Annotated in this window: 70 protein-coding genes and 4 tRNA genes (2 of these 74 running past the window's edge); 55 read left to right on the forward strand and 19 right to left on the reverse strand. The window is 61.7% G+C overall.

Annotation, left to right across the window (positions count from 1 at the left end; genetic code table 11):
• From der to HWY05_RS23575, 10 genes are all read left to right on the forward strand, one after another.
• A protein-coding gene (gene der / locus HWY05_RS23530) for a ribosome biogenesis GTPase Der (RefSeq protein WP_035546423.1) crosses the window boundary here: on the forward strand, positions 1 to 34 show its end. It extends 1,304 nt beyond the left edge of the window; the window shows 34 of its 1,338 coding nt (coding positions 1,305-1,338); its start codon lies beyond the left edge, outside the window; it ends in the stop codon at positions 32 to 34.
• Positions 35 to 187: 153 nt separating this feature from the next.
• Positions 188 to 424, forward strand: coding sequence for an RNA chaperone Hfq (hfq, locus tag HWY05_RS23535; RefSeq protein ID WP_006051315.1), 237 nt, complete (start codon positions 188 to 190; stop codon positions 422 to 424).
• Positions 425 to 498: 74 nt separating this feature from the next.
• Entirely contained in the window at positions 499 to 1,671 is a 1,173-nt protein-coding gene (hflX, locus tag HWY05_RS23540) for a GTPase HflX (protein ID WP_035546422.1), read from the forward strand.
• A gap of 49 nt (positions 1,672 to 1,720) precedes the next feature.
• On the forward strand, positions 1,721 to 3,124 hold the full coding sequence (hflK, locus tag HWY05_RS23545) for an FtsH protease activity modulator HflK (RefSeq protein WP_176059806.1): 1,404 nt from the start codon (positions 1,721 to 1,723) through the stop codon (positions 3,122 to 3,124).
• 12 nt (positions 3,125 to 3,136) lie between these two features.
• Complete coding sequence (gene hflC / locus HWY05_RS23550) at positions 3,137 to 4,039, forward strand: protease modulator HflC (protein WP_176059807.1); 903 nt, start codon at positions 3,137 to 3,139, stop codon at positions 4,037 to 4,039.
• A 44-nt stretch (positions 4,040 to 4,083) separates the two neighbouring features.
• Entirely contained in the window at positions 4,084 to 4,275 is a 192-nt protein-coding gene (locus tag HWY05_RS23555) for a DUF2065 domain-containing protein (RefSeq protein WP_035546416.1), read from the forward strand.
• A 245-nt stretch (positions 4,276 to 4,520) separates the two neighbouring features.
• On the forward strand, positions 4,521 to 5,672 hold the full coding sequence (locus HWY05_RS23560) for an ATP phosphoribosyltransferase regulatory subunit (protein ID WP_035546414.1): 1,152 nt from the start codon (positions 4,521 to 4,523) through the stop codon (positions 5,670 to 5,672).
• A gap of 225 nt (positions 5,673 to 5,897) precedes the next feature.
• Positions 5,898 to 7,244, forward strand: coding sequence for an adenylosuccinate synthase (locus HWY05_RS23565; RefSeq protein WP_176059808.1), 1,347 nt, complete (start codon positions 5,898 to 5,900; stop codon positions 7,242 to 7,244).
• Positions 7,245 to 7,247: 3 nt separating this feature from the next.
• The gene (locus HWY05_RS23570; protein ID WP_035546411.1) at positions 7,248 to 7,838 is read left to right on the forward strand and encodes a phosphoribosyltransferase; all 591 of its coding nucleotides are present in this window, start codon (positions 7,248 to 7,250) and stop codon (positions 7,836 to 7,838) included.
• Positions 7,839 to 8,168: 330 nt separating this feature from the next.
• Positions 8,169 to 10,055: a potassium transporter Kup gene (locus HWY05_RS23575; protein WP_035549123.1), complete on the forward strand. Its 1,887-nt coding sequence runs from the start codon at positions 8,169 to 8,171 to the stop codon at positions 10,053 to 10,055.
• 92 nt (positions 10,056 to 10,147) lie between these two features.
• Here the strand turns inward: HWY05_RS23575 and HWY05_RS23580 are convergent, their stop codons facing one another.
• Entirely contained in the window at positions 10,148 to 12,496 is a 2,349-nt protein-coding gene (locus HWY05_RS23580; RefSeq protein WP_176059809.1) for a Tex family protein, read from the reverse strand.
• A gap of 387 nt (positions 12,497 to 12,883) precedes the next feature.
• On the opposite strand from HWY05_RS23580, the gene HWY05_RS23585 reads away from it, so the two are divergent.
• From HWY05_RS23585 to HWY05_RS23595, 3 genes are all read left to right on the forward strand, one after another.
• Positions 12,884 to 13,816: a hypothetical protein gene (locus HWY05_RS23585; RefSeq protein WP_035549122.1), complete on the forward strand. Its 933-nt coding sequence runs from the start codon at positions 12,884 to 12,886 to the stop codon at positions 13,814 to 13,816.
• Between the two features lie 173 nt (positions 13,817 to 13,989).
• Positions 13,990 to 14,208, forward strand: a complete 219-nt coding sequence (locus tag HWY05_RS23590) for a DUF465 domain-containing protein (protein ID WP_035546409.1) — start codon at positions 13,990 to 13,992, stop codon at positions 14,206 to 14,208.
• Between the two features lie 66 nt (positions 14,209 to 14,274).
• Positions 14,275 to 16,539, forward strand: coding sequence for an ATP-dependent DNA helicase (locus HWY05_RS23595; protein ID WP_176059810.1), 2,265 nt, complete (start codon positions 14,275 to 14,277; stop codon positions 16,537 to 16,539).
• 159 nt (positions 16,540 to 16,698) lie between these two features.
• Here the strand turns inward: HWY05_RS23595 and HWY05_RS38390 are convergent, their stop codons facing one another.
• Entirely contained in the window at positions 16,699 to 16,974 is a 276-nt protein-coding gene (locus tag HWY05_RS38390) for a hypothetical protein (protein ID WP_081935648.1), read from the reverse strand.
• Positions 16,975 to 17,219: 245 nt separating this feature from the next.
• Positions 17,220 to 18,461 (reverse strand): cupin domain-containing protein, encoded by a 1,242-nt coding sequence (locus HWY05_RS23600; protein WP_176059811.1) that lies wholly within the window; start codon positions 18,459 to 18,461, stop codon positions 17,220 to 17,222.
• Between the two features lie 32 nt (positions 18,462 to 18,493).
• Here HWY05_RS23600 and HWY05_RS23605 point away from each other — a divergent pair, with 32 nt between their 5' ends.
• Complete coding sequence (locus tag HWY05_RS23605) at positions 18,494 to 19,033, forward strand: peptidylprolyl isomerase (protein ID WP_035546403.1); 540 nt, start codon at positions 18,494 to 18,496, stop codon at positions 19,031 to 19,033.
• Here the strand turns inward: HWY05_RS23605 and HWY05_RS23610 are convergent.
• On the reverse strand, positions 19,013 to 20,383 hold the full coding sequence (locus tag HWY05_RS23610) for a hypothetical protein (protein ID WP_176059812.1): 1,371 nt from the start codon (positions 20,381 to 20,383) through the stop codon (positions 19,013 to 19,015). The genes HWY05_RS23605 and HWY05_RS23610 overlap by 21 nt on opposite strands.
• Positions 20,370 to 23,057, reverse strand: a complete 2,688-nt coding sequence (gene mutS / locus HWY05_RS23615; RefSeq protein ID WP_176059813.1) for a DNA mismatch repair protein MutS — start codon at positions 23,055 to 23,057, stop codon at positions 20,370 to 20,372. Before mutS ends, HWY05_RS23610 begins: the two co-directional genes overlap by 14 nt.
• A gap of 341 nt (positions 23,058 to 23,398) precedes the next feature.
• On the opposite strand from mutS, the gene HWY05_RS23620 reads away from it, so the two are divergent.
• The gene (locus HWY05_RS23620) at positions 23,399 to 24,223 is read left to right on the forward strand and encodes a Sir2 family NAD-dependent protein deacetylase (protein WP_176059814.1); all 825 of its coding nucleotides are present in this window, start codon (positions 23,399 to 23,401) and stop codon (positions 24,221 to 24,223) included.
• 20 nt (positions 24,224 to 24,243) lie between these two features.
• Here HWY05_RS23620 and lplT read toward each other — a convergent pair whose 3' ends face one another.
• Both lplT and HWY05_RS23630 read right to left on the reverse strand, forming a co-directional pair.
• Positions 24,244 to 25,542 (reverse strand): lysophospholipid transporter LplT, encoded by a 1,299-nt coding sequence (gene lplT / locus HWY05_RS23625; protein WP_176059815.1) that lies wholly within the window; start codon positions 25,540 to 25,542, stop codon positions 24,244 to 24,246.
• 307 nt (positions 25,543 to 25,849) lie between these two features.
• Positions 25,850 to 26,653 (reverse strand): inositol monophosphatase family protein, encoded by an 804-nt coding sequence (locus tag HWY05_RS23630; RefSeq protein ID WP_035546319.1) that lies wholly within the window; start codon positions 26,651 to 26,653, stop codon positions 25,850 to 25,852.
• Positions 26,654 to 26,996: 343 nt separating this feature from the next.
• Here HWY05_RS23630 and HWY05_RS23635 point away from each other — a divergent pair, with 343 nt between their 5' ends.
• Together HWY05_RS23635 and cysE are read left to right on the forward strand one after the other, a co-directional pair.
• The gene (locus HWY05_RS23635; protein ID WP_176059816.1) at positions 26,997 to 27,836 is read left to right on the forward strand and encodes an RNA methyltransferase; all 840 of its coding nucleotides are present in this window, start codon (positions 26,997 to 26,999) and stop codon (positions 27,834 to 27,836) included.
• A 201-nt stretch (positions 27,837 to 28,037) separates the two neighbouring features.
• On the forward strand, positions 28,038 to 28,865 hold the full coding sequence (gene cysE / locus HWY05_RS23640) for a serine O-acetyltransferase (RefSeq protein ID WP_176059817.1): 828 nt from the start codon (positions 28,038 to 28,040) through the stop codon (positions 28,863 to 28,865).
• A gap of 115 nt (positions 28,866 to 28,980) precedes the next feature.
• On the opposite strand, the gene HWY05_RS23645 is transcribed toward cysE, so the two are convergent.
• The 4 genes from HWY05_RS23645 to HWY05_RS23660 all read right to left on the reverse strand — a co-directional run bounded on the left by HWY05_RS23645 (position 28,981) and on the right by HWY05_RS23660 (position 31,922).
• On the reverse strand, positions 28,981 to 29,778 hold the full coding sequence (locus HWY05_RS23645; protein ID WP_035546316.1) for a UDP-2,3-diacylglucosamine diphosphatase: 798 nt from the start codon (positions 29,776 to 29,778) through the stop codon (positions 28,981 to 28,983).
• Between the two features lie 69 nt (positions 29,779 to 29,847).
• Positions 29,848 to 30,342, reverse strand: coding sequence for a peptidylprolyl isomerase (locus HWY05_RS23650; RefSeq protein ID WP_035546314.1), 495 nt, complete (start codon positions 30,340 to 30,342; stop codon positions 29,848 to 29,850).
• A gap of 146 nt (positions 30,343 to 30,488) precedes the next feature.
• Positions 30,489 to 31,070: a peptidylprolyl isomerase gene (locus HWY05_RS23655; RefSeq protein WP_035546312.1), complete on the reverse strand. Its 582-nt coding sequence runs from the start codon at positions 31,068 to 31,070 to the stop codon at positions 30,489 to 30,491.
• 48 nt (positions 31,071 to 31,118) lie between these two features.
• Complete coding sequence (locus tag HWY05_RS23660) at positions 31,119 to 31,922, reverse strand: tetratricopeptide repeat protein (protein ID WP_176059818.1); 804 nt, start codon at positions 31,920 to 31,922, stop codon at positions 31,119 to 31,121.
• 231 nt (positions 31,923 to 32,153) lie between these two features.
• Between HWY05_RS23660 and cysS the strand changes: the two genes are divergently transcribed.
• The 16 genes from cysS to HWY05_RS23740 all read left to right on the forward strand — a co-directional run bounded on the left by cysS (position 32,154) and on the right by HWY05_RS23740 (position 53,781).
• Positions 32,154 to 33,551, forward strand: coding sequence for a cysteine--tRNA ligase (cysS, locus tag HWY05_RS23665; protein ID WP_176059819.1), 1,398 nt, complete (start codon positions 32,154 to 32,156; stop codon positions 33,549 to 33,551).
• A gap of 47 nt (positions 33,552 to 33,598) precedes the next feature.
• Positions 33,599 to 34,687 (forward strand): DNA-3-methyladenine glycosylase, encoded by a 1,089-nt coding sequence (locus HWY05_RS23670; protein WP_176059820.1) that lies wholly within the window; start codon positions 33,599 to 33,601, stop codon positions 34,685 to 34,687.
• Positions 34,688 to 34,808: 121 nt separating this feature from the next.
• Positions 34,809 to 35,780 (forward strand): acetyl-CoA carboxylase carboxyltransferase subunit alpha, encoded by a 972-nt coding sequence (locus HWY05_RS23675; RefSeq protein ID WP_176059821.1) that lies wholly within the window; start codon positions 34,809 to 34,811, stop codon positions 35,778 to 35,780.
• A 48-nt stretch (positions 35,781 to 35,828) separates the two neighbouring features.
• The gene (gene tilS / locus HWY05_RS23680) at positions 35,829 to 37,403 is read left to right on the forward strand and encodes a tRNA lysidine(34) synthetase TilS (RefSeq protein ID WP_176059822.1); all 1,575 of its coding nucleotides are present in this window, start codon (positions 35,829 to 35,831) and stop codon (positions 37,401 to 37,403) included.
• 376 nt (positions 37,404 to 37,779) lie between these two features.
• Positions 37,780 to 39,030 carry an aspartate kinase gene (locus tag HWY05_RS23685; protein WP_176059823.1) on the forward strand — a complete coding sequence of 417 codons (1,251 nt, stop codon included), beginning with the start codon at positions 37,780 to 37,782 and terminating at the stop codon, positions 39,028 to 39,030.
• Positions 39,031 to 39,209: 179 nt separating this feature from the next.
• Positions 39,210 to 39,303 (forward strand) — tRNA-Ser (locus HWY05_RS23690).
• A gap of 713 nt (positions 39,304 to 40,016) precedes the next feature.
• A complete protein-coding gene (locus tag HWY05_RS23695; RefSeq protein WP_081935642.1) occupies positions 40,017 to 40,601 on the forward strand; it encodes a glycosyltransferase in 585 nt (194 codons plus the stop codon).
• A 401-nt stretch (positions 40,602 to 41,002) separates the two neighbouring features.
• Positions 41,003 to 42,172: a glycosyl hydrolase gene (locus tag HWY05_RS23700; RefSeq protein ID WP_176059824.1), complete on the forward strand. Its 1,170-nt coding sequence runs from the start codon at positions 41,003 to 41,005 to the stop codon at positions 42,170 to 42,172.
• Between the two features lie 261 nt (positions 42,173 to 42,433).
• On the forward strand, positions 42,434 to 43,429 hold the full coding sequence (locus HWY05_RS23705; RefSeq protein WP_176059825.1) for a helix-turn-helix domain-containing protein: 996 nt from the start codon (positions 42,434 to 42,436) through the stop codon (positions 43,427 to 43,429).
• Between the two features lie 673 nt (positions 43,430 to 44,102).
• Complete coding sequence (locus tag HWY05_RS23710; RefSeq protein WP_176059826.1) at positions 44,103 to 46,310, forward strand: polysaccharide biosynthesis tyrosine autokinase; 2,208 nt, start codon at positions 44,103 to 44,105, stop codon at positions 46,308 to 46,310.
• 67 nt (positions 46,311 to 46,377) lie between these two features.
• Positions 46,378 to 47,499, forward strand: coding sequence for a GDP-mannose 4,6-dehydratase (gmd, locus tag HWY05_RS23715; protein WP_035546294.1), 1,122 nt, complete (start codon positions 46,378 to 46,380; stop codon positions 47,497 to 47,499).
• A 29-nt stretch (positions 47,500 to 47,528) separates the two neighbouring features.
• Entirely contained in the window at positions 47,529 to 48,956 is a 1,428-nt protein-coding gene (locus tag HWY05_RS23720) for a hypothetical protein (RefSeq protein WP_176059827.1), read from the forward strand.
• A complete protein-coding gene (locus HWY05_RS23725; RefSeq protein ID WP_176059828.1) occupies positions 48,956 to 49,720 on the forward strand; it encodes a glycosyltransferase family 2 protein in 765 nt (254 codons plus the stop codon). Before HWY05_RS23720 ends, HWY05_RS23725 begins: the two co-directional genes overlap by 1 nt.
• Before the next feature lie 155 nt (positions 49,721 to 49,875).
• A complete protein-coding gene (locus HWY05_RS23730) occupies positions 49,876 to 51,072 on the forward strand; it encodes a glycosyltransferase (RefSeq protein WP_035546287.1) in 1,197 nt (398 codons plus the stop codon).
• Positions 51,035 to 52,186: a glycosyltransferase gene (locus HWY05_RS23735; protein WP_176059829.1), complete on the forward strand. Its 1,152-nt coding sequence runs from the start codon at positions 51,035 to 51,037 to the stop codon at positions 52,184 to 52,186. The genes HWY05_RS23730 and HWY05_RS23735 overlap by 38 nt, the downstream gene beginning before the upstream one ends.
• Positions 52,187 to 52,236: 50 nt before the next feature.
• Positions 52,237 to 53,781: a hypothetical protein gene (locus HWY05_RS23740; RefSeq protein ID WP_176059830.1), complete on the forward strand. Its 1,545-nt coding sequence runs from the start codon at positions 52,237 to 52,239 to the stop codon at positions 53,779 to 53,781.
• A gap of 35 nt (positions 53,782 to 53,816) precedes the next feature.
• Here HWY05_RS23740 and HWY05_RS23745 read toward each other — a convergent pair whose 3' ends face one another.
• Positions 53,817 to 54,767, reverse strand: coding sequence for a GDP-L-fucose synthase (locus tag HWY05_RS23745; RefSeq protein ID WP_035546284.1), 951 nt, complete (start codon positions 54,765 to 54,767; stop codon positions 53,817 to 53,819).
• Positions 54,768 to 55,172: 405 nt separating this feature from the next.
• On the opposite strand from HWY05_RS23745, the gene HWY05_RS23750 reads away from it, so the two are divergent.
• The 4 genes from HWY05_RS23750 to HWY05_RS23765 all read left to right on the forward strand — a co-directional run bounded on the left by HWY05_RS23750 (position 55,173) and on the right by HWY05_RS23765 (position 59,966).
• Positions 55,173 to 55,694 (forward strand): hypothetical protein, encoded by a 522-nt coding sequence (locus tag HWY05_RS23750; RefSeq protein WP_035546282.1) that lies wholly within the window; start codon positions 55,173 to 55,175, stop codon positions 55,692 to 55,694.
• Positions 55,691 to 56,809, forward strand: a complete 1,119-nt coding sequence (locus tag HWY05_RS23755; protein WP_176059831.1) for a DegT/DnrJ/EryC1/StrS family aminotransferase — start codon at positions 55,691 to 55,693, stop codon at positions 56,807 to 56,809. Before HWY05_RS23750 ends, HWY05_RS23755 begins: the two co-directional genes overlap by 4 nt.
• Positions 56,810 to 56,812: 3 nt before the next feature.
• The gene (locus HWY05_RS23760) at positions 56,813 to 58,252 is read left to right on the forward strand and encodes an MATE family efflux transporter (RefSeq protein WP_231584832.1); all 1,440 of its coding nucleotides are present in this window, start codon (positions 56,813 to 56,815) and stop codon (positions 58,250 to 58,252) included.
• Positions 58,253 to 58,475: 223 nt separating this feature from the next.
• A complete protein-coding gene (locus HWY05_RS23765; RefSeq protein ID WP_051980452.1) occupies positions 58,476 to 59,966 on the forward strand; it encodes a mannose-1-phosphate guanylyltransferase/mannose-6-phosphate isomerase in 1,491 nt (496 codons plus the stop codon).
• A 136-nt stretch (positions 59,967 to 60,102) separates the two neighbouring features.
• Here HWY05_RS23765 and HWY05_RS23770 read toward each other — a convergent pair whose 3' ends face one another.
• The gene (locus HWY05_RS23770; RefSeq protein WP_035546275.1) at positions 60,103 to 60,870 is read right to left on the reverse strand and encodes a class I SAM-dependent methyltransferase; all 768 of its coding nucleotides are present in this window, start codon (positions 60,868 to 60,870) and stop codon (positions 60,103 to 60,105) included.
• A gap of 542 nt (positions 60,871 to 61,412) precedes the next feature.
• Between HWY05_RS23770 and HWY05_RS23775 the strand changes: the two genes are divergently transcribed.
• The 3 genes from HWY05_RS23775 to HWY05_RS23785 all read left to right on the forward strand — a co-directional run bounded on the left by HWY05_RS23775 (position 61,413) and on the right by HWY05_RS23785 (position 64,985).
• Positions 61,413 to 62,390 carry a helix-turn-helix domain-containing protein gene (locus HWY05_RS23775; protein ID WP_231584831.1) on the forward strand — a complete coding sequence of 326 codons (978 nt, stop codon included), beginning with the start codon at positions 61,413 to 61,415 and terminating at the stop codon, positions 62,388 to 62,390.
• Between the two features lie 34 nt (positions 62,391 to 62,424).
• Positions 62,425 to 63,693 (forward strand): glycosyltransferase family 1 protein, encoded by a 1,269-nt coding sequence (locus tag HWY05_RS23780; RefSeq protein ID WP_231584830.1) that lies wholly within the window; start codon positions 62,425 to 62,427, stop codon positions 63,691 to 63,693.
• A 161-nt stretch (positions 63,694 to 63,854) separates the two neighbouring features.
• Entirely contained in the window at positions 63,855 to 64,985 is a 1,131-nt protein-coding gene (locus HWY05_RS23785) for a GNAT family N-acetyltransferase (RefSeq protein ID WP_035549079.1), read from the forward strand.
• Between the two features lie 13 nt (positions 64,986 to 64,998).
• On the opposite strand, the gene HWY05_RS23790 is transcribed toward HWY05_RS23785, so the two are convergent.
• A complete protein-coding gene (locus HWY05_RS23790) occupies positions 64,999 to 66,012 on the reverse strand; it encodes a helix-turn-helix domain-containing protein (protein WP_176059832.1) in 1,014 nt (337 codons plus the stop codon).
• A 490-nt stretch (positions 66,013 to 66,502) separates the two neighbouring features.
• Here HWY05_RS23790 and HWY05_RS23795 point away from each other — a divergent pair, with 490 nt between their 5' ends.
• From HWY05_RS23795 to HWY05_RS23810, 4 genes are all read left to right on the forward strand, one after another.
• Positions 66,503 to 68,002, forward strand: coding sequence for a hypothetical protein (locus HWY05_RS23795; RefSeq protein ID WP_176059833.1), 1,500 nt, complete (start codon positions 66,503 to 66,505; stop codon positions 68,000 to 68,002).
• A gap of 67 nt (positions 68,003 to 68,069) precedes the next feature.
• Positions 68,070 to 68,387: a hypothetical protein gene (locus HWY05_RS23800; protein ID WP_176059834.1), complete on the forward strand. Its 318-nt coding sequence runs from the start codon at positions 68,070 to 68,072 to the stop codon at positions 68,385 to 68,387.
• Between the two features lie 79 nt (positions 68,388 to 68,466).
• The gene (locus tag HWY05_RS23805) at positions 68,467 to 68,952 is read left to right on the forward strand and encodes a hypothetical protein (RefSeq protein ID WP_176059835.1); all 486 of its coding nucleotides are present in this window, start codon (positions 68,467 to 68,469) and stop codon (positions 68,950 to 68,952) included.
• 102 nt (positions 68,953 to 69,054) lie between these two features.
• The gene (locus tag HWY05_RS23810) at positions 69,055 to 70,260 is read left to right on the forward strand and encodes a PDZ domain-containing protein (protein ID WP_176059836.1); all 1,206 of its coding nucleotides are present in this window, start codon (positions 69,055 to 69,057) and stop codon (positions 70,258 to 70,260) included.
• Positions 70,261 to 70,359: 99 nt separating this feature from the next.
• Here the strand turns inward: HWY05_RS23810 and HWY05_RS23815 are convergent, their stop codons facing one another.
• The 3 genes from HWY05_RS23815 to HWY05_RS23825 form a co-directional block, all read right to left on the reverse strand.
• Positions 70,360 to 71,547: a porin gene (locus HWY05_RS23815; RefSeq protein ID WP_176059837.1), complete on the reverse strand. Its 1,188-nt coding sequence runs from the start codon at positions 71,545 to 71,547 to the stop codon at positions 70,360 to 70,362.
• A gap of 94 nt (positions 71,548 to 71,641) precedes the next feature.
• Positions 71,642 to 74,074, reverse strand: coding sequence for a glycoside hydrolase family 31 protein (locus HWY05_RS23820; RefSeq protein ID WP_176059838.1), 2,433 nt, complete (start codon positions 74,072 to 74,074; stop codon positions 71,642 to 71,644).
• 19 nt (positions 74,075 to 74,093) lie between these two features.
• Positions 74,094 to 75,380: an MFS transporter gene (locus tag HWY05_RS23825; protein ID WP_176059839.1), complete on the reverse strand. Its 1,287-nt coding sequence runs from the start codon at positions 75,378 to 75,380 to the stop codon at positions 74,094 to 74,096.
• 685 nt (positions 75,381 to 76,065) lie between these two features.
• Here HWY05_RS23825 and HWY05_RS23830 point away from each other — a divergent pair.
• From HWY05_RS23830 to HWY05_RS23855, 6 genes are all read left to right on the forward strand, one after another.
• Positions 76,066 to 76,413 carry a hypothetical protein gene (locus HWY05_RS23830; protein ID WP_035546261.1) on the forward strand — a complete coding sequence of 116 codons (348 nt, stop codon included), beginning with the start codon at positions 76,066 to 76,068 and terminating at the stop codon, positions 76,411 to 76,413.
• A gap of 359 nt (positions 76,414 to 76,772) precedes the next feature.
• Positions 76,773 to 78,641, forward strand: a complete 1,869-nt coding sequence (locus tag HWY05_RS23835; protein ID WP_176059840.1) for an extracellular solute-binding protein — start codon at positions 76,773 to 76,775, stop codon at positions 78,639 to 78,641.
• A 61-nt stretch (positions 78,642 to 78,702) separates the two neighbouring features.
• Positions 78,703 to 79,740: an ABC transporter permease subunit gene (locus HWY05_RS23840; protein WP_035546260.1), complete on the forward strand. Its 1,038-nt coding sequence runs from the start codon at positions 78,703 to 78,705 to the stop codon at positions 79,738 to 79,740.
• Entirely contained in the window at positions 79,740 to 80,846 is a 1,107-nt protein-coding gene (locus HWY05_RS23845) for an ABC transporter permease (RefSeq protein ID WP_176059841.1), read from the forward strand. The genes HWY05_RS23840 and HWY05_RS23845 overlap by 1 nt, the downstream gene beginning before the upstream one ends.
• Complete coding sequence (locus HWY05_RS23850; RefSeq protein WP_176059842.1) at positions 80,843 to 82,480, forward strand: dipeptide ABC transporter ATP-binding protein; 1,638 nt, start codon at positions 80,843 to 80,845, stop codon at positions 82,478 to 82,480. Before HWY05_RS23845 ends, HWY05_RS23850 begins: the two co-directional genes overlap by 4 nt.
• A 137-nt stretch (positions 82,481 to 82,617) precedes the next feature.
• On the forward strand, positions 82,618 to 83,283 hold the full coding sequence (locus tag HWY05_RS23855) for a C40 family peptidase (RefSeq protein WP_035546255.1): 666 nt from the start codon (positions 82,618 to 82,620) through the stop codon (positions 83,281 to 83,283).
• A 144-nt stretch (positions 83,284 to 83,427) separates the two neighbouring features.
• Here the strand turns inward: HWY05_RS23855 and HWY05_RS23860 are convergent, their stop codons facing one another.
• Positions 83,428 to 84,387 carry a patatin-like phospholipase family protein gene (locus HWY05_RS23860; protein ID WP_176059843.1) on the reverse strand — a complete coding sequence of 320 codons (960 nt, stop codon included), beginning with the start codon at positions 84,385 to 84,387 and terminating at the stop codon, positions 83,428 to 83,430.
• Between the two features lie 398 nt (positions 84,388 to 84,785).
• Between HWY05_RS23860 and gltX the strand changes: the two genes are divergently transcribed.
• From gltX to HWY05_RS23885, 5 genes are all read left to right on the forward strand, one after another.
• On the forward strand, positions 84,786 to 86,195 hold the full coding sequence (gene gltX, locus HWY05_RS23865; protein ID WP_035546254.1) for a glutamate--tRNA ligase: 1,410 nt from the start codon (positions 84,786 to 84,788) through the stop codon (positions 86,193 to 86,195).
• Between the two features lie 122 nt (positions 86,196 to 86,317).
• Positions 86,318 to 86,393 (forward strand) — tRNA-Ala (locus tag HWY05_RS23870).
• 165 nt (positions 86,394 to 86,558) lie between these two features.
• Positions 86,559 to 86,634: transfer RNA gene (locus tag HWY05_RS23875), tRNA-Glu, on the forward strand.
• A gap of 100 nt (positions 86,635 to 86,734) precedes the next feature.
• Positions 86,735 to 86,811 (forward strand) — tRNA-Asp (locus HWY05_RS23880).
• 181 nt (positions 86,812 to 86,992) lie between these two features.
• Positions 86,993 to 87,457, forward strand: coding sequence for a GNAT family N-acetyltransferase (locus HWY05_RS23885; RefSeq protein WP_176059844.1), 465 nt, complete (start codon positions 86,993 to 86,995; stop codon positions 87,455 to 87,457).
• Between the two features lie 115 nt (positions 87,458 to 87,572).
• On the opposite strand, the gene HWY05_RS23890 is transcribed toward HWY05_RS23885, so the two are convergent.
• Positions 87,573 to 87,812: the final stretch of a helix-turn-helix transcriptional regulator gene (locus HWY05_RS23890; protein WP_176059845.1), read on the reverse strand. Its footprint extends 612 nt past the window's final position; 240 of the gene's 852 nt are visible here — the last part of the coding sequence; its start codon lies off the right edge, out of view — the gene reads right to left on this strand; it ends in the stop codon at positions 87,573 to 87,575.

An 87,812-nucleotide genomic window follows, 5' to 3' on the forward strand; every position in this document is an offset into this window, starting at 1 on the left:
ATCGTCGACGAACCCTTACGCGGACAAAGGCTGAACTCAGGCTGAAAGCCGCGTGTGTACTGGGTTTGGCCGCCTGGCCAGGCCCGTCGCGCAAAAATGAAAATCGGCTATAGTGTAGCGGTTGACGGCGGATCTCTTTTTCTTCGTCGTCAATTCAGTCAACCTGCAAAAAAATACGGAGTTTGCTATGAGCAACAAAGGGCAATTGTTACAAGACCCGTTTTTGAACGCACTGCGTAAAGAGCATGTGCCGGTGTCGATCTACCTGGTCAACGGCATCAAGCTTCAAGGGAACATCGAATCGTTCGACCAGTACGTCGTGTTGCTCCGGAATACGGTCACCCAGATGGTCTACAAGCACGCAATCTCCACGGTCGTGCCTGCCCGTCCGGTGAATTTCCACCCGGATTCCGAACAGTCCTAACCCCTCGTCGCGGCCGGCGTAGCGTCGCCCGTTGGCGATCACTCCCGGCCGCCTCAATTTTGATACCCTCCAATTTGATCAATGCAGCGCTTGTCGGCATCGACTTCGGTAAGATCGATTTCGAAGCCAGCCTGGAAGAACTCAGCCTGCTCGCGCAAAGCGCGGGCGCGAATCCCTTAGTCACCCTCACCGGGCGCCGTTCCAGTCCGGACGCGAAGATGTTCGTCGGTAGCGGTAAAGCCGAAGAACTGCGTCTCGCGTGTGAGGCGAACGACATCGAACTCGTCATTTTCAATCATGCTCTGGCGCCTGCGCAGCAGCGCAATCTGGAGCAAGCGCTTAATCGGCGCGTGATCGATCGCACCAGCCTGATCCTCGACATTTTTGCGCAACGCGCCCGCAGCCACGAAGGCAAGCTGCAGGTGGAGCTCGCGCAGTTGCAGTATCTGTCGACGCGGCTAATCCGCGCATGGACCCACCTCGAGCGGCAAAAAGGCGGTATCGGTTTGCGCGGTCCTGGTGAAACGCAGCTCGAAACCGACCGCCGTTTGATCGGCGAGCGCATCAAGGCGCTCAAGACGCGGCTCGAAAAATTGCGTCGTCAGCATGGCACGCAGCGCCGCGCGCGCAGCCGTAATCAGACCATGTCGGTATCGCTGGTCGGCTATACGAACGCTGGTAAATCCACGCTGTTCAACGCGCTCACGAAGGCCCAGGCCTACGCCGCCGACCAGTTGTTCGCAACGCTGGATACCACCTCGCGGCGCGTCTATCTGGGCGATGAAGCGGGGCAGGTGGTGGTGTCCGATACGGTCGGCTTCATCCGTGAATTGCCTCACCAACTGGTGGCGGCATTCCGCGCCACGCTCGAGGAAACCATTCACGCCGACCTGCTGTTGCATGTGGTCGACGCGTCGAGCGCGGTGCGCCTCGATCAGATCGATCAGGTGAACGAGGTGTTGCACGCCATCGGCGCGGACAACGTCCGTCAGGTGCTGGTGTTCAACAAGATCGATGCGGTGCCGGAGTTGGCGGCCCGTGGCGACGCGGTTGAGCGGGATGAGTATGGTAATATTTCGCGCGTCTTTTTGAGCGCGCGCACGGGGCAAGGTCTGGATACATTGCGCGCTGCTATCGCTGAGATCGCTACTGCCGAACCTCTTCCCGACACGCATCTCGATCTGTCGGAAGAAGACCGGTCGGCAGCCCCACGCGACGACCGCAAGGTCCCAGAACTCGGGCACTGACCCGTTCCAATTGCACTGACCCGCTGTCTACTCTGGTGAACGAACACAGGTGAACGATTACAACGAGCGGAGTATCTGGCTGCGCATGCGCGCCATGCTTTCACTGAACGATCCGCGCTGGGGCCGGGGCGACGGCAATGGCGACCGGCAACGGCCGAATGAACCCAAGCGTCCTCCGAGCAAAGACGGCGAAGGTCCGCCCGATCTCGACGAAATGTGGCGTGATTTCAACCGTCGTCTGAGCCGCGTGTTCGGCCGCAAGGGCGGCGGTACGGGCGGTGGCCGGCCGGATAATGGCCGCGGCGCACGGATCGGCGTGGGCATCGTGATCGGCGTGCTGGTGGCTGTTTATCTCGGCAGCGGTGTGTTCGTCGTGCAGGACGGACAAGCCGGCGTCGTGATGCAATTCGGCAAGTATCGCTACACCGCGGGGCAGGGTGTGCATTGGCGTCTGCCGTATCCGTTCGAAGCGCATGAGCTCGTCAATATCGGCCAGATCCGTCAGGTCGAGATCGGCCGCAACAACGTGGTGCGTCTCGCCAATGTGAAAGACGCGTCGATGCTCACGCACGACGCGGATATCGTCGACGTGCGCTTCGCGGTCCAGTACCAGGTGCGCAAGCCGACGGACTATCTGTTCCGCAGCACCGATCCCGATCAGAGCGTGATGCAGGCCGCCCAGGCGGCGGTGCGCAGTATCGTCGGTGCGCGCAGCACCAGCGAGGTTCTCGATCAGGATCGCGAAACGATTCGCCAGCAACTGATGGCGTCGATCCAGCAATCCCTGGATGAATATCAGTCGGGCCTCGCGGTGACCGGCGTGACGATTCAGGGTGTGCAGGTGCCCGACCAGGTGCAGGCCGCGTTCGACGACGCCGCCAAGGTGCGTCAGGAAAACGATCGCGCCAAACGTGAAGCGCAGGCCTATGCGGCGGATCTGCTGCCGCGCGCGCAAGCCGACGTGGCGCGTCAGATCGACGAGGCGAAAACCTACAGCGACAAAACCGTCGCTCAGGCGCAAGGCGATGCCGAGCGCTTCAAGCAGGTCTACGCGCAGTACTCGAAAGCGCCCGCTGTGATTCGCGAGCGCATGTACCTGGAAACCATGCAGCAGATCTATTCGAATACGACCAAGGTGTTTGTGGACAGCAAGAGCGGCAATAACGTGCTGTATCTGCCGCTCGACAAGCTAGTCGAGCAGACCCGCCAGCGGGTGGCCGACGCCGCGGCCGCTGCGTCGGGCGCTTCGCCGGCTGCCGCATCGCAAGGGGCGGGTAGTGCCACTTCGCCTTCTGCCGCGCCGTCGGTTGCTCCGTCGGCCGCCGCGCCGGGCAGCGTGGCCTCCGCGCCCGCCGTCGCCGCGACGCCCGCCAGCCAGGCCGCAGCCAGCAGCGATGCGCTGCGTTCACGCGACTCCTTCCGCAGCCGTATGCGCGAAGACGACGTTCAATAAGGAGCGCACAACATGAACAAGATCATTGCGCTCGTCGTGGCTGTCGTCATCGTGCTGTTCGCGGCGTCGTCAACGGTATTCGTTGTCGATCAGCGGCATATGGCGGTGTTGTCGTCGCATGGCGACTCGGCACCGACGCTGCTCGGCCCGGGCCTGCACGTCAAACTGCCGCCGCCACTGCAAACCGTCACGCTGGTGGATAACCGCATCCAGTCGCTCGACGCGCCGGACGAAGACCGTTACGTCACGTCCGACAAAACCGATCTGCTGGCCAATCCGGTCGTCAAATATCGTGTCACCGATCCGCTGAAGCTGATCGCCGAAACCAGGGGCGACGTGCAAAGCCTGCCGGACCGTCTGGCGCTGCTGTCGCGCAGCGCGCTCGGCGACGCGTTCGGCAAGGTCACGCTGTCCGACGCGCTGGCCAAACAGCAAGCCGTCGCCGACGAAGCACGTGGCGCGATGGACAAGGCCGCGGCTTCGCTGGGTGTGTCGGTCGTCGACGTGCAACTGACGCGCGTCGATTTTCCGGCAACCATGGCCGACTCGGTCTACAAGCGGATGATCGCCGCCCGCGAGCAGATCGCGGCCGACGAGCGCGCCAAGGGCGCTGCCGAAGCCGACCAGATCAAGGCGGAAGCGGTGGGCCAGCAGCAGGCGATTCTCGCGGACGGTTACCGTCAGGCGCAGACCATCAAGGGCGAGGGCGATGCGAAGGCCGCGGAGATCGCTGCCGAAGCGTATGGCGCCGACCCGCAGTTCTACCAGTTCTATCAAAGCATGCAGGCGTACAAGAACACCTTCAAACCGGGCGATGTGATCGTGGTCGACCCGAGCAGCGAGTTCTTCCGCTTCATGCGTAGCCCGACCGGCGGCACTGCCCCGGACGCTCCCGCGGTCCCGCGCAAACACTGATAACCGGAAGGCCGCGGCATCCGCATCGCGGCCTCTTGATTCGCATGGATATAGCCGGCTCGTTACTGCTCGCGATTGCGTTGATGCTGATTATCGAGGGGATGTTTCCCTTCGTTTTTCCGAGCGCCTGGCGCGACACGTTCCGTAAAATAGCGGAACGCCCGCCGCATCAGATTCGCGTCGGCGGGCTGATCGTGATGGCGCTTGGGCTGATCCTGCTGTTTATCGTGACCTGAAGCGGTCCGTCCGGCGAAGCAGGCGCAGAAGGTTTAGGCGCGCTGTGCGCTCGCCGTGTCGTGACCGCGTCCTTGCTTCGCGGACACCGGCCTGCCGACTCGATCAGTCGGTACGCTGGCCGAAAATGCCTGTCGCGGGCTGCACCCACGCCTGCGATAGCCGCCAGAATCGAGCCGCCGCCCGCCATTCACATTCACTTACCGGCGCACCCAGTCGCCGTGTTCAACGTCGTAGGACTGTATCGATGTCGACCTGGTTACTTCCCGAGAATATTGCCGACGTCCTGCCGTCGGAAGCCCGCAAGATCGAAGAACTGCGGCGCCATCTGCTGGACCGTTTCCGCTCGTACGGCTACGAGATGGTCATGCCGCCGCTGCTCGAATACATCGAGTCGCTGCTGACCGGCGGTGGGCACGATCTGAATCTGCGCACCTTCAAGCTGGTCGATCAGTTGTCCGGGCGCACGCTCGGTCTGCGCGCCGACATCACGCCGCAGGTTGCGCGTATCGACGCGCACTTGCTGAACCGTCAGGGCGTGACGCGTCTTTGCTATGCGGGCAACGTCGCGCATACGCGGCCGCGCGGCCTGCATGCCACGCGTGAGCAGATCCAGATCGGCGCGGAAATCTACGGTCACGCCGGCCTCGAAGCCGACCTCGAAATCCAGCAACTGATGCTCGACGCGCTGCGTCTGGCCGGCCTCGCGAAAGTGCGGCTCGACCTGTGCCACGCCGGCGTGCTGGCCGCGCTGATCGAAGCGGAACCGGCCGCCGCGGAGTTGGGCCAGTCGCTCTACGACGCGCTGGCCGGCAAGGACGTGCCGCGGCTCGTCGAACTGACCGCGAATCTCACGCCGGTCACGCGCGACGCGTTGCGCGCGCTGCCCGCGCTGTACGGCGACGCGTCGGTACTCGCGGAAGCGCGTGCCCGTTTGCCGAACGCGCCGGCCATTTCGCGCGCGCTCGACGACCTCGCGTTCCTCGCGAGCCAGGTGGATGGCGCCGAAGTGATGATCGATCTGGCGGATCTGCGCGGCTATGCGTATCACAGCGGCGTGATGTTCTCCGCGTACGTGGACGGTGTGCCGAACGCGGTGGCGCGCGGCGGCCGTTATGACCACGTCGGGCAGGCCTATGGTCGTGCGCGCGCGGCAACCGGTTTTTCGCTCGATCTGCGCGAAGTGGCGCGGATCTCGCCGGTCGAAGCACGCAGCAGCGCGATCCTCGCGCCGTGGCAGCACGACGACGCGCTGCGCGTCAGCGTCGCCGCATTGCGCGATGCCGGCGAAGTCGTGATCCAGGCGCTGCCGGGTCATGAACACGATCTCGATGAATTCGCTTTCGATCGCGTGTTGGTCGAGCACAACGGCGCATGGGTCGTCGAACCGCGCGCGTGAGCGCGTTGCGGCGCGCTCACGCGCGCTTCGTCGGACCCGCCTGAGGTCTCACCTCAGCGCAACTCAGAAGGCGTCCAAAGTGTCGCCGGACTCCCGGCGCGGTCATCCGCCGCGCTGTTTTTGATATACCCACCATAACGTGCATACCGTTGAGCGGAAACGGAAAAATTCGGAAGGTTCCGCGAACATAGGTAGAATACGTTTTTAACCAGCTTACGAAACAACATGTCTGCCAGCGCAGTGAATGTGAACCCCGGGCGTAACGTCGTCGTCGTGGGGACCCAATGGGGTGATGAAGGCAAGGGCAAGATCGTCGACTGGTTGACGGACCACGCTCAAGGCGTCGTTCGCTTCCAGGGCGGTCACAATGCCGGTCACACGCTTATCATCGGCGGCAAGAAAACGATCTTGCGTCTGATTCCGTCGGGCATCATGCATCCCGGTGTCGCGTGCTACATCGGCAATGGCGTCGTGTTGTCGCCGGAAGCTCTGTTCAAGGAAATCGGCGAGCTCGAAGCCGCCGGGGTCGATGTTCAGAATCGCCTCTTCATTTCCGAAGCCACCACCCTGATCCTGCCGTATCACATTGCCATCGACCAGGGCCGCGAAGCGCGCCGTGGCGCGAGCAAGATCGGCACCACCGGCCGCGGCATCGGCCCGGCTTACGAAGACAAGGTGGCGCGTCGCGGCTTGCGCGTGCAGGACCTGTTCGAGCCGGAAATCTTCGCCGAACGTCTGCGTGAAAACCTCGACTATCACAACTTCGTGTTGACGCAATACCTGGGCGTCGCGGCTGTCGACTTCCAGCAAACGCTCGACACGATGCTGAGCTATGCCGACCGTCTGAAGCCGATGGTCACCGACGTGTCGCGCCGTCTGTACGACGCGAACGCCGCCGGCAGCAATCTGCTGTTTGAAGGCGCGCAAGGCACGCTGCTCGACATCGACCACGGCACGTATCCGTACGTCACGTCGAGCAACTGCGTGGCGGGCGCCGCCACCGCGGGCGCCGGCGTCGGTCCGCAAAAGCTGAACTACATTCTCGGCATCACCAAGGCGTATTGCACGCGCGTCGGTTCGGGCCCGTTCCCGAGCGAACTGTACGACGCCGACAACGCCGCCCGTCAGGAAGCGATCGGCCTCGAACTGGCCACGGTCGGCAAGGAATTCGGCTCGGTCACCGGCCGTCCGCGCCGCACCGGCTGGCTCGACGCCGCCGCGCTGCGCCGCTCGATCCAGATCAACGGTGTGTCGGGTCTGTGCATGACCAAGCTCGACGTGCTCGACGGTCTCGCCGAAGTGAAGCTGTGCGTCGGCTACACGGTCGACGGTCAGTCGGTCGACCTGCTGCCGCGCGGTGCGTCGGAAGTCGCGCGTTGCGAGCCGGTGTACGAAACCTTCGCGGGCTGGAAGGAAAGCACGGTTGGCATCAAGGAATGGGACAAGCTGCCGGCGAAGGCGCGCGCATATCTGTCGCGTGTGCAGGAAGTCGCGGGTATTCCGATCGACATGGTGTCGACCGGTCCGGATCGCGACGAGACCATTCTGTTGCGTCATCCGTTCAAGGTTTAAGCGATGGTTCAAGGTGTACCCATGATTGCGATGAAAGACCCGCGCAACGACGACAAGAACCTGTGGGTCGGCTGGGACGAATATCACCGGCTGATCGAACTGCTGGCGCTGCAGGTGCATGAGTCGGGCTGGAAGTTCGACAAGATCCTGTGCCTCGCGCGCGGCGGTTTGCGCGTGGGCGACCAACTCTCGCGCATCTACGATCTGCCGCTGGCAATTCTCGCCACGAGTTCGTATCGAGAAGCGGCCGGCACGGAGCAGGGCGATCTCGACATCGCGCAATACATCACCATGACGCGCGGCGAGTTGCACGGCAACGTGCTGCTGGTTGACGACCTGGTCGATTCGGGCGTGACGCTGGCGCGGGTTCAGCAGCATCTGAAGGAACGCTATCCGGCGATCACCGCGGTGCGTTCGGCGGTGCTCTGGTACAAAGGCTGCTCGAAAGTGAAGCCCGACTACAGCGTGCAGTATCTGCCTACCAATCCGTGGATTCATCAGCCGTTCGAGGAATGGGACACGGTGCGTCCGCATAACCTCGGCGCGTGGATCAAGCGCGGTATGGCGCAAGCGCAGGAGTCGTCGGGGCAGTGATGCCCGCTTCGGCGCCCGAACTGTCGCTTCGGAGCCAGCGCGTTGTGCTGGCTTTGGCCCGGTTTTATCCCGTGTAGTAACGCAAAACGGAGTCCCAACGGACTCCGTTTTTTTATTTGCGCGTCCCGAACGCACCGTCGACACCACGTCCGGCAAAGCGCGAACTCGCGCTTCAAACGAAACACCTTGCACGGCAGACGCGCCCATACCGCAGTGCTACACTGCGCGGACCAGCCACGTGGTGTATCCACAACAAGCCGGGCGGCGCCATGCCGGCAGTTTAGAATGGCGGTCGTTTTTTCCGCTCAGGGAACGGATTTCCTCGCGTTTATGACAGATAACAATCACGTGCACAAACAGCCTCTGCCGTCCCTCGCCATTGCCGCGATCGGGGTGGTGTTCGGTGATATCGGCACGAGCCCGTTGTACTCGCTGAAAGAGGCTTTCAGCCCCTCGCATGGCATTCCGCTAACCGACCAATCCATCCTCGGTGTGATCTCGCTGCTGTTCTGGGCGATCGTGATCGTGGTCGGCATCAAGTACGTGTTGTTCGTGATGCGCGCGGACAATAACGGCGAAGGCGGCGTGCTCGCGCTGATGGCGCTGGCGCTACGCTCCATCGACCAGAAGTCGAAAATGGCCGGCGTGCTGATGATGCTCGGCATCTTCGGCGCCTGCATGTTTTATGGCGATGCGGTGATCACACCGGCCATCTCGGTGATCTCGGCCGTCGAAGGTCTGGAGATCGCCGCGCCCAATCTGTCGCATCTGGTGCTGCCGCTCACCATGGTGATTCTCGTGCTGCTGTTCTGGATTCAGCGGCACGGCACGGCCACCGTCGGTCGCCTGTTCGGGCCGATCATGGTGCTGTGGTTCGTGGTGATCGCCGCACTCGGCCTGTGGCACATCGTTCAGGCGCCGAACGTGATTCGCGCGCTCAACCCGTACTACGCGTACACCTTCATGGCCGCGCACGTGCTGCAGGCCTATGTGGTGCTCGGCTCGGTCGTACTGGTGCTGACCGGTGCCGAGGCGCTGTACGCCGACATGGGCCACTTCGGTGCGAAGCCGATCCGGATGGCGTGGTACGTGCTGGTGATGCCGTCGCTGGTGCTGAACTACTTCGGCCAGGGCGCGCTGCTGATGCACGACCCGAAAGCGATCGAAAATCCCTTCTTCCTGCTCGCGCCGGACTGGGCGCTGTTGCCGCTCGTCGTGCTGTCGACGGTGGCGACCGTGATCGCTTCGCAGGCCGTGATTTCGGGCGCGTATTCGCTGACGAGCCAGGCGATCCAGCTCGGCTATGTACCGCGCATGAAGATCCTGCACACGTCAGACCTGGCGATCGGCCAGATCTATGTGCCGGTGGTGAACTGGATGCTGCTGTTCATCATTCTGTGCATCGTGATCGCCTTCAAGAGTTCGGACAATCTCGCCGCCGCGTACGGTATTGCGGTGACGGCCACGATGGTGATCACCACGATCCTCGCCTGCGTCGTGATGGTGAAGGTGTGGAACTGGAACAAGCTGCTGGTGGCGCTGATCATCGGCGTGTTCATGGCGGTCGATCTGGGCTTTTTCGGCGCCAATCTGCTGAAGGTCGCGGAGGGCGGCTGGTTGCCGCTCGGCATCGGCGCGCTGCTGTTCTTCCTGCTGATGACCTGGTTCAAGGGCAGGATGATCGTCAAGGAGCGCACGGCCGCCGACGGTATTCCGCTGATGCCGTTCCTGCAGGGGCTGCTCGCGCATCCGCCGCATCGCGTGTCGGGTACGGCGATCTATCTGACCGGCAGCGATTCGCTGGTGCCGGTGAGCTTGCTGCACAATCTGAAGCACAACAAGGTGCTGCATGAACGCACCATCTTCCTGACCTTCGTGACGCGCGACATTCCGTACGTGAATGAATCGGAACGTGTGACGGTGAAGGATATCGACGGTGGTCTGTATCTCGTCAAGGCGGTCTACGGGTTCAATGAAACGCCGGACGTGAAGGCGGTGCTGCAAGAGGTCGGCCGCACGAATGACATGACGTTCGAGTTGATGGACACGTCGTTTTTCCTCGCGCGCGAGACGGTGGTGCCGACGCAATTGCCGGGCATGTCGGTGTGGCGCGAACGGGTCTTCGCGTGGATGCATCAGAACGCCGCGAAGCCGACGGACTTCTTCAGCATTCCGGCCAACCGGGTGGTGGAGTTGGGGACGAAGATCGAGATTTGACAACGCCGTGTGCGTTGTCGGGCGCTTCGCTTGAGCGGAGCCGGAGCGCCTCGAAAAACAAAAAGCCCACGCATTGCGTGGGCTTTTTGCATTTACTTCTGTTTCAGCTTCGCGAACGCCGCCGCCATTGCGCCGCCGGCTTCCGGTTCACGCGAGCGCTGTTGCTGCGCGCCGCGTCCACCGCCGCCCGAGCGCGGCGCGCCGCCACGATCCTGCTGCGCGCCGCCACCGCTGCGGACCGCGGCCGCACCGAACTCATCGTCCAGTCGCATGGTCAGCGCGATACGCTGACGCTTCACGTCGACTTCCAGCACCTTCACCTTGACGATCTGGCCGGCCTTGACGACTTCATGCGGGTCCTTGATGAACTTCGTCGACAGCGCCGACACGTGCACCAGACCGTCCTGATGCACGCCGATGTCGATGAACGCACCGAATGCCGCCACGTTCGTCACGACGCCTTCGAGCACCATGCCCGGCGTCAGATCGCTGACCTTCTCGACGCCTTCGCGGAAGGTCGCGGTCTTGAACTCCGGACGCGGATCGCGGCCCGGCTTTTCAAGCTCAAGCAGAATGTCGCGCACGGTCGGCAAGCCGAAACGTTCGTCGACGAATTCCGCCGGCGACAGGCCGCGCAACGCGTCGCGATTGCCCAGCACTTCACCGACATGCTTGCTGATCTTCGCCAGCATCCGTTCGACGACCGGATACGCTTCCGGGTGAACCGACGAGCGGTCGAGCGGATTGTCGCCGTTGTTGATACGCAGGAAGCCGGCGGCCTGCTCGAACGTCTTGTCGCCCAGACGCGGCACCTTGCGCAGATGTTCGCGCGACGGGAACGGACCGTTTGCATCGCGATAGTCGACGATATTGCGCGCCAGCGTCGCGTTCAATCCCGACACGCGCGCGAGCAGCGCGACCGACGCGGTATTCGCGTCGACGCCGACCGCGTTCACACAGTCTTCGACGACCGCGTCCAGCGAGCGCGCCAGCTCGCGCTGATTCACGTCGTGCTGATACTGGCCGACGCCGATCGCCTTCGGCTCGATCTTCACGAGTTCCGCGAGCGGGTCCTGCAGACGGCGCGCGATCGACACCGCGCCGCGCAGCGTCACGTCCATGTCCGGGAATTCCTTTGCCGCGATCTCGGACGCCGAGTACACCGATGCACCGGCTTCCGACACGACGATTTTCTGCAGCTTGAATTCCGGATGCCGCGCGATCAGTTCGCTCGCGAGCTTGTCCGTTTCACGCGACGCCGTGCCGTTGCCGATACTGATCAGCTCGGCCTGCGTCTGCGCGCAGAGGCGCGCGAGTTTGGCGATCGAGCCGTCCCAGTCGCGGCGCGGCTCGTGCGGATAGATCACGTCGGTCGCGAGCACCTTGCCGGTCCGATCGACCACGGCCACCTTCACGCCGGTGCGCATGCCCGGATCGAGACCGATCACGGCCTTCGGGCCCGCGGGCGCGGCCAGCAGCAGATCCTTCAGATTGCGCGCGAACACGCGGATTGCTTCGTGCTCGGCTTCGTCGCGCAGGTTGGTGAGCAGTTCGTTTTCGATGTGCGGCTGCACCTTCACGCGCCAGCACCAGCGGCACACGTCGGAGAGCCATTTGTCGGCCGGCCGGTTCTGGTTGGCTATGCCGAAGTGACGCGCGATCAGCGCTTCGCCCGGATGCGGCACCAGCGCGTCGAGTTCTTCGCCGAGACCGAGCTTGACCATCAGCACGCCCGCATTGCGGCCGCGGAACAGCGCCAGCGCGCGATGCGACGGCACGGTCCGGATGGTTTCCGCGTAGTCGTAGTAATCGCGGAATTTTTCTTCTTCCGCGTTTTCTTTACCCTCGACCACTTTCGACGACAGCACGCCCTGGTTGAACAGGTAATCGCGCAGCTTGCCGAGCAGATCGGCGGTTTCGCCGAACTGTTCCGACAGAATGTCGCGCGCGCCGTCGAGCGCGCCCTTCACGTCGGCGACGCCTTTCTCGGCGTCCACGTAGGCGGCGGCTTCGGTTTGCGGGTCGAGCAGGGGATTGGCCAGCAGCGCGTCCGCGAGCGGCTGCAAGCCGGCTTCGCGGGCGATCTGCGCGCGCGTGCGGCGCTTCGGCTTGTACGGGAGATACAGGTCTTCCAGCACCTGCTTGCTGTCCGCGCCTTCGATCGCGCCGCGCAGCTCGTCGGTGAGCTTGCCCTGTTCGTCGATGCTGGCGATGATCGCCGCGCGCCGGTCTTCCAGCTCGCGCAGATACAGCAGGCGTTCCTCGAGATTACGCAGTTGCGTGTCGTCGAGATTGTCGGTCACTTCCTTACGGTAGCGGGCGATGAACGGAACAGTCGCTCCTTCGTCGAGAAGTTGCACCGCGGCCGCGACCTGGCGCGGCTGGACGGACAGTTCGGCGGCGATGCGCTGTACGATCTTGAGTGCTACGTTTTCCGTCATAAGGTCTTGGTGTTCCTGCGGACTCAGTCTAAGGCCGCGCGCTGATGACCCGTTGGGGCACGGAGTGAGCCTCCTCGGGCACATGCTGCACGGTGTGGGTCACGCCGTGCAGCATGCCGTGAAGCACGCCGGGCGTGCGCGCTGCGACCAGGTTGCTAGAGCGGGGCATTTTGCCATAAATGCCAAAGGGCTCAACCGCAGGGTGATAGAATTTCGGGCATGTTCCGTTGACCTCCTACGACGTTGCCGATCTCCTTGTCCCTCAACTGCCTGGGCTCCCGCTTGGTCTCTCGCTTGCCACAATCGCCGCTGTTTTCGCGTTCGCCGCTCGTGTCGCTCACGCGGGTAACGCGCTCCGTGTTCAAGTCCGTGCCCGTTCCCAACGGAGTGTTCGCCGCGTCGTGCGCAGCGGGCGTGCTGGCCGTTGCGCTGGGGCTGTCCGCGCCGGCCATGGCGCAGACCGCTGGGCAGGCTTCGGCGCCCATGATGGGCAGCAGCGCCACGGCGGCTGGGTCGGCCGCGTCGGATGCTCGGGCGGTGGATGCAAGCGGCGGCATGAACACCGGCAACTCAGACAGCACCGCCAGCATCGCGGCGCAAGACAATGCGTTCGACGCGCGCCAGAAGGTGCTGGATCAGCGCAGCGACGAAAACAACTACCGCTACGGAGTCGCCGAACACGACTGCTATAGCAAGTTCTTCGTCAACTATTGCCTGAACAAGGCGCGCGACAGCATGCGCGTCGTGCAGGCCGACATCCGCAAGGAACAGTTGGCGCTCGACGGCGAGCAGCGCGCACAGCGCGCCCGCGAGCGTGACGAGCAGGCCGCGATCAAACGCGCGCAAGACGAAGCGAGCGCCCCGCAGCGCGCCGCCGACGACGCCCGCAACACCCAGGCCTACCAGGACAAGCAGCGTCAGCATCAACTCGATCAGGCGCAGCGCACCGCCGAGGCGCCGCAGCGCAGCGCCAATGCGCAGGCGTATCAGGACAAGCAGCGCCAGCACGCGCTGGATCAGGCGCAGCGCGGGGTGAGTCCGTCGCAGGCAGCCGCCAATCAGCAGGCGTACGATCAGAAGCAGGGCGACTTCCAGCGCAAGCTCGACGAAGCCCATCAGCAGGGCGCGCAAAAGGCGCAGGAGCGCGTCGAGAAACAGCAGAGCTTCGAGAAGAAACAGACTGACGCGGCGCAGCACAAAGCCGACGTCGAGTCGCGTCAGAAGCAGGCGGCCGAGAAAGCCGAGCAGAAACGTCAGGATCAGTTGAAACAGCAGCAGGAACTCGAACAACAGCAGAAACTGCAACAGGAGCAACAGTAAGTGTGCTGTCGTTGAGCACCGTGTTTGCTTGCTGTAATGCCTCGGGCCGGTTCGCAGTCGCAATAGCTGACCGGAGCCGGCGTCGCAGTCGCCGTAACGCGTTTTAAGCCGGACAGCAACCTCAGGCATCGAGCCGCACACGCGGTTCGTGCCGTCGACGAGAGGAGGCGAGCATGCGCGATCAACATCACGTCATCGACGCGAACACACTTCGCGACCGTATTCTGCAACTGGAATCGGAGCACAGTGGGCTCGATCGTTTGATCGACCGAATGTCGGATGAGCCCGGCATCGACGACTTCGAGTTGCAGCGCCTGAAAAAGCGCAAACTCAAAGTCAAGGACACCATCATCTTGCTGCAATTGCAGCTCGAACCCGACACACGCGCCTGAGTTCGCGGCCTGGCAAGAAGCGCCGGGCGCGCGCCGCGCGAGCCGGACTTTGCAGGAACGCTTGCCTTGAATTCATCGCTTGAACCTTCACCCCGCGCCGCCTCGGGCGACGCCGCATCGGCAACCGGTACGCCGGCGCCGCGCGCGGCCGCGTCCGCACTGAGCGCGTCATTGAATCCGCGCCGGGCCGCCGAGCTGGACGAGATCTTCGCCGAAAACGGTTTACTGGCGAGGCAGATCGACGGCTATCGGTCGCGCGCGTCGCAGATCGAGATGTCGCGCGCGGTTGCCGCGGCGATGGAAGCCTCAGGCCGAGCCATGCCCGAACCCGCGATGTTCGAGGCGCAGAAGCGTCCGGCGCGGCGGCTCGGTGCGCCGTCAGGCACCGAGGCGGCAGCTGTCGAAAGCGACGAAGCGAGCAGCCTCGACGGCAGCGAAAACACGCTGATCGTCGAAGCGGGCACCGGCACCGGCAAGACCTACGCGTACCTCGTGCCGGCCATGTTGTGGGGCGGCAAGGTGATCGTCTCCACCGGTACCAAGCACTTGCAGGACCAGCTCTTTCAGCGCGACATTCCGACCGTGCGCGACGCGCTCGCGGTGCCGGTGTCGGTCGCCATGCTCAAGGGGCGCGCGAACTACCTGTGCCACTACTATCTGCAGCGTACGGCGGACAACGGCCGTCTGCCGTCGCGTCAGGAAACCTCATATCTGCAGGACATCGTGCGCTTCGCGAAGATCACGCGCACCGGCGACAAGGCCGAACTCGCGAGCGTGCCGGAAACGGCGGCGGTGTGGTCGATGGTGACGTCGACGCGCGAAAACTGTCTCGGCCAGGAGTGCCCGCACTACAAGGATTGCTTCGTCATGCAGGCGCGCCGTGAGGCGCAGCAGGCGGATATCGTGGTGGTGAATCACCATCTGTTTTTCGCCGACATCATGTTGCGCGATACCGGCATGGCCGAGTTGCTGCCCACTGCCAATACGGTCATTTTCGACGAAGCGCATCAGTTGCCGGAAACCGCCACGCTGTTTTTCGGCGAAACGCTGTCCACCACGCAGTTTCTCGAACTGGCCCGCGATTCTGTCGCGGAAGGCCTGGGTCATGCGCGCGAAACCATCGACTGGGTGAAGCTCGGCTCGACGCTCGAACGCGCGGCGCGCGACGTGCGGCTCGCGTTCAAGGAAGACTCGGTGCGTTTGTCGATCGGGCAGTTGCCCGACGACCATCCGCTGTTTGCCGCGCTCGAAACGCTCGAAACCGAACTCGATGCATTGACCTCGGCGCTCGCGAGCCAGGCCGAGCGCGCCGAATCGATCGGCGCGTGTCTGCGCCGCGCACGCGAGCTGCAAGGCGTGCTCGCCGGCTGGACCACGCCGCCCACCGAAACCGAACGCGCAGCGGCTGACAACGCGGCTCAAGGCGCTTCGGCCGACGGCAAAAGCGAACGCGCCGATCCGAATGAAAAGGTGCGCTGGATCGAAGTCTTCTCGCATACCGTGCAGTTGCACGAAACGCCGCTGTCGGTCGCGCCGATCTTCGCAAAGCAGCGCGCCGGCGTGCCGCGTGCATGGATCTTCACGTCGGCCACGTTGTCGGTGCGCGGCGACTTCACGCACTATGCCGCGCAGATGGGGCTGAACGCCAGGCGCTCGATGACGCTGCCCAGTCCCTTCGACTATCCGACGCAAGGGCTGCTGTACGTGCCGCGCAATCTGCCGCAGCCGTCCTCGCCGATGTTCACCGACGCCGTGTTCGACGCCGCGTTGCCCGCGATCGAAGCGTCGGGCGGCGGCGTCTTCATGTTGTGCACGACGCTGCGCGCGGTGGACCGCATCTCGACCAGATTGCGCGACACGATCGAATCGCGCGGCTGGGACTATCCGCTGCTCGTGCAGGGCGATGCGAGCCGCACCGAATTGCTCGACCGTTTCCGCTCGTACGGCAATGCGATTCTGGTGGGCAGTCAGAGTTTCTGGGAAGGTGTCGACGTGCGCGGCGACGCGCTGTCGCTGGTGGTGATCGACAAGCTGCCGTTCGCGCCGCCCGACGACCCGGTGTTGTCCGCGCGTCTCGACGCGTTGACGAAGAAAGGCTTGAGCCCGTTCGCCGTGCATCAATTGCCGCAAGCCGTGATCACGCTGAAGCAGGGCGCAGGCCGTCTGATTCGCGCTGAGACCGATCGCGGCGTGCTGATGATCTGCGACACGCGTCTCGTCGACAAACCGTATGGGCGCCGTATATGGCAGAGCCTGCCGCCATTCAAGCGCACCCGTGAGATCGAGGTCGTACGGGAGTTTTTCGAAGAGAGCGCGACACCGGCTGAATAGTTGATGCCGGTCGGTATTAAGTCGGCGCTGTTGTAAAAAACGGCGCCCAAATGACAAAACGCCACGGATGTGAATCCGTGGCGTTTTGCTTTACTGCCCGGGAAATCGAGGGGATTTCCCGATGCAGTATTCGCCCAGAGGCGAACCCTATGCGACAGCTTACTGGCTTGCGCCCGAAGCCGGAGCAGCAGCCGAAGCAGCAGCGTCCGAAGCAGCAGCGGTTGCGTCCGAAGCAGCCGTCGTAGCCGAAGCAGCAGCGTCGCTCGCAGCAGCAGCAGCACCCGAAGCAGCCATCGCCGAATCCGAAGCTGCAGCAGCCGGTGCCGAAGCAGCAGCTGCGTCGCTAGCCGGGGCAGCGGCTTGATCGTTGCTCTTGTTGCATGCAGCCAGTGCCACAGCTGCCAACAGGGATGCTACGAGGAGGGATTTCTTCATGATCACGTCCTTTTATGGATTAAAGGTAAGCAACAGCGCAAAATAAAACCGGTAATGTGCTCCAACACCGACCTGGGCCGTTGGTGGAGAAGCTCTTTGAACGAGCTGGAATCTTCCCTACGGCTTGGGCGGAAATTATATGCACTTTCGTACTGACAATCCATAAATCCGGGGTCAATACGTTGTCTTTCTCATACAAAATTTGAAAGTACGGTATAGCAGGTGAGCAAGAGTTGCGCAAACAGTTACGCGAGCTCGCCCACTTCTATCCAGCCCGCACAATACCACTCGTGTAGCAATGCTGTCACCGACGAATCGTGTGAGAGTGTTACAAAGCGTTTCGCACTCATACACCGGTGGTCAGCGAGGTCAATCAACCACTTTTTTGCGCCATCAAATAACGTTTCTTCTCCATTTACGAAGAAAAAACGGCGGTTGTACAACAAATTAGTCTTGCGGTTCAGCCGAATGCCTGACTTTGATGCGCGACTGATAAAACGGTCTTCATTAAGCGGCCTTTGCGGCGGATCAAACACGACACTCGGCTTCGGTTCGCTGAGGTATGTGCCAAGGAACGACGCAATATCCTGCTCTTTCCATTTGATACCCGCAAGGATCGATCCAACCCTTTCGACCAGCGCCGCGGGCAATTCGGCCGGACGCTCGACAGCGGGTTGCTGCGGATCGCGGTACAACGCGACCGGGCTGCCTGCGGACTCGCCGCGCTCGGCCAGATGATAGAGGAACTGCGCGGTCAACTCGCTCGCCGAGGGCGCGCGGAAACCGATCGAGCAGGTCATGCATTCGCCTTCGGCAATGCCGTCATGGGCGATGTGCGGCGGCAGGTAAAGCATGTCGCCTGGCTCGAGCACCCATTCCTCTTCGGCCTGGAAATTCTGTAAAACTTTCAAAGGCAGACCGTCTCGCAGTGTCAGATCTTTCTGCGCACTGATACGCCAGCGGCGCTTACCTTTTACTTGCAAAAGAAACACATCGTAGGAATCGAAGTGCGGGCCGACACCGCCGCCGTCACTTGCGTACGAGATCATCAGGTCGTCGAGCCGCGCGTCCGGCACGAAGCGGAAGCGGTCGAGCAACGCGCGGGCACGGTCGTCGTAAAGATCGACGCCTTGCACGAGTAACGTCCATGCGCGCTGCTTCACCGACGGCAGTTCGTCCGGCGCAAACGGGCCGTGCTCGAGTTGCCACTTGTTGCGAAAATGGGTGATCAGACGGGCTTCGACTTCGTCCTGATCGGCCAGCTCGAAAAATTCGTCGCGCGAGAGCGGCGCCTCGACGTTCGGGATCGCCTGACGGATCAGCAGCGGCTTTTTTTGCCAGTAGCGGCGCATGAATTGCGACGGCGTCAGATTGCCGAGCAACGGTGTCGGCGTATCGGACGAAGGCGGCAGAACCGGCTTCGCCGCCGATGAAGAATTTCGTGCCGAAGCTATGTCGGCCGGGTGGTCAGTGGGCCGCTTGGGCATCGTATAATGTGAGTTGTATTCTGGAGAATCGAATGAAAATCGCAAAGAACACCGTCGTGTCGGTCGCTTACAAGCTGTCGGATGCGCAGGGCAATCTGATTGAAGAAAGCGACGAGCCGATGGTCTATCTGCACGGCGGCTATGATGGCACGTTCCCCAAGATCGAGGAAGAGCTCGACGGCCACGAGGCCGGCTTCGAGGCCCAGATCCAGCTTGAGCCGGCCGACGCGTTCGGTGAGTACGACCCCGACCTCGTGAAGATCGAGCCGCGCGATCGTTTTCCTGAACCGCTCGAAGTCGGCATGCAATTCGAAGGCACGCCGGAAGAGGGCGACGAAGATCTCGATTCGCTCGTCTACGTCGTGACGGACGTCGCGGAAGACAAAGTCGTGCTCGACGGCAACCATCCGCTCGCCGGCATGGCGCTGCGTTTCGCGCTGACGGTCAAAGACGTGCGTCCCGCGACTGAAGACGAAATCCAGCACGAACACGCGCATGGCGCCGACGGCCTCGAAGTCCTCGACGAAGACGACGAAGCCGACGACGACAAGTCAGGGCCCACGCTGCACTGAGCTGGCGGGCACGCCGCCGTTCGAGTTCGAACCTGACGCGGCGCCCGGCATGTGCGGCAAGGTAGCGGAGGCGGGCGGGACCGAAGTCGCAGGCCCGTAACCGCCGCCGCCCTGATCGGCCGGAATTTGCGGCTGCTGATCCAGTTGCGACTCTCCGGGCGTCGGCAACAGCGGTGGCAATTCCGAAGCCGGACCGAGCGCCGGCACAGCCGGCATCGACGCGGCCGGTTCTTCATGCGGCAGCAACGGCGGTGGCACGGGCAAGGGTATTTGCTTCGGCACGTCGCGCACACTCACGCGGAACGGCGGTTTCCTGCCGAGATCTGCTTCAATCCGAATCCATTGGTTAAGACGATCATGCGGCGCCAGCGCGATCCGCGTGAGATTCGTCACCAGTGCGCCCTTGTCATTGCGTAACGGCTGATCGATCAGGAAGCCGCCGCTCGCGCGTTCGTCGTCGCAATGAATCACCAGCACGGGTCCGCGGAAAGTCTGCGCGAGTTTGACCAGGCTGCGCTTGAACTCCAGAAACCCATCGCGGCGCGTGCTGCGTGCAAAACGCAGCCAGGCGAAGCGGTCCGGCCGTTCATAACGCTCCGGGTCGGGGTCGCCTTGAATGAACACGACGATTGCGCGCGCGTCGCGGCGTTTCGCATATTCGCCTGCGTGCTCGAGCCAGAATGCATTGGCAATCGCCCGGTCTTCAAATTCACCGTTGCGGCCGCCCGCGGTCAGGTAGTGATTGTTCGGACTCGGCGCGTTCAGACCGATAAACACCGCATCGCCCACTTGCCAGCGCACGTTTTCGCGAAACGGACGAAAGCGCGAGACTTCGCTTTCGCGCGTCAGCGTGATGGGGTTCTGGCCCATCGACGTCGAATCGGCGAACAGGGTCTGGCGCAACTGGTCGAGGCGTTCGGTCGGATCGAAGCCGCCGGCCTCGGCCGTGCCGCAATCGGCCCAGTCATGCTGGCCAGGAATAAAGAACAGAGCGGGCCGCGACGTTTCGAGCAACGTGTGACGGCGCTCGTAAAGCGCGTCGCGGCAAGCTTCTTTCGCACCCTTCAGATTGCCGTCGTACACGATGAACGCGATGTCGCGTTCCCGGCCGATGGCGTCGATCAGGCGCTGCGTGGCGGCTTCGTCGGCGGTGTTTTGCAACGTGTTGGCGATGACCGCGAACGCGTAGCGCTGCGCTTCGGCGTGCGCCGGCTGGGCAAACAGGAGCAGACCACCCGTGAGCAGACCCACGAGCGGCACGAAGCCGCCCGCGAGCAGAAGGGCGACGGTCAGCGCCGCGCGAAACGTGCGCGGACGCTGCCGGGGTCTGGGAGCGTCAATGATCCGCATCTGGCGCGGTAGCCAGCTCGTGCAGTTCGTACAGCAGGTCGAGCGCTTCACGCGGGCGCAAGTCGTTCGGGTCGATTGCGCGCAGGCGTTCGGCGAGCGCCTGCATGGCCGGCGGCAGCGTGGCGGGTCGCGGCTCGTCGTAGCGTTCGTCGTCCGTGTCTTCGACCAGCATTGGCAGCGGGGCGGCGAACAGATCGAGTTGCGGTGCGGGCTGCGCCGCCGATTGCTGTTCGAGATGCGCGAGATGCTTGCGAGCCGCGCGAATCACCGCGTTGGGTACACCCGCCAGTTGCGCGACCTGCAGGCCGTAGCTCTGATTCGCCGGACCTTCGCTGACCGCGTGCAGGAACACAATGCCGTGCCCATGCTCGACCGCCGACAGATGCACATTGGCCGCTTGCGGAAACTCGGCCGGCAACTGCGTGAGTTCGAAATAGTGCGTGGCGAACAGCGTATGGCAACCGTTATGCGACAGCAGATGGCGCGCGATCGCCCAGGCCAGCGCGAGCCCGTCGAAGGTCGAGGTGCCGCGGCCGATTTCATCCATCAGCACGAGACTTTGCGGCGTCGCGTCGTTCAGGATCGCGGCGGCTTCGGTCATTTCCACCATGAAGGTCGAGCGGCCGCCGGCCAGGTCGTCCGCCGCGCCGATCCGCGTGAAGATGCGGTCGATCGGTCCGAACACCGCGCGCCTCGCCGGCACGTAGCTGCCCACATACGCCAGCAGCGCGATCAGCGCGGTCTGCCGCATGAAGGTCGATTTACCGCCCATGTTCGGGCCGGTGATCAGCAGCAGTTTGCGCTCGGGTGTCAGCGTGCAGTCGTTGGCGATGAACTGTTCGACCTGAGCCTCGACCACCGGGTGACGCCCCTGTTCGATTTCGATGCCCGTATCAGGCGAGAACGTGGGCGCGACCCAGTCGAGCGCGCGGGCGCGTTCGGCGAACGCCGCCAGCAGATCGAGTTCGGCGAGCGCCGAAGCGACCCGCTGGCAATCGGGGATGAAGGGTAGCAGCGCCTGCAGCAACGCGTCGTACAGCGAGCGTTCGCGCGCCAGCGCGCGTTCCTGCGCCGACAGCGCTTTGTCCTCGAAAGTCTTCAGCTCCGGCGTGATGTAGCGCTCGGCATTCTTCAGCGTCTGACGGCGGCGATAGTCGTCGGGCACTTTGTCGGTCTGGCCGCGCGTGACTTCGATATAGAAGCCGTGCACCTTGTTGTATTCGACGCGCAGATTGCCGATCCCCGTGCGTGCGCGTTCGCGTGTTTCGAGGTCGATCAGGAACTGCCCGCAGTTCTCCGAAATATCGCGCAATTCGTCGAGGTCCGCGTCGTAACCGCGTGCGATCACGCCGCCGTCGCGCACCATTGCCGACGGCTCCTGCGCGACCGCGCGCTTGAGCAGTTCGACGCAGTCTTGCGGCGGCACGAGCGATGCGTCGATACGCGCGAGCGAATCCGCGTTTGACGACACCGCCGCGAGTTGCGTGCGCAGTTCGGGCAACGCGATGAACGTATCGCGCAAGCTCGACAGATCGCGAGGCCGCGCGGACAGCAGCGCGAGACGCCCGGTGATCCGTTCGATATCCGAGATTTGCCGGAGCGCGCCGCGCAGCGTTTCGACGCTTGAGCCGGGTGGCGCATCGAGCAGTGCGCCGATGGCTTGCTGCCGTGCCTGAGCCACCGTGGCTTCGCGCGGCGGGTGATGCAGCCAGTGACGCAGTAGCCGGCTGCCCATGGTCGTGCAGCAGGTGTCGAGCAGCGAGCACAGCGTGGGCGACTCGGTGCCGCGCAGCGTTTCGGTGAGTTCGAGGTTGCGGCGCGTGGCCGGGTCGAGGCCGATATATTCGGACTCGTATTCCACCTTCAGGCTGCGCACGTGGCGCAATTGCTGGCCTTGCGTGGCCGCCGCGTACAGCAGCAATGCGCCGGCCGCGCCACAGGCGGCCGTCAGCGAATGGGCGCCGAAGCCGTCGAGGCCCGCCACTTCCAGTTGATCGCAAAGACGCTGCGTGCCCGACGCGATATCGAAGTGCCACACCGGCACGCGGGTGAGGGCGCCGGCATTGACGGGCGGGGTCCAGCTCGCGGCGTCCGCGGTGGAATCGGCCACCAGAATTTCCGCGGGACGAATGCGTTCGAGCGCGGCCGCCACCTGGTCGGGTGCGACTTCCGCGAGGCGCAACGCGCCGCTCGCCAGATTCAGCCAGGCCAGACCCACGCTGGTCGCGACGCCGCGGCGGTTGTGCGCGACGCACAGTGCCATCAGGTAGACGTCGCTCTTGTCGGACAGCAGCGCGGCGTCCGTGAGGGTGCCCGGCGTGACCACGCGCACCACTTTACGTTCGACGGGGCCTTTCGACGTTGCCGGGTCGCCGATCTGTTCGCAGATCGCGACGGATTCGCCGAGCTTCACCAGCTTGGCCAGATACTGTTCGACCGCGTGATACGGCACGCCGGCCATCTTGATCGGATTGCCGCCCGACGCGCCGCGCTGCGTGAGCGTCAGATCGAGCAGACGGGCGGCCTTGATGGCGTCGTCGAAAAAGAGTTCGTAGAAGTCGCCCATCCGGTAGAACACCAGCGTGCCCGGATGATCCGCTTTGATGCGCAGGTATTGCTGCATCATCGGCGTATGTTGTGCGACCTCGCCGGCCGCTGCGCTTTGAATACCCATCCGTGGTGTCTTTTTGCGTTAGCTGTTCAGGGCGTGAGTTTAACCCGCCGATGGGGCGAATGGACCCTGGCCGGATGGCCAATCCGCGCGGTCGATCGCGCGCGGCAGCCTGGCACGACGTATGGGTGACTCGCGCCGGCTCAACGAGTCCCGCTTCACCCGCGCGTCGCGTCAGCATAAGACTGCATACGACCGCATTCAAGCCATTCCCGGGCACGATGAATTTGACGCCCTTGCTCAATAAATCGCTGCATCGGATCATGCTCACTGTCGGAGCGCACCGCTCAGGTTAAGCTCCGCTCATCGCTAGAACGTGCTCCGATTCCAGAAAAAACCGATCCATGACCGAAGTCGAGAAATTAAAGCGAGCAGTTTCGTGGCTCCGTGACGCAGATGGTTTGCTCATCACCGCAGGGGCGGGCATGGGCATCGACTCGGGTCTGCCGGATTTTCGCGGCGCGGAAGGGTTCTGGCGGTCTTATCCTGCGTTGCGCAAGCATCAACTGACGTTCCAGGACATGGCGAATCCACGCACGCTCGTCAAGGCACCGAATTTATCCTGGGGCTTTTATGGCCACCGGCTCCACCTCTACCGGCGAACCGTGCCTCACCACGGTTTTCAGATACTTCGCCGTTGGGCCGACAATATGCCGGAACACGCCACTGTTTTCACCAGTAATGTCGACGGTCAGTTTCAGAAAGCCGGATTCTCCGCCGATGTCATAGCGGAATGCCACGGCTCCATCCACATGATGCAATGCTCGGAAGTCTGCACCGACGCCATCTGGTCAGCGGCGGCGTTCGAGCCGGTTGTGGACGAAGCCGAGTGCCGCTTACTCAACGAACTTCCAGCCTGTCCGCATTGCGGCGCCGTTGCGCGACCGAACATCCTGATGTTCGGCGACTTCGACTGGATTGCGCTGCGTACCGAGGCGCAAGAGGCGCGACTGAACGGCTGGCTTGCGTCCGTCGAACGGCCTGTCGTTGTGGAGATCGGCGCGGGCAAGACCATCCCGACTGTTCGGAATTTCAGTGAGCGGGTTGGCGGCCGCGTCATCCGCATCAATCCCAAAGATCCGGGCATCGCGCCGCATCGCGGAATCGGTTTTGCGAGCGGGGCGCTTCACACGCTCTCGCTGCTGGACGAGGCCTTAAACGGCGTTTAACCCGCGCCCATGCGCCGCCCTCACTCCTCCACCATCGCCCGCATATCCACCTTGCGCTCGTTCACCGCGCTACGCCGTTTCGCGAGCCACATCATGAACGTGATGAAGCTGCCGAACACGACGATGATCCACTGCGCCGGCAGCTTCGCGGTCAGCAGCAACGCGTAGACCCCAAGCATCAGCAGCACGGCCAGATTCTGATTGAAGTTCTGCACCGCGATCGAATGCCCCGCGGACAGCAACGTCGCGCCGCGATGCTGCAGAATCGCGTTCATCGGCACGATGAAAAAGCCCGACAACGCGCCGAGCAGGATCATCAGCGGATAGGCGAACAGAATGTAAAACGGCAGCACGTACGTGCCGATCCGAATGCCCGAGCCCGCCGGGAACAGATCCTTGTTGTAGAACGCCACCGCGATCGCCACCGCGCCGGTGAGAATCCCCACCGGCAGCACCCGCAGCGATTTGCGCAATGGAATCAGCGCCGCCGCGGCCGCCGCGCCGACCGCGATGCCGAGTCCCGTGACGCCTTGCATCACCGCCGCTTTCGACAGCGTCAGCCCAAGATTCACGTTGGCCCATTTGAGCACCAGCAATTGCAGCGTCACCGCGCCGCCCCACATCAAGGTGGTGACCCACAGCGCGATCTGCGCGAGCTTGTCGGCCCACAGCACGTTGAAGCAGTGATAGAAATCGCCGACCAGCTTCTTCGGCTCGGTGAGGCGGTTCGGATAACGCGCGCCGGTGTCGGGAATGAAAATGTTGATCGCGGCGGCGATCGCGTAGGTGACCATGGTCGCGAACATCGCCAGATCGGCGGACGAGCGGATCAGCGGCCAATGCGCATGCGCGACGAATTTATCGGCGACCGTGCTGATCAGCGCACCGCCGACCATCGTGCCGACAATGGTCGACAGCACCGTCGCCGATTCGAGCCACGCGTTCGCCTTGACGAGTTTGTCGGCGGGCAGCAGCTCGGTGAGGATGCCGTATTTGGCGGGCGAATACGCGGCCGCGCCGAAGCCGACCACGCCGTAGGCGATCATCGGATGCACGCCCGCAATCATCATCAGGCAGCCGCTTGCCTTCAACGCGTTGGAGACGAACATCACGTGCCGCTTCTGCATGGCGTCGGCGAAGGCGCCGACGAACGGCGCGAGCAACACGTAGGAGACGGTGAAGAAAATCTGCAGCAGCGGGGTGACCCAGGCGGCCGAGCGAATCACGGAGAGCAGCGCGATGGCGGCGATCAGCAGGGCATTGTCCGCGAGCGACGAAATGAACTGCGCCGCGATGATTGTGTAGAAGCCTTTTTTCATGAAGCGGATCGGAAGCGGTGCATCAGGTTTGACGCACGGCAGGGCGCAGCGAAAGACGCGCAAAACGCAACCGGCGATCGAGCGGGCCGGCGCGGCATCCCGCTTTGTAGCACGAACGCCTGCGCGATGCAGGCGAGCCAAACGAAAAAGCGGCCGAAGCCGCTTTTCGTGTTTCTTTGGGTGTGGCCTGAGCCGACACTTGAGACCGTTCGGTCGCGCAATGACGCGGACCTGACTCGTGAATCTGGCACGTGAATCTGACGGTCCCGGCTTCAGCCTTTCCACCAGAATCGCAGCCGTGTCCCGCTTAACCCGCTTGCTGACGGGTACGGCTGTAGCGCGACAGGATCGGGATCATCTGCGCGTAGATCTTCGGGTTGCCCGCGACGATTTCACCGATGTGCAGGAAGTCCGAGTCGCCCGTGTAGTTACCCACCAGGCCGCCCGATTCCGTGATCAGCAGGCTGCCCGCGGCGACGTCCCACGGATTCAGGCCTTGCTCGAAGAAACCGTCCATGCGGCCGGCGGCGACGTTGGCCAGATCGAGCGCGGCCGCGCCCGGACGGCGCAGGCCCGCGCAGGCTTCGGTCATTTCAGCGAACTGGCGGCCGTAGGCGGCGAGGCCGTCGGTTTCGCGGAACGGGAAGCCCGTGCCGATCAGGCCGTCGGCCAGACGGTCGCGCTTGGCGACGCGGATGCGGCGGTCGTTCAGGAACGCGCCACGGCCGCGCGAAGCGGTGAACAGGTCGTTGCGGGTCGGATCGTAGACCACGGCCTGCGTCACGACGCCCTTGTGAGCGAGCGCGATCGACACGCAGTAGTACGGGAAGCCGTGAATGAAGTTGGTGGTGCCGTCGAGCGGATCGATGATCCACTGGAATTCGGATTCGTTATCCGACTTGCCGGATTCTTCGGCGAGGATCGCGTGATCGGGGTAGGCGGTCTTCAGCGTGTCGATGATCGCCGCTTCAGACGCTTTGTCGACCTCCGTGACGAAATCGTTGTGCTGTTTCTTGCTGACCTGGATCAGGTCGAGGTCGAGCGACGCGCGGTTGATGATCTGGGCTGCGCGGCGCGCGGCCTTCACAGCAATGTTGAGCATGGGATGCATGAGACTGGATCCTTGTGCCGGGGCAGCACGGCTGCTGGCCGGTAAATAAGCGCTAAACCTGCGCTGACAGGGCGCCTGCGAGGCGCGAAAACAGCACGGAACGCTCGCCCGGTACAGGACCGGTGCGCATTCCGCCGACGGAGACGAATTGGATAAGAACGAGGCGCCGGACCTTTCGGTGTCTTTGGCAGGCAGACGAAAACCGGACGCGAATCTCATTATTTTACCTGAGTTTTGCGTGAGCCCGGGCGGCGAGGCATGGTTTGCCCGTATTTACAGGTAAATCGGACCGCTGCCAGCCTTGGCGCTACCATACGCGTCTTTAGTCTTGCAGAACGCCATCGTGGACCACACCCACCATTCCTCCGATCCCGCCGTGGCCGAGTTGCGCGGCGGCTTCACCTCGACCCGTTTCGTGCTCGTCGAGCCGAGTCATCCCGGCAATGTCGGCGCGGCGGCGCGGGCGCTGAAAACCATGGGCTTCTCGCGCCTCGTGCTGGTGTCGCCGCGCGTGCAGAACGTGCAAAACGATCCGGAAGCGATCGCCATGGCGAGCAGCGCGGGCGACGTGCTGGCCTCCGTGCACGTCGTGCCTACGCTCGCCGACGCGCTGAGCGGCGTGCACTGGTCGGTCGCGCTAACGGCGCGGCTGCGCGAATACGGGCCGCCGCAAGGCACGCCGCGCGCCGCGGCCGGCGTCGCGCGTGAGCAGGCGGCACACGGCGAGATCGCGCTGGTGTTCGGCAACGAGCGCACGGGCCTGTCGAACGAGGACGTCGAACGCTGTAGCGCGCTGGTGCATATTCCGGCCAATCCGGCCTACAGTTCTCTCAATCTCGCGCAGGCCGTGCAGGTGCTCGCGTATGAGTTGCGCACTTCGTATCTGTCGACGGATACCGCGGCGTCCACGGCCATGCAAACGGCCGCGCAAGCGTCCGCGGCGCACAGCGACCCAGCCGAACCCCGCGCGGCCAGCGACGAAATCGAAAACATGTTCACGCATCTGGAAAGTGCGCTGGTCGCGCTCGAGTTTCTCGATCCGGCCAATCCGAAGAAGCTGATGTCGCGCCTGCGGCGGCTGTTCGCGCGGTCCGGTCTGGAGCGCGAGGAAGTGAATATCGTGCGCGGCATCGCCAAGCACATTCTGCTGAAAACCCGCCACCCGAACGGCGACGCGTCTTAAGGCCGCGTCAAGTCGCGCGTCGCAATCGACGACCTTGCCGGCAGCGTGGGCTTCCGGCAGGTTTCGCGCAATCGCCCTACAATCGCTCGAAACGTTCTAAGCAAAGCTGCCGGTCTGCTATGCGGCAAGCATGCCGTCGCGTGTGGTGTTCCACCGCGGCGTTGTGCCGGTGATCTTTCCTCCCACGACACAATCCCTGCCATGTTCACGAGACTTCGCGAAGACATTGCCACGATCCGCGAGCGCGATCCCGCCGCCCGTAGCGCCTGGGAAGTCATCACGTGTTACCCGGGCCTGCACGCGCTCGTGCTGCACCGGCTCGCACATGCGTGCTGGCAGGCGCGGCGCCGCTGGCTCGCGCGCTTCGTGTCGCAGATGGCGCGCTTCATGACCGGCATCGAAATTCATCCGGGCGCGACGGTGGGGCGGCGCGTGTTCATCGATCACGGCATGGGCGTGGTGATCGGCGAGACGGCGCAAATCGGCGACGACTGCACGATCTACCAGGGCGTGACGCTCGGCGGCACGTCGCTCACGCGCGGCGCGAAACGGCATCCGACGCTCGAGCGCGGCGTGATCGTCGGCGCGGGGGCGAAAGTGCTGGGCGGTTTCACGATCGGCGCGGAAGCGAAGATCGGTTCGAACGCGGTGGTCACCAAACCGGTGCCCGCGCGGGGTACAGCGGTGGGTAATCCGGCGCGGATCATCGTGCCGGCGGCGGCCGCGGTGGCTGCGGCAGGTGTTGCGACCGGCGCCGCGCCGCAGGAAGCGAAACGCGCGAGCGCAAGCAGTGCGTTCTGCGCCTACGGCATCACGCCGAACGCGGACGATCCGGTGTCGCTCGCCATTCACGGGCTGATCGATCATGCGGCCACGCAGTCGAAACGCATCGACGAAATCGTCGGCGCATTGGAGCGGCTGGGCACGAGTCTGGAAGGGCTGCAAGGCGCCGACGCGGCGTTGCTCGATTTGCGGCGCTTGTCGGCCGCGATCGCGGGGAAGGTGGAAGGCGTAGCAGCGGAGCGTTAGTCCGCGCGGGAGGCAAGAGGCCGGTGCGTGCCGGTCATTGCACGATCAAATCAGGCAGGCGTCGGCTAGTGGCGCCGGTCGTACACAACGTTTCGACGGGCTCGACCAGCTCACATCAATCCAGCGGCAGCGCCCGAATCCCTTCTGCATCGATCCGCAGATAACCGCCACGGCGCTCGCCGTGGTCGAGATCCCAATCCGGCAGCACCCAGCGCGTGCCCGCGGCTTCGCGGTGCCGCGCCGGCCGATGCGTGTGGCCGTGAATGAGCGTCGCCGTGTTCGACGATTTGAACAGTGCCGCAACGGCCTTCGACGTCACGTCGTACTTCGGCGAAACGGGCCGCGCACGCCCTTGCTCGCTCTTTGAGCGCATGTTCTCCGCGAGCGACTGACGCCAGCGAAACGGCCACGCCAGAAACAGCAACTGCGCGAAGCGGCTGCGTGCAAAGCGGCGGAACGCCTGATAGCCAGGATCAGCGGTGCACAGCCCATCGCCATGCGCCAGCACCACGCGGGTGCCGAACGCGGTGATCACGAACGGATCGGGCAGCCAGATCGCGCCGGCCGCTTTCATGAAGCGCTTGCCCAGCAGAAAATCGCGATTGCCATGCATGATGTAGAGCGCGATGCCGCGCTCCGACAGCGTGTGCAGCAGCGTCGCCATGCGGCCGGCGAACGGCTCGACGAGCATGTCGTCGCCGATCCAGTACTCGAACAGATCGCCGAGAATGAAAACCGAATCCGCCTGCTCTGCCGTGACGCGGATGAAATGCTCGAACGCGGCGACCGTGTGCGGAATCGCCTCGCTCAAGTGAATGTCGGAGAGGAAAAAAAACGGGCGTGCGGCGTGCGGGCGTTTGCCCTCGCCAGGCACGCCCGCGGCGACGCTTCGCAGCGGCGTTTCTTGCAGCATTGAAGGTGCCTGATATCAGTTCGAACGAGTCGACGCGTGCACGGCGCGCGTTGGGCGCGCCATGGCCACTTAGTCGACGATCACAGCCTTTTCGATCACGACGTCGTCGACCGGCACGTCCTGATGGAAGCCCTTCGAACCCGTCTTGACCTTCTTGATCTTCTCGACGATGTCCAGACCGTCGACGACCTTGCCGAACACGGCGTAGCCCCAGCCCTGCGGCGTCGGCGACGAGTGGTTCAGAAAGTCGTTGTCGTTCACGTTGATGAAGAATTGCGCGGTCGCCGAATGCGGGTCGTTCGTGCGAGCCATCGCGACCGAACCGTTGACGTTCTTCAGACCGTTGTTGGCTTCGTTGTTGATCGCGTCAGCCGTCGGCTTCTGCTTCATGCCGGGTTCGAAACCGCCGCCCTGGATCATGAAGCCGTCGATCACGCGGTGGAACACCGTGTTGTCGTAGTGACCGGCCTTCACGTAGTTGAGGAAGTTCTCAACCGACTTCGGCGCCTTCTCAGCGTCCAGTTCGAGCTTGATGACGCCGTGGTTCGTATGCAGTTCAACCATGATGGAATCCTTTGATGAACGAGGTGGGTAAAAAGCGCGGCCGCCCGTCACGTGATGCGATGACGGCGGTCCGCGCCGGGGCGTAGATTGAGCGCCTGCTGCTGATTGCTACCTGCTGTTGCTTGCTGTTACTTGCGCTACTCGCGTTACTTGCCGACTACCGTGGCCGACTCGATCACGACGGCCTTGGCCGGCACGTCGCTCATCGGGCCGCGCGAGGTGGTGGGCGTGCCTTCGATCTTCTTCACGACGTCCATGCCGCTCGTGACCTTGCCGAACACCGCGTAACCGTTGCCGTCCGGATTCGGATAGTCGAGGCCGGCGTTGTCCACCGTGTTGATGAAGAATTGCGCGGTGGCCGAATTCGGATCGCTGGTGCGCGCCATGGCGAGCGTGCCGGCGGCGTTCTTCAGACCGTTACGGCTTTCGAGCGGAATCGGCGCGCGCGTCGGCTTCTCGGCGAAGCTCTGCGTGTAGCCGCCGCCCTGAATCATGAAGCCGCGAATCACGCGATGGAAAATCGTGCCGCTGTACTGGCCGGACTTCACATAGTCGAGGAAGTTGGCGACCGTCTTCGGCGCTTTCTCAGGATACAACTCGACGCGGATGTCGCCTTCCGACGTCTTGAAGAGGACGGACGGATGCGTGGCTTGCGAACCGGACTGGGCAAAAGCGGGGGCGTTTGCGATCAGGGCGGCGCTGCCGAGCGCCAACATCAACCATTTCATGAAGATCCTCAGGGTTGGAAAAAACGATGTGCCGAAAACAGCGTGGCGTTACTTCGACGGCGCCATGTAGGGCGGCATGGCGAGAGAGCCGTTCGAGCCGCCGAACTGGAAGCTGGACGAGTCGGTCATGTTCGAGGTGGCGCGGGCCGTGTAATCGTCCGGCGCGACGGCCGCCTTTTTCACGGCGGGCGTTTTGCTCTGCGGCGGCGAGACGATCTTCTGGATGTCCGCGAGGCGCTGCGTGGTCGTGGCGCTCGCCTTGCCCAGGCTTTGCGCGCGACGGTAGGCCTCATTGGCCATGCGCAGATAGAGGTCGCCGAGGTTCTCGTAGGCGAGACCGTAGCTGGGATTCACCTTGGTTGCCGTTTCGAGCGCGCCGCGTGCTTCCGTATAACGGCCTTCTTTCGCGTAGAGCGCCGCCAGGTTGTTATACGGCTCGGGCAGCTCGGGGTACAACTGCGTGAGTTCGGTAAACGCGGTGATCGCCTCGTCGTCGCGATTCAGGTGGGCCAGCACCGTGGCGCGCTTGAATTTGGCCTGCGCGTCACGCGGATTCGACGCGATGCGCGCGTCGAGCTGGGTCAGCGCGGCCTGCCAGTTTTTCTGCGCGATGGTCGTGTCGATTTCCGGCGTGTTGTCGCGCACGGCGGGGCCTTGCGGCAAGGTCGACGCCTTCTGCGCAAACGCGGCGGCGCCCGGCACAATCGCCAGCGCGGCAGCGAGGGTGACGCGCAAGGCGAGGGCACGCGTGGAGTCGCGAACAACGCCACGGGACATGCCGCGCACGACGCCACCAAAGGCTGTCGCGGCGAGGGTCGCAGCGCTGCGCGCGCGGCCGCTGGAAGGTTTCATAGGCTCAGGTCTGGATGTTATACTCCGACCCATTCTAACAAAAGGTCTGCGCGTTCCGTCGAACCGCAAACTGTCTTTTCGCCACTCGTGGTCGTCTCCGCCTTGATCGCAGCCTGACCGCCGCACCCGCTGCACCGGTTTTGCTGTACGCGACGCACCCGCCGTCAGTTCGCGGGGCGCGGCGCGCATGAAACACATTGCGGATTTCTTTCGGCCCACGCACCGTTCTCTATGGAATCACTGCGCATCTACAACACGCTCGCGCGTGACAAGCAAAACTTCGTGCCGCTGCAGCCCGGCGTCGTGCGGATGTACGTCTGCGGGATGACCGTGTACGACTATTGTCACGTCGGTCATGCGCGGGTCATGGTCGTGTTCGACATCGTGCAGCGCTGGCTGCGCACGCTCGGTTACGAGGTGACCTACGTGCGCAACATCACGGACATCGACGACAAGATCATCCGGCGCGCGGTCGAGAATGGCGAGACGATCAAATCGCTGACCGATCGCTTCATCGCCGCTTTGCATGAAGACGCAGACGCGCTGGGCATCGCGCGACCCGACGTCGAACCGCGCGCAACCGACTTCATTCCGCAGATGCTCGGCATGATCGAGAAGCTCGAGTCGAACGGTTACGCCTATCAGGCGAGCGACGGCGACGTGAACTACGCGGTGCGCAAGTTCGCGGGCTACGGCAAGCTGTCGGGCAAATCGATCGAAGATCTGCGCGCGGGCGAGCGCGTCGCGGCGAACGAAGCGAAGCAGGACCCGCTCGACTTCGTGCTGTGGAAAAAAGCGAAACCGGAAGAACCGGCCGACACCGGCTGGGACTCGAAATTTGGCCGCGGCCGTCCCGGCTGGCATATCGAATGCTCGGCCATGGGCTGCACGTTGCTCGGCGAACATTTCGACATTCATGGCGGCGGGCAGGACCTGCAGTTTCCGCACCATGAAAACGAAATCGCGCAAAGTGAAGCCGCGACCGGACAAACGTTCGTGAATTACTGGATGCACAACGGCTACGTGCAGATCGACAATGAGAAGATGTCGAAGTCGTTGAACAACTTCTTTACGATCCGCGAAGTATTGGCGCAGTACGATGCCGAGGTCGTGCGTTTTTTTATTGCGCGTGCGCACTACCGTTCGCCGTTGAACTATAGCGACGTGCATATCGACGACGCCCGCAACGCGCTCGCGCGTTTGTACACCGCGTTGAAAGACGTCACGCCCGACAGCACTGAGCTCGACTGGAACGAAGCGTTCGCGCAACGTTTCCAGGCTGCCATGAACGACGACTTCAACACGCCGGTCGCGGTGTCGGTGTTGTTCGAACTGGCTACTGAAGTGAACCGCACGCGCGACCCCGCGCTGGCCCGTCAACTGCGCTCGCTGGGCGCGGTGCTCGGGCTGCTCGGCCGTGAGCCGCGTGCATACCTGCAGCAGGCCGCGGGCGTCGCCGCCGAAGGCGCGCTCGAGCCCGCCGCGATCGAAGCGAAGATCGCGGCGCGCGTGGCCGCCAAGCAGGCGAAGGACTATGCGGCAGCAGACCGGATCCGGGCCGAATTGCTCGAGGCCGGCGTTGCACTTGAAGACAAACCCGGCGGGTTGACCGAGTGGCGGCGCGTGTGAGCGCACCTCGTACATCCCTCTGATCGACTCGCCAGGCAGGAGGCAGGATGGCAACGGCCACGAAGACGCCGGCTAAACGAGCCACGTCTCAAACAGGCGCGGCAGCCGCCGCAAAGTCGACTCGAACGTCGGCTCGTAGCGGCAGCGGCGCGGTAAAAAAAGCATCGTCGAAAGCCGGTGGGGCGGCGGCTAAGAGCGCAACGGGCGTGGCATCGGGCACGGCGAAAAAGCCGGCTGCGAAGCGTGCGCTCAATGGCGCATCGGCCCTTGCACATGCGTCGGCGTCGGCGCCGACGTCTGCGTCTGCCAAGCGCGCCAAAGCGCCGCGTGCGAAGAGCAATGGCGTATTGCCTGCCGAACTCGCGGGCGACGTGCAGGAACTCGCGCGCGTCACACAAGATGGTCACGAAGGCGAAGTCGTGCGCAAGACGCGTGCGTCGTCGAGCGCGGGCGGGGAAGGGAGCAGCGCGAGCGAAGTCGCGGTGCCGGTGCAGATCGGCGGGCTCACGCCTGAAGAGACTCGGCCCGCGTATTGGGACAAGGCGTGCGCGGACCTCGTCAAGCGCGATCGCATCCTGAAGAAGCTGATTCCGAAATTCGGTCCGGTGCATCTGCTGAGTCGTGGCGATCCGTTCGTCACGCTCGCGCGCTCGGTGGTCGGGCAGCAGATTTCGGTCGCGTCCGCGCAGGCGGTGTGGGCCAAGGTCGAAGCCGCGTGTCCGAAGCTGGTGCCGCAGCAATTCATCAAGCTCGGTCAGGAAAAACTGACCGCGTGCGGTTTGTCCAGGCGCAAAGCGGAGTACGTGCTCGATCTCGCGCAGCACTTCGTGTCGGGCGCATTGCACGTCGGCAAGTGGACCACGATGGAAGACGAGGCGGTGATCGCCGAACTCACGCAGATTCGCGGCATCGGCCGCTGGACTGCGGAGATGTTCCTGATCTTCAATCTGTCGCGTCCCGACGTGCTGCCGCTCGACGATCTCGGTTTGATCCGCGCGATCAGCGTCAACTATTTCAGCGGTGAGCCGGTCACGCGCAGCGAAGCGCGTGAGGTCGCGGCAAACTGGGAGCCGTGGCGAACCGTTGCGACCTGGTATATGTGGCGTAGTCTCGATCCGTTGCCGGTCGAATACTGAACCCAAGAACGAGCCATCTTGAAAACTATCGGTCATTCGTATCTGATAGTTGCGAGGGGGTTTAGACATTGGCGCGCGCGGTTAGAATACGCGCTGCCGGTAAGTCCAAGGATTACAACCAATGAAGACCACGTTTCTGGATTTCGAACAGCCGATCGCTGAACTCGAAGCGAAGATCGAAGAATTGCGCTTCGTGCAGGACGATTCGGCCGTCGATATTTCGGAAGAGATCGAGCGGCTGTCCAAGAAGAGTCAACAGCTCACCAAAGATCTTTACGCGAACCTCACACCGTGGCAGGTTTCGCAAATCGCCCGTCATCCGCAACGCCCGTACACGTTCGACTACGTGAGCGAGCTGTTCACCGATTTCCACGAACTGCACGGTGACCGCAACTATGCGGACGACCTGTCGATCGTCGGCGGTCTCGCGCGTTTCAATGGCCAGGCCTGCATGGTGATCGGTCATCAGAAGGGTCGCGACACGAAAGAGCGCGCGCTGCGCAACTTCGGCATGCCGCGTCCGGAAGGCTATCGCAAGGCCGAACGCCTGATGCGCCTCGCTGAGAAATTCAGCCTGCCGATCTTCACGTTCATCGACACGCCGGGCGCTTATCCCGGCATCGGCGCGGAAGAGCGCGGCCAGTCGGAAGCGATCGGCCGCAATCTGTACGTGATGGCCGAACTGAAGACGCCGCTGATCGCCACCATCATCGGTGAAGGCGGGTCGGGCGGCGCGCTCGCGATCGCCGTGGGCGACAGCGTGCTGATGCTGCAGTTCTCGACCTATTCGGTGATCTCGCCGGAAGGCTGCGCGTCGATTCTGTGGAAGAGCGCCGCGAAAGCACCGGAAGCCGCGGAAGCGCTGGGCCTGACCGCGCATCGTCTGAAGGCGCTTGGCTTGATCGACAAGATCGTCAACGAGCCGCTCGGCGGCGCGCATCGCGATCCGAAGGGCATGGCCGCCATGTTGCGCCGTGCGCTCGCCGACTCGCTGCGTCAGTTCCAGGGCATGAGCATCAGCGACCTGCGTCAGCGCCGTTTCGATCGGCTCATGGCGTACGGCAAGTTCAAGGAAACGACGCCGGGTGCGTAAGCCCGCGCGTGTTTTCTTTCGTCCAGAAGCGCAGCACGCGCTAGCGACGTGACCACCCCCGCCGATTCATCCGCCGACCGCCTCGTTCTCGAGGCGGTCGGCGTTTCTTTATCTGCACGGCCGTTGTCACTGCCACTGCCGCTGCCGGGCGACGCGCGGATTGCGATCGCCTTTAGCGGCGGCGTGGACTCGAGCGTACTGCTCGACGCTGCGGTGCGGGTGGCCGATGCGTCGCGTTGTATCGCGCTGCATGTGCATCATGGTTTGAGCGCCCATGCCGACGCGTGGCTCGCGCACTGCGAAGCGTTCGCGCGCGAACGCGGCGTTGAATTCGATGCGCGTCGGGTCGAGATATCGCGCGACGCGGGTGTCGGTGTCGAAGCCGCCGCGCGCGACGCGCGTTATCGCGCGCTGGATGCGATGTGCGCGGCACACGGCGTTCAGACGTTGTGGCTCGCGCAACACGCGGACGATCAGGCGGAAACGGTGTTGCTGCAGTTGCTGCGTGGCGCGGGTCTCGCTGGGTTAGCGGCGATGGCGCCCGAGTACACGCCTTCAGGCGCGGCAGCGGTGCGGGTGCGGCCGCTGCTTCATCTGCTGCGCGCGCAACTCGAGCAGTACGCGAGCGCACGCGCGTTGCGCTGGATCGACGACGAGTCCAATGCGGATACCCGCTACGCGCGCAATGCCTTGCGTCACGAGGTGACGCCCGCGCTGGCCGTTCACTTTCCCGGATTCCGCGACGCGCTCGCGCGCACGGCGGCGCATGCGGCGTCGGCGCAGCGCTTGCTCGACGATCTCGCGCGCGTCGATATGGACACGATCTCGCGCGATGAAGGCCACGCGTTGTCGCACGACGCGCTGCTCGCGCTCGACGACGATCGCGCGCTCAATCTGCTGCGTTACTGGATGCGCACGCTGGGCTTCGTCGCAGCATCGACGGCGCGACTCGGCGATGCATTGCGTCAATTGCGCGAAGTCGGGATCGCGGACGACGGTCATCGCTTACGGATCGAACACGCGGGGCAGGCGTTGCGCAGTTATCGCGGGCTCGTGTATTGGGAGGCGGGCGATAGTCGCGAGCCCGCCGACGAGACAGCGCTCGTCGCGCGTGAGGTGAGTGAGTTGGTGTGGCAGGGCGAGTCGATCTGGCGTTTGCCGCAATGGCGCGGGACGTTTGTGTTTGCGGTGGTGGAGCCGGGCGGGATTGAAGCGCCTCGACATCCACACGAAGGCGATTCCGCACCCGGCCCGCGCGACGGCGTTCCTGACGAGTCTCACGGCCAATCCGATTTCGACGCTCAAGCTTCCGCACCCGCCTATGAGATCGACACGATCCCTCTGAGCCTACTGAAACGCGCGCTACTGACTGCCCGTTCCCGCAGCGGCGGCGAACGCATGCGGGTGAATGCGTCGCCCAACGCGCCGAGCCGCACCCTGAAAAACCTCTTCCAGGAACGCGGCATTCCGGCATGGAAGCGTGACGTGCCCTTGCTCTACCTCGGCGACGACCTGCTGTTCGTGCCCTTGCTCGGCGTCAACCGCGCGACGCTCGCGGATCCCGGTAACGCGACCGAACCCCGCATTCGCATCGATTGGCGCGAAGATCTGACGATCGCCTGACCGACCGGTCGGACAACCCGGTTATCCAACCGGTGAATCGCGCGCCAACACGCCAATCCGCCCCGGACAAGCCTTTGCAGCCGCTATTCGACGCCTTTCCACGGCCTCTCCGGCTTGTCTTTTTGCGCTCGATCGGGTACGTTAACCTGTTTGCCCGGCCCGCTTTTGCCGTCGCTTGTGTCGGTTTTCCGATCGTGATCCGAAATTCCCGGTAAGCCATTAGCGATCAATCACGGGCAAATCCGCGCGTGCTGCACGCGCGCTGCATCTACGCCGCCACACACTTCGCCGCCGTTCACGAGACGTTGCGCCCCTGTGCTTTTGTGCGGTCGTCTCCAGCGCGCCAGCGCGGTTTCTCCTTCAGTTCAGAACGACAATGGCACTCATCGTACATAAATACGGCGGCACCTCGATGGGCTCGGTCGAGCGCATCAAGAACGTCGCCAAGCGCGTCGCGAAATGGCATAAGGCCGGCCACAAGATGGTGGTCGTGCCGTCGGCAATGTCCGGCGAAACCAACCGCCTGCTCGGTCTCGCGAAAGACATCACCACGCAGCCGAGCCCGCGCGAACTCGACATGATCGCCGCCACCGGCGAGCAGGTCAGCTCGGGCCTGTTGGCCATCGCGCTGCAGGAAGCTGGCGTCGACGCGGTCAGCTACGCCGGTTGGCAAGTGCCGGTCAAAACGGATAGCGCGTTCACGAAAGCGCGCATCATGGAGATCGACGGCGAGCGCGTGCTGCGCGATCTCGAAGCAGGCAAGGTGGTGGTGATCACCGGCTTCCAGGGTATCGACCCGGACGGCAATATCACCACGCTCGGCCGCGGCGGTTCGGATACGTCGGCGGTTGCGGTCGCGGCTGCGTTGAAGGCCGACGAGTGCCTGATCTACACGGACGTCGACGGTGTCTACACGACCGACCCGCGCGTGGTCGAAGAGGCGCGCCGGCTCGATCGCGTGACGTTCGAGGAAATGCTGGAAATGGCCAGCCTGGGTTCGAAGGTGCTGCAGATCCGTTCGGTGGAATTCGCCGGCAAATATCAGGTCAAGACGCGCGTGCTGTCGAGCCTGACCGATCCGCTCATCCCGCTCGACGCCGAAATGAAGTCGGGCACCCTGATTACTTTTGAAGAAGACGAGACCATGGAAAAAGCAGTCATCTCGGGCATCGCGTTTCAGCGCGACGAAGCTCGTATCGCCGTGATGGGTGTGCCCGACAAGCCGGGTATCGCGTATCAGATTCTCGGCCCGGTGGCGGACGCGAATATCGACGTCGACATGATCATCCAGAACCAGAGCGTCGAAGGCAAAACGGCCTTCACGTTCACCGTGGGCCGCGGCGACTATCAGCGCGCCATGGACATCCTCACGACCCAGGTGAAGGGTCACGTGCAGGCTGAGCAGGTGCTGGGCGATCTGAAGGTGTCGAAGGTCTCGGTGGTCGGCGTCGGCATGCGTTCGCATGTGGGCATTGCGAGCACGATGTTCCGCACGCTGTCGGAAGAGGGCATCAACATCCAGATGATCTCGACCTCCGAAATCAAGATTTCGGTGCTGATCGACGAGAAGTATATGGAGCTCGCCGTGCGCGCGCTGCATAAGGCATTCGAACTGGATCAGGCGTAATCTGCTGAAAAACGGGGCGCTGAGAAGCGCCCCGTTTGCTTTGCGCGGCCAATGTGAACAGATCAAGTCGCCGATGACGAAATTGGCACAAAAAATGTTCGCCAGACATTGACCTTCCCGGATCGGCCCGCTATTATCTTGGCTTCGTTGCGCTGACTCCCTGCGCAACCGAAAGTTTGGGAGACGTGGCCGAGAGGTCGAAGGCACTCCCCTGCTAAGGGAGCATCTGGGCCAAAACCTGGATCGAGGGTTCGAATCCCTCCGTCTCCGCCAGAAGTGGTAGAGAGAACCCCGCAGAGTCTAGGCTCTGCGGGGTTTTTGTTTTGTGCGGTCTACAGTGCGGCCATCCAATGCAGCGGTTTCTTGCAGAGCTTGTTCGTACAGGCCGACTGTTTCCCGCTTGACGCTCAAATCGCGTGCGAAGACGGCGCCGTCCGTGCAGCCTGCATGGCTGCGTTCGACAAGCCAACACACTTTCCCGAGACCGCTACCGTGAGGTTCGTCGCGTCGGGTAATCGATCTGGGGATCCCGGAGATACTTGTCGTAGCCCGAAGCCCGATCAGGGCAGATGCGGTCCGGCTTGCGCAGTAGTCGACCACGCGCACCGCGAGACGGCGGGATGACGTCGACGCACCACGATGCCGTCATATCGAAATCTCACCGTGCAGCAAATCACTCTGCCGGAAGGCTGCTTCCGGATGATTTGATTGACGCTGCTTTCGCCGACCTGGTTTTCGATAATGGATCGACGGTCGAAATTCCTGCCGGGACGTGCGGCAAGACAAATTGCTCAAGCTGCCCAAGGCTCAATTCCGGTGAAATCCGCGACCCGTTGTCGGATAGTGCCGACGTCGCAGCGAGACGCCGGCCACGATCTCTGGGGTTCGATCCGCCAAAAGCTTGAAAGAATCCGCCATGGCGGTCGATCTTGCGACGGGCGCACTAGGATAAATTCTCCAACCGCGACCAAGCTCGGGTAGGCAAGATGAGCGAAATTTCCGTACTCGTGCTGACAAGAAACCAGGAGCAACGGCTGCCTGAGTGTCTTGAAACGATTGTCGAATGGTGCGACGACATCCACGTCTTCGATTCGTCGAGCACGGACCGAACTGTCGCGTTCGCCCAATTGGTCGGTGCTAAAGTAACTTCGAGACGATTCGATGATTGGCCCGCTCGCCGGGAATGGGGCCTGCGTGACATCAATTTCAAACATGACTGGGTGTTGTGCGTGAACGCCGATGAGCGGGTCTCGTCGGCGCTTGCTGCGGAAATTCTCCGCGCCGTTCGTTCGGCGGGAGATGTCGTTGCGTTTCAAATCGGACGACGTGCGTACGTGCGAAAAAGCTGGTCCAGACGTATGCCACATTGCCGTAATCCAGTACGCTTGTTCAAGCCGCAATACGTCCACTATGAACATCTCCTCCAACCGGCGACCCATGTAAATGGACGCATCGCATACCTAACGGAATACCTCGATCCTCATCACTCCAGCAACCGGGCAAAGCACTGGTTTTCCCCGAGTACGTGGTTCGATCGCGAGGAACGTGCCATTGAACCGCCTGGCCATTGATGGGCCACGCGCAGGCCGAAATGACGCTCATGAGAAGCCTTCCTGGGGCGCCGCCGCCGAGGAAGCGCTCTTCCTCATATGGTAAGATGGTCACTTAAACGCAAAGCGACTCTGGTCCCATTTTTTGCAAGAATATCTGTCAAGGACTTCTGACTGATACTCCGATAAAAGATCCAGATCCTGCGGGAAAAATAGGCTCTGTCTGTCCCGTCCCTTTAGCCGTATTGGCCCTAATCCGGGCAATTCAACTCGCGGCAATTCATTGGGATATCTGCACGGATCGCACGCTTTACCAGTGCGGGCCGATGTCGTTTTGCACTGTCTTTTAACTCAATCGATAGCAGCATAGTTCGATCACCGCATGCGCTTCGCAGCGAGCATGTGGATTTTCTACGTTTAAAATGAAATCAATACGTATTACTAAGCAATCGGATTCGCGGCACGATGTAGAGCAGTCGCAGCACAAAACAGAAACGCAACTTCCGCGTGAGAATTGGTTAGGCCGTCGCGGATTCTTGCAAGCATTGGCAGCGGGCGCCGGAAGCATGCTGATGGCGGGTTGTGGAGGCGGTTCTTCTTCCTCGCCGGCCAATACCGCTGCGGTTCAGAACAAAGCCCGCAAGCCGAAATCGAGTGCCACCCCCGCTGCCACCCCCGCTGCATCCAACGGGTCGATGACCTGGGGCGTGAATGGACACTGGAGCGAAGGCGGGAGTTATAACACCGCCCTCTCGACGCAGGTTGCGACGCTCAAGGACCTCGGCTTCACTCACTATCGGCAGGGAATCTTCGAACTGGCGCACGCCCAGACCATTGCAAACAACATCCCGAACATGTCCGGGATCGCTGTGTTGCCTACTATCGTTGGAAATTCGCCGCTTCAGTACGCCGACGAAACTGCGGCATACAGCGACAACTTCACCCTTGGCGCGGGCGTGGCAAAGCTCCTGGCAGGCAAAGTTCCTTACTATGAACTGGGCGGCGAATTCGACGCGCTCTGCAACGTAACCTACGACGGCAGCACGATCGACCAGTATGACCAGACGGCGTTCATTCTGTGCCGGGGTGCGCTGCGCGGGTTGATCGATGGCATCAAAACGGTCGACGCGAAAACGCCGATCATGTGCGCTGCAACCGCAGGCTGGTTGCACACTGCATTTTCTATCGCGCTATGGTTCGGGCAGCAACCCGACGGAACGAGTGGTCATCCAACCGTCCGCTGGGACGTCACGATGTATCACTGGTACTCGGACATGGGCGACATCACCAACGCCAACGGGACCACCAACGTTCTGGCGACGTTACGCGACACGTTCGGCAAACCCATCTGGATCACCGAGTTCGGATCGAGGCCAGATACGGAAGCCAACGTTCAGGCGTTCATTACGAACGATACTGTCGGCATGCCGATGTTCTCCAAAAACCTCGCGGAGTACAACATTATCGGCGTCTCGTGGTTCGAACTGTATGATTCGCCGAGCGATCCCGGATATGGCCTGCTGAGCAACCCGTCGAGTGCCAAACCCCGGTACAACACAATGAAGACTTACATCGCGAGTCAAAACGCGTAGATTTTCGTGTGGGTCAATCCTCAGTCGTTTGACTGAGGATTTTCCATCTGAAGTGTGACGTCATTCGTCATCCAAGAGAAAATCGTGACTTATATGGAAACCTAATTTTATTACCGTCACAACGCGTTCTTTTTTGTACGTGTAGCCTTATTACTCAAAGCAATAATATCGCTGAAGACGCAAAAAGCGAAGTCCCGCCAAAACGTATAGTCCTGCCTTCTTTCCATGTGACGAACTAAAACGTATCGACCTGGAGGCTCCATGACGCCAACCTCATCCGAGGCGCTCGCACCGACGGCTTGTCCCCGAGAAAGCGCGCTCTGCGTGCAGCGTTCGAACGTGGTGAAGCAAGTTGGTATCATTTTGTACGAAGGATTTTCGTTGCTCTCCGCGGGTACGCTTGCCGAAGCTCTGCAAGCCGCTAATGACCTGCAATCAAAAAATTCTGATCAATCACTTACGTATCGCGTGAACCTCGTCTCGCCTCGTGGCGGGGCGGTTTTGTGCTCGTCGTCAATGTCGGTCTGGACAGAGCATTTGGCCGCACGTCACGTCGATTCTCTCGACATCCTATTTATTCCCGGCGGAAGCGGTGTCGCGCGCGCTTCAGCCGACGATAACCTCATCGACCTGCTGCGACTGGTTTGTGCGAGAAGCGTTCGCGTGGCTGCGATCGGAAACGGCCATATGGTTTTATCGGCTGCCGGCGTGACGCGGCGCGACTGGCCTTCCCTGAAGCAGGATATTCACCTCAAGTCTTCATCCGCAAGTGCGCCGGAGCACGATCGCGATCAGGCCTTGATGACCTCGCTCGCACTGCTCAAGACGGATCTGGGCCTGGAGTTCGCCGTGCGCGTGGCGGATCGTCTCGGTTCGGGCGGTCACCACTCGCTGGCCCCCGCGTTCGAAGAGACAGATGCAAAGACGCTCACCGAAAAGGCGCATGCGTCGGCGCGCTGGCTCGCCGAGAACTGCACAAATTCCCTCTCGGTGGGTGACGCGGCGCGGAGATCGTCGATGAGCGAGCGTAATTTTCTGCGCCTGTTCAAACGGGAGATTGGCGTCACGCCTTCAAAGTACCTCCTTCGCGCGCGGATCGACCTGACGTGCAAAATGCTCGCGAATAGCGATCTTCCGGTGGACAAGATTGCTCGTAGAACCGGCCTTAGTAACGGAGAGAGGCTTTCGAAGCTTTTCCGTAAAGAGCTCTCAATGTCTCCTACCGAGTTTCGGGCACGAAGTCGACGAAAAAGTTGACACGTGAAGGTCGGCTGCTCGACTGCATTGGACCGGGCTTCGACGGCATGACGAGATCCGCGGCACCCGCAAGCCGTGGCCGGTCATGCATTTCCGCACGCCACGTGAGAAGCTTTGCCGCGTCCGCAATGATTTGCCGGCTCTGTTTGAGTCCGAGATTGCCCGGGTAGAGGGCGGCCAACGCCCCGTGGCCAAATTAGCCATTTTCATGGCGCTATCCCCGCGGTAGCACCAGGAAGATCGAGTCTGCGTTGGACCCGGGAATAGACGACCCATACCGTCTAATTCCGGCAGTAGCGTTCACTCCGTGGCCTCGTTGCAGCCACACTCGTCAGCGCGTCGTATTTGGGCCGCGCGTTCGGTTGTCGATTCCAGGATCGCAGATCTGCTTGCCCGATCGGACAAATGCTTGTCGAGCCGCGCCTGGATAAGGTCGGCGAGCCGGCCTGTCTGATCACATGTCTTCAGGTGTGCGGGTGCGCGGGAGACCTGAAGCCGGGCTCTTCTCACTCGCGATGGGCGAAGGCCGACAACTTCTTGCCGATTTCCGTCTCGACCGAATTCATCAGGGTCCTGCGCTTATATTCCTTTCACGTTGGCGAGAATCAGATTCGCCACGCGCGATCGCGTGAGCACGCTCTGCTAACCCATCAATGAACCGTCGATGGTGGCTATGACGAAGACTTCGTACAACGATTCTCTGGACGCCGACACGGTTTATCTGGCGGACTATGCCCGGACCTTGCAAAGGAGCTGGCGCCTTATCGTCATGGTCACGCTGATCGTCGTCGGCATCGGGGTCCTGTATGCGGTGCTTCAGTCGCCCGTGTATCGCGCCGATTCGCTGATTCAGATCGAGACCGGCGACACGAACCCGACTGACACCGAATCACTGGGGCGGCTCTCGGCGATCTTCGATAGCAAGGTAAAGGGTGACGCCGATGCCGAGATGGAATTGATTCGCTCACGTCTGGTCGTGAGTGAGGCGGTGAAGAAGTTGCATCTGGATATCACCGCGCATCCCTACTATGTTCCGGTGATCGGCCCGATGCTGGCAAGCCTCGAGAGACAAAGCGAAGGGCAGAATTCGCTCCTGGGGCGTCTGGGATTTCGGCCACACCCACGTTCGATCACGGTGACGCGTTTCGATGTTCCGGAAGACTTTCTGAACAAGGAGTTTTCGATCGAGGCCGGCCCCGATTCGACGTTTTCGTTGTTTGACCCTGGTGGCAATCTGGTGGGCAACGGCAGGGCAGGCGAAGAAACAACAGTTCGTCTTGCATCGGGCGACGTCCATCTGCTCGTCTCCGGGCTGGTCGGCGCGAATGGCGACCGCTTTGTCGTTCGGGCGCAATCCATGTGGAGAACCATCGAAGCGCTTCAGAAGGCGCTCGCCATCTCGGAGAGGAAGAACCAATCGGGAATGATCGGTGTATCGCTCGAGGGCCACGATCCGAAGCACGTCGCGGAAGTGTTGAACACGATCGCTCAGCAATACGTGCAGCAGCATGTTGCTTATCGTTCGTCGCAGGCGGAGCAATCGCTGTCGTTCCTCGATGCACAGTTGCCTACGCTTCGAGCAAAGATGGAGCAGGCCGAGTTGCAATACAACGTGTTCCGAAACAAAATCGGATCGGTAGATCTCGACCTGGAAAGTCGCACGCTGCTGACGCAGATTGTCGAGATCGAAAGCACGATGAGGGTACTTCAGCAGCAACGCGATGATCTTGTCGTGCGCTATAAGGACGGATTTCCGCTACTCACCTCTATCGACGCGAAAATTGCCTCGGCGAAGAAGGAGCACGACGCGCTTGTCCGGCGGGTGCAGTCCTTACCCGACAGCGAACGTGTCGCGTTGGGCCTGGCGCGCGATGTCCGCGTCAATACCGAGTTGTACACGAACCTGCTCAATAACGCCCAGCAACTTAGTGTGGTCAAAGCCGGAAGCGTGGGCAACGCGAGAATCGTGGACCGCGCAATGGTTCCGGACAGTCCGGTAAAGCCGCGTCCGGCGGTCATCGTCGCGATGTGCGCAATTCTGGGTCCCGTACTCGGAGCAGGACTCGCTCTGCTTCGACGCGGTCTGTCTCCGGGGCTCGAGAGATCGACCCAGATACAACAGGCATTTGGCATCGGTGTTGTCGCGGTTATCCCTCATAGCAATAAGCAGGCGCATCTGGAGGGCGAGTCGAGAAGCAGGACCAATGAAAAACGGGTGCTGGCGCTCGACTCACCGACCGACGCCGCCATCGAGGGAATTCGAGGCGTGCGTACCGCGATGGAAGCAAGCAAGGTCGTTGGCCTCAACAATATCTCGATGGTTACGAGTTCCAGTGGACGTGCAGGGAAATCCTTCCTCGCTGTCAACCTCGCGACCGTCCTCGCCGTCGGCGGCAAGCGTGTGCTTCTCATCGACGGTGACATGCGCAATGGAAGAATTCACGCCTGCTTCAACGTGCCGGAAGGCCCGGGCTTCTCTGACCTTTTGCAAGGCGGCTCACTCAGCGACGCATTGCGGCGTGACGTGGTGACGGGACTCGATCTCATTCCTCGTGGCACGCAGACCCTCTATGCAGCCGACCTGCTGATGGGGCCACGTCTGGGAGAGATCCTTTCCGCTGCAAGCGATAGATACGATCTTGTCGTCATTGACTCCCCGCCGATTCTGGCCGTTACGGATTCGACGATTATTGGCAAACATTGCGACACGACAATGGTCGCCGTTCGCCACGGCAAGCATCCCGCGGCCGAGGTGTCGGAAGCGCTGAGTCGCCTGGCGACGGGCGGCGTAGAAGTGACAGGCATTCTTTTCACGGACGTTCCGTCCGGGACGCTGGGATATGGGCCGAAAGACGGCAAATTGCAGGCCAACGGGACCTGAGCGACGTCGAGTCCTTCCGGCGCCGGATCGGCCCCGGCAACGCTTTCCCTAAATCGTGGAGATGGGTATGTCGAAAAGAGTTGCGTTGATAACCGGCGTTACCGGACAGGACGGCTCCTATCTTGCCGGGTTCCTGCTCGACAAGGGATACGACGTTCACGGAATCAAGCGACGCACCTCGTTGTTCAACACCGATCGCATCGATCACCTCTATCAGGACGAACATGATGCCGCGGCGCGGCGGCTGCATCTTCATCACGGGGATATGACCGATTCGTCCAGCATTTTGCGGATCATTCAGCGCGTGAAGCCGGACGAGATCTATAACCTCGCGGCGCAAAGTCACGTGGCTGTGTCTTTCGAAGAACCCGAGTACACCGCCAACGCCGACGCGCTAGGCGCTTTGCGAATTTTAGAAGCGATGCGGATTCTGGGCCTGGCAGAGACGACACGTTTTTATCAGGCTTCGACGTCGGAATTGTATGGTCTGGTCCAGACCGTGCCCCAGAACGAGAAAACGCCTTTCTACCCGAGAAGTCCGTATGCCGTGGCGAAGCTGTACGCCTACTGGATAACGGTCAATTATCGCGAAGCGTACGGCATGTACGCCTGCAACGGCATTCTGTTCAACCACGAATCGCCTGTCCGGGGCGAAACCTTCGTCACGCGGAAGATCACGCGAGCCATTTCCCGTATCGCGCTCGGCTTGCAGGACTGTCTTTATCTGGGAAATATGGGAGCGTGCCGGGACTGGGGGCACGCGCGCGACTATGTCGAGATGCAATGGCTGATGCTTCAGCAGGAGCAGCCTGAAGACTTCGTGATCGCGACCGGGGTTCAGTACAGTGTGCGTGATTTCGTGCAGTGCGCGGCGGATCAGTTGGGAATCACGCTAGGATTTCAGGGAACAGGGGTAGACGAAGTGGCGGTGGTGGAGCGGGTGAGTAACAAGGAGCTCAGACTGGCGCCTGGCGACATCGTGGTTCGCGTGGATCCCGGTTATTACCGGCCGACCGAAGTGGAGACACTGCTCGGCGACCCTTCAAAGGCTCACGAGAAGCTCGGCTGGGCGCCGACAACCTCATTTCATTCGTTGGTCAAAGAAATGGTCATGGCAGATTTTCAGGTTGCGAAGCGTGATGCGCTCATTACGCTCGCCGGGTTCCGCGCTTTCGCTCACAACGAATAGCCAGACTATCCCTGGGATCGGAATCCGACATGCTCACACTGATCAGACTCCTCGTCATGAGTATTCCGATGTACACCATCGGAAGATTCACGGACGGTGGCGCCTATGTGAATGTGACGCAGTTGCTGATGGTTCTGGTCGTCGTAGCAGGGACGATTAAAGTACTCCATACCGGCCACTGGATTCCGGCGTTCGACCTGTCGACCAATGTGTTCCTGTTTGTTTTCGTTATAAGCGTTGTCGAAGGCATGATCGCAAGCCCGTTCGGCGCTCAATCTCTTTCAAAGGGACTGGTTCAATTCGCCGGGATTCTAACGGCGCTGATGCTGGCAGCTTTCGTATCGATGGAATTGTCGCGCCGTCCCGAGGTGTTGGTATCCCTGGCGAGATGCGCCGCGATTTCGTTTGGACTATTCGCGGTTGTCGCGATCGCGCAGTTCATCGTCTGGAACACCACGCCGTTCCAAACGTTCCTGACATTCGGTTTTCTCGACGATATCGCGGGCGGCGAGATATGGAGAGGTGGGGGAATGATAGGGCCGCTCTTTCGAGCGAGCGCCTGGGCGACGGAGCCTGCGCACTTTACGCGTTATCTCGGCTTCGCGTTGAGCCTCGCGCTCGTGCGAAGCGGGTGTCTGGGCATCCGTTTCAAGAACGTACTCAAGAGCATCATCCCCTTGTGGGCTGCTTTATCGATCGTTGCGGCATACGCCGTGGCGATTTCGCTCCTCGGACTGATACAGGTCTGTATGACACTCGTTCTGCTGGTTCCATTTACGCGACGGGTTCGTGCAAAAGCGCTTCTGATCGGCGTCTCCATGGTAGCGATCGCAGGGATGACGATGTTCCTGTTCGTCGTATTCGCAGGGCCGCCGTTTACTGCAAAGATCGCTTCTATTAGTTTGCTGTGGAACCCGGATTCAGTCGAAAAAACGATCGACACCGAGGAAATCAGCATGCTGGCCGTTAGCTGGAACCTCAAGGTCGCCATCGACAACATGCACGCGAGCCCTTTGCTGGGTGGTGGACTTGGATCTCACGCGTTTGCGTACGAAATCTACGTGCCCGAAGTCGTCTATCGCCATCCGAACCTGTACGGCCTTAATTCCGTCGACGCCGCGGGTCTCGGGGCAAGGCTGCTATCGGAGACCGGATGGATTGGACTAGTGAGTCTCACCGGGCTCTTTCTCAGCGTGGTGCTGGCAGCAAGGACCGCGGCTCTCGCACGCCTGGAACGGCTGGAAGGCGGTATGTCAGACCCTGTTCCGCTGCTTCAACTCTGCTTTGGCGTGTCCCTGCTAACCGTATTCCTCATGTATTTCTTACGGGCTGGCCAGTACTTCGATCCGCTGCTTTATGTATTGCTCGGCATCGTGGCGTCAGCCTCCGTGAAGCATGTCGCTCGCGTCACGCAGCGTCAGTTTCCGCACATGTTACCTTCAGAGGTGCGTCGCTGATGAATCAGACACGCGATAACCCGCTCATCACAATCGTCATTGCGACCTTGAATAGCGCGGACGTTCTACGCCGCTCGATCGAGAGCGTTGCCGCCCAGTCGTACCGCAACGTGGAACTTCTCGTTGTCGATGGCGGCTCCGTCGACGGCACGCTGGACGTGATACGCGACATGAGCGACATCGTGTCGACGGCCATAAGCGAACCCGATGAGGGCATTTACGACGCGTGGAACAAAGGACTGCGACTAGCTCATGGAGACTGGATCTGCTTTCTAGGCGCGGACGATTTACTCCTTGAGGACGCGTTCGAGAACTACATCAGGTTCATCCGGGATCATCCTGATCCACCTCTGTTGTTCATTTCGTCGCTAGCCGAACTGGTTCCCGAGTCGGGCAAGACACGCGTCGTAGGCAACGCGTGGTCGTGGCCCGCCTTCTCGAGAAAAATGGATATCGTCCATGTGGGTGCCTTGCATCATCGTGACCTGTTCACCCAGTACGGGGTATTCGATACCCGATACCGGATATGCGGCGACTACGACTTGCTGTTGCGTGCGCGCAATGCGCTGCCGGCGGCCTTTATTCCTCAGGTCACCGTTCGATTGGCGGCGGGTGGTGTCAGCCGACGTGACGTCGGCGTATTCCTCGAAACGTATCGCGCAAAGGTTGAATCGGGCGGCCGGCTAAAAGTCGCCGCGCGTGTGGAACGTTTCCTCGCGCATTTGAAATGGCGCGTGAGAAGGGTTCGGGAAGGGGTGTCATGAAATAGAGGCGCCGGATAAATCGGCAATCCTGTTGCGAACGATGGCGGTCAGACTGAATGCGAGCGTGGTGTGGCGGCATACCGCTTGGTCAGCAGGAGCGCTGCCGGTCCATGATCCATGAGTGTCGCATTCCTGTCGCACGGAGCTGATCACGCATGAATACCGAGCGGATCATTCTCGTCAATATGACGAGCCTGTTTCAAGGCGGACCCAAGATGGTGGGGCTTGGCCTACTGGACGGAATTTCGAGTCCACAGTGCAGGCACTATCACTGGATTCTGTTGCTGCCGTCCGGAGTAGGGTTCGAGGAACGGGTGCGGGCGTCGAGCCTGCAAGCGGAAAATGTAGAGTACGCGTTCGTCAATTATCCCACGAAGCGTTTGAGATTCGTCACCAAGCTGTTCTTCGATCATCTGTACGTTCCCTACGTTTGCAGCAGGCGGAAAGTCGACACCTTATTCATGACGGCGAACTTCGCCTCGCTTTTTGTCCTCGGTCGCAAACAGATCGTATTGCAACATAACCCGCACTATCTCGAGGACGGTCCGACGGAACGTTTCGAAGGAGCGTCTCTCCGGTTCCTGCTCGAGCGTGCCCTGTTTCGTGCCACCACGCTTTTACGCGCGCGCTATGTCGTTCAATTAGGCTGCATCAAGGAGCGACTGGCAAGTCGATACCCGGTCGTTCCCGAGAACATCTCCATCATCACCATGGTGCCTGTCCGCTCGGAGGCTTCGGCGGCGGACGTGCAGCAGGCGCGGGAGAAAGTCGCGCGCGAACTGGCGCGCAGTGAGCCGCCGTCGCTCAATCTTTTCTTTCCGGCGAAATTTCACTGGAACAAGAACCACCAGCTTCTGGTGCCGCTTGCGAAGGCGCTCAAGGATCGCGGCCTGTCCGTCCGATTTTTCGTCACGCTCGAACACGACTGCGACTTTCTCAAACAGGTCGAGGCGGCCGGTCTCGACACGTCGATCTGCAATCTTGGATATATCGATCATCGGGTGATCGGTTCGCTGTATTCGATGTTCGATGGACTTTTCTTCCCGACGTATTCGGAGAGCTTCGGTTTTCCCTATGTTGAAGCGATCAACGCACTCGTTCCGATCATCACGACGGACTTCGACTTCTCGAGGGAGGTTTGCGGGGATGCCGCGCTCTATTTCACGCAGAACGATGTCGTGGGTGCCGTGCACGCGATAGATCGACTGGGGACACCGGACGTGAAACAAGGACTTGCCGACAACGCGAGGAACAGAAGGCGAATGTTCTCTCACGACTGGCATGACGTGATTGACTCAATCTTCTTAGGAAGCAATGATGAAAATTCTCTTCAATGCACTCGTATTGGGTAAGCGGCCTGCCGGCTATACGACGGTCATCCGGGAATACCTTCGGGCCTTGAACGAGGGCGACGGCGGTGGAGGGCGAGATGTCAAACTATATGTGCTGATACAGCGTCCCGCGCTGCAAAACGTCGATCCCGACCACGAACTCGAAAAAAATGGCCTTATACATTTCATCATTTTTCCGAAGCTTAGTACGCCTATCAGGGTGTTACTGGAACAAGTGGCCACGAACTTCTTCGCGCTGAAGCATCGCTGCGACCTGATCCATTGTCCCGCGACGCTGGGGACCGTTTTCCCGTTGAAACCCCAACTGTTGTTCTTTCATACGTCGACGACATTCATGCTGCCGAGGCGCATGCATGGACGAGGGGCCGTTGCGACAAAGCTAACGAACTGGATTATCCGGCGCTCCGCTGTGTCATCGAGGCAGGTCGCCGTGACGACGAGAACAACGGGAAGCGAACTGGAACAATACGTCGGTTCCACATTGCCCTTGACCGTCGTGGGTTGCGGCGTGTCGACCCTGTCCGACCAGGAGTCGGAAGTATCGCCCGCTGTGGCGGAAATCGGGCGAACGCCGTTCATTCTTTATGTGTCGAGTTTCTACAGACTTAAGAATCAGAAGCTCCTTATCGAGACCGCCGCCCGGTTGAAAGGAATGCAAGTCGTTCTCGCAGGTTCACCGGCGCAGTCAGACTACTTTGACGAGTGCGCAGAATTGATCAAGCGTCTGGATGCGCCGGTGCACATCGTCGGCACAATCAATGATGCAACGCTCGCGTATCTCTATCAGAAGTGCAAGGTTTATGTGTGTCCGTCCTTGTTCGAAGGCTTTGCGCTGACGCCACTCGAGGCCCTAAGGTTCGACAAACCTGTCCTGCTGGCGCGCTCAAGTGTTCTGACCGAGGTGTACGGGGCCGGCTTCAGATATTTCGATAGCAACTCGCCCGTCGAACTTGTCGACGCAATCGAGTCTGTCGACGACGCCTACCGCGAGTTCTGTACGCGCCATCCCGTGCTTCAGAAATATGACTGGAAGACGTTCGCACAGGCGAATCTGCGGCTTTATGACCGGGTCGTTCAAAGAGATGACGCTGCCACGGCCGGAACCTTGTTGTGATTGGAAGCGGGTCGAATCGCGTTCGATACGCAATAGAAGCGTGGATCATCGTGATCGGTGTCGTGTTTGCAACGCCCGGCGTTGCAACCGACAATCCGAATCTCGCGCAGAAATCAATCGATGTCGACGTATCCAGACCATTCGACGCCTTGCGGCAGGACGAAATGGGGCGCATGCGCAGTTACTTTCAATCCGCATCGTGGGAGTACCCCATCCCGCGAATAACATCGGAGAAACTAAAACTCATTGGACTTCGCGGTGTCCGGTTGATCAACGTGGAGAGCAATAGAGCTGTGCGCTCGGTGAGGGCCGACGGCACGCTTTCGTTCGACTTCAGCTTGCTGTTACCAGCGCTGGCTGACTGCAGACGATACAGGTTGATCCCACACATCGTGGTCGGCCAGAGAATGCAGGACCGCCTTGCGATACGAGGGAAGCTCGCCGATTACGGCATTGCCGACCGGCGGGCGTACGAGGACTATGCGTTCGCGTTGATGAAGTTCGTTGTCGAGGACCAGGGCTTGTCGAACGCGGATTTTGAAGTGGCGAACGAACCCGACACGAATGGCGCGGCGTGGCTCCTGGAAGGCGCGCATGCGAGCGGGGCGCCGGAAATGTACGACGCGTATCTGGCGCTCTACGAGACATGGGCGAAGGCCGCCGATCGGCTCACCCGAGCGTTTCCAGACGCACATATCAGGCTGGGCGGCCCGGCGTTGACACCGTTCACGCTTCACTACGGCGAACTCGAATGGGCTCGCCAGTTCATCGCGGACGTCGCGCGACGACGACTTCGGCTGGATTTTTTCTCCGTGCATCTTTATGGCGATCAGCAGGCGTTGCGGGGCGCGCCGCCGAACAGCCCCTATCCGAGCCTGGCGGACGGATTGGCCCATTACAGACGTCTGCTGAAGGAAAGTGGTCTTGCGCGTGTTCCGCTCTATGTGACCGAATGGGGTGCATGCTCCGATACCGGTGACAGCCCTTGCGGGGCGACCAACGCAGACGAAGCCGGCGCGGCCTGGGCCGCCAGATTCGTCATTGAAATGGCGGGTGATGGAGTCGATGAGGGGATAGCGCTCATACTGCGCGATCACCTTACGGAAGACGGCACGCGAGACAATCTTTCGTGGCCCGCCTTTCTGCTGGCGGACGGCCAAACCCCGAAAGCGTTGTACAACGTGGCTCGGCTCTTCAGGCGAATGGGGGACCGGCGATGGGCCGCGTCAGGGGGGGATGATGCTACGACTGTTCTTGCAAGCAGTTCAGGGTCGCGCGTCACCGTCATGGTGGTCAACCAGCAGTGGGATTTCAGTCGATCCGTCGACGAAGCTACCCCTACCCGGCTCAGCGTGACCGTGCGCCCCTGGCATTCGCGAAGTGATCGGGTCAATTTCGTCCGGTATGTGATCGACCGTATTCATAGCAACGTTTACCGCAGTCGGCAGCCCGGTGCTCGGGGCGTCAAGGCGGAACTGCAATCCGCGGAACAGGGAATAGCGAAGGTGGTCAACGGCGCGTTGCATCTTCCGAGTGTGATCGCGGAGCCGTCCTCGATCACTTATTGGGAGATTACGGACTACCAGCGCCGCTAGCCTCGAGTCGGCATTCCGGGCACTGTGTGAATCTGTCAGGCACTGGCAAACCCCGTATGCTGCAGGTTTTTCTCGAAGTCGGCGTAAGTTGCGGCGATACCGTCTCTCAAGGAAATCGTGGGCGACCAGCCCAGATCGGCCAGCTTCGATACGTCGAGCAACTTTCTCGGCGTCCCATCGGGTTTCGACAAGTCGAATTTCAGTGGTCGGGAAAAGCCGACGACATCGCAAACCAATCGGGCAAGGTCAGCAATCGCTATGTCCTTTCCATATCCGACATTAAATACGTCTTCCGACGGGTCGATATTCAACAGGGCGAGTACCGCGGATGCCAGATCGTCGACATGAAGGAATTCCCGTCTCGGCGATCCAGAACCCCATACGGACATCGATTCGAGTCCGTTCAGCTTTGCCTCGTGGGCCTTGCGGATGAGGGCGGCGAGCACATGGCCGCCTTGCAGATCATAGTTGTCGTTCGGGCCATAGAGATTTGTGGGCATGACGGATATGAAGCGGGTTCCGTACTGCTGGTTATACGTTTCACAAAGCTTGAGGCCTGCGATCTTTGAGATGGCATAGGCTTCGTTGGTTTGTTCGAAACCGCTCGTGAGCAGGTATTCCTCTTTGATCGGTTGAGGGCAAAACTTTGGGTAGATGCACGATGAACCGAAGAAGACCAACTTCTGCACGCCGCTCTTGAATGCGGCATGAATTACATTAGTTTCGATGACGAGGTTCTCGTAGAGAAACGAGGCCGGCAGCGTCGAGTTGGCGTGAATTCCCCCCACCTTGGCGGCGGCCAGCAGGACGACGTCGATATTCTCACGGGCAAAGAACGCCATCACGGCGCGCTGGTCCAGCAGGTCCAGAGACTGTCTCGATGCTGTGATTACGTGGTGATATCCACAACTGGAAAGGCGCCGTAACAGGGCCGAGCCGACCATGCCTCGATGCCCGGCAACAAAGATTCGGGAGCTTTCTTTCATGACAGTGCTCAATAGTCGATAGAGAAGCGTCGGTCGGAAGGTGGGCTGCCACCAGGGCTAAACAGAAAAGGAGCGAAGACGCGTGCGGTTTTCCAGCTTAGTCATGCCTACGACTCATTCGACGTTCATGGCGGACGCTGCCAAGATATTGGCGCGACGCACGGGCGCCTCCGTGCGGCCGTCCTGCAGGATGTGAAGGTGGTCCGGTCGTGACGTGGCCAGTTGAAAGCCGCATCAGCCAACCTCATGCCATATTCGGCCATCCCGTCGTGTGACCGTCGAATCGATCCTATTCTTTGTGGACGCGTGAAAGAGGTCCGCGGGCCATCTTCTGCCGTACGCCGCCTCTCTCCCGGAATGTCCGGTGTGCCGGGCGCATGCGATTGGCTCTCTTCGGGGATAAAAATGGAAGCTCTATCGTTAGCGGGTAACGCAGAAGTCGTCCAGGAATCGGAATTGGAGGTGATCTCGTTTGCAGGCGAGATGCTGGCCCTGATCATCCGGGATTCGTTCTCTAGAAGCGGCGTGAATTTTCTTACACCGAAGGAGTTCCCTCAGCAGGTCGCGTACATCGAACATCCCGCCGGAAAATTGATCGAGGCGCATCTTCACAATAAGTTGGCGCGGCGCGTCGAGTGCACGCAAGAGGTGCTTTTCGTCAAACGTGGAAGCATCCTGGTGAAGCTCTACACGGCTGATCGGGACTACCTGTCGAGCCATGTGCTATACGCGGGCGATGTCATCCTGCTGGCATCGGGCGGCCACGGGTTCGAGATGCTGGAGGACGCTTCGTTTATCGAAGTCAAACAGGGCCCCTATTTCGGTGAGCACGATAAGGTGCGCTTCACGCCCGCTGGACTGAGCCGGTGCAGCGAAGCGACCAATGGCCGAGGCGCCGAGCTTGAAATCAAGAAGGGCGCGCTATGATTCCTGTGAATGAACCGCTGCTCGACGGGAATGAAAAAATCTACCTGAACGAGTGCATCGAGAGCGGGTGGATCTCGTCGGACGGCGCATTCGTCGAACGTTTCGAACAGGCCATGGCGGATTACGTCGGCCGCAAACACGCGATTGCCGTCGCCAACGGCAGCGCGGCGTTGGACGTGGCGGCCGCGGGTCTGAAGCTCGGCCCCGACGACGAAGTCATCATTCCCACGCACACAATCATTTCCTGTGCATCGGCCATCGTTCGCACCGGTGCCCGATTGAGGCTGGTCGACTCCAGTCCGGATACATGGAATATGGACGTGACGAAAATCGAGGACGCCGTCACGAGTCGGACGCGCGCGATCATGGCGGTGCACACATTCGGTCTGCCAGTGGACATGGCGCCCCTGTTAGATATCGCGAAGAAATACGGCCTCACTGTTATCGAAGATGCCGCTCAGGCGATCGGCCAGACATACAACGGCGCGAGATGCGGCAGTTTCGGCGACGTCTCGTGCTTCAGCTTCTACGCCAACAAACACATCACGACGGGCGAAGGGGGCATGATCGTCTGCGATGACGACGCGCTGGCCGCACGCATGAGAGGTTTGCGAAACCTGTGTTTCAAGCCGGAAAGGCGATTCGTCCATGAAGAGCTCGGGTGGAATTATCGAATGAGCAACCTCCAGGCCGCAGTCGGGTTGGCGCAATTCGAGAAGCTCGATGCGCACATTGCGCGAAAGCGCGAGTTGGGACGGCGCTATGAATCCCTTTTGCACAGCGTCCGGGGAATCGAACTGGCGCCGCTCACGCAGTCTTATGCCGACAATGTCTATTGGGTTTTCGGCCTGATACTCGAAGACAGCTTGCCCATTGGCGCCGACGAGGCGCGCTCCCTCCTGGCGGAGGCTGGTGTCAGTACGCGGCCTTTCTTCTGGCCTATGCACGAGCAACCGGTTTTTCTCAAGCAGGCGTTATTCGACGGAGAACGTTTTCCGATTGCCGAGCGCATGAGCCGCCGGGGGTTCTATCTGCCGAGTGGTCTTGCGCTTTCCGAAGCGCAGCAGGACCACGCGGTCGCCGCGGTGCGCAACCTGCTGGCCAGGTTTCTCTAGGCGATGATGCAACGACCGGCCGCTCCGCGCCGTGCACTTTTCGGCATGTCATCGCGTCTTTTCGGCATGCTGCCATTCGGCGTCGGCAAGTCCGAGGGACGGGACCGGGACCGTTACCGACGCGCTGCGCTCACCACTTTTTGCAACGTCTTTAGCTCGGGTCTGGCTTTCTTCGTCCTGATTGCGTCGGTATCCTGGACGCTTCCGTACCTCGGCCAGCAACGCTTCGGTGTCTGGATGACGATCTCGAGTCTCGCCGTCACGCTATCGATGCTGGACTTTGGAATTGGCAACGGGCTGGTCAACCTGGTTGCGACGGCACGGGCGAACGACGACGTCCGTCGCATCCGCGAGTTGATCACGCATGGCGTGTGGCTGCTGGTGTCGGTCGGTACCTTAGCGGCAGTCTGCCTGTTCGCGGGACTGCACTTCGTCAACTTGAGAACCCTCATCAACTACCCTTCCGAAGGCGCCGCCAACGAGACGCTCCTGGCCGTGACGATCTTCCTTGGTCTTTCGTGCCTGAACATTCCCCTGGGAGGAGTCAAGCGGGCTTTCCACGGTCTTCAGCGAGCGTGGGAGCCTCATATTGTGAACTCCATCGGGTATCTGATCTCTCTGCCGCTTTTGTATTGGGGTTCGGCACATCAGGTGTCGATTCCGTGGCTCGTGTGCAGCACGTACGGCGTGCAGGTCGGCATAGGCTTGTGCCTGGTGCTTCGGCTCAATCGACGAGGGCTGTTCAGAACCCGGTTACGCGCGGAGCCGGGGACGATGTGGCGCGATTCGAAAACGCTACTGCGCATGGGGACGCTGTTCTTTGTCTTACAGATTGGCGTCATGTGCGCAAGCGGCTTCGATGCCGTTATCGTTTCAAAGTTTCTCGGCGCGTCGGAGGTCGCGAAACTGGCGGTAGCGCAACGTCTGTTCCAATTCCTGACCGTAGGCATTGCGATGCTCACGGTCCCGCTATGGGGCCTCTATGCCGATGCAAAAGCACGCGACGACCGGGGCTTCATATCCATGACGTTGAAGTTTTCCATGCTGGGTGCCGGCTCGATCGCGATCGTGACCAGTGGGTTGATACTGGCAGCGTCGCCGTGGTTGCTGAAGGAATGGGTTGGAAATCGTCTCAATGTTCCATTCGCGCTTCTTTGTGCGATCGCGGTCCTGTCGGTTTCCGATGCGCTGGGCAATTCCTTCGCGATGTTCCTCAATGGCGTCGGAGAACTGAGATCGCAACTGGTCGTCGTCGTGCCGTTCTGCGTGATCGCACTTTCACTCAAGCTATGGCTGGTTTCCACCTTCGGTGAAGTCGCATGGGTGGTGTGGTCGACCGTGATAGCCAGCGTCGTGTCCTACACCTTCTACCTTAGCCTGTTCAGAAAGCGCATATTCGCTCACACCGTTGCACCGGGCGAGCGAGGCACGAGCTCAGCATGAGGACGTGGCGACTGTCCCGAAGACAGGTCGGCGATGGCGTTATTGAGCGCAACGATTTGCAAAACGTCGCGATGCCGTTCGCGCCAATGTCTTGCCACATTCGGTCAGGCAGGTCGTCCAACCTGAATGCCATCTACATTCAAGGCACGCGGCGATAACGATGAGATGCGACACGAGATCACGGAGTGCAGTCATGCAAAACGTAGTGAGTTATGAAGGCGCAATGGCCGTAGCGAGCGAGGAGGTCCCGGTTGCCTTGTCCTGCCGTCGGATTGTTCCGGTTATTCTCCCAGGCGGGTCAGGCACACTCCTTTGGCCGTTGTCGCGCGAGCAGTTTCCGCCGCAGTTGGTCGGTGTGCTGGAACATGACTCGCTGTTACAGGCGACTGTCGCGCGGATGGCGGGATTCGCAGGCGACTTCGACTTCGACGTCGAGGACCAGCCGACGATCGTGTGCGGCGAGGCACATCGTTTCACGACGGATGAGCAGGCGCGACTGTGCGGCGTCGCGGCGAAGATCATCGTCGAGCCTGCTCGCCGCGATACCGCGCCGGCACTCACGCTCGCCGCGCTTGCGGCCATCAGTGACGATGAAGATGCGATCCTGGTGGCGATGCCGGCGTGTCATTCCATCCCGGACCGTGGCGCGCTACATCGGGCCATAGCGGTTGCCGCGGAACACGCCGACAGCGGGATGATCGTGACACTCGGCGTTCCGCCCACGCGGCCCGATACCGGCATCGGTTATATCCGCATCGGCGAGGCGCTTGCGAATGGCGCTTATTCGATCGATCGGTTCGTTGAACATCCCACGGCGGAACTCGCCGCGCAATACGTCGAGTCGAACACCTACTGGTGGAACAGCGGCATCTTCATCGTGCGGGCGCGCGTGTGGCTTGATGCGCTCGAGCGTCTCGGCGGTGACATGCAGGCGAGGTGCGCCGCGGCGCTCAGGGAAGGAACGGCGGACGGCAACCTCATTCGTCCTTGCCCGATCCAGTTCGGCCGCGTGCCCTCCGATTCCATCGACGATGTGGTGATGGGGCACATCGGCAAAGCCGACTCGCCTTGCAAGGGTGTGGTCGTGCCGCTGGTGGCGGGGTGGTCGGATCTCGGCTCGTGGAACGCGGTGTGGGAGGCGAATGAGAAGGACGGACTCGGCAACGTCGCGAGCGGGCGCGTTGTTTTCGAAGGGGCGACGTCGAGCTATGCACGAGCGGAGGGCGGGCGACTGGTCGCCTGCGTCGGCACGTCCGACGTCGTTGTCGTCGACACCGACGATGCAGTGCTCGTCGTCGAGCGATCGCACGCACAGGACATTGGCCGACTGGTTGCGCGTATTCGCGAACAGCACGCGCCCGAAGCCGAGATGCATCGCAAGGTGCACCGTCCGTGGGGCTATTACGATTCGATTGAACACGGCGAGCGCTTCCAGGTGAAGCGGATCATGGTGGCGCCCGGCGCGCGCCTGTCGTTGCAAATGCATCATCATCGCGCGGAGCACTGGGTCGTCGTGCGCGGCACGGCACTCGTCACACGGGGTGAAGAGCAGTTTCTTCTATCAGAGAATGAGTCGACGTTCATTCCGGTTGGCGAGCGACATCGGCTGGAAAATCCGGGCAAGGTGGAACTCGAAATCATCGAGGTTCAGTCGGGCACTTATCTCGGCGAGGACGATATCGTGCGTCTCGACGACTGCTACGGCCGTATCTGACCATACCGTAACTGCAGGCTGTTAATGCGCAATGATCTGCGCATTCCTGCGTCGCATCAGCCGCGACAGGCGAATCATCATCGCCGCGGCTTTTCAAGGGGCGGCGGCTGCTCGCGCGGGCACGCGAGGCGAGGCATCACCGCTTTCTCGCGACGAACGTTGCCGACAGGTCGCCGGCACTCAACTCGCCGCCCATCCACTTCACGCTGTCCAGAACCTCGAACCCGCTGAGGTCCAGCATCAGTTCGACTTCGGGCCGGAACATATAGCGCATGACATGCGTCTCCAGAACGGTCTCGACGCATTGCGTTTTCCAGTCCGTCAGCAGGGTGGTGTAATTGACCGCGACAGTATTGTCGTGAGGACGCATCGAGGGCTCCGCGATTCGTATCAGATCGGCCTCTTCGTGGGAGGCGCGTTTAACGCGGATGTTGGGCGGATTCGCGAGGACTGCGGGGCCATACCAGCAATCAAACAGGAATAGTCCGGAACGTGGCAGGTGCGTCGCCGCGGTGTGACACATGGCCATGAAGTCGGCGTTGGTCGTTTGATAGCTGGCGGCATGCAACAGCGAGACCACCGCGTCGTAGAGCTCATCCGTACGGACTGTCCGCGCGTCGCCTTGCTGGAACCTCAGTCGCTTCGCCACGGCGCCGGACAGCGTGGTGCGCCTGGCGTCCGCTCGCGCAAGCAAATCGGCGCTCAGGTCAACGCCGGAAACACAGAACCCCGCGGCTGCGAATTCCTCGGCGTGGCGTCCCGCGCCGCAGCCGAGATCCATCAGGTGACCCCCGACTATTCCGTACCGGCCGAGCAACTCGGTGACAAACGCCACTTCAGCTTTGTAGTTCTTATCACGATAGAAAACGTCGTAATACCGCGAGTATTTCGTGCCGAAGCTCATAGAGCGACTCCATGTTTCGTCGTGTCGCGGTGCCGAAATCCGCGCGTGCCGCGAGCTAGCTGGTGTTTCTTCGAATGCAGCCATGCCAACGGTGCGCGTTCATGTCCGAGCGTAGCCGTCGAGCAGTTCAGGGCTACGCGCATGACTGATTTCGGCAAGGTGTTGGCGGGTCTGATGCTCTGTTGCGCGTGCAACTGTATGAGAAGGCCTTATTCATCTCGACCGGGTTGAAACGCCAGGTGCCAGGTGCGAACTGCGTGCCGCCGTGATTCTTCTTCCCGCCGGCGAGTTCAGAAGATCTTCCGGGCAGTTTTTCCTGGGATGGCGTTCTCGGCCAAAAGCATGGTGTTGCCCGCCACTGCCATAAGGATGGGTCGAAGCGGACGCTAAGCTCCCAAAGTCATGCGCTTTCAATAGTTTTCCAACGCTTGCCAGGGCAGGGCATCTGAAGCCGGAAAAAGGGAGGTGACAGCATGTCTTACGCGACGACCGTGGGCGATACAGCAATCAGCAGCCGCTATCGCCCACCTGGCGAACGCGCGGTGAAGCTGATCGGCATCCTGTTGTACGACGGTTTCTCTCTGCTTGGAGCGGGCACGCTTGCCGAGGCGCTGCATATTGCCAACGAACTTCAGTCTTCCAGTCTGAGAGGAAACGTGACGTATAGCGTCCGTCTCGTCTCAGCCTGCGGTGGCGTGATAGCCTGCTCGTCATCCGTTTGCGTGTGGACCGAACGGCTGGGCGGTCAGCGGTTTCAAAGCTTCGACGTGCTGTATATCGCGGGCGGAACCGGCGCCATGCGCGCGGCCGCGGACGAGGGGCTCATCGAGTTATTGACCATCGCATGTTCGCAAAGCAGCGTAGTCAACCCGCTCGGCAATGGCGACGTGCTTCTCGCGGCGGCGGGTATTTCGCGGCGTGACTGGGCTTCAGTGGATCGCGTTATCTGGAGTCCGGAAACGCCTAACGTCGCGCCGTCGACGGAACGCGGCGATGCGCTCATCAACTCGCTCGCGCTCGTGAAGCGCGATCTCGGACACGACATCGCGACCGCGGTGGCCGATCGCTTCGCCTCTTCCAATGATCAGCATCTGACGACCATGCTCAGCACGGTCGGCGCGACCACGCTGGCGGAAAAGGCACAGGAGTCCGCGCGCTGGATCGAGCGAAATTGCGGACGCCCCATTTCAATAGGCGACGCGGCGCAGGCGGTGGCGATGAGCGAGCGCAACTTTCTGCGGCTCTTCAAACGTGAGATGGGACTGACGCCATCGCAACATCTTCTGCGAGCGCGCCTCAATCTCAGTTGCGAACTATTGGCCAAAAGCGACCTGCCCATAGACAAGATCGCTCGCCGGGTCGGACTGACCAATGGCGAGCGTCTTTCGAAAGTGTTCAGGAGGCAATTTTCGATGTCGGCGACGGAATTCCGCCATAGAAAGAAAGGCGGCGATCTGGCTGATCCCGCGATGGAGACGGAGGCAAGGGCCTGGGACGAGCAATCACGGTTTGCGCGGTAAGGGTTGTGCCGAGATTAAGAATGAGGAGCCCGGAGTGAAGAATTTGAACGGTTTCTTGGAAAGATCGATTCGTATAGTCGCGTTCATCGACTACGACCAGGGCTTTGGCGGGGGGTATCAGCAGGCCAAGAACGCTGCGTTGCTGCTCAAGAAACTTCCTTCGGAACTTTGCGCCGTTGAATTCGTGGCGACGCGGCGATCCAATATCGACGACTTGCGACGCAGCGGCATCGAAGCCGTCTTCTTTCCAGTGCATCGCCTGCGCGGGCTGGCGGCGAGACTCGGTTCGATCTATAACCTGGGAGGCCCGCGCGCGTTGCTGCGGCAACCGGGCAGGATTACTTCGGTAGACCGCCTGCTTTCGCTGATGCGCGCGGATATCGTGTACTTTACAACGCCATCCTACCTTGCACTGCAGATCGACCGATTCAACTACCTGTTCACTGTTTGGGATCTGTCGCATCGTGACGAAGTCGAATTTCCCGAAGTCCGGATCAGGCACGAATTCGAACGCCGCGAATTGCTTTACGAATCCGCCTTGAAGAAGGCGAGCGGCATCTTTGTCGATTCCCGGGCAGGCCGCGAGAATGTGGTCAGGCGATATTGCGTCGACAGCGAGCGCGTGCATTTGATGCCATTCTCGCCTGCGCGCGCCACCGTACTTTCCGACGAGGCGTACGCGGAGAACTTCATCGATGTTCGGACGAAGTACGACATGCCGCGCGATTTTCAATACGTTTACTATCCGGCGCAGTTCTGGTCGCACAAGAACCACGTGTTTCTGTTGAAGGGGCTGCACATGCTGGAATCTCGCTACGGCATCCGTGTAGGCGCTGTCTTCACCGGAAGAGATTTCGGCAATATGCGATATGTGCGTTCGGTCGCCGCCGATCTCGGTCTGAGCGACCGCGTGTTCTTCCTCGGGTTCGTTCCGGATGAAGACGTGCCCTACCTGTATCGCCAGTCGATCGCGTTGGTGATGCCCACCTATTTCGGCCCAACCAATCTGCCGCCGCTCGAGGCGTTCAGCCTGGGCGTACCGGTGCTTTACCCGGACCTCGAGACGCTGCGCGAGCAGGTCGGCGACGCGGGACTCCTGATCGATCTGGCTCGACCCGACAGCATGGCGGACGCGCTCTACAGGCTGATCGAGCAGCCCGCGTTACGCCAGGAGATGATCGCGCGTGGCAAGCGGCGTCTTGCGAGCCTCGATGACGAGGACCGCTTGTCGACGCTCGAACGCGTGCTCGAACGATATCGTGCGCGTGCGGCATGTTGGAGTGAGGAAGTCTGGATGAGTTAGAACACAGTGCGTCGATCCCAATCGACAACGTGTTCGTGACGCAAGGGAGTGCGGTCACCGAGGCAAGCACGAGGCAGGGGCTGGCGGGTGGCGAGGGGATCGGCGTGTCCGGCAGTCGCTGCTGAACGCCGATCGATCTGGATAACATTTCTCGAACCTTTATGAATGCCGCCACTCTGCAATTGAAGGTAATCACGAATCCCACGGAGTTCTACGCGTTGCGAGAGGAGTGGGACGCGCTCTGGTCGGGAGCAAACGGCCGCCATCATCAAGCCTTCACGGTTTGCTGGCTTTGCTGGCTACGCATCGCCAGGCCGCGCGCGAGAAAACTGCGCATTATCCTTTTGCGTGAGAACGGGCGGCTTGTCGCCGTATGGCCGCTTGTGAGCTACAGGAAATTTTTCTGGACCGTTCTTCGCCCGCTGAGTCCTGAAGCCACCGATCACACGAGCGTTCTTGTGGAGGATGGGCCTTCGACATTCGCTGTCGTCGAGCAGTTGTGGCGCGCAGCGCATCAACGTTGCGATTCCGACATCATTCTGTTGCCTTACCTCAGCGTAAATTCCGATCTGCACAGCCTTGCGTCGCATCACCGACGCGTCATGGTCGCGAGACAACATTTTTCCGCAGTCGCAAAGTTGCGCTCGGAAAACGACTGGGGTGCCTATTGCGCTTCGCTCGGCATGCTCTCGGGAAGAAAGCCCGGCGCACGCCAACGTCGTCTTGAGAAACAGGGCGAGGTGGAAATACGTGTGCTGGGTCCCGACGACGCAGCCGAGAACGAAAAGATGGTCGACTGGATGCTGGCGTGCAAGCGCGAGTGGGCGGATCGTGTCGGCAAGAAGGGAGAGTGGCTGTTCTCGAATGACTACCGCGATTTCCTCATCGACTTGTTGAACCAGCGACAGGATGACGTCCTCGCGCGCCTGCTGGTGGTGTCTCTCGATGGCGCAGCGGTCGCCGTCAACGTGCTCGGGCTAGGCAAGCGTTGCATCGACGGCGTCATTGGAAGCTTCGATCCGAAGCACGGCAAGTTCGCCCCGGGCACCATCGCCATGGAGGCGAGTGTCAAATGGGTGTTCGAGCAAGGATTCGATCTCGACATGGGTGTGGGGCCGGAGAACTTCAAGGGCTATTGGAGCCGCGATAACTTTACGGCGGTGTGGAGCATGCAGATCGCGAACACGCGTTGGGGCCTGCTCGCCTTCTCCGCGAGTACCCTTCGTCAGACGCTCTCTCAACGGGTCGCCGGGTTGCGCACGTCCTCCAGGCCATCTGACCTGACACCGTGATTCAGGGAGAGATTCAGTCCATGTGGGGCGACGGGGGCGCCCCACATGGCGTGGTCCGTGTCTCGCGCCGTTGCTGTTCGAGTGTCTCGCGCGGCGTATGGCCGAACTCTGCCCTGAAAATCCGGTAGAAGTATTTTTCGTCCGTGAAGCCATGACGCCATGCGATTTCCCGGATGCATTCCGTGGGGCAAGCAGGCGACGACAACACCTGATAGACCCGCTGCAGCCGTCTGTGGCGGATTTCGCGCATGACCCCGCCGGTGCTTTCGAAGAGTCGATAGAGCATGGCTCGCGACAGGCCCACGTCCCTGCAGATCTTTTCGGGCGTCAGATCGGGTTGGAGCAGGTGGTCATCGATATAGCGCTGGGCGCGATGAAGCAGCAGATCCCGAATCGGTGTCTGCGCGGCGACCAGCGTGTCCAGTTCCGGCTGAAGGCTCGCCTTCAGCAGCGCTGTGGTCGCCTGAACAATGTGCGGTACATCGCGGCGAGTGAGTTGGGGAAGGGTGTTGTACAGCGACGTGAGGTAGTCGCTGAACAATGATCCGACGCCCCGCGTCAATGAACAGCCGTGCAACCTCCCGGTGTCGGCCGGAAGCCATTCCCTGGGCACGGACAGGGAAATCTCGCTCCCTGGCGTAATGATGCGCTCGAACGGGCTCGCGAAATCCAGCAGATACAGATCCCCGGGCCGCTTGAGCGTTGTCGACGCGGCGGATCGCAGCACGGCCGTGCCGCTCATCTGCAGACTGAAACTATGGAAGTCACGTTGATCGGCACGGATGCGCGCCGGCGTACGTTTTGAATCGTACGCGACGGACGGATCGGGGTGCCGCCAGGTCCTTCCGGCCAGAATCAGCGGGCCGATCGAGACGCGTTCGCGGCGGGCGTCGAACGGCAGAGCCGATTGATAGGTCGTCGCCATATCGCAATAGGTACTGTGTGCGGCCCAGGCGTCGAAACGTTCGTCGGCGGGCGCGGAGTCCGTCGAAAAGCGACGGATGCTCAAACGGGAAAGGTCGGACATGTTGCAGCTCCTGGCACGGCGTTCGTTAGTCGCGACTGGCGTCGAACGTTAAAAGAGAAATTGCCTGTATTGTCATTTAACGGTCTGAATCAATTAACCGGGGTTTATACGAGTGGCATAGACGATACTGTTCTCGCGCAACGCAAATCCACTCAAAATAGAGACGCCATGGCACCCCGTCCAATCGGCGGCCAACTTAAGATGTGGCCTGCATTAACTGATTATCCATCGTTGATTTAACAGTTATCTGGAATGCTCTTTTTGTGAAAGTGGGATTTAACAAAAAATAAAATCGGCAACAGTTACCCATCGCCGGATTGTTATAACCGGTGGGCTTGTTTAAATGGGGGCCGCCGATTGCTTATTGTTTTATCACCTGCACAACCTACCCGTCGTCGAATGTTGCCGCAGCAGAGGCGCGGCAGGCGTGCGTGCGCTGCTGTGTCGATTCGACAGCACGATGTATGACCTTTTTAATCTGGGGATAGCCATGAAATCCATCGCAGCGGTTGCGGTTGCGACCTGTCTCGTGTTGTCCGCCTGTGGCGGCGACGATGTGTCCAACCCGACGGGCAGTCCCGCATCGGGGTCGACCGGCACGACCTCGACGCCGGGTACTCCGTCCAACCCGAGTGGTGGCAGCACCGTCAAGGCGGGTTGGTCCGCTGCGGCCGCTGTGGACGGCAAGGGTCCTGAATTTTTGCCCTCCGTGACCGTCGATGCGCAGGGCAACGCGCTCGCCCTATGGATGACGAACGGCCCGAATGGCTCCCTCGGCAACGAGATGTGGTCGAGCCGCTATGTCCCCGGCACCGGCTGGGCGACACCGACACGCGTCGACACGTCCGACGGCACGTACGCCATGAACGCTCCCGGGACCAGTGCGCCGCTGCTGGTCGGCAGCGCCGATGGTCATGCGGTGGCGCTGTGGCAACAGTTCCTTGCGGGCACTGGGTACGGGCTGTGGGCGCGGCCCTACGATCCGGCGACTGGCTGGGGCACGGCGGTGGAGCTCTCGCCCGACGAGACCAGCTACGCCTGGTCAGCGGGGATCGACGGCAAGGGCAACGCGATCGTCGCCTGGCAGCAGAAGGCCGGTGTCGCCGATACGGCCGTCTTCACGAGCCGCTATACCGTCGGCGGTATGTGGTCGTCTCCCGAGCAGATCGTGCAGCCTGTGCAGACGGGCCCCGGGGCGGTTATCGGCGTCAGCGGAGAGGGCATCGACAATGTCGAGTTGAATCTCTCGGTGACTTCGTCGGGGAATGCGGTGCTCGCATGGCGGCAGACGGACAAAACGCATTCGGCGTTGTGGGCGACAACCTACGACCCGTCCAACGGCTGGGCCAATGCGAATCCGGTGGTACTCGAACCGGGCAGTCCATCAGGCAAGTCGGTCTTCGCGCCGGCCGCCGGCATGGATGCGAAAGGCAACATCACGCTGGTCTGGGGTGAGGTCGATATCGACAGCAAGGCGCACACCACGACGATGTCCGAGCGCTATGTCGCGGGCACCGGCTGGCAGGCCGCGCAGCCGGTGGCGCCCTTCGTCGATACGACAGATGCCGGTTATTCCCCGCAGCTGGCCATCAACGACCAAGGCATTGCGGCCGTGACGTGGATCCGGCCGGACGGCACGTTGCAGGCCAGCGTGGCTGATGCGAACGGTGCCTGGGGGCTGACACAACAACTGACCGCACACGTATACCAGTTGAACGCGCGGCAGCCGGAGATCGCCGTCGATACAGCGGGCAATGCGACGGTGGCCTGGCAGGATTCGAGCACCGCGACTTCCACTGACATCGTCGCTAACCGCTACGCGAACGGTGCGTGGGGCACGCCTGTGCTGTTCGGTCAACAGCCGCAGGATGCGACCTGGCCCGCGCTGGCGGTCAACGCATCGGGCCTGACGGCGCTCGTCTGGGCGCTTTACAAGGACGACACCGTGGGCGACCTGCTGCAGTCGAGCTTCTATACGCCGGGTTCGTAAGCCGCTTTATCGCGACGCGGCGTGAGGTCGATCGCCGACCCAATCAATAAGAAACGGGAACAAATAAATGGATATTCACAAAGCAGTCAGAACCGCCGTGGGGATCGTCGCCAGCGGTCTGATCCTGTCGGCCTGCGGGACCACGCAGATGAACATGATCCATGTCCAGAACTCGACCGCGAAGACGCTGGGGCTGGGTTCGTCGGACGAGATCACGATCGACAATATCCAGTACGGACAAAAGAACGCGCTCGGTGGGCAGGAGGTGAAGTACGACGCGACGACCGGCAAAGGACGGCACTTCAGGTGCACGGTTTTCATGATTCCGGGACTCACGCCGATCAATCCGGCCACCTACAACGACTGGGAATGTCATCCACGGTGATGACGGGGAGGGCACTATGACAGCGACAGTATGCCGATGTCTCGCAGCCTGGTTCATCGCGACCGCATTGGCGGGGTGCATGGTGCCGCCGCAAAACCGGGCCACGGTCGGCGCGCGATCCGATGCGCCGCTGACCACGGCGGACTGGGCCAAGGTCATCGACAATGATCGCGCCTCGGTGCGCGCGGGCCAGTTGCCGAAAGAGGTGATCCAGTACGACCTTCAGATAGAAAAGATGATTCCGGAGAGCCAGGAAATCCTGGCCTCTCACGATCAGGCCAAGGCGCACGCCTGGGCGAAAAAAATGAATGCTATCGTCGAAGCGCGAAACAAGGCCACGGAACAGTTCGCGGCCAAAGCAATCGCCAGGAACAATGCCATCGCCAACTCATTCGGTAATGGAAAGCCTGATCCTTGCCTGTCGCCCATGGGCAAGAACACGTGTGCGGCGTCGCCGGCACGACAAGGGGACAGCGTCAATTACTCGGTCGGTCCCGGTGGCTTAGGCGCAACTATCGGTCATTACACCGTCGGGCCTGGCGGCATCGGGGCTGGCGGCTTCTGATCCGGGTCGGGCGCCGCAGCCGGTTGAAACTGACGTATGGGTGCGTTGCAGTTACGATGCCAATCCGCAGTCAGCTTTCGTGACGATCAGGGGAGAGCAAACATGCGTCTCGTACGTTTGGCGCTGCTTGGGTTAGGTGGCGCTGTCGCCGGTTCTGCATTCGCCTACCAGGCTCCTCGAACCCAGGTGTTTCCGCTTTCGATCGTCGATAACCGCCCCTTCATCGCGGCGACGGTCGATGAAAAAGGCCCGTTCTCTTTCATCCTGGATACGGGATCGTCCAGTTCGACCGTCAGTACCGCGCTGGCGGCACAACTGAAGCTTGTCCCCACGGGTGCCGGGACAGGAACGGGTGCCGGCGAGCAACAACTCTCGTTCAGGATCGTTCACCTGAACGATCTGAGCGTGGGTTCGTTCTCAGTCGGCGCGTTGGACATCCCGACGATGGACACGTCCCCACTTAACCGCGTCATTGGATTTCAGCATGTCGACGGTGTGCTCGGGGCGGAAATATTCCACAAAGGCGTCCTGACGCTGGATGCCGCGCAAGGCCAGTTGACCATTCAGGACGAGGATCAATTCAGGCCGGCAGCGGATGCGATCCCGATTCCGTTTTCTCTGGACGAGAACGATATGCCTGTCGTCAAAGCCTCGGTCGCGGGTATAGCCGCCAAGTTTCAGATCGATACCGGTGACCGGTTCAGTCTGACGCTGTTCGGTGACTTCTGGCGGGCGCATCGCCTGGACCAGCAAATGGGGGCGACCGTCGAAGCCATGACCGGCTACGGCGGTGGCGGGCCGATCCGCGGGAGGGTTGGGCGGTCAACGAGCTTTGCGATCGGCGATCTTGCCGTGCCGGCACCTGTCACGCGCCTCTCGCTTCAGAAGGCCGGTGCTTTTACCCGGGCCGATCGTGCAGGGAGCATCGGCATGGGAATCCTGAAGCGATTTAAGGTCTCTTTCGATTATGGTCGTCGCGTGATGTGGCTGTCGAAGAGTGCCGTATTCGATGCGCCCGATCTTTATGATCGAAGCGGCATGTGGTTAGGTCTCGCTCAACCACGAGGGCTTCGGGTCATGGATGTGACGGAGAATGGACCCGCGGCAAAAGCAGGGATCCGGGTCGGTGACGTCATTGTCAAAGTGGGCGGTCTTCCCGCCGGGGCCGCGACCTTATTCACGATACGAGCCATGCTTCAACAGCCGCGCAGGTTGACGGTTCCGATCTTAGTGAGCAGAACGGGCGGCGATCAGCCAATCAGTCTCGTCCTTCAGGATCTGATACCGCCCTGGCAGCGTAACCCGTAGAACGGACACCGGATCAGCAAGACGCGGACAACCTGCCGCCGGGCTACAGGCGCTATCGCACACAGCCCGGCAGCCCACAGGCCGCCAGTTTTGCACGACTCAGAACGCGTGCCGCAAGCCCACCATCCCGACAAACTGCGAAGGCCCGGACGACGGCGTCGTATTCTGCGAATCGCCCACCACCGCCACCGCATTGGTGATCGTCGTGCCCGTGGTGCCGGCCGCGATCAGCGTCTTGCCCTGCGCGTGCTGATACGCCTCCAGCGCGTAGATCGTGGTGCGCGTCGACAGGTTATACGTCTGCTCCAGCGAAATCTGGTGATAGCGCGCCGGGTCGCTCATGCCGTTCGACTTGCTGGCGCTCGTGTAGCTATACCCCGCGCCGATCGTCACCGCCGGCGCGATCCGGTAAGTCGAAATCACGCCATACGTGTTGAACACGGCCTCGCCGGTGAACAGTGAACCCGAGCCCGGCGCGTATTGCACGTTCGAGTAGTTGATCCCGATCATCAGGTCTTTGAGCGTATAGCGTGCCGCTGCGGCGAACAGTTGCGAACTGCGCGCCGTCGCGTAGCCGCTATTCACGGGCGAGTTATCGGCGAAGGTGCCGAGCGCGCCGCTCGTCGCAATGTCCTTCAGCTTCACGTAGCCCGCTGCCACCGCGAAGGGCTGGTAGTCGTAGCGAATCGCCGCGCTGAATTGACTGCCGTTGGCGACGCTGCCCGGCACGCCACCCAGTCCGTATTGCGCGCTGAACTGCAGGCCCGCGAGTGTCGGCGACAGATAGGTGACCGAGTTGTTCAGGCGCAGTGTGGTGTCGAGCGCGTCGAGGTCGCCGGGGTGTGCGCCGGTCGCGCCGGTCAGCACGCCGGTCGGTCCGAGTGCGCCGACCATCTGGAAGTAGGGCGTGTACTGGCGGCCGAGCGTTACCGTCCCGTAGTGGTCGTTGCTGAGACCGACGTACGCTTGCCGGTTGAACATATAGCCCGCGCTGCTCTGCGCGCCCGTCAGTGAATTGAAGCCGCTTTCCAGCCGGAAAATCGCCTTGGTGCCGGCGCCGAGATCTTCCGAACCGAGCAGGCCGAACTTGCTCGCCTGCAGATTGCCCTGGCTCATATAGAAGTTCGAGTGGCCGCGCTGGTTGCTCGAATAGGCGAACGCATTATCGACGACACCGTACAGCGTCACGCTGCTTTGCGCCGACGCGCCGGCCGACAGCAGGGCGCCGGCTATCGGCAGGCACGAGAGGGCGAGGGCGCGGGTGCGCGGGTGCTTGAGTGACTTCATGGCTTGCAGGTCTCCTGATGGGTCTGTGTTCGTTGCTCTGCGGGCTGGGTTTTGTGTGTTGTCGGTGCGGACTCGATGCGTGCTCAGTGCGAACTCAGTGCGGGATCGAAATCGTCACGCAGCGCCAACCGTCCGCCGTGTGATCGGCCACGAGCGTCGCGTGGGTCGACGCGGCGCAGACGATCGCGCGCGCTTCGCTCATCGGCACAAACAGGCGGACTTGCGACTGCGCTTGCGGCATCCACCCCTCGCGTTCGATCGCCATGTGCAGCGTGTTCGCGTCACCGGTTAGCGTGACATGCCAGCGGCCTTGCGCGCCGTCGCGCCATGCTTCGCTTTCGCCGTCGTCCTCGATGCAGCCGCCGCGCGCGATGCCGGCGCCGACGGGCGGCACGGCGATAAACGCGCGCTCGTCGGCAGCGTGGCCGAAGTGCTGTTCCGCGACGTTCAGCGGAATCACACAGCCTTCGCGCAGCAGCACCACCGGTTGCTCGAACGGCGCGGGCAGCGTGACCGTCTGGCCGCCGTCGAAGCGTTCGCCGCTCCAGTACGACACCCAGCGCGCGCCGTCGGGGAGATACACGTCGCGCGTGGTCTGGCCGGCTTCGACCACCGGCGCGACCAGCATCTGCGAGCCGAGCATCATGTCGTCGCCGTCCACCAGACAGCGCGGATCGTGCGGAAACTCGGCGAACAACGGTCGCAGCACCGGTTCGTACGCGCTATGCGATTGCCACAACAACTCGTACAGATACGGAATCAGGCGATAGCGCAGTTTGATCAGCGCGGCGACCTGCTGCGTGACTTCGGGATGCATCCACGGTTCGTTGACGGTGCCGTCGTCGTTCCACGAATGAATGCTGAAGCGCGGCAGGAAAATGCCGAACGCGACCCAACGCGCGAACAGCTCCGGACCCGGCGCGGGGCCCGAGAAGCCGCCGATATCGTGGCCGCTGTTCGATACGCCGGACATCGCGAGGCCGAGGCCCATCTTCAGATTGAAGCGCAGCGTTTCCCACGACGTGTAGTTGTCGCCCGACCACGTCTGCACATAACGATGCATGCCGACGCCGCCCGCGCGCGACACGAGAAACGGCCGCCGCTCGGGCGCGTGTTCGCGCTGCGCGTCGTGCGACGCGCGCATCATCAGTTGCGTTTGCAGCACCTTCGCCTGATGCGCCGGATACGCGTGGCCGAAGCCGTGCGCGATTGCGTCAGGCGACCAGATTTCGAATTCGTTGTTGTCGTTCCACGTCGCCGCGATGCCGTGTTTCAGCAGGCTGTCTTTCACGCGCGACTTCCACCAGTCGATCGTGTCCGGATTCGTGAAATCCAGGTAGGCGCCGACCTCGTCCCAGAACTGCACCCACGCCGGATCGCCGTCGCGCGATTCGATCAGCAGACCGTCGCGCGCGGCTGCCTCGAATGCCGGATGGTCCTGCAGCAGACACGGTTTGATGTTCGCGCACAGCCGCACGCCATGGTCGAGATAGCTCTGCACGAAACCGTCGATGTCGGGAAACTTCTCGTGATTCCAGTTAAACACGTAGCGCTTCGCGCCGATCGACGTATAGCCCGACGACAGATGAAACGAATCGCACAGCACGTCGTGCTCGCGGCATTGCGCAATGAATTCGCCCATGCGTTGCTGCGCGTCGGGCGCGTCGGTGTAGCTCATCGTCGAGCCCGAATAGCCGAGGCCCCATTTAGGCATCCACGCGGGCCGGCCGGTCATCCACGTGAAGCGGCGCACGGCGTGCAAAGGCGTGCCGGGCGACGCGATGAAGTAGTAGTCGAGATCGCCGTGCTCGGCGACGAAGTGCCGGTAGTGGCCGTGATAATTGTCGAGCTCGCGGCCCATGTCGAAACGGCAGTCGGCGAGCGTGTCGTAGAACAACCCGAATCCCGTCGACGTCTCCGGCTGCCACGTCACGTAAAACGGAATGTGCTTGTAGAGCGGATCAGTGCTGCGCGCGCTGTAGCCCATCGCGTCGATATTGCGCATCTCGTAGCTCTGGTTCGCGCGGTCGAGCGAGCCGGCCCGCTCGCCGAGGCCCACGTAAATCTCGTCCTTGCGCCGCTCGACGTAGTGATAAACGCGCTGGTCCCACCAGCCGAAGTTGTAGGCCTGGGTTTTGCGGTCGCTCATCACGCGCTGCCACACGCCCTCGTGCAGGATGTCCCACGCGCAGAAGCCGCCGTCGAGCGTGACGGTCAGGCGAATGCGCGCGGTTTCCACCACGAGCTGCGCGGCGTCGTCCGACACCGCGAACGGCGGCGGCGTGAAGCCGCTCATGTCGCGGCGCTCGCGGCCTTCGAGCGCGACGTCGTCCATGCCGGGGGCGATGGCCCAACTGCGCGGTCCGTTTATCTCGCCGTCCGGCAGCACGAGCACGCGGATGATGTCTTCCGCGAGCACGAACAGCTCGATCCGGCATGGCGCCTGCGCCGTCAGAACAAGATGATTGTCGACATGAGACGACAGCGAAAAACGCGGCGGATGTTTCAGATTTGTCAATGAACGCATGATGGGTCGTCGGGTGAGGTCAGGCGGGGGTGCCGGCGCCGGTGTCGGCATGCCGCGGACGCGCGTCGCTGGATACGCCGCGCATCAGAATGATCAGCAACGTTGCGCCGATCAGGTCGAAAGCGCCGAGGGCGCCGAATAGCGGGGTGTAGCCGATCTTGTCGGCCAGCGCGCCGACCAGCAGCGAGAAGCCGAGGCCGCCGATCCACGCGGACATGCCGGCGAAACCGGCGACGGTGCCGACTTCGCTGGGGTCGAAGACATCGGCGGCGAGCGTGTTGACGAGCGCCGAGATCATCTGGTGCGCGAAGCCGCCCACGCAGAACAGCGCGATCGCTTCATACGGCGACGCGACGAGGCCGATGCACGCCGGCCCGAGCATCATGAACGCGCCGAGCACGACGCCCGCGATTCGCGACCAGACCAGCGGCACGCGCAGATGCTTCATCAGGAACGGCGACAGATAACCGCCGAACAGACCGCCGAGGTCGGCGGCGAGAAAGGGCAGCCACGCGAACAGCGCGATCTGCTTCAGATCCATATGACGCTGGGTGGCGAGGTACAGCGGAATCCAGAAGCTGAACGTCTGCCAGGCCGGTTCGGCGAAGAAGCGTGCCTGCGCGATCGCCCAGAAGCGGCGCGTGCGCAGCACCTCGCGGATGCTACGGCGCTGGGTCGTGGCCGGCGTCTGGCCGCTGACGATCGTTTCACGCTCCGCCTGGCCGATGCGCGGATGATCGCTCGGCGAGCGGTACAGCAGATACCACGCGGCGGCCCACACAAAGCCGAGCGCGCCGGTCACCGCGAAGGCGCTCTGCCAGCCGTAGCGCAGCGACAGGAACACGACGAGCGGCGGCGCGAGCAGCGAGCCGAGCGAGGTGCCCGCGTTGAAATAACCGACCGCGACCGATTTCTCGCGATTGGGAAACCACTCGGCGACCACCTTCATGCCGGCGGGAATCGCCACCGCTTCACTCAGGCCCATCAAGCCGCGCAACGCCGCGAGCGACAGCCAGCTGCCGACGAAGCCGTGCAGCACGCCGGTGAGCGACCACAGGCAGGCGAACAGCGCGAAGCCGAGCCGCAAGCCGATCAGGTCGATGATCAGTCCGCAGATCGGCTGCATGATCGTGTAGCCGACCTGGAACGCGCCGACCACGTAGGAATATTGCTGCGTGCTCATGTGCAGCAGCTTCATCAACTCGGGCGCCATCACGCCGAGCGCGTTGCGCGACAGATAGTTGACGATCGTCCCCATACACACGAGGGCGATGATCCACCAGCGCAAACCTATGATTGTTTTCAAAATCTGTCTCCGTACCCAGGATGTACGCCGGCTTGGTCGTTGATCGGGCTGGCGTGCTCGAATTCGAACATTTTTCTTCGTTTCGTGTCAGTCATCGTATCACTTGATGGTGGTAGCGGCACTAGGGGAAACCATAGTTTTAACACTTGAATTGTGAGAAATAGTCGATAAAACAAGGGGTGCGGCGGTGCGCTGTTTTCTTAGACGTCTGATGACCGCTGACCTGTTTGAGGTTGGGGCGATGTTCTTTCGAACATGGAAATGTTCGTTTTTCGAATGAAGACGGTCGAGGGCGGCGTGCGCGGATGCGTCACGGATGATCTGATCTGGGCGGGCAGGCAGGCGACAGCGGTCGTCGTACCGGCATGCGCGCGGAAGCGGTAGAGGAAGGGGCGAGGGGGCGAGGGCGCGCATCCCCCAATATGCTTCGACATCCTACTGATTTGCCGGACATGGCGATGGAGTCACACCATTGCCATCTGTTCCGGCTCGTGGATGAAAACGCAGCGCGCGACTCGATTACAACGCCGCCGTTTTTCACCAAAACCTTGTCCAATGTAACGAGACGTAACCAGGTCGCGAGGCTTGCGATGTTATGCATCAGTTATTACAAAGTTGAAATACGCGGCGCGCAGCCTTGCGCTATATTTCGGCCAACAACACACATTCATCAAAAGGGTGATCCATGAAGTCCACTCGTCTTGTTCCACTTCTGATCGGGGTTCTCGCGTTGGGTGCATCAGGTGCTGCTATGGCCGGTGGCTTTAACGTCGGGGTCAATATCGGCATTCCCGCGCCGGTGTACGTCGCGCCGGCTCCGTACTATGCGCCGCCGCCACCTCCTCCGCCGCCGGTCGTGTATCAACCGGCTCCCGTGTACTACGGCGGTCCGGCAATCGTGATCGGCTGGCATGGCGACCGCTACTGGGACGGCCGTCGTTACTGGGGCCGCGATGACTGGTATCGCCGTCATCCCCCGGGCCGCTACGACTACGGTCGCGACCACTACGACAATCGTCGCGGCTGGCACTAAGGTTTCACGCCGGTTTCAAGCCGGGTTCGCGCCGCGCTTGAGCCAGGCGTAGAAAGAAAAACCGCCTTCGGGCGGTTTTTTCATTGGCTCGTGCGTTATCGGGATGTTGCGGTCGGCGCGCTTTTATTGGGTAGAATTCCCTCGCATTGCGATTGCCCTTCAATTGTTCCGTCACCGTCAAGGCCCCCATGACAACTGGCTCGCGCCGAGTTCCGACGCCTCATGCACTTCGGTGCAGCGTGATTCAAAAACTCTCGCGTGCTGGTTTGCCGCCGATGGCGCATCGATCGTCGCTCGCGTTGCCGGATCGAGGCGCGTCACGCCCGCTGCGCGTAGGGCGCACGGCATGCGTCGCGGCCATGAGCATCGTGCTCACTCTTTGCGGTTTGCTGATGTCGCCGGCGGCACACGCGGTCTACGCGATCGCGCAATACGGCGAGCCGAAATACCCGGCGGACTTCAAGCATTTCGACTACGTCAACCCCGACGCGCCGAAGGGCGGCACGCTGGTGCTGGCCAACCCGAGCCGCCTCACGAGCTTCGATAAATTCAATCCGTTCACGCTGCGTGGCAACCCGGCGCCGGGCGTGGATCTGATGTTCGAGAGCCTGACCATCGGCAGCAGCGACGAAGTCGCGTCCGCCTACGGACTGCTAGCCGACGACATCGCGATCGCCCCGGACGGCTTGTCGACCACCTTCCACATCAATCCGCGCGCGCGCTTTTCGAACGGCGATCCAGTCACCGCCGCCGACGTCAAGTTCTCGCTCGACACGCTGAAAAGTCCGCAGGCCGCGCCGCAGTTCGCATCGTATTTCGGCGAGATCACGCGCGCGGTGGTGGTCGATCCGCAGACCATCCGCTTCGAGTTCCGTCAGCGCAATCGCGAGTTGCCCTTACTCGCGGGCAGCATGCCGGTGTTCTCGCGCAAGTGGGGGATGAAGCCCGACGGCAGCCGGATTCCGTTCGACCAGATGGCGTTCGAAAAGCCGATTGCCAGCGGGCCGTATCTGATCGACCAGTACGACAACGGCCGCACCATAACCTACCGGCGCGACCCGAATTACTGGGGCGCGGCATTGCCGGTGCGGATCGGCATGAATAACTTCGACCGGATCGTCTACAAGCTCTATTCGGATAGCACCGCGCGGCTCGAAGCGTTCAAGGCGGGGGAGTACGACGCGCTGGTCGAATATGTCGCGCGCAATTGGGTGCGGCGCGATGTGGGCAAGAAGTTCGACAGCGGCGAGCTGATCAAGCGCGAGTTTCCGCAACATAACGGCACCGGCATGCAAGGCTTCATGCTGAACCTGCGCCGGCCGTTGTTCCAGGACGTGCGGGTGCGCAAGGCGCTCGATCTCGCGCTCGACTTTCAATGGCTGAACCGCCAGTTGTTCTTCAATCAGTACACGCGCATCGACAGCTACTTCGCTAATACGGATCTGCAGGCCAAGGGCTTGCCGTCGCCGGGCGAGCTGGCGCTGCTCGAACCGTGGCGCGCGAAGCTCGACCCCGCCGTGTTCGGGTTGCCGCCGAAGCAGCCGGACACCGATCCGCCGGGCTCGTTGCGCGCCAATCTGCTGCAGGCGCGCGCGCTGTTGCAGGAGGCGGGCTGGACCTACCGCGACAACGCGTTGCGCAACGCCAAGGGCGAGCCGTTCCAGTTCGAGATTCTCGACGACTCCGGTTCGTCCGCGCAGATGGAGCCGATCGTCGCGACCTTCATCCGCAATCTGCAGAAGCTGGGCATTACGGCGACGTTCCGCGTGTCGGATTTCGCCGTCTATCAGAAGCGGCTCGATGCATTCGATTTCGACACCACGACGATCCGCATGGGCGACGTCCAGGTGCCGGGTTCGGAGCAGATCGACCGCTTCGGCAGCAAGGCCGCCGACACGCAGGGTTCCGACAACGTGATCGGCCTGAAGTCGCCGGCCGTCGACGCGATTCTGCGCGCGCTCGTGCAGGCGCAGACGCGCGAGCAACTGCTCGACGCGACGCACGCGCTCGACCGTGTGCTGATTCATGGCTACTACGTGGTGCCGCATTGGTACAGCGCGACGCATCGGGTGGCGTTCAAGCGCGGCCTCGCGTGGCCGAAAACCTTGCCCCTGTACTATGGCGCGGAAGGCTGGATTACGTCGATGTGGTGGTATCAGCCCGCACAAACGGCCGCACAAACGGCCGCACAAAAACCAGCGCAAACCGCGCCGTCAACGCAGCCCTAGCCGATCACGTCGCCATGCCGACGCGTGATCCACTCACCGTATTCGCACCGGACACACCGCCATGTGGAGCTACATCCTCAAACGCCTGCTGCTGATGATTCCGACCTTGCTCGGCGTGCTGACGCTGACCTTCGTCGTGATCCAGTTCGTCCCCGGCGGTCCGGTCGAGCAGATGCAGCACGAGCTGCGCAAGGGCGCGGAAAACGGCGCGCCGTTCGGGCTGCGCGCGCATACCGGCGTCGACGCGCAGCAGATCGCGCAGCTCAAGGCGCTGTACGGCTTCGACAAACCGCCGCTCGAACGCTATGGCCTGATGCTCAAACGCTTCTCGACCTTCGACCTCGGCCAGAGCTATTTCCGCCATCAAAGCGTGTGGTCGCTGATCGTGTCGAAGCTGCCGGTGTCGATCAGCATCGGCTTGTGGACCTTCTTCCTGACGTACCTGATATCGGTGCCGCTGGGTATCGCGAAGGCGGTGCGCAACGGCTCGCGGTTCGATATCGCGACGAGTCTGGTGGTGCTGATCGGCTACGCGATTCCCGGCTTCGTGCTGGGCGTGCTGCTGCTCGTGCTGTTCGGCGGCGGCACCTTCCTGCAACTGTTTCCGCTGCGCAACCTCACGTCGGACAACTGGGCGCAGCTGAGCATGGGCGGCAAGATCGTCGACTATCTGTGGCACATCACGCTGCCGATCACGGCTTCGGTGGTGGGCAGCTTCGCGGTCGTCACCATGCTGACCAAGAACGCCTTCCTCGACGAGATCCGCAAGCAATACGTGCTGACCGCGCGTGCCAAAGGGCTGTCCGAACGACGCGTGCTGTGGAAGCACGTGTTTCGTAACGCGTTGCTGCCGCTGATTGTCGGTTTTCCGTCGGCGTTTATCGGCGCGTTCTTCACCGGCAGTCTGCTGATCGAGACGCTTTTTTCACTCGACGGTCTTGGCCTGCTGTCGTACGAATCGGTGGTGCGCCGCGACTATCCGGTCGTGCTCGGCACGCTGTATCTGTTCACGCTGATCGGTCTCGCGACCAAGCTGATTTCCGACCTTTGCTATGTGTGGGTCGATCCCCGCATCCAATTCGAACAACTGGAGCGTTGATGAATCGAGCCCGCCTTTCCACCGATGCGGCGGCGCGCACCGAACCGGCTCGCGCGTTCGTCTCGCCTTCGCCCGCGCGCCGAGTCTGGCAGCGGTTTCGCCGGCAGCGCCTGGGCTACTGGAGCCTGATCGTGTTCGTCGTCGCGTTCGCGGCGAGCCTCGCCGGCCCGCTGTGGTCGAACGATAAACCGCTGGTGGTGCGCTACGACGGCCAACTGTATTTTCCGATGGTCAAGACCTACGCCGAGACCACCTTCGGCGGCGACTTTCCGACGCCCGCGGATTATCTCGATCCGTACGTCATGCGTCGTCTCGACGCGCCGAGCAACTTCGCGGTGTATCCGCCGAACCGCTATTACTACGACACGCTGAATTACTTCTCGAAGGCGCCGAACCCGGCGCCGCCGTCGCGCGATAACTGGCTCGGCACCGACGACCGCGGCCGCGATGTGTTCGCGCGGCTGCTGTACGGCTTTCGCGTGTCGGTGGAGTTCGGCCTGGTGCTGACGCTGATCGGCACGGTGGTGGGCATCGCGGCGGGCGCCGTGCAAGGGTTCTTCGGCGGGCGTATCGATATCGTCGGCCAGCGGCTGATCGAAATCTGGAGCGCGATGCCTGAGCTTTATCTGCTGATCATCTTCTCGTCGATTTTCGAGCCGGGTTTCCTCCTGCTGATCGTGCTGCTGTCGCTGTTCGGCTGGATCGGTTTGTCCGATTACGTGCGCGCGGAATTTCTGCGCAATCGCCAGCAGGACTACGTGCGGGCGGGGCGGGCGATGGGGTTGTCGAGCTGGCAGATCATGTGGCGGCACGTGTTGCCCAACAGCCTGACGCCGGTGATCACGTTCCTGCCGTTTCGCATGAGCGGCGCGATTCTCGCGCTGACCAGCCTCGATTTTCTCGGCCTCGGCGTGCCGTCACCGACGCCGAGCCTCGGTGAACTGCTCGCCCAAGGCAAGGCGAATCTCGACGCGTGGTGGATCTCGCTGTCCACCTTCGGCGTGCTGGTCGCGATGCTGTTGCTGCTGACCTTCATGGGCGACGCGCTGCGCAATGCGCTCGACACCCGGATCGCCGATGCGATGCGCGCCGGAGGCAATCAATGAGCGCCACGCCAGCCACACAGAACGGCGCGCAGGCCGCCACGCCGCCGCTGCTGGAACTCGAGCATCTGCATGTCACGTTCGGCGACACCGTCGCGGTGAACGATGTCACGCTCGCGATCGCGCGCGGCGAACGGGTCGCGCTGGTTGGCGAATCGGGTTCGGGCAAGAGCGTGACCGCGCTGTCGATCCTGCGTCTGCTGAACGACGCGCAGGTGAGCGGCGCGATCCGTTTCGACGGCGAGGATCTGCTCGCGAAAAGCGAACGCGAGATGCGCGGCTTGCGCGGCTCGGACATCGCGATGATCTTTCAGGAGCCGATGACGGCGCTCAATCCGCTCTACACGGTCGGCGACCAGATTGCGGAAACCATCGTCGTGCATGACGGTGTCACGGCCAACGAGGCCCGCAAGCGCGCCGTCGCGCTGCTGGGCCGTACCGGCATCGCGGAGCCGGGCAAGCGGGTGAACAGCTATCCGCATCAACTGTCGGGCGGGCAACGGCAGCGCGCGATGATCGCGATGGCGCTGGCGTGCCGCCCGCGGCTGTTGCTCGCCGACGAACCGACCACCGCGCTCGACGTGACGATCCGCGCGCAGATCGTCGAACTGCTGCTGGAGTTGCAGCGCGACGAGGCAGAAAAACGCGGCATGGCCGTGCTGCTGATCACACACGATCTGAACCTGGTGCGTCATTTCGCGCAACGCATCGCGGTGATGGAGCAGGGCGTGCTGGTGGAGTGCGGACCGGTCGAGCAGGTGTTCGCGTCGCCGCAGCATCCCTACACGCAGCGGCTGCTCGCGAGCCGACCCGAGCGCACGGTAGTGCCGGTGCTGCCGATCTCGCCGGTGCTGCTCGAAGCGCGCGACGTCTCGGTCGATTTCAAAGCGAAGCTGCCGGGTTTCAGCGGCTGGTTCCGCACGGGACGTTTTCGCGCGGTCGCACAGGCCAGCGTGTCGGTGCGCCAGGGCGAGACCTTGGGGATCGTCGGCGAATCCGGCTCGGGCAAATCGACGCTGGCGATGGCGCTGCTCGGCCTGCAACGCACCGCGCACGGCGAGATCGAATTCCAGGGCAGGGCGCTCGGCAGTTATCGCGGCGCGGAACAGACCACGTTGCGCTCGAACATGCAGGTGGTGTTTCAGGACCCGTTCAGTTCGCTGTCGCCGCGCCAGACGATCGAGCGGATCGTCGGCGAAGGGCTCGCGCTGCACCGCCCGACCATGACGCCGGAAGCGCGGCGCGACAAGGTGGTCGCCGTGCTGCGCGAAGTCGGCCTCGACCGCACGGTGCTGTACCGCTATCCGCATGAGTTCTCGGGCGGCCAGCGGCAACGGATCGCGATCGCGCGGGCGCTGGTGCTCGAACCGCGCATTCTGATCCTCGACGAACCGACCAGCGCGCTCGACGTGTCGATCCAGCAGCAGGTGCTGAAACTACTCGCCGGGTTGCAACAGAAGTACAACCTCGGCTTCGTTTTCATCAGTCATGATCTGGCCGTGATCGGGGCCATGGCGCACCGTGTCGCGGTGATGCAAAACGGTTCGATCGTCGAAAGCGGGGACGTTGAGCAGATTTTTGCGACGCCGTCGCACCCGTACACTCGAAAGCTGCTGAAAGCAGCGCTTGATCATTGATTTTTCACCCTTTCACCAATTGGGTGCGTGTGTCGATTGTATTTTTCTATTTGTTTTGACACGTGAATACTTACTGGCTAGTATCGACCAAACTTTTTTCCGTAGACCACTGATTTTTAGGCAAAAACTACCGACCAATGCAGCACAGAAACCTTACCCAGGCTTGCACGCGCGTCGTCGCCGGGATGTTCATTGGCGTCATGATGGCAGCAGCTCCCGGCGCGTTCGCCGACGAAGTCAGCAGTTTTAATCCGAATGCCTCACTTTCGACCCCCAGCGGGTCGAATTCTTTGTCCTCCCCGAGTTCCCAGGCCAGCACGCCGGATAGCGACGGCGGCGCCAAATCGTTCCTGTCCGGCATGGCCGGCAAAGCGGGCGACGTGGTGGTGGGCGCACTGAACATGATCGGTGTGCGCTACCGCTGGGGCGGCAATACGCCGGATTCGGGGCTCGATTGCAGCGGCTTCGTCCGCTATGTGTTTCAGGACACGCTCGGTATGGCGCTGCCGCGCCGTGCGGAAGAAATGAGCCGCGTCGGCGAGAAGGTCCGCGTCAGCGACCTCAAGCCGGGCGATCTGGTGTTCTTCAATACGATGCGCCGTTCTTTCTCGCACGTCGGCATCTATATCGGCGACAACAAGTTCGTGCATTCGCCTTCCACGGGCAGCACGATCCGCGTCGACGACATGGATAGCGGCTACTGGGAAAAGCGCTACACCGGTGCACGCCGGATCGAAACGTCCTACCAGGACGGCGAGGATCTACGTAAGCGTGTGAATGCGGCGATTGGCGGAAACAACTGATTTTGCTTTGAATTGATTTGGTGGTTGGGGTCTCGTAAAAAAGCCTGCTTCGAATGAAGCAGGCTTTTTGCGTTTGGGCGGCGGGTTTGGGGCGGCGTTTGGGCGACCACCTGGACGGCAAGGCGCCGCCCAACCCGCGCCGTGTTACCCGATCGCCTGCCCGACAGGCCGGGCCGCGGCCAGCTTGCGTTGCAACTCCGGCATCATTTTCGCCACCGCTTCCTCGCCCGCCAGAATCGCCGCGTTGCGCTGCGAGAAATCGCTGCCGCTCATGGCGGCCAGATTCGGCCGGATCACGATGTCGGCGTACTTGTCGAGTTCGTAAGCCTTGATCGACTGGCCCATGATCGTGAAGGTCTGCATCAGCACGTCGAACGAGCTGGAGGTCTGGCCGCTTTCCGGGCGCTGCGAGATGTCCACGGCGATCACGAAATCCGCGCCCATCTTGCGCGCGAACGACGCCGGCACCGGGCTCACCAGACCGCCGTCCACATACTCATGGCCGCCGATTTTGACCGGCTCGAAGATCGACGGCACGCTGCACGACGCCCGCACCGCGATGCCCGTATTGCCCCGCTGGAACAGGATCGGCTGGCCGCTGTTGAGGTCGGTGGCGACCACGCCGAGCGGCTTGACCATCTTCTCGATCGGGCGGTTGTTCAGCGTGGTGTTCAGATAGTTCTGCAGCGCGATGCCTTGCAGGAAACCGCGCGTGCGAAACGGCATGGCCCAGTCGCTGATCGACGCTTCGTCCATGGTCAGCGCCAGCTTGTTGAGCGCGAAGCCGTTCATGCCCGAAGCGTACAGCGCGCCGACCACCGAACCGGCGCTCGTGCCCGCGACCAGATCGACCTTGATGTTGCGCGCCTCGAGCGCCTTGATCACGCCGATGTGCGCGAAGCCGCGCGCGGCGCCGCCGCCCAGCGCGAGCGCGACGCGCACAGGACGCTGCGGCTTGTCGAGCGGCGGCGTGGAGGGGGTCGGCGTAGCGGTGATCGGCGAGCCCTCGAGCTTGCTGCCGGTCGTGGTGCAGGCGGCCAGCACGGCGGAAGCGGCGGCCAGTGAGAAATTGCGGCGGGCGAGGCGGGGCGGGGTGGATTTCAACGGGTTCTCCAGCAACGGCACGGGCGACGCAAACAGCGTGGCCCCGGTCCGCGATCAGGCGGGTAGAGTCAGACGGATAGGGTCGCCGGCGGCGATTCCATGCGCTGTGGTTCGATCACGAGTCGCAGCGCGCGCACATCATAAATCAAAGCGTGGGGCGCGCGGCGGCGCGGTAATGAAACGTTGCAGAGGGCCGCTTCGGGTGGCGCGCGTCGTCGCGCCGTTGGCCATTCGGACGAGGGCAGGCAACGCGAGGAGCAAAGGTATAATTCCGCTCTCGTATTTATTTCCTTCGTGTCCATGCGCGGCGTCTGTTCGCCGCATGGGCGCGGTCCGCTGCCGCGCTTCACGGGTTTGGCCCGTCAAGGCGCCGGCGCCTGTCTTCCGAGTAACCGCTAATGACCACCTCCGTTCGTACCCGTTTCGCACCGAGTCCCACCGGCTTCATCCACCTCGGCAACATTCGCTCCGCGCTCTATCCGTGGGCGTTCGCGCGCAAGATGAAAGGGACCTTCGTGCTGCGGATCGAGGACACCGACGTCGAGCGTTCCAGCACCGAGGCGGTCGACGCCATTCTCGACGGCATGCAGTGGCTTGGCCTCGACGTCGACGAAGGTCCGTTCTACCAGATGCAGAACATGGACCGTTATCGCGAAGTGCTGCAGCAGATGAGCGAAGCCGGCCTCGTCTACCCGTGCTACATGTCCACGGAAGAACTCGACGCATTGCGCGAGCGTCAGCGTGAAGCGGGCGAAAAGCCGCGCTACGACGGCACGTGGCGCCCGGAGCCGGGCAAGGTGCTGCCGGAGCCGCCGGCCGGCGTGCAACCGGTGCTGCGCTTCCGCAATCCGCTGACCGGCGTGGTCGCGTGGGACGACGCCGTGAAGGGGCATATCGAGATCTCGAATGAAGAGCTCGACGACCTGGTCGTCGCGCGTCCGGACGGCACGCCGATGTACAACTTCTGCGTGGTGGTCGACGATCTGGACATGCGTATCACGCACGTGATTCGCGGCGACGATCACGTCAACAACACGCCGCGGCAGATCAACATTCTGCGCGCGCTCGGCGCCGAACCGCCGGTGTACGCGCACTTGCCGACCGTGCTGAACGAGCAGGGCGAGAAGATGAGCAAGCGCCACGGCGCGATGAGCGTCATGGCCTATCGCGACGCCGGGTTCCTGCCGGAAGCCGTGGTCAACTATCTGGCGCGTCTGGGCTGGTCGCATGGCGACGCGGAAATTTTCTCGCGCGAGCAGTTCGTCGAATGGTTCGATCTGGAGCACCTGGGCAAGTCCCCGGCGCAGTACGACCACGACAAGCTGAGCTGGCTGAACGCGCACTACATCAAGGAAGCGGACAACGCGCGTCTCGCGGAGCTGGTCAAGCCGTTCTTCGCCGAACTGGGTATCGACGAAGCCGCGCTGGCGCAGGGCGCGGATCTGACGTCGGTGGTGGGCTTGCTGAAAGACCGTGCGTCGACGTTGAAGGAAATTGCCGAGAACGCCTCGATGTTCTATCGCACCCCGGCGCCTGAGGCCGAAGCCTTGGCTCAACACGTCACCGACGTGGTGCGTCCGGCACTGGCCGATCTGGCGGCCGGGCTGAAGACCGCGGAGTGGACCAGGGAGGCGATCGCCGCCACGCTGAAGGCCACGCTCGGCGCGCACAAGCTGAAGATGCCGCAACTGGCCATGCCGGTGCGTCTGCTGGTGGCAGGCACCACCCATACGCCGTCGATCGACAGTGTGTTGATGCTGTTCGGTCGCGATGTCGTCGTGGGCCGTATCGAAAAAGCGCTGGGATAAGCGCGTTCGCGCGGACCTTGAGAGGGTTTGCATGCGACTTCTGAAAAAAGTCGCATGCAATTGCTCAAAGGGTCTTTACAAAGCGCAAATTGGCCTCTAGAATCTCGTTTCTGTTCTGCAAGGGGGGTATAGCTCAGCTGGGAGAGCGCTTGCATGGCATGCAAGAGGTCAGCGGTTCGATCCCGCTTACCTCCACCATCAGAGCAGAGTGAAGTTGTTCCCAAGTCTGGAACTTGTAGCAAAAAAAACTTCACAAACAGTTGTTATGTAGTTAGAATAGCGGTCTTCGCAGTTGACGAAACGAAATAACTGAGAAGTTAGCGTAAGTTAGCAGCGAGTTAAAGACAGATCTGAAAAGATTATGTCCCCTTCGTCTAGAGGCCTAGGACATCACCCTTTCACGGTGAGTACAGGGGTTCGAATCCCCTAGGGGACGCCAAACATCAGCGTCGCTTTAGTGTTCGAAGTAATTCGAGTAGCAGTAAGGCAGCGCAGCTTGCGAGAAAAAACCAACGCTCGCAAGCCAAGATGGGCAAACTGGAGTGGTAGTTCAGTTGGTTAGAATACCGGCCTGTCACGCCGGGGGTCGCGGGTTCGAGTCCCGTCCGCTCCGCCAGATTTGAGAAAGCCCACTTCGAAAGAAGTGGGCTTTTTTTATTCTCGCGCGGATCCCTCGTCATTGTTGCGCGCATTTATTTCCACGATCCACGCCGCCTGGGTATGCTCGGGACAAACAGCCATTGCCAGCACGCGCAGCCTGTTTTACCGTTGACCCGACTCATCTTTGCCGCCCCACCATGTTCGATCCATCCGAAGCTCCGTCACCGTTTCATCTGCGCAATGCCAGCATGGACGATTTCGAATTCGCCGAGGCGCTGACTCGCGCCAATATGGGCGGTTACTACCGGCGGCATCATCTGGTGTGGCGGGGCGATCTGTTCCTCGGCAGTTGGCGCGAGTCGGAGAATTTCATTCTCGAGAAGGACGGCCATCCGATCGGCGTGTTGCGCATCACGCAGGAAGGCGATTCGCTGCATATCCGCGACGTGCAGATTGCGGAAGGGCATCGGCGGCTGGGAGCGGGCACGTATCTGCTGGATATCTCTCATCAATGGGCGCGCGAACGCGGCTTGCACGAGTTGCAATTGCGAGTGTTCGTCGATAATCCGGCCGCGCGGCTTTATCAGCGCAAGGGTTATAAGCTGAGCGGGCCGCGTCTGGCGCAACTCGGCGCGATTCGTCATCTGGCGCGGCGGGTTTGAAGGCGTAGGGCTGCTGCTGAGCATTTTTTTCTTCGTATCGCATCGCACCACGTAGCACCGCTCTACGTCGTGTTGCCTCGCACCACGTTGCACAGCGCGATCTCACATTCCGCTTTTAATCCGTCTCTCTATCTTCGTGATCGCCCGTTTCGGCGCGATGCTCCGATCCCCGTTCGATAAACGCGCGCGGACTTTCACCGAAGGCGCGTCGGAACATGGCTGAAAACGCGCTCTGGCTCTGATAGCCCAATTCCAGCGCGACGTGAGAAAGCGGCCGGCCCTGACTCAGCAGCGGAATCGCGCGTGCGAGAATCGCCTGCTGACGCCATTGCGAAAAACTCACGCCCAGTTCCTG

The sequence above is a fragment of the Paraburkholderia sp. BCC1876 genome, assembly GCF_902833695.1.
GTDB lineage: Bacteria > Pseudomonadota > Gammaproteobacteria > Burkholderiales > Burkholderiaceae > Paraburkholderia.

Bases quoted from the DNA above. Each gene is read 5' to 3' on its own strand.
- HWY05_RS23855 (WP_035546255.1), top strand. From the start codon at position 82,618: ATGCAGCACAGAAACCTTACCCAGGCTTGCACGCGCGTCGTCGCCGGG.
- HWY05_RS23725 (WP_176059828.1), top strand. From the start codon at position 48,956: ATGAATCAGACACGCGATAACCCGCTCATCACAATCGTCATTGCGACC.
- HWY05_RS23695 (WP_081935642.1), top strand. From the start codon at position 40,017: ATGAGCGAAATTTCCGTACTCGTGCTGACAAGAAACCAGGAGCAACGG.
- HWY05_RS23565 (WP_176059808.1), top strand. From the start codon at position 5,898: ATGTCTGCCAGCGCAGTGAATGTGAACCCCGGGCGTAACGTCGTCGTC.
- HWY05_RS23590 (WP_035546409.1), top strand. From the start codon at position 13,990: ATGCGCGATCAACATCACGTCATCGACGCGAACACACTTCGCGACCGT.
- HWY05_RS23805 (WP_176059835.1), top strand. From the start codon at position 68,467: ATGGTGCCGCCGCAAAACCGGGCCACGGTCGGCGCGCGATCCGATGCG.
- HWY05_RS23835 (WP_176059840.1), top strand. From the start codon at position 76,773: ATGAGCATCGTGCTCACTCTTTGCGGTTTGCTGATGTCGCCGGCGGCA.
- HWY05_RS23610 (WP_176059812.1), bottom strand. From the start codon at position 20,383: ATGCGGATCATTGACGCTCCCAGACCCCGGCAGCGTCCGCGCACGTTT.
- HWY05_RS23845 (WP_176059841.1), top strand. From the start codon at position 79,740: ATGAATCGAGCCCGCCTTTCCACCGATGCGGCGGCGCGCACCGAACCG.
- HWY05_RS23830 (WP_035546261.1), top strand. From the start codon at position 76,066: ATGAAGTCCACTCGTCTTGTTCCACTTCTGATCGGGGTTCTCGCGTTG.
- HWY05_RS23575 (WP_035549123.1), top strand. From the start codon at position 8,169: ATGACAGATAACAATCACGTGCACAAACAGCCTCTGCCGTCCCTCGCC.
- HWY05_RS23785 (WP_035549079.1), top strand. From the start codon at position 63,855: ATGAATGCCGCCACTCTGCAATTGAAGGTAATCACGAATCCCACGGAG.
- HWY05_RS23645 (WP_035546316.1), bottom strand. From the start codon at position 29,778: ATGCTGCAAGAAACGCCGCTGCGAAGCGTCGCCGCGGGCGTGCCTGGC.
- HWY05_RS23840 (WP_035546260.1), top strand. From the start codon at position 78,703: ATGTGGAGCTACATCCTCAAACGCCTGCTGCTGATGATTCCGACCTTG.
- HWY05_RS23765 (WP_051980452.1), top strand. From the start codon at position 58,476: ATGGCCGTAGCGAGCGAGGAGGTCCCGGTTGCCTTGTCCTGCCGTCGG.
- cysS (WP_176059819.1), top strand. From the start codon at position 32,154: ATGGAATCACTGCGCATCTACAACACGCTCGCGCGTGACAAGCAAAAC.
- HWY05_RS38390 (WP_081935648.1), bottom strand. From the start codon at position 16,974: ATGAAGAAATCCCTCCTCGTAGCATCCCTGTTGGCAGCTGTGGCACTG.
- HWY05_RS23815 (WP_176059837.1), bottom strand. From the start codon at position 71,547: ATGAAGTCACTCAAGCACCCGCGCACCCGCGCCCTCGCCCTCTCGTGC.
- HWY05_RS23570 (WP_035546411.1), top strand. From the start codon at position 7,248: ATGGTTCAAGGTGTACCCATGATTGCGATGAAAGACCCGCGCAACGAC.
- HWY05_RS23750 (WP_035546282.1), top strand. From the start codon at position 55,173: ATGGAAGCTCTATCGTTAGCGGGTAACGCAGAAGTCGTCCAGGAATCG.
- HWY05_RS23660 (WP_176059818.1), bottom strand. From the start codon at position 31,922: ATGAAACCTTCCAGCGGCCGCGCGCGCAGCGCTGCGACCCTCGCCGCG.
- HWY05_RS23810 (WP_176059836.1), top strand. From the start codon at position 69,055: ATGCGTCTCGTACGTTTGGCGCTGCTTGGGTTAGGTGGCGCTGTCGCC.
- HWY05_RS23605 (WP_035546403.1), top strand. From the start codon at position 18,494: ATGAAAATCGCAAAGAACACCGTCGTGTCGGTCGCTTACAAGCTGTCG.
- hflC (WP_176059807.1), top strand. From the start codon at position 3,137: ATGAACAAGATCATTGCGCTCGTCGTGGCTGTCGTCATCGTGCTGTTC.
- HWY05_RS23700 (WP_176059824.1), top strand. From the start codon at position 41,003: ATGAAATCAATACGTATTACTAAGCAATCGGATTCGCGGCACGATGTA.
- HWY05_RS23555 (WP_035546416.1), top strand. From the start codon at position 4,084: ATGGATATAGCCGGCTCGTTACTGCTCGCGATTGCGTTGATGCTGATT.
- HWY05_RS23720 (WP_176059827.1), top strand. From the start codon at position 47,529: ATGCTCACACTGATCAGACTCCTCGTCATGAGTATTCCGATGTACACC.
- HWY05_RS23795 (WP_176059833.1), top strand. From the start codon at position 66,503: ATGAAATCCATCGCAGCGGTTGCGGTTGCGACCTGTCTCGTGTTGTCC.
- HWY05_RS23755 (WP_176059831.1), top strand. From the start codon at position 55,691: ATGATTCCTGTGAATGAACCGCTGCTCGACGGGAATGAAAAAATCTAC.
- HWY05_RS23770 (WP_035546275.1), bottom strand. From the start codon at position 60,870: ATGAGCTTCGGCACGAAATACTCGCGGTATTACGACGTTTTCTATCGT.
- hfq (WP_006051315.1), top strand. From the start codon at position 188: ATGAGCAACAAAGGGCAATTGTTACAAGACCCGTTTTTGAACGCACTG.
- HWY05_RS23620 (WP_176059814.1), top strand. From the start codon at position 23,399: ATGACCGAAGTCGAGAAATTAAAGCGAGCAGTTTCGTGGCTCCGTGAC.
- gmd (WP_035546294.1), top strand. From the start codon at position 46,378: ATGTCGAAAAGAGTTGCGTTGATAACCGGCGTTACCGGACAGGACGGC.
- HWY05_RS23650 (WP_035546314.1), bottom strand. From the start codon at position 30,342: ATGGTTGAACTGCATACGAACCACGGCGTCATCAAGCTCGAACTGGAC.
- HWY05_RS23820 (WP_176059838.1), bottom strand. From the start codon at position 74,074: ATGCGTTCATTGACAAATCTGAAACATCCGCCGCGTTTTTCGCTGTCG.
- gltX (WP_035546254.1), top strand. From the start codon at position 84,786: ATGACCACCTCCGTTCGTACCCGTTTCGCACCGAGTCCCACCGGCTTC.
- HWY05_RS23705 (WP_176059825.1), top strand. From the start codon at position 42,434: ATGACGCCAACCTCATCCGAGGCGCTCGCACCGACGGCTTGTCCCCGA.
- HWY05_RS23800 (WP_176059834.1), top strand. From the start codon at position 68,070: ATGGATATTCACAAAGCAGTCAGAACCGCCGTGGGGATCGTCGCCAGC.
- HWY05_RS23655 (WP_035546312.1), bottom strand. From the start codon at position 31,070: ATGAAATGGTTGATGTTGGCGCTCGGCAGCGCCGCCCTGATCGCAAAC.
- HWY05_RS23630 (WP_035546319.1), bottom strand. From the start codon at position 26,653: ATGCATCCCATGCTCAACATTGCTGTGAAGGCCGCGCGCCGCGCAGCC.
- HWY05_RS23730 (WP_035546287.1), top strand. From the start codon at position 49,876: ATGAATACCGAGCGGATCATTCTCGTCAATATGACGAGCCTGTTTCAA.
- HWY05_RS23850 (WP_176059842.1), top strand. From the start codon at position 80,843: ATGAGCGCCACGCCAGCCACACAGAACGGCGCGCAGGCCGCCACGCCG.
- HWY05_RS23790 (WP_176059832.1), bottom strand. From the start codon at position 66,012: ATGTCCGACCTTTCCCGTTTGAGCATCCGTCGCTTTTCGACGGACTCC.
- HWY05_RS23885 (WP_176059844.1), top strand. From the start codon at position 86,993: ATGTTCGATCCATCCGAAGCTCCGTCACCGTTTCATCTGCGCAATGCC.
- mutS (WP_176059813.1), bottom strand. From the start codon at position 23,057: ATGGGTATTCAAAGCGCAGCGGCCGGCGAGGTCGCACAACATACGCCG.
- HWY05_RS23685 (WP_176059823.1), top strand. From the start codon at position 37,780: ATGGCACTCATCGTACATAAATACGGCGGCACCTCGATGGGCTCGGTC.
- HWY05_RS23670 (WP_176059820.1), top strand. From the start codon at position 33,599: ATGGCAACGGCCACGAAGACGCCGGCTAAACGAGCCACGTCTCAAACA.
- HWY05_RS23760 (WP_231584832.1), top strand. From the start codon at position 56,813: ATGATGCAACGACCGGCCGCTCCGCGCCGTGCACTTTTCGGCATGTCA.
- lplT (WP_176059815.1), bottom strand. From the start codon at position 25,542: ATGAAAAAAGGCTTCTACACAATCATCGCGGCGCAGTTCATTTCGTCG.
- HWY05_RS23710 (WP_176059826.1), top strand. From the start codon at position 44,103: ATGACGAAGACTTCGTACAACGATTCTCTGGACGCCGACACGGTTTAT.
- HWY05_RS23735 (WP_176059829.1), top strand. From the start codon at position 51,035: ATGATGAAAATTCTCTTCAATGCACTCGTATTGGGTAAGCGGCCTGCC.
- HWY05_RS23675 (WP_176059821.1), top strand. From the start codon at position 34,809: ATGAAGACCACGTTTCTGGATTTCGAACAGCCGATCGCTGAACTCGAA.
- HWY05_RS23600 (WP_176059811.1), bottom strand. From the start codon at position 18,461: ATGCCCAAGCGGCCCACTGACCACCCGGCCGACATAGCTTCGGCACGA.
- HWY05_RS23580 (WP_176059809.1), bottom strand. From the start codon at position 12,496: ATGACGGAAAACGTAGCACTCAAGATCGTACAGCGCATCGCCGCCGAA.
- HWY05_RS23745 (WP_035546284.1), bottom strand. From the start codon at position 54,767: ATGAAAGAAAGCTCCCGAATCTTTGTTGCCGGGCATCGAGGCATGGTC.
- cysE (WP_176059817.1), top strand. From the start codon at position 28,038: ATGTTCACGAGACTTCGCGAAGACATTGCCACGATCCGCGAGCGCGAT.
- HWY05_RS23560 (WP_035546414.1), top strand. From the start codon at position 4,521: ATGTCGACCTGGTTACTTCCCGAGAATATTGCCGACGTCCTGCCGTCG.